This window comes from Flavobacterium sp. YJ01, from assembly GCF_029320955.1.
Classification (GTDB): Bacteria; Bacteroidota; Bacteroidia; order Flavobacteriales; family Flavobacteriaceae; genus Flavobacterium.
The window spans coordinates 4,902,076-5,017,418 of sequence record NZ_CP119757.1 but is presented as its reverse complement, the minus strand read 5'-3'; the positions used below and the strand labels follow the sequence as shown (position 1 = coordinate 5,017,418).

75 protein-coding genes (2 of these 75 only partly in view) are annotated in these 115,343 nt (G+C 34.9%); 23 read left to right on the top strand and 52 right to left on the bottom strand.

Annotation, left to right across the window (positions count from 1 at the left end):
• The 32 genes from P0R33_RS21585 to P0R33_RS21430 form a co-directional block, all read right to left on the bottom strand.
• On the bottom strand, positions 1-68 hold the 5' portion of the coding sequence (locus tag P0R33_RS21585) for a sugar-binding domain-containing protein (protein WP_276173229.1). The gene continues 2,338 nt to the left of window position 1, outside the view; 68 of the gene's 2,406 nt are visible here — the first part of the coding sequence; it begins with the start codon at positions 66-68; its stop codon lies beyond the left edge, outside the window.
• Positions 69-229: 161 nt separating this feature from the next.
• Positions 230-3,757, bottom strand: coding sequence for a malectin domain-containing carbohydrate-binding protein (locus P0R33_RS21580; protein ID WP_276173228.1), 3,528 nt, complete (start codon positions 3,755-3,757; stop codon positions 230-232).
• 315 nt (positions 3,758-4,072) lie between these two features.
• A complete protein-coding gene (locus P0R33_RS21575; RefSeq protein ID WP_276173227.1) occupies positions 4,073-6,802 on the bottom strand; it encodes a glycoside hydrolase family 20 zincin-like fold domain-containing protein in 2,730 nt (909 codons plus the stop codon).
• A gap of 234 nt (positions 6,803-7,036) precedes the next feature.
• Positions 7,037-7,921, bottom strand: coding sequence for a TIM barrel protein (locus P0R33_RS21570; protein WP_276173226.1), 885 nt, complete (start codon positions 7,919-7,921; stop codon positions 7,037-7,039).
• 158 nt (positions 7,922-8,079) lie between these two features.
• Positions 8,080-9,225, bottom strand: a complete 1,146-nt coding sequence (locus tag P0R33_RS21565; RefSeq protein ID WP_276173225.1) for a sialidase family protein — start codon at positions 9,223-9,225, stop codon at positions 8,080-8,082.
• 143 nt (positions 9,226-9,368) lie between these two features.
• Complete coding sequence (locus tag P0R33_RS21560) at positions 9,369-12,119, bottom strand: glycoside hydrolase family 78 protein (RefSeq protein ID WP_276173224.1); 2,751 nt, start codon at positions 12,117-12,119, stop codon at positions 9,369-9,371.
• Positions 12,120-12,318: 199 nt separating this feature from the next.
• On the bottom strand, positions 12,319-13,407 hold the full coding sequence (locus tag P0R33_RS21555; protein WP_276173222.1) for a hypothetical protein: 1,089 nt from the start codon (positions 13,405-13,407) through the stop codon (positions 12,319-12,321).
• Positions 13,408-13,471: 64 nt separating this feature from the next.
• Positions 13,472-15,040, bottom strand: a complete 1,569-nt coding sequence (locus P0R33_RS21550; RefSeq protein ID WP_276173221.1) for a glycosyl hydrolase family 65 protein — start codon at positions 15,038-15,040, stop codon at positions 13,472-13,474.
• A 196-nt stretch (positions 15,041-15,236) separates the two neighbouring features.
• Entirely contained in the window at positions 15,237-17,687 is a 2,451-nt protein-coding gene (locus P0R33_RS21545; RefSeq protein ID WP_276173220.1) for a glycoside hydrolase family 95 protein, read from the bottom strand.
• Positions 17,688-17,863: 176 nt separating this feature from the next.
• Positions 17,864-19,282: an acetylxylan esterase gene (locus P0R33_RS21540; protein WP_276173219.1), complete on the bottom strand. Its 1,419-nt coding sequence runs from the start codon at positions 19,280-19,282 to the stop codon at positions 17,864-17,866.
• A gap of 147 nt (positions 19,283-19,429) precedes the next feature.
• Positions 19,430-22,210: a glycoside hydrolase family 78 protein gene (locus tag P0R33_RS21535; RefSeq protein ID WP_276173218.1), complete on the bottom strand. Its 2,781-nt coding sequence runs from the start codon at positions 22,208-22,210 to the stop codon at positions 19,430-19,432.
• A 149-nt stretch (positions 22,211-22,359) separates the two neighbouring features.
• On the bottom strand, positions 22,360-24,225 hold the full coding sequence (locus tag P0R33_RS21530) for a six-hairpin glycosidase (protein WP_276173217.1): 1,866 nt from the start codon (positions 24,223-24,225) through the stop codon (positions 22,360-22,362).
• Positions 24,226-24,398: 173 nt separating this feature from the next.
• Positions 24,399-25,316 (bottom strand): glycoside hydrolase family 43 protein, encoded by a 918-nt coding sequence (locus P0R33_RS21525; RefSeq protein ID WP_276173216.1) that lies wholly within the window; start codon positions 25,314-25,316, stop codon positions 24,399-24,401.
• Between the two features lie 80 nt (positions 25,317-25,396).
• Entirely contained in the window at positions 25,397-26,965 is a 1,569-nt protein-coding gene (locus P0R33_RS21520; protein WP_276173215.1) for a glycoside hydrolase family 28 protein, read from the bottom strand.
• Positions 26,966-27,188: 223 nt separating this feature from the next.
• Complete coding sequence (locus P0R33_RS21515) at positions 27,189-28,592, bottom strand: glycoside hydrolase family 140 protein (protein ID WP_276173214.1); 1,404 nt, start codon at positions 28,590-28,592, stop codon at positions 27,189-27,191.
• 145 nt (positions 28,593-28,737) lie between these two features.
• The gene (locus P0R33_RS21510; RefSeq protein WP_276173213.1) at positions 28,738-31,890 is read right to left on the bottom strand and encodes a DUF6298 domain-containing protein; all 3,153 of its coding nucleotides are present in this window, start codon (positions 31,888-31,890) and stop codon (positions 28,738-28,740) included.
• Positions 31,891-32,253: 363 nt separating this feature from the next.
• Complete coding sequence (locus P0R33_RS21505) at positions 32,254-33,960, bottom strand: polysaccharide lyase (RefSeq protein WP_276173212.1); 1,707 nt, start codon at positions 33,958-33,960, stop codon at positions 32,254-32,256.
• Positions 33,961-34,012: 52 nt separating this feature from the next.
• On the bottom strand, positions 34,013-34,705 hold the full coding sequence (locus P0R33_RS21500; RefSeq protein ID WP_276173211.1) for a DUF3826 domain-containing protein: 693 nt from the start codon (positions 34,703-34,705) through the stop codon (positions 34,013-34,015).
• A gap of 63 nt (positions 34,706-34,768) precedes the next feature.
• Positions 34,769-36,487, bottom strand: a complete 1,719-nt coding sequence (locus P0R33_RS21495; protein ID WP_276173210.1) for a polysaccharide lyase — start codon at positions 36,485-36,487, stop codon at positions 34,769-34,771.
• 103 nt (positions 36,488-36,590) lie between these two features.
• Entirely contained in the window at positions 36,591-38,588 is a 1,998-nt protein-coding gene (locus P0R33_RS21490; RefSeq protein ID WP_276173209.1) for a RagB/SusD family nutrient uptake outer membrane protein, read from the bottom strand.
• Positions 38,589-38,605: 17 nt separating this feature from the next.
• On the bottom strand, positions 38,606-41,935 hold the full coding sequence (locus P0R33_RS21485) for a SusC/RagA family TonB-linked outer membrane protein (RefSeq protein ID WP_276173208.1): 3,330 nt from the start codon (positions 41,933-41,935) through the stop codon (positions 38,606-38,608).
• Positions 41,936-42,628: 693 nt separating this feature from the next.
• A complete protein-coding gene (locus tag P0R33_RS21480; RefSeq protein WP_276173207.1) occupies positions 42,629-43,612 on the bottom strand; it encodes a pectinesterase family protein in 984 nt (327 codons plus the stop codon).
• A 149-nt stretch (positions 43,613-43,761) separates the two neighbouring features.
• On the bottom strand, positions 43,762-45,783 hold the full coding sequence (locus tag P0R33_RS21475; RefSeq protein WP_276173206.1) for a glycoside hydrolase family 127 protein: 2,022 nt from the start codon (positions 45,781-45,783) through the stop codon (positions 43,762-43,764).
• A 121-nt stretch (positions 45,784-45,904) separates the two neighbouring features.
• Positions 45,905-48,364 carry a T9SS C-terminal target domain-containing protein gene (locus tag P0R33_RS21470; RefSeq protein ID WP_276173205.1) on the bottom strand — a complete coding sequence of 820 codons (2,460 nt, stop codon included), beginning with the start codon at positions 48,362-48,364 and terminating at the stop codon, positions 45,905-45,907.
• Positions 48,365-48,380: 16 nt separating this feature from the next.
• Complete coding sequence (locus P0R33_RS21465) at positions 48,381-50,711, bottom strand: DUF5703 domain-containing protein (RefSeq protein WP_276173204.1); 2,331 nt, start codon at positions 50,709-50,711, stop codon at positions 48,381-48,383.
• 153 nt (positions 50,712-50,864) lie between these two features.
• Entirely contained in the window at positions 50,865-52,289 is a 1,425-nt protein-coding gene (locus P0R33_RS21460) for a sialate O-acetylesterase (RefSeq protein ID WP_276173203.1), read from the bottom strand.
• A gap of 160 nt (positions 52,290-52,449) precedes the next feature.
• Positions 52,450-55,884 (bottom strand): glycosyl hydrolase, encoded by a 3,435-nt coding sequence (locus P0R33_RS21455; protein ID WP_276173202.1) that lies wholly within the window; start codon positions 55,882-55,884, stop codon positions 52,450-52,452.
• 292 nt (positions 55,885-56,176) lie between these two features.
• Positions 56,177-59,515, bottom strand: a complete 3,339-nt coding sequence (locus P0R33_RS21450) for a glycoside hydrolase family 2 TIM barrel-domain containing protein (protein ID WP_276173201.1) — start codon at positions 59,513-59,515, stop codon at positions 56,177-56,179.
• Between the two features lie 131 nt (positions 59,516-59,646).
• Positions 59,647-60,771: a glycosylase gene (locus tag P0R33_RS21445; RefSeq protein ID WP_276173199.1), complete on the bottom strand. Its 1,125-nt coding sequence runs from the start codon at positions 60,769-60,771 to the stop codon at positions 59,647-59,649.
• Between the two features lie 184 nt (positions 60,772-60,955).
• On the bottom strand, positions 60,956-62,632 hold the full coding sequence (locus P0R33_RS21440) for a hypothetical protein (protein ID WP_276173198.1): 1,677 nt from the start codon (positions 62,630-62,632) through the stop codon (positions 60,956-60,958).
• A 320-nt stretch (positions 62,633-62,952) separates the two neighbouring features.
• Positions 62,953-65,139, bottom strand: a complete 2,187-nt coding sequence (locus P0R33_RS21435) for an alpha-rhamnosidase (protein WP_276173197.1) — start codon at positions 65,137-65,139, stop codon at positions 62,953-62,955.
• A gap of 435 nt (positions 65,140-65,574) precedes the next feature.
• Positions 65,575-66,366 carry a helix-turn-helix transcriptional regulator gene (locus P0R33_RS21430; RefSeq protein ID WP_276173196.1) on the bottom strand — a complete coding sequence of 264 codons (792 nt, stop codon included), beginning with the start codon at positions 66,364-66,366 and terminating at the stop codon, positions 65,575-65,577.
• 129 nt (positions 66,367-66,495) lie between these two features.
• On the opposite strand from P0R33_RS21430, the gene P0R33_RS21425 reads away from it, so the two are divergent.
• The gene (locus P0R33_RS21425) at positions 66,496-67,707 is read left to right on the top strand and encodes an MFS transporter (RefSeq protein ID WP_276173195.1); all 1,212 of its coding nucleotides are present in this window, start codon (positions 66,496-66,498) and stop codon (positions 67,705-67,707) included.
• Between the two features lie 334 nt (positions 67,708-68,041).
• On the opposite strand, the gene P0R33_RS21420 is transcribed toward P0R33_RS21425, so the two are convergent.
• The 3 genes from P0R33_RS21420 to P0R33_RS21410 form a co-directional block, all read right to left on the bottom strand.
• The gene (locus P0R33_RS21420) at positions 68,042-69,622 is read right to left on the bottom strand and encodes a sodium:solute symporter (protein WP_276173194.1); all 1,581 of its coding nucleotides are present in this window, start codon (positions 69,620-69,622) and stop codon (positions 68,042-68,044) included.
• Positions 69,619-70,683: a Gfo/Idh/MocA family oxidoreductase gene (locus P0R33_RS21415; RefSeq protein ID WP_276173193.1), complete on the bottom strand. Its 1,065-nt coding sequence runs from the start codon at positions 70,681-70,683 to the stop codon at positions 69,619-69,621. Before P0R33_RS21415 ends, P0R33_RS21420 begins: the two co-directional genes overlap by 4 nt.
• A 199-nt stretch (positions 70,684-70,882) precedes the next feature.
• Positions 70,883-73,348: a right-handed parallel beta-helix repeat-containing protein gene (locus tag P0R33_RS21410; RefSeq protein WP_276173192.1), complete on the bottom strand. Its 2,466-nt coding sequence runs from the start codon at positions 73,346-73,348 to the stop codon at positions 70,883-70,885.
• Between the two features lie 476 nt (positions 73,349-73,824).
• On the opposite strand from P0R33_RS21410, the gene P0R33_RS21405 reads away from it, so the two are divergent.
• Entirely contained in the window at positions 73,825-75,501 is a 1,677-nt protein-coding gene (locus tag P0R33_RS21405) for a glycoside hydrolase family 28 protein (RefSeq protein WP_276173191.1), read from the top strand.
• Positions 75,502-75,673: 172 nt separating this feature from the next.
• On the opposite strand, the gene P0R33_RS21400 is transcribed toward P0R33_RS21405, so the two are convergent.
• The 4 genes from P0R33_RS21400 to P0R33_RS21385 all read right to left on the bottom strand — a co-directional run bounded on the left by P0R33_RS21400 (position 75,674) and on the right by P0R33_RS21385 (position 79,506).
• Positions 75,674-76,510: an amidohydrolase family protein gene (locus P0R33_RS21400; RefSeq protein WP_276173190.1), complete on the bottom strand. Its 837-nt coding sequence runs from the start codon at positions 76,508-76,510 to the stop codon at positions 75,674-75,676.
• A 6-nt stretch (positions 76,511-76,516) separates the two neighbouring features.
• Entirely contained in the window at positions 76,517-77,314 is a 798-nt protein-coding gene (locus P0R33_RS21395; RefSeq protein WP_276173189.1) for an SDR family oxidoreductase, read from the bottom strand.
• A gap of 305 nt (positions 77,315-77,619) precedes the next feature.
• The gene (locus tag P0R33_RS21390) at positions 77,620-78,633 is read right to left on the bottom strand and encodes a zinc-binding alcohol dehydrogenase family protein (RefSeq protein WP_276173188.1); all 1,014 of its coding nucleotides are present in this window, start codon (positions 78,631-78,633) and stop codon (positions 77,620-77,622) included.
• Between the two features lie 18 nt (positions 78,634-78,651).
• Positions 78,652-79,506, bottom strand: coding sequence for a fumarylacetoacetate hydrolase family protein (locus tag P0R33_RS21385; RefSeq protein ID WP_276173187.1), 855 nt, complete (start codon positions 79,504-79,506; stop codon positions 78,652-78,654).
• 366 nt (positions 79,507-79,872) lie between these two features.
• Between P0R33_RS21385 and P0R33_RS21380 the strand changes: the two genes are divergently transcribed.
• From P0R33_RS21380 to fucP, 7 genes are all read left to right on the top strand, one after another.
• Entirely contained in the window at positions 79,873-81,021 is a 1,149-nt protein-coding gene (locus P0R33_RS21380) for an extracellular solute-binding protein (RefSeq protein WP_276173186.1), read from the top strand.
• Positions 81,018-82,169 (top strand): CaiB/BaiF CoA-transferase family protein, encoded by a 1,152-nt coding sequence (locus tag P0R33_RS21375; RefSeq protein ID WP_276173185.1) that lies wholly within the window; start codon positions 81,018-81,020, stop codon positions 82,167-82,169. Before P0R33_RS21380 ends, P0R33_RS21375 begins: the two co-directional genes overlap by 4 nt.
• Positions 82,166-83,305, top strand: a complete 1,140-nt coding sequence (locus P0R33_RS21370; protein WP_276173184.1) for a CaiB/BaiF CoA-transferase family protein — start codon at positions 82,166-82,168, stop codon at positions 83,303-83,305. Before P0R33_RS21375 ends, P0R33_RS21370 begins: the two co-directional genes overlap by 4 nt.
• Positions 83,305-84,561 carry an extracellular solute-binding protein gene (locus tag P0R33_RS21365; protein ID WP_276173183.1) on the top strand — a complete coding sequence of 419 codons (1,257 nt, stop codon included), beginning with the start codon at positions 83,305-83,307 and terminating at the stop codon, positions 84,559-84,561. The genes P0R33_RS21370 and P0R33_RS21365 overlap by 1 nt, the downstream gene beginning before the upstream one ends.
• 33 nt (positions 84,562-84,594) lie before the next feature.
• Positions 84,595-85,668: a Gfo/Idh/MocA family oxidoreductase gene (locus P0R33_RS21360; RefSeq protein WP_276173182.1), complete on the top strand. Its 1,074-nt coding sequence runs from the start codon at positions 84,595-84,597 to the stop codon at positions 85,666-85,668.
• 98 nt (positions 85,669-85,766) lie between these two features.
• Positions 85,767-86,207 carry a MaoC/PaaZ C-terminal domain-containing protein gene (locus P0R33_RS21355; protein WP_276173181.1) on the top strand — a complete coding sequence of 147 codons (441 nt, stop codon included), beginning with the start codon at positions 85,767-85,769 and terminating at the stop codon, positions 86,205-86,207.
• A gap of 112 nt (positions 86,208-86,319) precedes the next feature.
• Positions 86,320-87,624 carry an L-fucose:H+ symporter permease gene (gene fucP, locus P0R33_RS21350; protein WP_276173180.1) on the top strand — a complete coding sequence of 435 codons (1,305 nt, stop codon included), beginning with the start codon at positions 86,320-86,322 and terminating at the stop codon, positions 87,622-87,624.
• 367 nt (positions 87,625-87,991) lie between these two features.
• Here fucP and P0R33_RS21345 read toward each other — a convergent pair whose 3' ends face one another.
• The 4 genes from P0R33_RS21345 to P0R33_RS21330 all read right to left on the bottom strand — a co-directional run bounded on the left by P0R33_RS21345 (position 87,992) and on the right by P0R33_RS21330 (position 94,412).
• The gene (locus P0R33_RS21345; protein ID WP_276173179.1) at positions 87,992-88,477 is read right to left on the bottom strand and encodes a hypothetical protein; all 486 of its coding nucleotides are present in this window, start codon (positions 88,475-88,477) and stop codon (positions 87,992-87,994) included.
• Positions 88,478-88,655: 178 nt separating this feature from the next.
• Entirely contained in the window at positions 88,656-90,062 is a 1,407-nt protein-coding gene (locus P0R33_RS21340; protein WP_276173178.1) for an efflux transporter outer membrane subunit, read from the bottom strand.
• A gap of 18 nt (positions 90,063-90,080) precedes the next feature.
• Entirely contained in the window at positions 90,081-93,251 is a 3,171-nt protein-coding gene (locus P0R33_RS21335; RefSeq protein WP_276173177.1) for an efflux RND transporter permease subunit, read from the bottom strand.
• A gap of 6 nt (positions 93,252-93,257) precedes the next feature.
• The gene (locus P0R33_RS21330) at positions 93,258-94,412 is read right to left on the bottom strand and encodes an efflux RND transporter periplasmic adaptor subunit (protein WP_276173176.1); all 1,155 of its coding nucleotides are present in this window, start codon (positions 94,410-94,412) and stop codon (positions 93,258-93,260) included.
• Positions 94,413-94,676: 264 nt separating this feature from the next.
• On the opposite strand from P0R33_RS21330, the gene P0R33_RS21325 reads away from it, so the two are divergent.
• The 4 genes from P0R33_RS21325 to P0R33_RS21310 all read left to right on the top strand — a co-directional run bounded on the left by P0R33_RS21325 (position 94,677) and on the right by P0R33_RS21310 (position 98,339).
• Positions 94,677-95,723: a histidine kinase gene (locus P0R33_RS21325; RefSeq protein WP_276173175.1), complete on the top strand. Its 1,047-nt coding sequence runs from the start codon at positions 94,677-94,679 to the stop codon at positions 95,721-95,723.
• Entirely contained in the window at positions 95,720-96,451 is a 732-nt protein-coding gene (locus P0R33_RS21320) for a LytTR family DNA-binding domain-containing protein (RefSeq protein WP_276173174.1), read from the top strand. Before P0R33_RS21325 ends, P0R33_RS21320 begins: the two co-directional genes overlap by 4 nt.
• Positions 96,452-96,469: 18 nt before the next feature.
• Positions 96,470-96,763 carry a DUF3861 domain-containing protein gene (locus tag P0R33_RS21315; protein ID WP_276173173.1) on the top strand — a complete coding sequence of 98 codons (294 nt, stop codon included), beginning with the start codon at positions 96,470-96,472 and terminating at the stop codon, positions 96,761-96,763.
• A 349-nt stretch (positions 96,764-97,112) separates the two neighbouring features.
• Positions 97,113-98,339 (top strand): PQQ-dependent sugar dehydrogenase, encoded by a 1,227-nt coding sequence (locus P0R33_RS21310; protein ID WP_276173172.1) that lies wholly within the window; start codon positions 97,113-97,115, stop codon positions 98,337-98,339.
• A gap of 153 nt (positions 98,340-98,492) precedes the next feature.
• On the opposite strand, the gene P0R33_RS21305 is transcribed toward P0R33_RS21310, so the two are convergent.
• The 4 genes from P0R33_RS21305 to P0R33_RS21290 all read right to left on the bottom strand — a co-directional run bounded on the left by P0R33_RS21305 (position 98,493) and on the right by P0R33_RS21290 (position 101,189).
• Entirely contained in the window at positions 98,493-99,107 is a 615-nt protein-coding gene (locus P0R33_RS21305; protein ID WP_276173170.1) for a thioredoxin family protein, read from the bottom strand.
• Between the two features lie 3 nt (positions 99,108-99,110).
• Entirely contained in the window at positions 99,111-99,584 is a 474-nt protein-coding gene (locus P0R33_RS21300) for a TlpA family protein disulfide reductase (protein WP_276173169.1), read from the bottom strand.
• 118 nt (positions 99,585-99,702) lie between these two features.
• Complete coding sequence (locus P0R33_RS21295) at positions 99,703-100,455, bottom strand: DKNYY domain-containing protein (RefSeq protein WP_276173168.1); 753 nt, start codon at positions 100,453-100,455, stop codon at positions 99,703-99,705.
• Between the two features lie 11 nt (positions 100,456-100,466).
• A complete protein-coding gene (locus P0R33_RS21290) occupies positions 100,467-101,189 on the bottom strand; it encodes a DUF1963 domain-containing protein (RefSeq protein WP_276173167.1) in 723 nt (240 codons plus the stop codon).
• A 277-nt stretch (positions 101,190-101,466) separates the two neighbouring features.
• Between P0R33_RS21290 and P0R33_RS21285 the strand changes: the two genes are divergently transcribed.
• On the top strand, positions 101,467-102,384 hold the full coding sequence (locus tag P0R33_RS21285) for a DsbA family protein (RefSeq protein WP_276175677.1): 918 nt from the start codon (positions 101,467-101,469) through the stop codon (positions 102,382-102,384).
• Positions 102,385-102,427: 43 nt separating this feature from the next.
• Here P0R33_RS21285 and P0R33_RS21280 read toward each other — a convergent pair whose 3' ends face one another.
• Positions 102,428-102,901 (bottom strand): CinA family protein, encoded by a 474-nt coding sequence (locus P0R33_RS21280; protein ID WP_276173166.1) that lies wholly within the window; start codon positions 102,899-102,901, stop codon positions 102,428-102,430.
• A gap of 235 nt (positions 102,902-103,136) precedes the next feature.
• Here P0R33_RS21280 and P0R33_RS21275 point away from each other — a divergent pair, with 235 nt between their 5' ends.
• From P0R33_RS21275 to P0R33_RS21265, 3 genes are read left to right on the top strand one after another with little or no spacing between them, the layout of a single operon-like run.
• On the top strand, positions 103,137-103,625 hold the full coding sequence (locus P0R33_RS21275; RefSeq protein ID WP_276173165.1) for a hypothetical protein: 489 nt from the start codon (positions 103,137-103,139) through the stop codon (positions 103,623-103,625).
• A gap of 32 nt (positions 103,626-103,657) precedes the next feature.
• The gene (locus P0R33_RS21270) at positions 103,658-104,056 is read left to right on the top strand and encodes a hypothetical protein (protein WP_276173164.1); all 399 of its coding nucleotides are present in this window, start codon (positions 103,658-103,660) and stop codon (positions 104,054-104,056) included.
• Between the two features lie 32 nt (positions 104,057-104,088).
• A complete protein-coding gene (locus P0R33_RS21265) occupies positions 104,089-104,361 on the top strand; it encodes a PrgI family protein (RefSeq protein ID WP_276173163.1) in 273 nt (90 codons plus the stop codon).
• Positions 104,362-104,430: 69 nt separating this feature from the next.
• On the opposite strand, the gene P0R33_RS21260 is transcribed toward P0R33_RS21265, so the two are convergent.
• The 3 genes from P0R33_RS21260 to P0R33_RS21250 form a co-directional block, all read right to left on the bottom strand.
• Positions 104,431-104,799, bottom strand: a complete 369-nt coding sequence (locus tag P0R33_RS21260) for an STAS/SEC14 domain-containing protein (protein WP_184161783.1) — start codon at positions 104,797-104,799, stop codon at positions 104,431-104,433.
• Between the two features lie 361 nt (positions 104,800-105,160).
• The gene (locus P0R33_RS21255) at positions 105,161-107,083 is read right to left on the bottom strand and encodes a metallophosphoesterase (RefSeq protein ID WP_276173162.1); all 1,923 of its coding nucleotides are present in this window, start codon (positions 107,081-107,083) and stop codon (positions 105,161-105,163) included.
• Positions 107,084-107,239: 156 nt separating this feature from the next.
• Positions 107,240-107,890 carry an HAD family hydrolase gene (locus tag P0R33_RS21250; RefSeq protein WP_276173161.1) on the bottom strand — a complete coding sequence of 217 codons (651 nt, stop codon included), beginning with the start codon at positions 107,888-107,890 and terminating at the stop codon, positions 107,240-107,242.
• A gap of 200 nt (positions 107,891-108,090) precedes the next feature.
• Here P0R33_RS21250 and P0R33_RS21245 point away from each other — a divergent pair, with 200 nt between their 5' ends.
• Positions 108,091-109,260: a DUF4861 family protein gene (locus P0R33_RS21245; RefSeq protein WP_276173160.1), complete on the top strand. Its 1,170-nt coding sequence runs from the start codon at positions 108,091-108,093 to the stop codon at positions 109,258-109,260.
• A 230-nt stretch (positions 109,261-109,490) separates the two neighbouring features.
• Here the strand turns inward: P0R33_RS21245 and P0R33_RS21240 are convergent, their stop codons facing one another.
• The gene (locus P0R33_RS21240) at positions 109,491-110,495 is read right to left on the bottom strand and encodes a LacI family DNA-binding transcriptional regulator (RefSeq protein WP_276175676.1); all 1,005 of its coding nucleotides are present in this window, start codon (positions 110,493-110,495) and stop codon (positions 109,491-109,493) included.
• Between the two features lie 185 nt (positions 110,496-110,680).
• Between P0R33_RS21240 and P0R33_RS21235 the strand changes: the two genes are divergently transcribed.
• The 5 genes from P0R33_RS21235 to P0R33_RS21215 form a co-directional block, all read left to right on the top strand.
• Positions 110,681-111,130, top strand: coding sequence for a YhcH/YjgK/YiaL family protein (locus P0R33_RS21235; protein WP_276173159.1), 450 nt, complete (start codon positions 110,681-110,683; stop codon positions 111,128-111,130).
• Between the two features lie 3 nt (positions 111,131-111,133).
• Positions 111,134-111,796 (top strand): bifunctional 4-hydroxy-2-oxoglutarate aldolase/2-dehydro-3-deoxy-phosphogluconate aldolase, encoded by a 663-nt coding sequence (locus P0R33_RS21230; protein ID WP_276173158.1) that lies wholly within the window; start codon positions 111,134-111,136, stop codon positions 111,794-111,796.
• Positions 111,797-111,911: 115 nt separating this feature from the next.
• Positions 111,912-112,724 carry an SDR family oxidoreductase gene (locus P0R33_RS21225; protein WP_276173157.1) on the top strand — a complete coding sequence of 271 codons (813 nt, stop codon included), beginning with the start codon at positions 111,912-111,914 and terminating at the stop codon, positions 112,722-112,724.
• A gap of 122 nt (positions 112,725-112,846) precedes the next feature.
• Positions 112,847-114,031, top strand: coding sequence for a mannonate dehydratase (uxuA, locus tag P0R33_RS21220; protein WP_276173156.1), 1,185 nt, complete (start codon positions 112,847-112,849; stop codon positions 114,029-114,031).
• Positions 114,032-114,376: 345 nt separating this feature from the next.
• Positions 114,377-115,343, top strand: the 5' portion of a protein-coding gene (locus P0R33_RS21215; protein WP_276173155.1) for a DUF4955 domain-containing protein. 623 nt of this gene lie beyond the right edge of the window; the window shows 967 of its 1,590 coding nt (coding positions 1-967); it begins with the start codon at positions 114,377-114,379; its stop codon lies beyond the right edge, outside the window.

The following is a 115,343-nucleotide window of genomic DNA, read 5'->3' as shown; positions in this document are numbered from 1 at the left end:
CTGGCTTGCTTTTGCGCAAAAATAGATACCGAAAACAGTAACGCAATTGTAATTTTTTTTAAAATCATATTCTTTAGTTTTCTCTCGCAAAGTCGCAGAAACGCAAAGTTTTTTTCTTAACCATATAAGTTATGTAAGTTCAATTAAGACAAAACTTAAATTATCTTATATTACTTATATGGTTTAATTTTCTTTGTGCCTCTGCGACTTTGCGAGATTAATTTTTTATTTACTGAAATTCGAAATTGTCCAACATTAATCCCTTCAAATCATTACCTTCCAAGGTAATTTTATACGTTCCTGCATTAATATATCCTCCTGAAGTTGTATTCAAAATCTTCCATTTTTCTGGTGAAGGGAAAAATTCGATGATATCATTTCGCATTAAAATTCCGTAAGCATCTTCCATTTTAAATTTCACTTTTAATGGCGTTTCATTTCGATTCATAAATTTAAAACGCATTAAATAAATTCCAGCAACACCAGGTTTTACTTCAAACTCGATGCTATTATTGGTCTTTTTAGTAAATTCAATATAATCGGCTTTTTTGAAATTTCCTTTTTCGATTCCCGTTCCAGTTGTTTTTGTTTTTTCGGCTTCAATAATTACAACTGGTCTTGAAACGTCTTTTTCGCCCATATCGTAAGTTGGAACAATTGCAATTGTATTTATAATTTCAGCATTATCAAAAATAACTTTCTCGTCTTTTTTTACTTTTTTAGTGAAAACATCAAATGAAATTCCATTATTGTTTTTTGCTTTTTCTTCTATTTTTTTATAATCTGAAAGCCCTTTTAATGTCTTTATTTTATCATCAACTAGAATATAAACAGTCGATTCTTCTCTAGCTGTAAACGAACCTTTATTTTTAGAATGAGATGAAAACTGCAAATAATCTGCTCCAAAAACTTCCGAAGGCAATTCGGTAAAAACAACATCAGAATCTGAATATTGTTTTGAATTGATATCTAGCCATGAAGCTATTCTGTTGTTTTTATCATAAGAATCTAAAACTAAATTCTGAATGTTTTTTGAAGATTCTGACGCTGGTCTTGCATGAATGTCTTTTGTTGCAATTGCAATTGCAGAAATAATCGCTTGTGAAGCTTTTACATTTGGAAATGAAATCACAATTTTTCCGTTTGTACTTTTTACTTTAAAGGTCTTTTTCAAAGCGTTATCATGTCCAGCTTCTGCCCAAATATCGAAATCTTTTAAAACAACATTTTCGTTTATTGCAACGTCAAACAAACGCCAGCCTTTGCAGTCTAAACCTCCGCCAGTTCCGTACCAAGGTTCTGTGAAATAAAGTTCTACTAAATATTCTCCGTCTGGAGCAGGAAATTCGTAACGTAGTTTATCAACTCCATATCTAAAACTTTGAAATAACTCAGGATCTTTCGTACCGTTTATTGGATCGAAAGTTGTTCTTTGACTGGCAAAAAAGTCTGGCAATTTTTCAAAATTATCTGTCCACGATAACGAACCCCAAGTATTTTGACCGTTTTTATGTGTATCCGTTAACCAAGTATTTCCAGCAGAATCTGTCAATTCAGAACCACCACAATTTACTCTATAAATATAATTATAACCTTTCTGGGCTTTTGTTATATCTGTTTTCTCAGACGTTAAAGCATCAAAACTTGGTGCTTTTGGAAAATTATTTAAAACGATATAATCTTTAGCAACCGCTTTCCCATTTACATAACCAACGGCATATAAAACATTGTACTGAATATTGACATTATTAAACTGAAAATGCTGTCCGATTCCCGGATTTTTTAGTTTTCCAAGTGAAGCTTTATTGACATCATTAAACAATTCTACCTCATCACAATTCGAATAAATATCGATTCCGTTTTTGATTCCCGATTTTTCCCAACGGCTTGGCCAAGTATGCGAAACAATATAAACCATCGGATTGGTTTTGTTCGAAACAAAATTCGCTCGATACATATAAAATGCATCCAAAGGTTCGCCCCAAATGGTAAAAAGTCCTTTGTAATTTACTGGGCCGACTTTGTCAATGTCTCTAAAACCTTCTCCGTTTTGAACTCTTCCCGGATTTTCATGCGAAGCAAAAAGCCAGTTGAATTGTCCCGCAATTTTATCTTTTACCGATTCGGCTTCTCTAACTTTAATTTCCATTAATTGAGAAAAACGGTTTTCGCTTAAAGTTCCTTTTTGGTCAAATTCTCCTTCTGTATGCAAATCGGCTGAACGCCATGCGCCGTATTCTCCGTTTAATAACTGAGTGGTCATTTCCAGATGGTATTTTAACGGATCTCCGCCATAAGTTCCAGACCAGTTTTGAACGACATTCCAATCTGTTCCTTCTCCTCCATTACAAGTTGTTACGATTCTTTGCGAGGCCGATAACGGATCCATTTCACGGATAATCTGTGTGCATTCTTCCGCAAATTCCTTTGGAATTGTACTTTCATTCTGCAATCCCCACATTACTACAGACGGACTGTTTCTGCGTTCTTTAATCCATTCTCGTAATAAGGTTTTAAAGTTTTCTTTAAACTCTGGCGTATCGTACCAAATATGCGCCGAAAACTGACTCCAAAACAGGATTCCGTTTTCGTCTAATTCTTTTTGATATAATAAATTATGAGGCTGATGCGCTTCTCTAAAAGCATTAAATCCACCTGCTTTGATTTGTTCGATTCTGGAATGAATCATTTCGTCTGAAAACGAATGACTTTTTCCAATTAAATGTTCGTATTCGCAAACACCATTTATAAAAAGAGGTTCATCGTTAATAAAAAAACGATTATCTTTTCCGTCGCGACTTACTGGCCAGCTTACCCAACGAATTCCATAAGGTGTTGTTAACTGATCGATTATTTTTCCGTTTTCATAAATTGAAGTCACCAATTTATACAAATACGGATTGGATGGTGACCATAATTTCGGATTCTGAATCTCAGGAAGTGTCTGTGCTATTTCTTTTGTTTCTCCCGAAATGTTTTTGATATCACTTTTTGTGATAACAACTTTCTTTCCCGAAGCATCATAAAGAATATTTTCAATCCTTAAATTTCTGTTTGAAGTACCATAATTCTTGATTTCTGTAGTCGTATGAAGAATCGCTTTTTGTTTGGAAACCGATTTGTCGTTCCAAATATGAACACCAAAAGGCTCAATTCTAACATCGTTTGTAATAACCAAAGAAACTGGTCTAAAAATCCCCATTGGCTGAGAACCTTCAGAAAATCCCCATTCTCCAGAACAGCCACCGCAAACCCAAGGAAGATCTGCAATAAACGATGGATGCGCTGCTTTTACTAAAATTAGATTCTCCTTATTTAAAGAAACAGCCTTAGTAATATCAAGCGTAAAAGTGGTTCGTCCACCTTTGTGTTCGCCCACTTTTTTGCCATTTACCCAAACTGTTGCGTAAGAACTTACTCCTTCAAAATAAAGAAAAAGTCTTTTGCCAACAGCGCTTTTATCAAGTTTTAATGCTTTTTTGTACCACGCAGTACCGTGTAAATTTCCATGTTTTGTTCTTCTAAAACCATAATACTGATCCCAATTGTGAGGCACACTAACCTTCTGCCAATTGGAATCAGTTTTTGGAAGGTCTACAAACCTGTCTTCCTGCACCGGAAGATTGTCCAACATTATGGTTTCCCAAGACGAATTCAGTGAAATTTCTTTACGAAACTTCCCCGAATCTTTGCTCTGACTCCAAACAAAGCAAAGACTTGAAAAAAAACAAAAAATAAAAAAAACTATTCTATTCATATTTTCTATTTCCTGCAAGGTTTTCAAAACCTTGCAGGTTTACTTTTTAACGTTCATTTTAGATACCTACAAGGTTTTGAAAACCTTGCAGGAAACGTATATGTTTCTTTGACACTAGACCTAACAGGTTTTGAAAACCTGTTAGGTCTAAATTAACTACGAGTTTGCGTGAGGGATGGCAGTGGAGCTCTCCCGATTTTTCATCGGGAAGCGGGAACGTACAGCCCGACCCGAAGGGACACGCCCAAATTATTCTTTTAATTCTAAACTTTATTATATACCTACAAGGTTTTAAAAACCTTGCAGGAACGCAAACTAATAAAACAACCAGTCAATAGCTGCTTTTTCTCCTGCATCGATATATCCAACATCGCGTGGTGTTATGATTCGATCTGCATCGATGAAACCTAAAATCAATACTTTTCCTTTACCTAAATCTAATTTATTCTCGCCCGGCTGGAACGTATAGGTATGAATGTTTACACGAGGCAAATCTTTTAAATTCATGGCACTTGCCAGAATTACTTCGGCTTGACCGTGCGCATTTCCTGCTGCATCTGTCTCCAAACTTGGCGGCAATAAAAATCTCTTTTGATCTGAATTGAAATAACCCACCACTAATTTAACCGCTTTTGTATTTCTAAACTTCAAATGTGTTCCTTTTTCGTTTTGATCGTTTTCTACAAAAGAATAACCTCTTAAATTCTGAAGTTCTGGAGCTACTTTGGTCAATTCAGAAATATCTGTTCCGTAAACTTTTGTACCTGTTTTTACTAAATAAGTTCCCGGTTTTTCATCGATGAAAGTTACTTCCGCTGGTTTCCAAGGTTTACCTTCTTTGGTTTCTATTTTACCGTCTTTTGAAGTTTTTAGCTTCTCAAGATTTCTTTTGAAATTAGCCAATTCACGCTCATAATGCGGTAACAATTCAGCCCAAGTTTTGTTGTTTCCGTCGTCTCCCCCAATCGGGATTCGGCGTTGAGCAGTCTGCATACTGTTAGCATAATAGTACGTATCTTTTGTTAGTTTTACCAATAACTCATAATACTCAATACTTTTTTCTAAATGAGGCAAAGCTTTGTCTAAATCGTTAATATCATTTGAATAACTGTATCTTAAAACTAATAAAGCTGCTTTTACTTTTTCTGAGAAGAAATCGGCAAAAGCCTTATACGCATGCATATCATTTTTAAGACGCTCAAATTCTTCTTTGTCTTTGGTTACACTTGCTTCAGCTTTGTCGATTGCTTCAACAGCTAATCTTCCGTGTTCTGTAATTTCAGCAATAATCTGCGTTGGAAGTTCGCCCGAATGCGGTTCTTTATTCCACTCTTTTTTAGCATATTCTAAAAGCAATTCGCCCGCTGGTCCGCATGATTCGTGGAATCCAGGATATACTCTCCATTTCGACGGATTTACCAACTGACTTTCAAACATTCCTAATAATAAAGTTTGACGGTTACCTTCTGTGATTCCGAAACGTCTTAAGGTTTTCGGAGCAATTTCTCCTGTTTCTTCGTAAGCTTTTAAAATGTTATTTGCAGCTTCCTGACTCGTTCCGAATTTCGCAGCTAAATCATTATCCCAGAATTTAACTTCTTCGTTTCGATCTCTTTTGCTATCCCAAGCATATCTTGCCCAAGCTTTGTACCAAATCCAGTCACGATCCATTTCTAATAAACGTTCTCCTGATTTTGTTTTATCTGCCGAATATGGCCAATCCCAATACGAAGCTTGCGGATATAAATGCAGTGCATTTGCACCGTGAACGCTGTGCATCGCTTTTACGGTTTTCTGGATAAAATCTGGCGAACCGTATCTAAAAGGTTCTAAATTAGCCAAAATATGAACGTTCTCAATGTGAATTGATTTTAAAGCACTCAACTGTTTGTGGGTTTCTCCCCAAGGACCTCCCGGCGTATAAGTCGTTAAAGATTCTCCCGTATATTTACTTTCTGTATATAAGTTTTTGTATAACGGAAGTGATTTTTCCATAACCAAAGGTCCATCTGTATCGTGAGAACGAAGGATAATTGGCGGTTCTTCTGTTTTTCCTAATGCTTGTAAACCGTCACGAACACCCGGAATAATAGTTTTGGTAAACCATTCTACATCATCATCAACGGTGTTGATTGCTTCTCCCAAACAAACCATTAATCCAACGTTTGGATATTTTTCGATAAAAGCCGCAATAGATTTTCTAGTATAATCAGACAATAATGGCGTGATTGGTCTTGAACGATCTTGTGTTTTAATGTTGTAATGCTCTGCAAAAGGCTTAGAAACAATAATATTATAAAACATCTGAATTACCCAGATTCCACGTTTATTGGCTTCAACTGTTAAGAATTTATAGATTTCCTCATTCTTTTTGAAATCTTCATCACTTACTTCTACAGCAAACGGATATTCTTTTAATTTCACCAAAGAAGCAAAAGGATGTCCATTCCATAAATACAAAGAGTTCATGCGGTTGTCTACCAGCATATCTAAATATTTAATCCATAAAGCTTTGTCATAAAACCACGGGAAAGTTTCTGGTGTATATGGATATTCGTAAACATCTCGTCCTGGAAGATAAACGGGTTTCTGCATTCCGATACAAGCGCCTCTCAAAACCATTTCTGGACTATCGTCAATATTGATTTCTGAAGGAAATTTTCCTGAAGCTTTAATTTTATCTGTTAATTCTAAGGCTCCATACAAAGCTCCGCTTGCATCTGTTCCTTCAATATAAATTACATTATTTTGAGTACGAATCTGAAAACCTTCTTTCTTGTTTAATTTGCTATCGTCAATTTTAGCACTTTTAGCATTTTTCTTCCAGAAATCGGTTCCTTTTTCTCCAATTACAATTACTTTATCTTTTGATTTTTTGAATTTATCAGAAGACGTTACGCTGAAACCTTTTGCTGAAAGGGTTTCTGATAATTTCTCTGCTCCAAATTTTGCTCTTGGCGAACTCGGATCACTAATAACAGTGATGTTTTGCGCTGTCGCGAAAGAGACGTAAAAACATAAAAAAAGTAATTGTAAATATTTCATAGTATTTTAATTTTATTCATTAAAAATTCCCATCTAGTTTGTCATTTCGACGAAGGAGAAATCTCCACAAGTAGCTCCACACTGTAATTATCAATCTTTGTAGAGTTACTTGTGGAGATCCCTCGTTCCTCGGGATGACAAAAAATGAGAATAAAATCTGCGTAAAAAAATCACGCAGATTTATAGTGAAAAATTGTGTTGTTTAACGATTACATATTGATCACTGTTTATTGTTTAATTCTGAAAAATCTTCTTTAAATAAGCTACGTTTGCTCCGTAATTGGCTTTTACATTATGCACTTGCGTTACGTCACGAGAACGCTCTACAATAAGCCATCCGCTCCATTTCATTTCATCCAAAGTTTGTTTGATTTTTGGCATGTCGATCGCTTTGTCATTTTCTAACCAAAACTGATCGGTGTTGGAAGCGTGAATCTGTGCTACGTATTTCTTTCCTAATATTTTCAATTCTGATGAAATATCTCTTTTATTATCTAAAGCATTCGCAAAATTGAAAGAGCTTTTAATGTATTTTGAACCTACTTCGTCTAAAAGTTTTTTCTCCTCTGTCGCGTCTAAAGAGGTTTCAATCGCAATTACACCACCTATTTTCCCCACTTCTTTTCCTGCCCATTGCAGTCTTTTAATCACTTCTGGACGCAACTCTGGATTTTTAACTAAATCCGTTTGTGTTCCTAACGGAAGATAAGCCACTTTTACTTTCATGTTTTTCATCGCCTGAATACAATCGGTAATCATTGGTGTGATTTCTCTTGTGGCAAAAGATTGTGCATAAAATCCTGACATCGCAATCGAGCTGATTCCAACACCAGTTTCTTTTGATTTATCTAAGAATTTTTGTCTTTCAACTGGGTCGCCTAATTTACTGTCAAATGTTGGTCTGTTTCCTAAACCTCCCATATCGAGTTCGATTCCGTCTGCTTTTATTTCAGCGGCCAAACCAAAAGCACCTAGTTTTTGTCTTTTTAAAATCATCCAATCGCAAACTGCAACTTTATATTTTTGCTTTTTATTGGAAGACTGCGCCGTTGCACAGCTATTAAATGTCGTTGATAAAGCAACAAACAATACAACAATTAAATTTTTATTTAGCTTCATGTTAATTGGTTTTACCATTAAGACATTAAGGAAATTAAGCTTCAATACTTTTTATTATTATCATTAGAAGATGAAGAAAATTAAGCTTAATGTTCTTTTTAAAAGAATAAATATATACAGCAACTTAACTTTCTTAATCTCTTAATGGTTCAATTCATTTATTCTTCTTCCGCTTTTACCGCTGTAACTACTTTTCCTTCTTCACCTGGCCAGATTCCGTTTTTAATTGGAAGAGCTACTAATTTACTTGGATCTACTTTTACATATTTCAGTTTTTCTCTTCTCCAAGTGTACACAATATGCACCATTCCGTCTGAACTTTGAATAATTGAAGGATAAGAATATTGGCTGATTTTTGAATCTTCTAAAACTAAAGCCGCATTCCAATGGATTCCGTCTTTAGAAACAGAAACATTTAAAGGCGTTCTTGGCCCTTTCGCTTCTTTTCCTGGAGGAAGAACGTGATTGTAAACTAATAAATGTCTACCATCTTTTAACGTTACAGCATCAGTTCCTGAGTTGTTATTTGGAAGTCCGATTAACTCAACATCCGACCAAGTTTTTCCGTTGTCTTTTGAAAATGTGCTGAAAATAGCTCTATTTCTAGTTCTTCCGATGGCTTGAATACTTCCATCTTTATGAAACAAAATACTTGGCTGAATCGCATTGATTTTTTGTTTTCCTCTTGGAAGCGTATCACCCATTACCCAAGTTTTACCGAAATCTGGAGTAGATTCCATACGAAGTCTCCAACCGTCGCCTTCGATACTTGACGGACATAATAATGTTCCGTTGCTTAATAAAACTGGTTTATTTTTGATTGGCCCTAAGAAACCGTCTGGCATTTTTTGAGCCTCAGACCACGTTTTTCCACCATCAGATGAAGTTCTGATTACGCCCCACCATTCCGATGGTTTTGGTCCTATTTTGTAGAATAACATTAAATCGCCTCCCGGAATTTGATATAAAACCGGATTCCAAGTTGGTAATCTCGGCCCTTCTTTCATCACACCATCGGCAACTTTTACACCTTCTCCCCATTTATCACTTCCTTTTGGTTTAATGGCCACATAAATGCAAACATCTGGGTGTCTCTCGTGAGTTCCACCAAACCATGAGGCAACTAAATCACCATTTGTAGCTTCGACAATTGTAACGGCGTGGCAAGACGGATAAGGTGCTTTATCATAAATAAATTCATCTACTAAAATTCCTTCTTTCCAACTCTTTTTCTCCAAAGCCGATTTACAACTTCCTAAAAGGAAAAGTCCAAACAAGACAAATGCTAATTTTGCTAACTTCATTCTTAATTAAATTATGAATTATTTTTTTTGACTATAAATACATACCTAACATTTTTTTAGGTAAAAATATTTAATAAGTGTAAAAATAACACCAAAAAATTAACAATGTATCCTGTACTGTCCCGAATTATTAAAAATGCAGATTATTTAACGCTAATAGCAAAATTTCCTGACGAAAGTGTGACCTTTATTTGATTTTTTTCTACAGAATAAGTATAAGAAGTCTTATCCAGATTCTGTTTATTGATAGAAATAGTTGAAACATCAGTCGCAGGAAGACACACAATTGCAGAAGTATTAGCTGGAATCGTAATATTCCAAACCAAAGCTTTTTTATCTTTTTTCCAGTCACTTTTTATTGTCCCGTAAATCGATTCGTATGATGCATTTACATATTTCAATCCAGCATTAAAATCTGGTTTCATAATAATTTGTTTGAAACCCGGAGTTTCAGGATTACTCTTTATTCCCGCCATATTTTCGTAATACCAAATCAATAAATCGCCTAAAAGCATCACGTGATTTTGCGAATTCATTGCTGGATCTGCAGTATTTCCGTTCCAAAGTTCCCAAATGGTTGTGGCGCCGTTTTCAACCATATAACCCCAACTTGGGTATGTTTTATTCGATGCTAATTTGAAAGCCAAATCGCCACGACCAAAATTGGTTAATGTTCGCATTAAAAACTGTGTTCCAATAACACCTGTACTTACATGACCATTTTTTGTCACTTCCACTTCATGCACTAGATTTTCAAAAACTTTTTGCTGTAATTCTTCTGGAACCATTCCGAAGGTCAAAGGCAGTAAATTGGCTGTTACGGTATTATTGGCATAATTGTTTTTGGCTGCATTAAAATATTTAGCGTTGAATGCTTTTTTGATTCTTGAAGCCAATTCATCATAATGTTTAATATCATTTTGTGCATTGGCAATCACAGCAAACTTTTTCATGATGTTTAAAAGCTGGTAATAAAACGCACTAGAAATCAATTCTCCGTCCGTTAAACGTGAAGGATCTTTTGAACGAATTAATTCCAACGATTCTGGCGGAACACACCAATCGCCGTATTTGTCTTTGGTCATAATATCGTCCACCAAATAGTTTTCTTCCATATAATCCATCCATTTTTTCATAGACGGATATTGTTTTTCAACCACTTTTTTGTCTCCAAACTGCTGATACAGCATATCAGCAACTGTAATATAAGTTCCCGGCCAAGTCACATTATCGCCGTAATAACGCCAAAAAGCTGGTGCCACATCTGGAAGTCCGCCATCAATAGTTTGTGCATTTTTAATATCATCTAACCATTTTGCATATAACGTCTGATTATCAAATAAGAAACTTTCTCCATAAGCGCCCGTTGTTCTGTCTCCCAACCAAGGCTGACGCTCATTTCTTTGCGGACAATCAATTGGCATTCCTTTATAATTTCCACTAATTCCCCACCAAGCATTTTTAAAAATCTGATTCATTATTGGATTAGAAGAATCAAAAGTTCCTGTTGTGGCAATGTCATCGTAAACGACTTTTCCAACAAAATTTTCTAAAGTCGGTTTAGTTTTGAAACCTGAAATTTCTACAAATCTGAAACCATGAAAAATAAAACGAGGTTCCCAAACTTCTTCGCCTTCGCCTTTTAAAGTATAAATATCAGTTGTTTTGGCATCACGAAGATTAGCAATATACAACGAACCATCTGGCTGTAAGGATTCGGCAAATTTCATTGTGATTTTATCTCCAGCATTTCCTTTCACTTTCACTTGTAGCCAGCCCACCATATTTTGTCCCATATCCAGGATATAAGTTCCTTTTGGTGTCTGCTTAATTGAAATCGGTTTTACTTCACGTTTTACCTTCATATTCGCCGACATTTGTCCTTCGTAGAATCCACCCGGTTCCTGAACATATTCTGCCGAAAGCCATTTTTTATCATTGAAATTAATGGTATTCCAGCCTTTCATTTCTTTACGGGCATCATATTCTTCACCGTCATATTCGTTGTTGGATAAAATCGGACCGTCAGTTGTGATTTTCCAAGTATCATCTGTTCTGATTACGTCTTTGCTTCCGTCCGTATATTCTACAAACAACTGCAAAGCCATTTTCGGATAACCAAAAGTCTTGATTTTATAAGGTTTGTAATCTTGACGCATCGTAAAAAAACGTCCGTTCCCTAAAATCGTTCCTAATGCATTTTTACCTTCCTGCAATTGCGAAGTCACATCAAAAACATTGTATTTCACGTTCTTCGTATAATCCGTAGGAACGGGAGCTAAAACCTGATCTCCAATTTTATTTCCGTTAATGTATAACTCGTACAAGCCCATTCCCATGATATAAACTTTGGCACTTTTGACTTTCTTCTTCAAGTCGATTTCTTTTCTTAAATATCTGGCCGATAATCGCGAATACTGCGAAATACTATCTCCCTTCGACATTTTTTCATATCCAATCCAACGAGTTGATTTCCAATCTGCATAAGTTAAAATCCCAATACTGAAATTTGCTGTTTCTTTTGATTGAATTTCTCCTTTATTAGTAAAAATCGTTACTTTCCAATAAACATCTTGTCTATCTTTTAGCTTTTTTCCGTTATAAATTACATTGACAGATTCGTCACTTTGTACCTTTCCGCTGTCCCATAAATCTGCGTTTCCTGCATTTAGTTTTTCTAAAGATGAAGAAGCTAAAATTTGATAATGAGTTTGTTTTACATCATTTATCTCTGCTTTAATTTTCCAGCTTAGTCTTGGCTGTAAAACATCAATTCCTTCTGGATTGATAAGCATTTCGCATTTTAAATCACTCACAATGATTTTGGTTTGGGCTTTCGCCGAAATTGTGAACAGTGAAATGATTAAGGTAAGATGTAAAAAAAACTTTTTCATGGTATTATATTTTCTCTTAACAGGTTTCAAAAACCTGTTAGGTCTTTTTGTTTTCTATTTATAGACAAAGTATTGTCATTTCGACGTAAGGAGAAATCTTCGCAAGTAACTCCGTAACAATAATCCAATCTTTGTCGAGCTTCTTGCGAAGATTTCTCCTTACGTCGAAATGACAAAAATGAGAACAATTCTACGAATATTAAGGATTTATAAATCGTCTTAATTTATCCAATGTGCTTAAACTCTCAAAAGCTATTTTATTCCGTTCTAATAACTTACTTGTTTCCCAGCGTATTTTCCACTCCGGATCTTTCAGCTTTTGTCTCAGCTTCGATACTATAGATGGATTAGCCTTTAAAACCTGTTCATCAATCCAATCAGGAAGAAATTCCAAAGCATTCAAACGAGTTTCAAAATTCTTATGATCCAAACCTTTTAGCAATATTTCTCTAACCCTTTCCGCACCATAAGAATCTATTGTTTCGACTATAATCTCATTAATGACAGAAGAAAGTTCCTTAACTTTATTTTGCTCTAATCCTATTTGATAAACCCTTCTGAATTCATCTGAAAGAAAATCTGCCCATTTATCAAGATCTTCATCCTCACTCAATGCATAATAGACAAACCTAACTTTATCAGGCTGTGCATAAATATTGTTTTCAAAGAAACGCTTTACCGCCTCTAGATCTTTTACCGCCAATTTCTGAATGTCTTTAATCGCTTCTTCAGATTCCTCATATTCAAGATCATAATATTCATCTAAAGTTATGATCTGGTCAAAATCACGTATAGGTTGGTAAACTATTTTATTTTCGCTCATAGTGCTTGGTGTAAACTTTGGAGTATATTTTTTTAGAAGTTCTTTAATTTCATTTTCAGATACATCGTAATCATCTATTTTTATTTCGATCGTTTTCTGTTTATAAACAAAAGTGAGATAAAACTCCTTGTATGACAAATTGTACTTTGCTGTGTGTTCTGTTTTGACGATAACTCTTGGAAATACAATATCTTTCCATTCATAAAAAATCTCATTAAGTTCTAATCCTTCTTGTGAGAATATTATTTTTTTATGAAAATTAAAGAGAGTCATTACCGCTTTTTTCCCATAAACGATGATAAACAAAACAGCAATAATTGGTAATATTAAATTGCTAAATTTAAATGTAAATTTTTCAACATTTATAAGTGATAAAAAGTAAATGCCTAAAACCACAAATACCATATTCCATACAATATGAAATACACCACCTTTGATTGAATAATTTAATACTGTTTTCTCCAAATTTTATTATTTATTTGAAACTGTATCAAACCCGACAGGTTTTGAAAACCTGTCGGGTTTAAAATTACTCAGAAACTAACTTCTCCAATTTCTCAGAAACCGCAATTTCTTTTCCGTTTTTAAAGATTCTAAAACCTTTTCCTTTTTTATATTTTTCTCCTGTTTTATCCCAAAGAATCGTAATAATATTACCATGATACAAAACATTATCCAGACAAAACCAATCCCATTTTTCTTGCGGAATCAACGGATTAACTTCAATCTTTTCATCAGCTCTTGGGCGTAAACCAACCAAACCCGTAATCACTAAATCGTTAAAAGTCGAATGATTATAATAGCGACTTCTTTCTCTGTCGCCCATTAACCAATAACCCGTTGTTTCATCCAAATACTCGCCAAGATAAGGTTTTCCTCTATAATATTGTGACTGAACATACAATTCCATCTGTTTGAAATAATCAGGTTTTGCTACAAAATTCTGATTGTAATTATTCAAAACATTCGCCAAAGCCGTTAGCGTCTGCGAACTTGCAAATGGCCAGATCGCACCGTCCCATTCACAGGTTCCGGTTCCATGTGTTCTAAATCTTGGACTTCTTCTTTCAGCCGTTGTTAAACCAAACGGAGCCGAAAATCCTTTTTCATCCTTAATCTGTTCCCAGGCTTTTTCAAATCCTTTGTTTTGCTCTGGAAGATTAAAATACCATGGAATAAATCCGATTGCTTCTCTAACTTGTGCTAAAGTATCTTTTTCTGTTAAAGTTTCAAAGAACTCACTTTTAGAATTCCATAATTTGGTTTCGACTAATTGTTGTAAAACGTCAGCTTTCGCTTTGAATTTGTTTTCTGTTTCCTTATCGCCTTTCAATTCAGCCATTTTAGAAATTGCTATAGCATTTCCATACATATAACTGTTAATTGTTGGTCTAGCATTTTGTACTTTTCGTCCGCCACTTAAGGATTCTTCCATTCCATCTTTCACATCATGCTGCCAAAACAAACCATCTTTTCTCTGACGATCTTTTTCCCAAACGGCATAATCTGTAACCATGTCTGGATACAAATCCAATAAAAATTTTTCATCTTTATTCACCAAATAACGATTATATAAAGCATCGGCTGTCCAACTGCTGAATTTATACAATTTGTTCATTGGTTTTCCATCATTTCCTCGGTACCAAAGTTTCACATCCTGTTCAATGTATTTCGGGTCATGAACCCATCTGAATTCGTTGATATGATGCCCCAAAGCACAACTAATCATATTGTATTTATCGGCATATGAACGATCAACCAAGAACTCGGTAATTGCAAATCCTTGTGGTGTATTTTTAATATGTTTTCGAACACTCCACCATCTGAAATAATAAATCTCCTCAAAATTCTGCTGTGGACATTCAAACAACGGAATATTCTTTTCCATCCAAGCCCATGCGCTGTCATTCGGAATCGCAAATTTTAAGTTTTCATCTTCCATCGTGTTGAAATAATCAACATAATGTTTGAAGTTTTTTTCTTTTAAAATAGCCGATTTTCCTTTTCGTGAATGTTCCACAGTCGATTTGCAACCACTGTTTATACAAGCGATTACTATTGAAAGTGTTATTATTTTATGTTTGAAATGTTGTAACATATTCTGTTTTTATTTTATTCTTTACTCAATCTTGTCATTTCGACGAAGGAGAAATCTTCGCAAGTAACTCCGCAAAGCAAGTCACCAATCTTTGTCGAGCTTCTAACGAAGATTTCTCCTTCGTCGAAATGACAAACTGTGCGTAAAACTATAAACACCTAACAGGTTTTTAAAACCTATTAGGATATGAAATTAATTAATTCCCCGTAAAAGTATAAGTCTGCCCTGCTTTCATATTCAAATCGTAAATATTGTAAGTTGGCAATTGTACTTTAGGCAATTTTGCTTCTTTAGAAATAATCGGTTTCTTCACTTCTACATCGTAAAACAACGGATTCAGATTTTTTCCTTTTGCTTTTTTAAGCGAAGAACCTTTCAACGTATTTTCTACTTTTAATCTACAGTTTCCTCCAATTTTCGAATAAATTTTCAACTCCGAAACTTTATTATTTTTCCACGTCATATCAATTACAAATCCGCCTCTTGCAACCAAACCTTTTATGCTTCCATCTTTCCAGACAGTTGGTAAAGCAGGCAATAAATGAATCGCATCTTCCTGACTCTGCATTAACATTTCGGCGAAACCGGCTGTACATCCAAAATTTCCGTCAATTTGAAAAGGCTGATGCGCATCTAACATATTCGGATATGTTCCGCCTCCTTTTCTTTGATCCGCTGTTACCAAATGCAATTGATCTTGAATCAATTTATAAGCATGATTTCCGTCTAATAATCTCGCCCATAAATTCACTTTCCAACCCATTGACCAGCCTGTAGATTCGTCTGTTCTGTAAATTAAAGATTGTTTAGCAGCTTCAAATAATTCAGGCGTCTTAATTGGTGAAATCTGATTACTTGGATACAATCCGTACAAATGCGAAACGTGTCTGTGATTGTCTTTTGGATTGTCCCAATCGTCTTGCCATTCCTGCAACTGATTGTGTTTCCCCACTTTCATTGGAGGCATTTTTGCCAAAGCATCACTTATTTTTTTCACATAAGCTAAATCAGGAGAAACCAAAGCCGAAGCTTCCATAACATGCGTAAACAAATCAAAAACCAACTGATTATCCATTGTAGTTCCTGATGCAATCGTAGCTTTTCCTGTTCCGCCTGCGTGTGTGTTTTCAGGAGAACTCGAAGGAACAACAACTAAATATTTTGTGTTTGGATCTATCACCATGAAATCCAAAAAGAAATCAGCAGCACCTTTCATGATTGGGTAAATTTCTGCTAAATATTTTTTATCGCCTGTATATAAATATCTTTCCCATAAATCCTGACAAACCCAAGCACCACCTGTAGGCCACATTCCCGAAGCAGCTGAATCTACTGGAGCAGTTACACGCCAAATATCGGTGTTGTGATGTAAAACCCAACCGCTAGCATTGTACATTGTTTTTGCTGTTTCTGCACCAGTTACAGCCAACTCTTTTGCCATTTGTACAAAAGGTTCGTGCATTTCCTGCAAATTGGTTACTTGTGCCGGCCAATAATTCATTTCGGCATTGATGTTTGTGGTGTATTTACTGTCCCAAGGCGGTGTTACCATATCGTTCCATATTCCTTGTAGATTAGCTGGCTGTCCGCCTGGCTGTGAACTTGAAATTAAAAGATAACGTCCAAACTGGAAATACAAACTCGCCAATTGCGGATCAAACTGTTTAGAGAAATCCCTGATTCTTTCGTTTGTTGGTTTCTTAATCAAATCATTTGAACCTAAATCTAAAGCAACTCTGTTGAAGAATTTTTGGTAATAATCAACGTGCGCTTTCTTTATGGTTTCAAAATCTTTGGTTTCTGCTTTCGTTAAATAGTCTTTGCTTTTCGCAATTTCATCGCCAGAAATATCCTGATAGTTTTTAAAGTTCGTAGCAATCGAAATATACAAAGTTACTTCATCGGCTTTGTTGATGCTTAAAACGCCGTTGCTGGTATCGATTTCACCACCTTTATTCTTAGCTGTTAATCGGCCTTGAAACTTAACTTTTCCTTTTACACCTTCAAAGTTAGTTCCAACTCCCGAAAGTATAATCTGATTTCCTTCTGTGGATGCAACTGTCTTATCAATCGGACTGTTCATGAAAACATTACAAGTAATCTGCCCTGGTTGACTTGCCGAAAGTTTCACTACAATAACTTGATCTGAAAATGCGGTTAAAATTTCTCTCGTAAATTCAATACCATTTACTTTGTATTTTACTTTCGCTGTAGCGTTGCTGATATCTATATCACGATAATAATCGGTATATTTTTGATGGCCTGCGAATGAAATGTAAACGCTTCCAAAAGTCTGATATGGCATTCCGTCATTCGTTTGTGACATGATATCTTGAGTAGCCAAATCCTGCGCTTCATCAAATTTTCCATCAAAAATTAACTGACGAACAATTGGAAGTGCTTTTATAGATTTATTATGTGCATTGCTGTTCGGAGAACCTGCCCAAATCGTTTCTTCGTTCAACTGCAAACGTTCTACTGCTGGATCACCAAAAACCATTGCCCCCAAACGTCCGTTACCCAAAGGCAGAGCTTCGTTCCAAATAGATGCAGGTTTATCGTACCATAATTTTAGGTCGTTTTGAGCTGTTGCTGTTAAGGAAAAAATTCCAAAACAAATAGCCGTTATTTTACTTTTTAACTTCATAGTATATTTTTTTCTTGCCACGAATTACACGAATTTGCACTAATTTCTTTTATAATTTTTTGCCACAGATTAAAATGATTTACACAGATTATTTAATTAAAAAAGAAATCCAAATAATCCTTTAATCTGTGGCAAAAACAATTCGTGCAAATTCGTGAAATTAGTGGCAACCTTTTTTACTTCTTAACTTCGTAAACTTTCAGATTTTTTTCTCCGAACATTTCATATAATTTGTTGATGTCTTTCAGTGCGTTCTTTGGCAGATTTTCAGCTTTGTTTCCAAAAACATATAATTTCTCATAAGGTTCAATCACGCAAGTCGATTCGTCGATTTCGCCTTTTTCATTCTTTATTTTATTCAAATCAAGATTTAAATATTTCGCCATAAACGGATACAAAGCCATACGTTTCGAGATTCCAAAATCATGACCTTCTTTTGCAAAATGGGCATTTTCAACTAAATCTTTCTTTCCGTATAATTCATAGGTTCTTTGGATAAAAGGAAATTCCAATTCAGGAACTGCCAAAGTCCAGTCTTTTCCATCAGAAACAATCATTTGTGGTTTTGGAGCCATCATTGCTGAGATTTCAGCATTGTTTGTTCCGTTTCCGCATAAGTGAATACCGCGCCCGCTTTCGCATGGACAACCGCCTGAGAAATGAGACGAAACCATTACAACTGGAGCTGAAACTTTCACTCTGTCATCAATTGCTGCTAAAAACATCGTGTGTGAACCTCCACCAGAACCACCTGTAACGCCAACTCTGGACATATCCGCATTTTTTACAGTTGCTAAATAATCCAATAAACGAATTCCTGTCAGCAATTGAACGGTCGATGCAATACTATTTCTATGTGTTTCTTCTGGAAATTGCAATAACGATTCTCCCCAAGCAAATAAATCGTAACCTACCACAATTGCGCCCATTTTAGCCATCATCGCACATCTGTATTGCTCGTCTTTTCTATATCTTCCATCTCCAAAATGCCCGTCAGGAGTTATGATAACCGCTGCTTTTTTATTTAACGGATACGGTTTGTAAATCGAACCAGTTGCATAAACGCCTGGCAGAATTTCCAATGCAATATTTTCTACGCTGTAATCTTTATAAATTCTTTTTGGTGTTAAAATCGGTTTCGATTTAGGCATCGGCGGCGCTTTATCCAAACCAAAAGATGCAATCATACAAGTTTTTAACTCTGCTTTACGTTTTTCCCATTGTTCTTTAGTTGAATAAAGGCTTTCTAGATAAAATAATCGTTCTTTTCCTTTATCAACTGAAACTTTATGGTTTTCATATTTACGAATAATATAGGTTCCATCAGGCTGTTTGAAATACATCAATTCAAACGGTGCAAGAATATTAGTTAGCGAAAGTGCTAAATTTCCAGGTTCAATTCTCCAATCGGCATAGTCTAGTTCTTTTCCTTTTAATAAACCTCTATCATCGTTGATTGTGACGTTAAAAATAGTTTCGATTTTTTTTAAAGTTTCTGAGACCGGTTTTCTAAAATTGGTATCAGATGTGCTTTGCGCATTGGCAAATGTCAAGGCAAAAATGGAAACTAAGAAGATGTATTTTATTTTTTTCATTTTAATATTGTTGTGTGTTGGTACGCTAATGAAGCGGATTCGCTATCGCGAAAACGCTGATTTAAACGGATTTTTTTACTTAATAATCTAAAAAAATCCGTTTTTATCCGCGTCTTTACGAAGTAAATCCGTTTCATCAGCGTTCCATTATATTGTGCATTCAATTGTATAAATTCCCGATCCTAATTCCAAAACTTGTTTTTGAGCTTTTTCATCAAAACCTGCTCTAACCTTTTTACTATCAATTTTTATTTCTGAATTTTTAGTAACTGGTAATTTTATTGTCGCTGTTGTATTTACAGGAATCTGAACCGTCAGAATAAATTTGCCATCTTTCTTTTCCCATGAAGAAGCAATTTTTCCATAAACCGACTGATAATGCGCTTTCGCGAAAGTCATGTCGCCAACCACTTCTGGCTGAATGAAAAAATGTTTGAAACCTGGTTTTTCAGAATCCGATTTGATTCCTGCTAAACTTTGGTAAAACCACTCTTCAATTTGCCCTAACATAAAGTGATTCCATGAATTTCCTTTTCTTGGATCCCATTGTTCGGTTAAAGTGGTTAAGCCAAATTTAATCTGAAAACCATAACCAGGCGCATCGTAATGATTGTGCATTTTGTACATGGTTTCATTTTCACCGTTTTGTGCCAAAGCTTGAAACAAATAACGATTTCCAACATCGCCCGTTGTTAATCGATCTCCTTTTTCTTTGATATCAGCCAAGAGATTTTGCATTACTGCCTCTTTGTACTGCGGTTCTACGATATCCATAAAAACTGGAACTGCATTGCTAAACTGACTATTTGTTCCGTATTGTTTGGTTTCTTCGTTAAAAAATTCTTTGTTAAAAGCCGTTTTAATCTCAGAAGCCAGTGTATTGTATTTCTCGAAATCTTCTGTTTTGCCTAATAATTTTGAAGCTTTCGCTACTAAATAAGCACCATAATAGTAATGAGAAGTAGCAGAAAGTGCAATCGGACTATTTTTAGAATATCCTGCTGGATGCGTTCCATAATCGTACCAATCGCCCAATCCGTGAGAAACGATATGGTTTGTTGCTTTTGTTCCTAAATAATCGACGTAATTTTTCATTACAGGAAAATATTTCTCCAACAATGAAGCGTCGCCATAATATTCATAATACATCCAAGGCAGAATTACGCCTGTAACGCCCCATTCTGGAGAATCGGTAAAATCACCTCCAAAAATTACATATTCAGGAACAATGGTCGGAATTAAGCCATTATCGCGTTGTGAATCAGAAATATTCTGCATTGTTGCAGGAATGAAATTCTGAAGGTTATAATTGAACATTAAACCTGGACCATTCAATTGAATTTCTTCCAACCACCCTAACTTTTCACGTTGCGGACAATCGGTAAAAACACTTTGAAAATTACTTTTTATTGAGTTGTTAATCAGCTCGTGTGTTTTATTGAAAATCTCATTTGAACATGAAAAACTTCCTGCTTCTCCTGCTGAATTGTAAATGAAATTCGATTTTAAATCAACCAAAGTTGGAAGAGCTGCATTTTTATCTTGTTTATAATTTATATTTTCAATTTGAACATATTGATAACCATAGAAACTGAATTTTGGCGTCCATTCTTCAACCCCATCGCCTTTTAAAGTGTAATCGTAATAATAAGGTTTTCCAGATCTTCCCTGCGCAATTGTGCCTTCTTCATTTAATCCTTCAGCAACCCAAACACGAATGGTCTGACCTTTTTTTCCTTTTACTTTAATGGTTGGAAATCCCGAAAGATTCTGTCCCATATCAAAAACATAGAAATTGGGTTTCAGTTCTTTTGCGGTTTTAACTTCATATTGTTTCTGAATCGTAACTGGCGGTGCTGTCTGTGGTCTTAAAACACCTTTTGGCGCTTCCTGAATGACTACTTTTTTCCAATCTCTATCTTTGAAACCTTTTCTGTTCCAACCTCTTTGTTCTAAGTTAGCATTGTAATCTTCTCCTCCAAAAATACTGTTATAGATAATCGGACTTTTACTGTATTTCCAAGATCCATCTGACTTTATAATTTCTTCTGAACCGTCATTATACTTGATTTTCATTTTGAAGAATAAAGTCGGCGGACCAAAACTCACGAAGAATTTCGTATATCTTTCAGCCAATGTATTGTACATTCCGTTGCCTAACGAAACACCAATTACGTTATCGCCTTTTTGAAATTCTTTTGCGCTTAATTCGTAAACATTGTAATTAACCGTTTTGTCGTAATCTGTCCACAAAGGCGCAAATTGGCTGTTACCCACTTTTTTTCCGTTGATTGTCAGTTCATAATGTCCTAAACCTGAAATATAAACTACAGCTTCTTTGATTTCTTTTTTTACTTCGAAAGGTTTACGAAGCATTATACTTCTTCTTGCCAAAGAATCGGAAGCATTGATAAAAGAATTCTTTTTTTCTCTGTTGAAAGTTGCCGTATGATAAGTTCTACCTTCTGGTAAATGGCTGTCAGATTTTGTAATCGCTCCAATCCAAGTAGGATTTAAATCTGATTCTAACGAAGCGGTTCTAAAAGAAGCCGTTTTGCTCCATTTTGAAACTTTTCCTGATTGATTCCAAACTTTTACTTTCCAGAAATATTTGGTTTCATTTTTTAATGGATTTCCGTTGTAAACAATATGGAGATTTTTATCGGTATTCACTCTTCCGCTGTTCCAAATATCCCCATCATCCATTTTTAGTTTTTCTTCCGAAGAAGCCACTAAAATCAAATAAGCGACTTGTGATGCATCAGATTCTTTTGAAACCAACTGCCAGCTTAATCTCGGCTGATTCTGAACTACTGCTAATGGATTTTCGGCCATTTCTGTTGTTAGGCGTACAGGCAGAATTTGTCCATTTGAAATGAACGTGATTAAAAAGCTAAGTCCTAATAATATGTTTTTGAAATTCTTCATTCTAACTTTTAAAATTGAACGCTGATAAAACGGATTTACTTCGTAAAGACGCGGATAAAACGGATTTTTTTATTTACTCTAAAATATAAAATCTGTGTTAATCTGCGTCTTCGCGGTAGCGAATCCGTATCATCTGTGTTCCATAATTTTTACAACTTTTTAGTTATCAATGACTCGATGTTGAATACTGCTTCTGGGATTAATTTTCCGGTTTGAGGCAAATCATCGTAATCGTCTGTATCTGGTTCTGTGTCTGGATTTGGCGTGTGTCTTTGCTCTCCTGTGCGGAACATGATTCGCTCAAAACCGTCTGTTGGTGCATAAAATATCTTTGTTGATTCTTTTCCATCGTTTACTTTTATAGTGTACTGACGGTTTTTAGCATCTAATTTAACTGTGATTGTATATGCTTTGTTTGCTTCGTATTTTGTAACTGAACTCAAACGCGCACCATTTTTTACCTTTAATTCTCCATCTGAATCAAAAATCAATCTTACGGAAGGCAGACCTTGTTTGTTTTGAAATTCAATCTGCAATAAACCATGATTATTTTGCTCTGGTTTAACTGTGAAAACAGCCTCTAATTTTGCTGTAAATGGAATTACTCTTTCGGCGCGTGAATAATCAAAGTAATCCTGATCTCTTAACGTCAGCCATTTTTTACCATCGGCTTTCTTTTCGATTTTTGTTGATGCCCACGAAAGATCGTACGTATTCCATAATTTCAATTCTTCTCCATCAGGAAGTGCATTGAAAACATCATTTGCTTGTTCTTTAACCTCTGAAGTTACAGGAACAGGAATCGATGCCACCCAAATATCTTCTTTATTTACACTATAACCAACCCAAATTTTTCCGTCTGGCGGAGTTCCGTTTTTTTCTGTAATTCCACGAACATATTGAGGACCTGCCGATTTGTAATTTCCGCCGTAACGCATCGGACTTACTTCTCCGTGGACCAACAATAAATCTTTATAATTTAAACCGTCGTCACTTGTTGAAATCGCCAAAGGCCAACGATATTCTGATGGATTATAAAGTGTCGCGTAACGATTATCGGAAGTTTTTTGTCCCCAGATTTTGGCGTTACTGTTTACAAATCCCGGCGCACGCAATGGCATATAATCCCAAGATTTTCCACCATTTCTGCTGATTGAAGTTAAAGCATGTTTCCATAAACCAACGACATTTCCGTTTGGCAAATGGTAATAACTAAATGCTTTATATGGTTTCTGTAACGGAATCAATTCATCGTCACGATCGGCTTCTTCTACCCATTGCTGTAAAACCAAAGGTTCTGATAAGATTTCTTCGCAGGCTTTTTTGAAACCTTTGTCTTTTGATGCGGTATAAAATGGGAATTTAGATTTCGATTTATCCCATGTTTTGTTATATCTAATGAAATAGATTTCGCCAAAACTTCCATCTTTCTTGATTTCACGGATTACACGTCCAATTCCTTTTCCATCATTTGGATCGTCTTTTTCATCCATTGCAATTCCGTAATACGCTAACGCAAAAAGTCGGTTGTCTTTTGAGGTATAAAATCCCATTCTTTGATGCATAATCGCATCCAGATTTTTAGCAACGCCTTCAACGCCTTCTTTTTTCCATCCATCAGGAATTCTATAAATTGGAAAAATCACTTCTGGTTTAGTCCATGTTACACCGTCTTTAGAAGTCATTAATAAAGTCTGGCTTGGCGGAATATGTTCGCCCGAAGGATCACTTAAATAATGCAGATAAAAGGTGTTATTCCAATACGCCATCATCGGCTGGTGGTTGTATGTCCATCCAAAACCATCTGCTTTTTCAGGATGTTCACGGCTTGCACGCATAATTTGTGTTGCGTGAACTCCAACCGCTGGACTTAACATTCCGTGATGATAATCGATGTTTGAAAGTGTTTTGCCAACATAACGCACTGTGTCGTTTTGAGCATTTACAGCGGTACACGCCAATATAATAGTGGCTGTGGTTATGATGTTGGTTTTTATGTTTTGGAAAGTAATCATTGGTATTTTTTTTTTTTGCCACAGATTGGACAGATTAAAAAGATTATTTTTTATCTGCTTGATCTGCGGGAAAAATTTACTCTCGCAGATTTAGCAGATTATGCAGATTTATATTTTTAATTCTCAGATCTTAAAAAAATCCTTTTAATCTTTGCAATTTGTGGCCTTATCCTTTATTTTCTATCAATTAGTCCTTTTAAAACGTCCGCAGAGATTGTTGTAATCGTTCCGTGTTTATGTCCTTCCGGAAGGCTTATTTTGGATGATACATCTTCAAAATGAACAAAATCTGTTGTACTTAATGCTTTATAATTTTTTGAACCATAATTGTCATAATATAGTAGCCAGTTTTTACCGACTTTCACTACTGTTGGACCTTCAGATAAATATTCGGTTAAAGGTTCGGAACTCTTTTCAAACGGCCCTAAAGGCGATTTTCCAAAAGCTACTTTTATGTTTCGCATTGGTCTTGTATTGTCTTTCAAAACCAAAACGTACTCTTTCTTTCCTTTTTTGACAATCACACAATCGATTACACTGAAACCTGGATCGTAATATAATTTTGTATCTGAAAACGTTTTGAAATCTTTTGTCGTTACATAATACATTCTATGGTTGTTTTTCTCTTCTTCCACTCCTTTTGGATATCTAAACGGAATTGTCGATGCCCAAATAATAATGTATTCTTTTTTTACATCATCATAAAAAATTTCCGGAGCCCAAACATTTACGACTTCTGGCTCATTTTTCATCACGGGAATATACTGCTGTTCTGACCAATGAATCAAGTCTTTTGAACTTGCGTAACCAAAACCGTTTCCTCCTTTCCAATCAGTTGTCCAAACCATGTGATAGGTTCCGTCTGCTCCTTTTGTGATTGACGGATCACGCATGATTTTGCTGGCTCCGATTTCGGGTTTTAAAAACGATCCTTCTAATCCTTTCCAGTTGTAACCGTCTTCGCTGTATGCCAAATATAAACCTTCTGTTGCAGGTTCTCTAAACGATGTAAAAAGATATAAATCTTTCTTTTTCTGCGAATAACTAATCGCAAATAGCGAAAGGTTTAGTATGATGAATATTTTTTTCATGATATAAAATTAAACACTGATTTCACGAATTATCACGAATAAAAATTGGTGTAAATTCGTGAAATCAGTGTTATTATAATCTATTCTGTAATTGCTTTTTTATCTAAAGAAGCACCTTTTTTGATTTTCGTTGTTACGTTGTTTAAAACATTATTTTTTAAGAAAATGTTTTTAGTGTCTTTTCCATCGGCCTCGATAAAAATATCGGTTGGATTGAATGGAAAATTATTGTTGATCAGCACATTTGAAACATTATCTAATTTGATAACGGGAACTCCTTTTATGGCTGTTGAAGATCCAACGTTGTCTAAAATTATATTTTTTAAATCTGAAATTTTGAAAGAAGAACCTACAGTTGCATTTACTTTTACATCGTGAAATTCAACGTCTGTGGCTGTACTTACCGTAAAACCTTCTTTTCCGTCCATATTAATATTCGAGAAAGTGATGTTTTGAATTGGCATTTCGGTAATTCCCAGAATCTGTCCGGCTTTGTTTACGTTTGAAGCCGTTATGTTGCTCATGTGAATGTTTCTGAAAATCGGAGTTTTCTCGGTTACAGGTTCAACTGTAGTTCCTTTATCGTAGAAAAGGCTCAAAACGATAGCTTCTTCTTTGATATTTTTCATGACGATATTATCGACACGAATATCTTCTACAACACCGCCTCTTCCACGTGCCGATTTGATACGGATTCCGCGATCTGTTCCGTCAAAAACACAATTGGATATGGTAATTTTTTTGATTCCGCCCGACATTTCGCTACCGATAACCACTCCGCCGTGACCGCTTAACATCGTACAATTTGTGATGGTTACATTTTCTGTTGCTTTTCCGTATTTACGTCCGTCGCCGTCTCTTCCTGATTTAATCGTAATACAATCATCTCCAACGCTGATATGACAGTTTGAAATGTGAACATTGGTGCAAGAAGAAGGATTGATTCCGTCTGTATTTGGCGAATGCGGATTAAAAATTGAAATTCCGTTAACCGTTACATTATCACAGAATTCCGGGTTGATTGTCCAAAAAGGTGAGTTTTTAAAAGTTACACCTTCAATTAAAATATTTTTGCAATTATAAGCCTGAAAGAAAGAAGGTCTGAAAAATTTCTTGTCAACCGTTCTCTTGTAGTAAGGTTCTGTGTAAAGACCTTTATTTTGCTCTTCCCACATGGTTTGGTATTTGGTTGGAGGCAATGGTTCTTTGGCCGTTTCTATTCTATACACTTCATTCCACCAAGCTTTTCCTTGTCCGTCGATTATACCTCTTCCTGTGATTGTGATATTTTCTACATCTTTTGCATAAAACAAAGGTTGGAAACTTTTCATTACAATTCCTTCGTAACGCATTTCTACATAAGGAAGGAAATCATCGAAATTCTCTGAAAATTTCAAAAGTGCTCCTGAATCTAGGTGAATGGTAATGTTGCTTTTTAGTGTTAAAGCTCCTGTTAAGTATTCTCCTGCTGGGAAAAAGATGGTTCCTCCTCCATTTTTAGATGCTTTTTCAATGGCATTCTGAATGGCTTGAGTACATTTTACTCCTTTGTTGTTTCCGCCTTCGTTTAGAATGTTTAACCAGCCGTCGTTTGCGAAAGTGGTGTTTAATCCGAGAATGAAGCAGAGTATTATTAGTGTTTTTTTCATGGATGTGTTCTTTTATTTTGCCACAGATTAAAATGATTAGCACAGATTTTTTACTCTCATTTTTTGTCATTCTGACGAAGGAGAAATCTTCGTTAGTGGCTCCGCATACTTGAGCAACTTTGTAGAGTTTCTTGCGAAGATTTCTCCTTCGTCGAAATGAAAAGCCTGTGCTTACTGTGATTAGACCTAACAGGTTTTGAAAACCTGTTAGGTCTGTTATTACTTAAATAGACTTCAAAATCAAAACCCAGTCATTACCGTCTTCTTTTTTGCCTTCTGGCTGAAAATTTTGAGTTCCTTTATTATCAAATGTTCCAATTTTAGTTTTCTTGCCGTTTCTTGGATTATACCAAGTCGCTTCGAATTTATCGCCAGCAATTTTCCCAAGTTTTACTTCTATTATTCTTCCGTTATAAGTGTATAATAAAGCATATTTTTCTCCTTTTATAGCTGGAATATAGTCGTACTTTTCTCCTTGATTAACTACTAAAGAAACATCTGGAACTCCTTCTAAAAATGGTACTTCCTCCATTAATTTCTTAATATAAACCATTTGTTTTGCTCCAGGCGCATTGATGGCTGATGTCCATAATTCTTTGTTTCCGTACGCTGGTTTATCGCCTTTTCTGAACATTTGCATTACGGCGTTATGTCCGTAAGTGTAACCTGCACCACCTGAAAGTACCGACCAATATCCGTAACGGCGAACATCGCTTGCTGTCCATTTTGGCTGTAGAGTATCATGCAAACCGTGTGGAATTCCTTCGTAAGATGGTTCTCCGTCAAGTGTAGGTTTCGTTGGTTTTAATTCGAAATCTCTAAGCACAAATTTGTAATTGTCTTCTTTGAAATTCGTTTTTGATGAATCCTGATCGTATCTTCTGTGTCCTGATTGAAACATATTGAAATCCAACCATTTTTCATTATGAAAGTTCTCTGAAGAATCAGTTCTTCCAAACGGATGGAAAGTTACTAACTGATTTGGATTGTTGGTTTTTAAAGTATTCCCGATGGCATTCCAAATATCTTGAAATTCGTTTCCGTGTGTGTCTCCACCGTTTAACCAAATTACATTGGTTCTATTTTTATATCGATTAGCTAAGAATTTAGCATATTCAGTTGCCTGTTCTTTACTTACTTTATTTCCTTTTGAAACGTTGGTTCCCCAAACTGGAACCATTGCTACATAAATTCCGTTTTTCTGAGCAACATCTAAAGTGTAATCTACGTGATCCCAATAATCGTATTGCTTTGCATCTTTGAAATCATTTCCTGCCGTAATCAAAGGTTTTGAAACGTCTTCGTTGATCAAAGCTGCATCTCCATAAACGTTAACCGCATTGATATTATGCAAAACCATCACCTGAACTACATTAAATCCTTTGTCTTTTCTGTCTTTAAAATATTTCTCAATTCCTGCTCTCTCCAGTTTTCCGAATGCCAACCAGCCTGTGTCGCCTAGCCAGAAAAATGGTTTTTCGTTTTCGGTAACAAAATAATGCTGATTTTTAGATACTTTGATTTCAGGCAGAGATGCTTTTGTTTTGGCAGATTGCGAAAATCCGCTTTGTGCTGTCAACATAAAGCTTATACAAAGAGCGTATAAAGATTTAATTTTCAGATTCATTTTGGTTTGTTTTTGAATTGTGTTTTATTTTTTTGCCACAGATTTCACTGATTTAATGGATTTTCCAAGCTTTGTCTATAATTTTTTTCACGCAGATTTCGCAGATTTTATTTAATCCTTTTTGATCTGTGTAATCTGTGGCTAACTATTTTTTCACTACTAAAAGCACTTTTTCTTTTATTTCGGCTTGTGGAATTGTGACTTGTTTTCCTCCGCTGATGTTTGCTTTTTGGGTTATATTTCCTGTTGTTGCATTAATTGCAAATACTTCAAATGTTCCTTTTTCGTTTGATAAATCAATTGTAATATCTTGGTCATTTTTCAAGTAAAAAAGATAACTTTTTCCTTTGTTTTCCAGTTTCCAAAGATTATCTGAAAACGTATTTCCGTCAACTAATTTCATTTCGCTTAAAGCGGCATAAAACTGAGGCAATTCGATTTTCGGAATGTTTGGCAATGAAGCTCCTCCCATTAAAGCCGGCCATCCGAATCTTGAAGAACCATCTGTTGAATACAAAATGACTTTTTCAGGATATTTTACTCGGTATTCACGAACGGCACGATAAACCTGATTGTCGGTTTCTTTTCCGGTTTTTAGTTTTCTGGCATGTTGTCTTGGTGCTAAATTTACACCTCCTTGTGGAGCGTAAGCCGATCCGTCTTCTTTGTAATACCAATAACGAATGTCGATTACATCAACGGTTTTATTTCTTTTAGCATCATTTAAAATAGCATCCTGAACGTCTTTTGTAGCACTTAAACCAATTAATCCTTTTTTGCCAGTTTCATCTTTCCATTTTTGAGCTTGGTCTAACCAGAATTCCATAAAATGTAACGGACCTGTATACTCGGCACTTGTCAATTGAATTACGTTGCTGTTTTCCTGAAAATTTTCAAATGATTTTCTGATGAAACCTTCGTGTAATTTTCTTCTTTGAGCATTCGTAATATCGTAAAACTGCTCCGCCATAAAAATACGTTTGTCTCCTGCGTACGGCGGTGGCTCAGGAAATCCTGTACTGTTGATATTATTTGCTGAACGCCAAGGTGAACTTGCCCAGTGCGCTCCAGCTTCTAAAATATTATGCTGAAAATATTGTTGATTGATTAACATTTGTCCGTTTGGTTCTGCCAGCGTTGCAAACTGCGCTAAACGACTCCAGTACCAATCGTTGAATTTCGTCAAATCGTATTTACTTAAATGATCCCAAGCTAGATCTTGTCCGCTTCTTGCGAAAGGTTGTTCGTAAAACGGAGGCCAAACATCGTCATCAAATCGGCGTACGCGTTCGTGATCGTCCATTCTTCTTTCGTACCATAAACCGTAATGATGCTCTAAGGCAACGATATTATTTTTAGTCAAATAATCAACCGTTTCCTGCACTTGATCTGTCAAACCATTTCCTGTTCTTCCTGGAACAAAACGCGTGATGTGAGGTAATGATTTGTTTACAAAATCATCTGTTAAATTTCCTCTCCACCAATCAACGTTCGTTTGTTTTCCTGCAATTACTTTTCCTTCAAAGGTTAACCAGCCGTTTTCTACTGTTACTTTAGAAGTTGATTTTTCTGTTTTATTTGATGCAACTTTTAAATCGTTTGCATTTTTTAAACCTTTACTGTCAATGTTAATCGGATTTGCTTTTGAAGCTTCTACAATCAATTCTTGTAAACTTTTTGCGGTTGTAGCAGAGTTTTTAGTCAATTCTGCAGCAACTTCTACACTCGGACTTGAAGAAGCTTCTGAACCTAAATCATAGATAAAAGGTTGAACTGGAAGTTTTCCTAATCTGGCTTCTAGTTGTGTGTAGAATAAACTTCTTGGACTGATATGTTCGTTTACGTTTTTCCAATGTCCGTTTCCTCCAAATTGTCCCCAAACTCCAAAAGCCCAGTTTTGTGCTGTTGGCGGACTATAACATTCTACTTTGGATGCCGATGATTCCCAGATTACAGAATTCGCAGCTGTCCATCCTGCTCCTCTTCCTCCTTGTTCTCTGTTGTTATAACTTAATGCTTTTCCGTCGATATTAGCAATGTCAAATAGAACTCCCGTTGCCCAGCTTCCGATTGCACCGCTGTTTTCGAATGGCAAATGTGATTCGCATTGTACGAACGCATTTGGTCCAGTTGTTCCAAATCCGCCTACAGCGAAATCATGATATCCAAATTCTGAATAACATCGTTGGAACAAAGTCTGCTGACCTTCGGTATAAAAAGTATGTCTTCTGAATGAAGCGATTTCTGAAATTGGTTCTGTAGCAATACAATCTTCAACCGTAATTTGCTGACTTGTTTTTAAAATCGTAACCGCTCCTCCTGCAAAGTGTTTAAAATTAACTTGTTTTACCCAAGCATTTCTGGTATTTTCAATGCTGATAGCCTGCCAGCGGTGTTCTTCGTCTTTTAAGTTTGAAGGATTATAAGTTGATTTTATTAAGATATTCTCAATTCCGTTATTTTCAATTCTTCCCTGCCAAGAATAAACAGTTACTTTTGAAGTTCCGAAAACATCATCTAAAGACATCGTAATTGGAGCATTTACAGTTACTTCGTTTCCATTAATCTTAGTTACAACACGATTCCAAGTTGTGATCCAATCGCCTTTTTTCCAGCCAATCCAAGAAGTTTCTCCACCGAAATCCTGCATGTTTACTTCTTTAATGAAATTATCCGTTAAAGGTTTGCTGATTTCAATTTCGTCTCCAACTTTTAATTTTGAAGTATTTTTTAATTGGATTTTCTGTGTTCCAAGTGGTGTATAAGCGTTAGCGAATTCAAATGAATCTTTATAAACTTTATCGTTTACGCCTAAAATTCTAATTAAAGCTTCTCTTTCTAAACCTGTTCCTAAAAGTATGGTTCCGTTTTCGGTATTGCCGCTTCCTCTTAGAACTACTCCCGATTTTCTAATGTATAAAGTTCCGCTGATTTTGAAAGTTCCTTTATCTAAAAGAACAGCTCCGCGAAATCCTGATTTATTTGGTTTTAATGCACTTACATAATCAATTGCATTTTGGATTTTCTGCGTTGCATCTTCTTCTTGTATAGAAACAAAAATTTTGTGGTCCAGATTCGGAATGGCAACTTCAGAGTTTCGATATCCTGCAAAAGAAAAATCTGGAATTTGATTTCCTTGATTATCGGTTGTGAAAGAAAGTTTTCCTTCTTTGTTTTTTATGATATCTGGAAAATTGTTTTGGGCTGTGATGTTTATACTGAAAAGCATCGCCAAACCAGATAAAACTATTTTATCTTTTTGAAGAGAGATTGTATTTTTTAGCTGGATAAAATTCACCTTATTTTTTTTTAGACTTTAAAATTAAACCATATAAGTAATATAAGCTCATATAATTTTTAGGTTTGTCTTTATATTTTAAATTTCCACAATCTTGTCATTTCGACGAAGGAGAAATCTTCGCTGCTAGATCGACAAAGATTGATATACTTTACGGAGTTTCTTGTGGAGATTTCTCCTTCGTCGAAATGACAAACTTTGTGTATACTTACTTAACTATAAAAATTTCATTGCCATTTTCTTCGCCTATTTGCTATCGCTCGCGTCTCGTTCCTCGAAGTGACAAACTAGATGGATATTCTTTGTGTACTTAAACCTGACAAGTTTTAAAAAACCTGTCAGGTTTGCGTTGACAATACTAAACTATTGCAACAATGATTTCAGCTTCGCCAAGGTATCCGTATTATTTTCAATTTTTGTCCAATCTGTTTTACTGTTTGGATCGATACCATTAAAATACTTTTCGATGTTCGTATATCCGTCTCCGTTTGCGTCTTTATTGGCATCTGAAGCATCATTTGGGTTTAAACCAAATTTCTTTTCCCAAGCGTCAGGAATTCCATCGTTATCTGAATCTTTATATGCTTTTCCTTTGTAAGTCGGATATCCGCCAACTTGGTCAGGATGCGTTATAATTCCTTTTTTATAAGAATCGGCTGGTAATCTTCTTTTGATGAATTCTTTACCGATTGAATTTTCTAAACCGTCTTTAACTTCTATTTTTCCAGTTTTAACCTGCTTGATAATTCTTTCGTCAACAGCATCTCTTTTTGGGATTGTCGCTCCGACATTCGTTAAAACAAAATCATAAGCTTCTTCTGCCGACATGATGTTGAATTTTGGCATTGAAAAAGGTTTTGGCTGTTTAATAGCTGCTAAAAATTCTTTTGTTTCAGCTTCTGGAAGGTTTTCCAATTGTACTCCACCATTCCAGTTGTCTGCTGTAACTTCAGGTGAACCTACTATAAAATTTCCTGAAACATAAGCTCTTCCGTATTGTTTTGGCTCAATATATCCAGATTCAGGTTTTACAATTCTATGTGAAATAGGCTCATTTACAGGAGTTATTGGCCCTGGTTTAAAATAATTGTTGATGATGTTCAACATCGAACGATAATCTCCACCATCAAGCGTACGATTCCACCAATTAAATACTACGTTATTTACAAAATTAAAGTCACCGTACATTCCGATAGAAGCATTTCTTGAAATGTTGTCGGCCCATAAGTTGCGCATAAACGTACTATTTAACCCGCCGATTGTACTTCCGAAAGCATGATTATAAGTATCTAAGCCTTCAGATGAAATAGTGTTTTGAATCGTGATATTACAAGCTGGCAGTTTTTCCAACTTTGATTTTGCATTAGCTGCAAATTGATGTCTGTACAAAGAAATGTTTTCGTCTAATCCCCAGCTAACAGAACAGTGATCTACAATGATATTTCCCATTGGATTTCCGCCCAATGCATCGTCTCTTCTTGTTACTTCAGTTGCACCACGTCTGAAACGCATGTGTCTGATGATAACGTCATGTGTATCTATTTCCAGAGTTTCTCCAGCAATACAGATTCCGTCACCCGGAGCGGTTTGTCCAGCAATTGTAACGTATGGCGCACGCATGCTGATTCTTTTTTTCAATTGAATAATTCCCGAAACGTTGAAAACAATTGTTCTTGCTCCAACTGCTTCACAAGCTTCACGGAAAGTTCCTTTTCCGCTATCTTCTAAACTAGTTACAACAAATATTTTTCCGCCACGTCCGCCTTGTGTATATGCGCCACCGCCTTCAGCACCTGGAAAAGCAGGAATATCAGCAAAAACAAAATCTTTTGGATAAGAAGCCCAAGGCAAATAAGGTCTTCCCTCTCTAGCTTGTTCTTTGATAATATGATAATTAGCTTTCCAAATTTCACCTAGTCTAGTTTCTTCTTCAGCTAAAATAGCATCGGCTTTTTCTTGAACAGGTTTCGGAATTACAGGATATTGGGCATACGCAGATGAGAAAAGAGAACAAAATGAAAATGCTAATAATGTTCTTTTCAAAGTAAGATTAGGAAAAATATTTTGCATGGAATTGATGGTCTAAGGTTTAATAGTTTTTGATAGAAAGTTAAATCAGAATTTAATCTTTTTTAGAAGTAGAGTCTTTAGCTTTATTTTTTTCTCTTTCTTCAACACGTTTATGCCAATCAGCACTTTCTTTGTTAAGATCGTAACCTTGTTTAGATAAATAATTGTTGATTCTTCCTTTATATTTTCCAAACCAGCCGTGTTTTTCTTTAGAAGAACCACCATCCATTGCATGTTCTCTAGCTTCTACTAAAGCTTTATAAATGTAATCTTTTTGTTCTGCGGTTAAATTTGGAAGCATATCATTGTAACCTGCAACTGTTATAGGAAGCACGCCATAAGTCATTCCGTCTTTAACCTCAGTAATTTTGTCTTCTGATAATTCTTTACCTAATTTTTTAAGATAAGATTTATGCAATTTTGCAATTGATTCGTCTGCTTTTGATTTTAACTTATCAATTTTCTCGTTTTGTTTTTCTTTTGCTAAAGAAGCATCTTCTTTTATTTTTTTGATTTCAGCATCTCTTCCGTCCTGAATTTCAGTTAAATCTCTGAATTGCTGAGCGATGATATTTGAAACTGCTTTTTCTTTTGCTTCGTTTTTCAGATCTAATTTGGTAACGATTTTTGCAGCTCTTTCGTTTGTAACCTTAACATATTCAGGATCTAAATGCTGTTGTGCACTTAAAGTTGAAAATGCAAAAACCAGTGATAATAAACCAACATTTAATTTTTTTAGTGCCATGTGTTTTATTTTTTAGAATTTGAAAACATCCTTGTTTTTATTTATCAAGAATGTTTTCAAAAATTATTCCTGTTTTAAATCCAATAAAGGTCTAACTAATGTTTCTTTGTTATTAGCCAAATCTTTCCAGTCTACTTTTATTGCAGGATTTACTCCATTGATATAATCTTCAATATTAGAGTAACCATCTCCATTTAAATCTCCTTTTGCATCAGAAGGATCATTCGGGTTTAAACCGTATTTTTTCTCCCATGCATCTGGCATACCGTCTTTGTCTGTATCTACATAAGGTTTTCCTTTGTATTCTGGATATCCTCCAACTTGAGAAATATCTGTAATGATTCCTTTTTTATAAGAATCCATCGGTAAACGTCTGTGTTCGAACTGATAGAATTCTTTTTTCTCTAAACCTTTAGCATATTCAGGAACTCCAGTTTTTACCGTTCTTACGATTCTTTCGTCTACTTTGTCTCTAATTGGCAACGTTGCCCCAACATTTTTAAGTACAAATTCATAAGACTCTTCAGCTGTCATAAATTTGTTAAACCAAGGCATTGGGAAAGGTTTTGCTGCCTTCATCTTAGCAAAATATTCCTTTGCTTCATCATAAGCCATTAACTCACCTTTTTTGTTTTCTAGCTGAATTCCGCCATCCCAGTTGTCTTTAGTTACTTTTTCATTTCCGTTAACAACGTTTCCGTTTACATAAGCTCTACCAAAAACCATATAAGGCAATTTACTTCTTCCTGATTCTGGTTTCAAAATTCTATAGCTGATTGGCTGAGTCAAATCGGTAACAGGACCTGGTTTATAGAAGTTGTTGATGATATTGTAATTAGCCGTATAATCTCCACCATCTGTTGATCTGTTGTACCAGTTGAAAACAACATTATTTACAAAATTGAAAATTCCGTTCCATCCGATAGAAGGGTTTCTACCAGCATTATTAGCCCACATATTTCTCATGAAAGAACAATTTTCTCCACCTAAAGTACTTCCGAAAGCGTGGTTATAAGTATCTAAAGCTTCTCCGAATAAGCTGTTTTGGATTGTAATATTTACAGTTCCAACTTTGATATCTGGGTAACCTGGTCCTGGATTATACATATGTCTGTAGATTGACATATTTTCGTCTAATCCCCAAGTTGCAGAAACGTGGTCAATCATAATATTTCCAACAGGATTTCCTCCGATAGCATCGTCGCGACGACCTACGAAAGTTTCTCCACGACGGAAACGCACGTGTCTGATAATTACATCATGGGTATCGATCCAAGTTGATTCTCCCGCAATACAAATTCCATCACCAGGAGCAGTTTGCCCAGCAATTGTAATGTATGGCGCACGAATAATTAAAGGACTTTTCAATCTAATAATTCCGGCAACATTAAATACCACAATCCTTGCACCACCTTTTTCGCAAGCTTCACGCAATGTACCTGGCCCGCGATCTTCTAAACTTGTTACAGTGTAAACATTTCCACCACGGCCTCCAAAAGTATACATTCCTCCACCTTCAGCACCTGGGAAAGCAGGAATTTCTGCTTGAGGTAAATCTGTTGGTCTTGCAGCCCATGGAATATAAGGTTTACCATGTTTTGCTTCTTCTTCAATAACTACTAAAGCTTTTTCCCAAGCTTCGTCAGAAAGTCTTTGAGCTTCTGCTTTAATTGCTTTTTCCTGAGCTTGAACTTCTGGACTAATCTTCGGATATTGGGCAAAACATTTTGCACTTCCTAAAAAAAGCAGCGATGATGCGATAAATAATGCGGAATTTTTCATGTTAATTTCTAGTTGTGGTAATTCTTTTTAAACAAATCACCTGTATCTTTTTGAAAAGAATACAGGTGAAAAGCTTTATTTGATAATCTTTTTGATATTAAATTTATTCTTGGAAATTATAAGTTCCATCTGCTCCATTACCATCTTTCCATCCGATAGTTTGTGTCAACCATGGATTACTAACCAAAGCACTTTGATTAAGTCCCATGATGTAGTAGTTTGGTCTCCATAAAATTGGAGTAGCAACACTATTAACATTATCCATTGGTGTTGGAGGCGAACGCAATTCAAAGTTAGCAGTATAAAAAGTTGCTAAAGCAGTAATTTGAGCTTGGAAGTTTGATGCATCTGGATCAACAGAAATAGAAGCACGAGCTGCAGCTAAAGGATCTGTACCAGCAGCACTAGTTCCATTTTTATAATGTAAATAATTTCCAATACGTTGAGTTCCGTTTAATACTGGAATACCCAATTTGCTATTTGTATTGTCATTAATTGAAGCGTCATCACTGTAAAGCATCCATCTTTGAACATCCCAAAAACGTTTTCCTTCGTAAGCTAACTCTACTCTTCTTTCGTATAAAACAGCTTCAAGAGCAGCATATTTGTCTCCTAATGTACCAATTCCGTAGTTTTCAGCTGCAGGAATTCCTACACGTTTACGGATTCTTCCTAGATATTCAACTGTGTTTGCGATATCACCTTTAGCAGCATAACATTCTGCAATGTTCAATAATAATTCAGCATAACGATATTCTATAATATCTGTTCCTGAAAGCTGGTAGTTTGATGCATTACTTACTGTAGGACTAGACATTTTACGAACAAACGCTGGACTTGATACATCATTACCCATACTAAATGCTACACCAGTAGTTGCATTTGTTGACCAACGATATGCCCAAACTGTAGGTACCGCAGCTGTAGTTAAACTGTTGTTGTAAGGCCAGTAACTTCCTGAGAAACCAAATGTTCTGTAAAAACGTGGATCACGATCTCTAAAAAACAAGAATGCATTATAGTTATTTGCTGCTGTTGGTCTTTTTCCGTTTGCCATTGGAAACAAATCAATCATACCTTTTGGAGCTTTAACTCCACCACTTCCTTGTCCTCCTTGACTTGCCAAACGAATTGATCTCTCCCAACCATTGTTTGATTGTAAAGAAGTAGTAACTGTAGTGCTACTTGCTAAAAGTTTAATTGCAATTGCTTCTGAAATAAATGCGTTATCATTAATATAAAACATTCTTTCCCAATCTCTTGCAGTAGTTCCATATAAACCGTGCCCTTGTGAACTTAATTCTGCTTCTGCTGCCAATCCAGCTGCCAAAGCGGCATCCCATCTTGAAGTTGAAGAATCCCAGTTTTTATTAAATAATGGGCTAGCATAAGTTAATAAAACACGTGATTTTTGAGCTAACGCCGCACCTTTAGTAAAACGACCGTAATCACTAGCTGGCCATTTACCTGGTAATAAACTAGCTGCTAAGTCAAAATCAGCTGTAATTTGAGTAACTAATTCAGTTACTGTTGCTCTAGGAATCTTAATTGATGGATCATCTTTAGAAGGAGTCTGTACAGTTGTAACTATCGGTACACCTCCATAAGTACGCATTAAATCAAAATATTGAACTGCGCGTAAATAATACATTTGTCCTTTAATCTGATCGCGAAATGTCTGACTCAAATTAGCTCCATCTACATCGATTCTTTCCAACATAACATTGATATCTCTAATTCTGTTATAAGGATCATTAGAAGGATTCTCAACTAATGTTTTTCCGAAATAACCAGATCCATCTACAGCACTTCCTAAAGTTATATTTGGATTAATCATAGCAGAAATACCTCCTAATTCTTCTGTATAAGTAGACTGAGTAGTTGTAAAAGATCCAACAACTACCGCAGTTGGTGTTTTATACCCATCATAAAAATCGTAATATAAATTGTTTACGTACCAATTTACACGTTCTTCACTTTTAAAGAATTCTGCATCGTAATATTTATATTGCTTTTTGTCTTCTAAAAAGTCGTCACTACAAGAAACTCCTAATACCATTAAAAGAATCATTGTTATATATGTACAAAATTTTGCTTTCATAATTGTTTTAATTAATATTAGAATGATACATTCAAATTGATTGACCAAGTTCTAAGAGTTGGATATCTAGAAGCTGAATCATCATACATATTTCTATAATGATCTGGATATGGATTATACAAATCCCATAAGTTATTACCTGTTATTCCTAAAGTTGCTTTTGCAACATTAATTTGTTTCATTGCTTCTCTTGGAAGTTCAAATCCAACAGTCATATTTCTCACCACACATCTAAATGTATTTAATTGCCAAAAATCAGATGGAGCAAAAATATAATCTTGTTGTGCCATATTAGGATATTTTCCGTTAGGATTATCTGTAGCATCGTACATATCATTCCAGAAAGATTCATGAGCCCAATCATTATGAGCAGACGAAGTACCTTGTTTTACTAGATCGATAGCATTGTAACCTCCCCATGAAGTTTGAATCTGAGTTTTGAAGTAGAACGTTTTATATTTGAATCCTAAATTACTTGTAAAACCGTAAGTTCTGTTATTATTAGCTAATTTAACATAATCTTCATTTCTCATAATTCTACCATCAGCACCTGCTTGAGTTCCTGTTGATGCATTATAAACTCCCGCTGTATCCTCGTAAGCTAACATTCCTTTACGCATAGCATTTACGTTAGTGATCCCCATGTAAGAAGGAACTCCACCAACAGCAGTAGCTCTCTGTGTTAAATAATTCCAATAGTTAGCTACATCTTCGTCAGTTCTTAAGATACCATCACCTGTTGAAGTTTGTTTCCAAGTATTGAATCCCCAAACTGGGAAAAATGTAGAAGCTCCAACTGTTGTTATATTTGTATTTGCGTCAGTTCTCGCAAGATTAGGATATTTTTTAACTTCATTATTATTGAATCCAAAGTTTATCCCTACACTATAGCTTAAATCTTTTTTAATATTGTCATTCCAATTTAAGCTAAACTCACTTCCCCAAGCATCAACAGCTGCATAATTCACCTCTGCAAAACCACCTCCAACTGTAATTGGAGTACCTGCCTCACCTGCTAATCCGATCAACATCTCTGTAGATCTATCATAATAGAAATCAGCTGAAAGTTGTAATCTGTTTTTTAAGATACCAAGATCAATACCAAAGTTGTTTTTGATAGTAGTATCCCAATGTACATCTACGTTTGGATTTGGTCTCGGTGTAATTCCACCGCCTAAAAGACCTCCACTGTTACCAAATTGAGCTCCTTTATCTGGCAATGGTTCATAAAACTGTAGCCATCTCCAGTAGTCAATATTATCTTTTCCTGTTTTACCAATTGAATAACGTAATTTTAAATTACTTACCCAAGATACATTATCAGTAAACCAGTCTTCTTTAGAAACAACCCATCCTAATTGCGCACCTGGGAAAAAGCCCCAGTAATTATTCGGAGCAAATTTAGTAGAAGCATCACTTCTAAAAATAAACTCAGCAAGATATCTATCTTTAAAACTGTAGTTTACACGTCCTAAGTAAGACTGTGTTCCAGACTCTACTTTTACAGCTTGTGAGTTTGTACTAATTGGTCCAGCAGTTGTACTATTACCTAAGAAATCTTTTGAAGTTCCTTCATAAGCTAAACGAACATTTTTATTCCATGCTTCAGATTGCTCATAACCAAACATTGCAGATACATTATGATTTCCAAATGTTCTAGCATATGTTGCAAAAAAGTTAGCTTGTACTAATTTATCTAAATCTGTAGTATAATAAACTCTAGAACCACGGATATTTGTTTCTACAGCATATATAGAATTAGGGTTTTCTAAGTGATTATCAGCCAATTGATAGTTTGTTATTCTTGCCAAATCATACGGTAATTGGTATTGCTCTGTATAATTGCTTGATTGGCTTCTAGCAAAACTTCCTTTTACGCTTAAACCTTTTACAAATGGTATTTTATATTCTAAAGATAAATTCACATTATATGAAAATTGCTCTTCTATTTGTTTTCCAGCATCTAAACCTGCAAAATAGTTCCATCCTGCAATAGTTGTATTAGCGTTAGCACTTCCTAAGTTACGATCTGTACGCGGAAACGGAGACATCCAATATTCTTTTCCACCAACAGTAGTTGACCAAGGAATGTATTTTGGCATGTGTAACAAGTAAGCATAATCTGCTTGCTCTCCACCAGCTGCAGAACCAAAACTACTATCGTTTAAGTTTGCTGAAGCTTTAGAGAATGATTTTGTTACGTCTGTTGTAATAGCAGAAACGGAAGCAGAAAATTCTAAATCTTGAGAGATTTTAATAGTAGTTCCTGTTCTGAAATTCCATTTTTTATAATCTTGCTCTCCTAAATTAGCTCCTTGATCAAAGTAAGTAACACCTGCAAAATAAGTTGCTTTTTCAGTACCTCCACTTGCAGACAGTGATTGTCTTTGCTGAACAGCAGGCATCCAAGCTTTTTTAAGCCAATCATAATCCAAACCTTTCATTTTTTCAAGCTCTGCAGCAGAAAAATATTTAGATCTATCAGCATCCAAATTAGAATTCAAAAATCTATTTTTCCAAATTCCATGCTCATAAGCATTCATTGTTTTACTATGGCTTACCGCATCATTCATTGCATATTGGCTATAGTATGTAAACTTTGGTTTTCCAGATTTTCCTCTTTTAGTTTTTACGATAATAGCACCTTGTGAAGCTCTTGATCCATAAATTGCTGCAGAACCATCTTTTAAGACTGTCATACTTTCAATCTCTGAAGGATCTAATTGATTAAAGGTATCTAAAGTAGGTTTTCCATTTTGAGGATCAATTTGCACCATATCATCGATTACCACTAAAGGAATATTTGAATTACCATCTTTTGAGAATCCAAAAGTTTGACGTATTTGAAGTGTTGCAGCATCACCAGGACGACCCGCTCCTCCAGATACACTTACTCCTGGAGTTAAACCTCTTAACGCTTCAGATAAATTCGATACAGGTAAATCTTGAAAATCGTCTGGTTTTAAAGTAACAATAGCTCCAGTAACATTATTCTTTTTTTGCGTACCGTATGCCACAACTACAATATCATCTAATACATTAGAATCATCTTGCATTTTAACATCCAGGTTGGTACGACCATTTAAAGGAACTTCTGTTTTTTTCATTCCAATAAATGAGAAAACCAATGTTGCCCCTGGCTTAACCTTAATCTGATACTTACCATTGTAATCGGTAGTAACTGTATTCTTCGTAGATTTTTCCGTTACGTTTACTCCCGGAAGAAGGCCTGATACATTATCAATTACAGTTCCTGTTACTGTAACTTGATTACTTTGAGCATAACTCAGCACACTCATCAATGTAAACAAAAGAAAACTACATCTTTTTATAAGTGCTTGTTTCATAAATGTTTTTTTTGGTTAGGTTATTAATTGTTAGTTAGTCATGTTAAACATGTCTTAATTATAATAAAATTTTACTTAAAGAAATCTTAAGGCTTTTTATTAAATGTTTAAAACACATTTATTTTAGTATTCCAAAAATATAACGATGATATATGAGAACCGTCCTGCTGTATCCTGTTTCAATAGCATAATTTCAAAAAAAATGATGCAAAAAAAACAATATTAATAAAAAAGGGTTGGAAAAAATAAACGATACAAAATATTCAAGAGAAATGATTGCTTAAAATAAAATTTATAATACAGTTTTGAGTAAAAAATAATAAGATTTTTATCAAAAATATGCATATACTATTTATTCTGCAAAACTTCTCACTATCATAGCTGATGTGGAGAAGGTTATAAATAGTTCTATTTTACGAAAACGTTAGAGATAATTATTAAAATAACAATTAATTTACATTAAAAAACTTACAAAACAAATACAGGATACTACTAAAATAAGATTAAAAAATATTATAAAATAAAAAATATTTTTAAAAGTAAATTCTGACCAATGAATTGTAAACGATTACATTTTTAACTTTCGCCCTCAAAAACTGAATAAAAAACCCGCTAACTATCAAAGGCAGCGGGCGTTAAGCTAAAATTATTCTATTAAATTAAAATTTACAGAATTTTCAAGTTTTTTCGTGCTTATTTATTCGGATTCCATCCCTTCAAAACTAAATCTCTATTATATTTCTTAATATCTTCTTTCTTCAATTGATGTGACCACGAAACGCGTTGAGACAAATCCTTCGCACTCGCACCTTTGCTTGCATATTCTGCATAATAAGCTGTTTTATCTTTATCTGGAAATCTAGTATCAATCCAAGCATTCCAACCTTCTGGAATAATATGCGAACCTAAATCTGTATTAATGAAAACAGTTTGGGCATAAGGCCTCCAAGGTCTTCCCAAAAAGACTTTATCTACCGATTTGTCTTTTGCAGTAAGCTTGCAATCAACAAAAACAAGGCCATACGTTTGTCCTTGGGGAGTTGAAGCTGCGGTAATATAAGAGTTCGTTAAACTTTCAACTGTACATTTATAAAAATAAGCTGTTGCTGCACCGAATATAAAATCGGTTGTACCATTGATAAAACAATTTTCGAAATAAATCCTCGTATTTCCTTCAGATAAATATAGAGTGTCCTGATTTCCCAAAAGATTACAATTTTTAACGACAACTCGATCACTCTTTATGTGAAGAGCCACCGCCTGCCCTATTCTTCCTGCTGTGTTTTCCACAGTAAGATTTTCCAGTGTGCAATCGTTTCCTTTTATTAAAAAAGAATAAGAAGTTGAAGTTCCAAATTCTTTTTTTCCCGATGGATCTGTTTCTCGAAGCGGCTTACCGGAATAATCATCAAATGAAATAATCGTTTTATTTCTATCCGTTCCTTTTAAAGTAATAAAAGGTTTTGAAGCAGGAATTTCTAATTTCTCTAAATACTTTCCAGGCTTTATAGTAATTACAACACGTTTCTCTGAATTGTCTTTGACATTATTCACCGCTTCCTGAATCGTTTTGAAATCTCCTGAACCGTCTTGAGCAACGGTTACAGCGAGTTTATTATCAAGCGTTTGGGCTGATAGTGAAAGTGTTATTAAAAATAAAGCCAGAATATATTTCATAGTTTTTAATATTTAAAATTTTTACACAATGTATATCTGTAGAGACGCAATGCAGTGCGTCTAACGCAACGTAACCACAATGTTTGATATACATGGCGTAGACGCACTGCAGTGCGCCTCTACAAAAAAATAGGAATCTATATATAATTTTAATGCGACATCCAAACCGTCATTTCTCCTTTTCCTTTATTTCCCCACGCAAAATACGGAATCAGTTTTACTTGTACAGTATTTTCATTTTTAGCAGAAAGCGGTTTGTATAACGTTTTATCCCATGAATTATTAGCATTTATTACCGCTTCAGCATCAATGCTCATTAAATTTCTATTATTCAAGATGAAATTGTTTGTTGCGAAATTCGATTTCAAATTTAAAGCGACATCATTTACACTTATTTTCGCAGGAAGCTGATCTGATTCCAAACAATACACCAAAGGCCCCCTTTTTACAGCAACCTGATTTTTAACTTCTTCTACTAATGGATTCGCTTCCATAACTTCAACTGGCATTGGAAGATTCAATTCAATAACATCTCCTTTTTTCCATTTTTGATTTAATTTCAAATAAGTTCCAGAAACGATTTTATCTGTAATTTTCGAATTATTAACCGAAACTTCAGCATTTTGACTCCAACCTGGAATTCTTAAAAAGAAGTTCTGTAAATCTTTTGGAGCTTTCACAATTTTCAACGTTATTTTTCCGTCCCAAGGATAATTGGATTGTTGCTCAATTTCGATTTCTTCTCCATTTAAAGTTTTAGTTTTTAATGAATTACTTCCGTATAGATTTACATACAAACCATCTTTAGAAATATTGTAAGCATAATTTCCAACTTCCGCCACGGTTCTCGTTACGTTTGGCGCACAACAGTTAGATAAAGCAATATAACCTTCACGTTCATTTCCCCATCTTTGGTGAAACGGTAAATCATTAGAAACATTCAACGGATTATTATAAAGGAATTTTTCTCCTTCTAAATCCATTCCAGAAAGTACACTATTATAAAGAGCTAATTCTACAATATCAGCATATTTGGCATCTCCCGTAATTTGAAGCATTCTCCAATTCCATAAAACATTTCCAATATTCGCGCAGGTTTCGGTATGAGCCGTTGCATTTGGCAGTTGAAAAGGTCTTCCATAAGCCTGATGAATTTTTTGAACTACAGTTGGATCATAAGAAGTTCCGTCTGGCGAAACACCATCGTACAAAGAACCGCAACCTCCAGTAATGTACATTTTACGATAGGTTACATCATCCCAAATCGATTCTAAATTGTCTAATAATTTCTTTTCTCCCGTTTCGGCATACAAATCGGCAACTCCAGCATAAAGGTAATTTGCTCTTACAGCGTGCCCCATTGCGGTTGTCTGCTGTCTAAACGGAACTCTGTCTTGATTATCATCGGTTCCGTCATTTGTCGTTCCGCGAATATCAATTAGATTATTAGCCAATTCTAAGTATTTCGGATTCTTCGTCGTTCTGTACATTTCAACAATTCCCATATAATGAGACGGACAAATCGCATTTCGAGCCAATTCTGGTGAAGCTTTTTTATAGAAATCATACAAGAAATCGGCAACACCTTTTGCAATATTCAGGAAGTTTGTTTTACCCGTGGCGCGATAATGAATACAAGCTGCAGTCATTAAATGTCCCATATTATATTTCTCAAAGCCTAGTTGTTTTTTCACTTCTTCTGGCCCTAAAGTTCCCCAGCGTTCATCAATTAAAACCGGTGTATGAATGTAACCATCTTTACGTTGTACTTTGGCGAAAAGCGAAATAGCTTTATCCATTTCGGCATCCAATTTTTTATCTTTTGTAACGGCATACGTTGCAGCCATTCCTTCAAAAATCTTATAGAAATCACCATCATGAAACGAAGGGCCTTTAAAAGTTCCTTTGCTTAGACCTGCTGCAATTTCAAAGTTTTTGTAAGCATGAGAAGTTTCATTATGATACAAATCCCACATATACGGCAAGGTATTTTTGGTTTCTACATCAAATTGTTCTTTCCAGAAACCGTTTGTCCATTTTACATCTTGCAAACCGACACTTTGCAATTTAGAATACGGACTTTCTGAATTCGCAACCAAGCCTTTGTTTTGAGCAAACACTCCAGTGCTAACAAAAAACAATCCTAGGGAAACATTTAATATTTTTTTCATTCTTTTATAATTTTGAACCATATAAGCAATATAAGTTCATTTAAACTAACCTTTTTAAACTTTCGCAATACAATTTAAGTCAAACTTATAATATCTTAAATCACTTATATGGTTTAATAATTTATTTTACGAAGAAATTAATAGTTCTGCTCATAGAATCTCCTTCTGCATCTTTTACCGTTACTACGAAAGAAGCAAAACCTTTTTCAACAGTTGTAAACTGAATTTCTTTTCCTTTTAAAACCACTTTTCCATTTTTAATATCAGAGAAAGTGTAAGCTGGTTTGTTTTCATAACCTTTGAAATAATCTGCAGCATTTAAAACTTTTTTATCTTTTAAATTGATAAAATAATGAGGATGCGCCAGCCAGTCTAAATAATTATCCAACTGCGTAAATCCGTCTTTGTCTGTATCTTGATTAGCATCTGAAAAATCTCCTGATGACGAATTTTCATTCAACCCAAAAGCTTTTTCCCACCAGTTTGGCAAACCATCATGATCTGTATCCCAATCTGCTGGACGAGTTTCTGAAACAAAGTTCGGCCATCCGCCTGCATCCTGTTCGTTATCAATCATTCCGCCTAAACCACTTTTACTTCCTTTATATGTGAAAGTTCCTTTTAAAGTTTCATCAATAATTCGATTATCATGTTTATGAAAAAACGGTTGATTCGCACCAACATCTGAAAGCACATTTTTGTAAGCCGCTTTCGCTGATTGCGTTTCTACATACGAAGGAAAAAATGGTTTGTCTACAAAAGTTTCATATTCTACTTTCTCATTGTGGCTTATAGTAGATTTTCTGCCTTTATCCTGAGATTTTTCATCAAAGTAACCTGGCATAATATTTCCGTTAAAATAATAGCGTTGCATTCCTTTTCCAACACCTTCGTGCTGTGCATTTAAGGCCACAAATATTTTAGTCGAAGCTCCTGGTTTGTAATAATTATTTACAAAATTCACTTCGTTAGCACCACCGTCAGTTGTTCTTGTTCCCCAGTTATAAACTACATTGTTTGTGATATCCAGTCTTCCTGTGTAATAACCGTCTCCATTTAAACCACCACCAATACTCCAGTTACGGCCCTGATTGTGAGCCAATAAATTGTGATGAAAACTACCAATATCTCCGCCAATTGTTGCTGCAAAACCATGCATTTTTCCAGCAGGATATTTATCATGTCCCGCAATGTTTAAAGCTTCAGAAATTAAAGTTCGTTGCAAGGTAATATGATGCGCACCACGCGAACTAAACGATTCATCTATTGTCCAGCTAATCGAACAGTGATCAATAATACTATAATCAGCACCTGTTAATCCCATTCCGTCGAAAGTAGTTCCACCACCAATGCGAACTGTCAAAAATCGAATTACACCATCATTTCCTGTCAACCCAATTGGAGCTCTGCTGATTGTGATTCCCTCGCCCGGAGCCGTTTGTCCCGCAATAGTAATATAGGGCTGATTTGCTACTAATCTCGAAGCCAGTTTTATATTACCCGAAACATTAAATACAATCGTTCGCGGTCCAATTTCCTGATGGATGGCATCGCGTAAACTTCCTGGACCATGGTCATTTAAGTTCGTTACTTCTACAACTTTTCCGCCACGACCTCCTACTGCATAACGTCCGTAGCCTTCTGCACCTGGAAACGCCAATTGAGCAGGTTTAAATGACCATACGTTTCCTAAAGTTACTTCGCCATTATTATCCACTTCATCGACTCTCCAGTAATAAGTTGTTCCTGAATATAAATCAGAAACCGAATACGATTTCTCAATCAGTTTCCCTTTAAATTCTTTTGAAGCTTCTGTTGCATTTTCTACGGCATTTTTATCTTCACCAAAATACAATTTATGAGATACGACATTTTTTACAGCGTCCCATTTTAGGGTTAAAGTTTTACCCACTTCAACATGTTCGTCTCTATTTTTTGGTTCTGGAGTTCTGGCCTGATTCATCAAATTTGGCGTATCAATTTCAAAACCGTTAATGACAATTTGTTTTACGATATCAGGATTAGAAGTCGGATCAATTTCAAAACGAACAATTACATCCTTACCTTTCTCAGCATTAAAAGAAATATACGCCATGGAAGCATCAATTTTAGCATTGGCTCTCTGACTAGCATTTACTGTTTCCTGAAGTTTTCCGTTTACAAAGATTTTTATCGGAGAAAAAGTTTTTCCTGTAATGACATCAAAAGCGTTATGAAAAGTCAAAAGCGTATGTTTTCCAGCTTTCAGTCCGCTAATTTTCAATTCTAAATTTTCAGCAGTAACCAAACCGTCACTTCCTAATCTATTATAAAATGGCGCGCTCATTCCAACTTTATACCATTTTGAAGTAAAGTTTCCTTTTAACTTAAATGACACATTATTAAATGATTTTTCAGCTTCTTTTCCTTCGTTAATTACCCACGAATCATAACTTGGATCATGGACTTCTTCAAGTCTTCTTTGAAAAAAATCAAAGTCCACTTTTACAATTTGTTTATCAGTATTTTGAACTGATTGTGCTTGTCCATTTGTGGTTAAAAGCATGGACAAAAGAGCACTACTTATTAATTTATTTATCATTTTTTGTTAGTAATAGTTAGTTTAATTTCGTTTTCTCTGCTTCAGATTTTCCAAGCAGATTTATAATGTCTTTTTTTCTTTCTTCTGGAATTACTTTTAAAACCTTTAATTCTCCGTTTAAGAGTTCGGCTTCAATTGTTGTATTTTGTTTGGCATGTAATTTAAAATGAACGTTCCATTCTTTTGGCCACGCTGGAAAAAGATAAATTTTTCTACCTGTTTCCTGCAAAAGCATTTCTTGCATTCCAATCATTCCCGATCCGCCCCAATTATGATCTGGAACCCAATCAAATCCAGGTCCCCAAAATGCTGGAAAACGTCTCTCTGAATTCGCCATTTTCATTGTATTATATTTTGCTGCTTCTTCGGTTAAACCCAAACGAGCTGAGAAAATGTTATCTTGTTTCCAACCAATATGACTTCTGAATTTTATAGCATCAGAATCGTATTTCCAAGTATTTAAAGCCGTTTCCAAATCAGGTTTACCAATACCATAAATTCCCCAAGGATAAACAGGATACAATTGCGGAACTTCAGAATTATTCACTCTTTCCCAAGTTTTAGCAGGAAGTAAAACTTTATGATTTTCAATCTGCCCAAAATTCAAAGGCGGAATTCTCGTTTGAAATGCTTTTAAATATTCTGAGTCTTCTTTGGACAATTGATTTCCAGAAAGGTTTAAAAGATCTTCTGTAATAATTTGTAAAGCCGAAATCGTACTATTTGAGTTATTCGTCATTTTATAAGTTTCAGCAGCTGAACCTGGATATAAAACTAATTTTCCGTTTCCATCCAAAGCTTTTCTACCTCTTTGTTTGGCTAAATATTGATAATGTTCATCAAAAAATCGAAGACAACTTATAATGAATTGATTGTATTTCTGAATGTCTTCTCCAGCATATTCTTTCTGTTGCAACATCATCTGACAAAACTCCAAAACCGTGTCCCATTCGTATTCCAACCAAGCATTGTATTCCATTCCCGGATCGTAATCTGCGGGACGTTTCCATTCGTATTCAGCTGGATTTGGCAAACCGAAATTTTCTAATTGTTCTGTGAATGATGCACCGTTATGTTTCCAATATACTTTAGAACGTAATTCGGCATTTTTTTGCAAATCGTGATAAAAACTCAATTGCGATTTCATCATATCAAAATCACCGCTTTTTACCATCGGAAAATAAACCAATCGCTGGTTTTGAGCCGTCATAGTTCCTCCTCCCCAATTTCTGAAATCTGGTGTAAAATCTAAATCCTTATTCGTGTAAACGGGATCAACCGTAAAAAGTCCGCCGTTGAATTTGGTTGGATATTTTCCATACGCATTGCATCCCAGCATGTATCTGAACAACTGATAATTCTGCCCGATTTGATACACCGAATCTTTGGCCTTCGATTGATTTTTTTGAGTAAAAATAAAACTGCGATTCCAGAAATTATTCCACCATTTTTGAGTGTTTTTTTCTGCTTGTTTGAAATTGTTTTTATTAGATAAAACCAAACTTTTCAATCCATTATTCCAAGTCGAAAAATCAGATTGATTCGTATTCAAATAAATTTCTAGTGAATGCCTTTTTGAAGGTTTTAAACTTGATAAATTAAAGCCTTTAAAATCGGTTGATTGATATTTTCCTAAATATGTTCCGTCTGGCTTCAGATTGTTTCCTGTCATAAATCCCCCAAAAGTCAGATTCGCAATTGGATTCAGCATTTGATCTTTAACCGATTCCATTTTCTGCTGTTTAACCGCTACATCAAAAACAGTATTTTCTCTATTTCTATGATAAAATTTGACACCGTTGTTTTCAAAAGCAATTGAATCTTTAAAATTAACAAGATCTCCCTGAGGTGCCCATTTATAAGAATTGGCGTTGTTTTCTTTTCCTTTTGAAATACGGTTTTTATAACGCCAACTTTCATAAGACGCTGTCATTTTCAGCGGATTTTTACTTTCTAAATCAACATGAATAATAGGTTTAAAAACATCAACCCAAAGTTTAATTTTAGTATCATTTTGTCCAACTAAAACATACCCATCTTTCAGTTTTAATTCTTGATGAAACGCTTCTTTTCCCTCAAAAGGATTCGGCGTTAAAGTCACCTTCACACGTCCTAATTTCAATAAAGTATTATGTTCGTCGAAAGTTCCGCTTCTTGAAAAATAAAAATACAAATCGCCTTTCTCTACCCAGACATTCATACCAATATCACCGCCTCCCAAAGGCATAGATTCTGATGAATTATTGCTTTGCGTTGTCCAAATTTGATTATAATTATCGAGCGCAGGAATTTGCGCTTTAAGGCAAAGCGTAGTGAAGAGAAAAAATAGAAGTATTAAATTTTTCAACGTATTAATATTTTATATAGAATACTATTATTGAACCATATAAGTCATAAAAGATAATTTAAGCTAAGCCTTCATTTCTAAACTTATATTTCCTAAAAGACAAGCAAAACACAAAACTTACATTTTCTTATATAACTTATATGGTTAAAAAAATCACCACTCATCGGTTCTAAATGAAGAAACTGGCAAACCACCTGCGCTAAACAATTCCGCTTTGGCGAAATCTTTCCATAAATATCTTACTGCAACTGGATTTTTTACTTTATCAGATGTCAAAACCACTGATTTTCTTCTTACAACCGTTTTTGCTGGATAAAAAACTTTGTCTGCTCCTGCTATTTCAAAACCTAAAACTTCTTTGTCATAAGATGTAATTCCGTTATTAACATCATCAAAAGAAACCGTCACAGCACCATCTTTTATTTCCATCGATTTATATTTTGGACTTTCGAATTCAAAACCTTCGATTCCATAAGTTCTTGCCAAAGCCTGAAAAGCCAAACGGTTTCCACCTTTTTCTTTATCCATTGGGTGAATGTTGTTTTCTTCTCCAATATCCATTAAAACCGCCATTGCCGAATTCGGAATTTCTTTTGAAGCTTTAAATTGTGCCTCTCTTAAATAAGCTGAATTATATTTTTCTAAATAATCTTTTGGATGAAAAGAAGCGTAATTAAATGGTGCGATTTGAGCGAAATAAAAAGGAAATTCTCCCTGATTCCACAACGTTCTCCAACTGCTTACCATTTTCTTCATCAAAGCGGTATATTCTGAAGCTCTTTCGTAATTCGATTCTCCCTGATACCAGATACAGCCTTTGATTCCGTAACCAATTACAGGCGAAAGCATTCCGTTAAACAAAGTTGTAGGAACACGATTTGGATCTTTTGCCAATTCTTCTTTCGTGGTCGGAATTTTAGCGCTAGCGAAATCTTTCAGCATTTGTTTGTTCATCCAAGCTTCCATACTCGAGCCTCCATACGATACATGAATCAATCCCACAGGAACATTTAAAACTTCCTGTAAAAGCGAGCCAAAATACCAAGCCGTTGCGCTAAAATTAGATGTTGATTTTGGAGAAGCTTCTTCCCATTTTCCTTCGAAATCTTCTAATGGTTCTAAAACGGTTGCTCTTGGAATCGTAATTAAACGAATGTTTTTATTGGTTGATCTTACGATAATTTCGTTTCCGTTTTTAACAGGTTGTCCTTGAAATCCCTTCAAAGGCATTTCCATATTGGATTGTCCCGAACAAAGCCAAACTTCACCTACCAAAACATTTTTGATGGTAACTTTTTCGTTTCCTTCAGCAACTTCAATTGTATAAGGACCACCAAAAGATGAAGTCTGTAATTCTGTTTTCCATTTACCTGAAGCATCTGCTTTTGCTTTGTAGGTTTTAGAATCCCACGAAGTTTTGATTACGATATTAGCGTTCTTTTCTGCCCAGCCCCAAATTGGCGCGTTAGATTTTTGTTGAAGCATCATGTTATCAGAGAACAATGCTGGCAATTTGATTTTGGCATTGATTTGAAAACTTGCTAAAATCGTTAATAATGCAATAATTGATTTTTTCATTTTAATTTATTTTCTATTGCCACAGATTTGAAGATTAAAAAGGATTATTAATTTTAGTTATGTCAGGCTGAGCGAAGTCGAAGCCCGATTCCAATTGAAACGCCCTTCGACTTCGTTCGGGGTGACAATCCAAATAATCATTTAATCTGTGGCTAACATTTTATTTTTCTTTTACAATACTCACTGGCCCAAATAACCCCGCTTTCAACAACGGTTCTCCTTCTAATCTAAATGGTGCTGTTGTCCAAGTTAATCTTTCTTCTTTTGGCAATTTTTGATCGCCGATTAATCTATTTGCCCAAGTATTTGTAACTTTTATTTCTATCGTATTTTTTCCTTTTTGTAAAGCTTTTGAAATATCTGTTTTAAAAGGGAAAGTCCAAAGTGTTCCGCAGTCTTTTCCGTTGATTCTGATTTCGGCAATATTGGCGATTTCACCTAAATCTAACCATGTTTTATTGCTATCTTTTCCTTTCCAAATAAACTCTTTTTTATAAACTACAGTTCCAGAATAATACTTAATTTGATCATTTTCAGAAGTGCTCCAGTCAAAAAGCTTGTTTGTTTTTATGACATCTTTCGGACCTTTGAATTCTGGATCGAATTGAATTTCCCAATTCTCATCTAAAACCTGAACTTTTTCAAATTCAGCTGTTTTTCCTTGGGCTAAAACTTCTTTTGTTTCTTCTTTAAAAATCACAAAACCAGATTCGTTTGCCTCTAAAGTTAACGAAACAATTGTTCTTCCGTTTTCTATTTTCCAATTGGCTAAAGCTGAAGTTTGATCTGTTACTGGATTGTACCATTGCGGTACTTTTCCAGAAATTCTGAAAGAAGCTTCAAAAGAACGTTTTTCTACTTTTTGATTGGAAATGAAATAAATATCTTTCTTATCCGATTTACGATGCGCCCAAGCCAATGTTTCGGCTTCAGCTCGATTTAAATTTGGAAAATAAATATCTTGAGTAATTCCGATTGAAGCAAAATCATTTCCTAAATACGGCAATTTAACAACTGTTCCTTTTCCGATTTTCCATGTTGCTAAATTTGCATTATTCCAGATTTCATCAATTACATTTTGCCATTTCTTTTGATCGGGTTCTGACTGAATTCCCGGCAGAAGGTTCGGTTTTTCGTCCACAAAAATAGTTGCTCCATCTTTTAGCAATTGCAGGATTTTTTCGGCGGAAGCCAAAGACAAAATCTTATTTGGTGCCATTTTGTGACTTCCTGGGAAGAATAAAGCGCCATATTCAATTCCGCCTTCAAATGAGATTTTTCCGTTTACCACTTTCGCTCTATTAATTAAAACATCAGCATTAAAAGAATCATATTGATACCCATTTAGCGGATTAATCCATTGTGATAAATCAGTTATATTTTTAGAATAGGTCACTTCTTTGGGCATTTTTGCCGTTGGCTGACCTTCATTTTCTAAACGGATTTTCTCGCTTTCGAGTCTCACTGTACCAAATACATTTGGGATAAACGGCACCAAACGATCTGGAACAAAAGAACGGGAAGGAAAATCTTCGCCAATAAAAACCGCCAAATCAATTACAGGTTTTCCTTTTTGCAACTGAAACTGCACTCTTTGACAATAATCAAACCACGCTTTTCCGGGTTTCCACCACGTTTGGTCTCTTTGGAAAAAAGTTCCGATATCATCTAAAGTCATTCCGGGTTTTCTGTCCGTCCACGGATTATGGACAAAAACATGATAGAATAAACGGTTGATTCCTAAAGCATAATTACGGTCTGCAGTTGTTTTTAGATTCCCAGGATGTTCGTTCCAATCCATTCTCAGCGCTGTAAAAGATTCTGCCTGAATAATATCTTTTCCGTAAATATGTCCGCCCGAAATGGCATCGACCATATCAAAAGGTTTGTCGTGTGTTGGGCTTTTCAGCCAAAATTCTCCACTTGGGTAATCGACATACTTATAATGAAGTAAGGCATCGCTCGTTACAACAGGCGCCACATTTTCGGCACTTAATTTTATGTTGTTTTCTTTGGCGATTTGAGCGACAGTTCCGTAGAAATTATCGGCAACTAAATCGGCAATTGTTTTTCTAACATCGTATAAAACTTTCTCTGAAAAATCGGCACTTTCTACTGGAATTCCGGCCATAACGGGAAGATATTCTACAATATCGTAACCACGTCTCTTTTTAAATTCAGCCTTAAAAACCGAAGACCAATTTTGGCTTCCACATTCCCAGCTGTCGAAATGCAGGATTTCTAAAACTTTTGAAGCCAATTCTGGACCAGCTGAACGAACTGCTTCTCCAAACCAATGATCTAATTGAAAACGAATTAATTCTGGATTAAATTTGTCAACTTCCAGCCCTTTTCCTGCTCCGCCAGTTGCATTTTCATGTCCTGTAGAAGTATGTCCCATTCGGATAATTTTCCACTTTCCTTTTGGTGCTTTCCAGTTTAGGTTTCCATCAGCATCCACAAAATTGGATATATTGATAATTTCTGATTTTTTGAATGCATCAGAATTTGGTATTTCTTTTTCTGTAGTCCGCGGAGTCAAACGCCAGATTGCACCTGATTTTCCTTCGTAATTATTAATCAACGATTGATTCGAAAGTGTAATTTTACTCACTTTCAGATTCTGTTTCCACTTCGCAAAATCCAAATCTTCTGCTCCAGGTTCTGTCCCTTTTGGATCATACACAAATCTGAAATATTTTGCCGTAACAGGCGTAATCGTATGTGTATTTGGGAAATCCATGTCCTGCCAGCCGTGACGTGGTGCGATCATTCTTTCGTGGAATCTAAAATTGATTCCGTCATCACTCACTTCTACAATAAGACGCTGTGCCTGAAAATCTCTTCCTTTGGTTTCAATAACAATAGATTTGCAGGTAAAAGGCTGTGCAAATTCGTATTGAATCCAACCCGCATCGGCAAATTTGAAGTTTTCATCTTTTTTAGGATCAGCCAAAAAAGATGCATCGGTATTGTTTGATGTTGTCACTTTTGGGAGTTGCATCTGCGAAGTGATTTGGTATTCTTTTATCGGAATCGCAAAAGTAGCAATGTCTTTATAATAGTCTTTGTAATGGGCTGGAACTGGCAGTTTTGAAACCACTTTTTTTCCGCCTAAAATTTCAGTCGTTGACCAAACTACTTTCTGCATTGACATCTCTGGCGTAATCCACGGCCCACCTGCAACAGCAAATCCATCTGCTCCATGAAAAGCCAGTTTCAAACCTAAACGATCTGCTTCTTTAAAAGCCCAATGAATCATATCCCAAAATTCAGGCGTCAACTGTAAAACTGGCGGATCTATCAATGGCGGATTGGCTGGACCTTTAATAGTCATTAAATAAGCGCCCGCAATGCCGGCTTGTTTCATGGCTTCTAAATCGGCTGTAATTCCAACTTTAGAATACGCCGATTTCATCCAATACCAATATACCCAAGGTCTTGAGGATTCTAATGTTGGCTGAAAAGATTCTTTTTTATGAACTTCCTGTCCAGAGACGATGTTTGCAAAAAGCAAAAACAAGAAAATCGAAAGTTGGAAATTCCAAAATCGGAAGTCTTTTTTGAAAAGAAAAATGTGGTTACGGTTAGACATTATTGTTATTATTTTCTGTTCGTAAACCCGACGGGTTTTTGAAACCTGTCGGGTTTAATATATTTTTTGCTATTAAAACATAGCCAATGGTTTTAACCATTGGGACGCAACGTGATTTCTCCATACGTTTCCCGAGGTTGAAACCTGGGGCTATGTTTGATAATCTTTGTGGAATTTCTTGCGAAGATTTCTCCTTACGTCGAAATGACAAACTATATCTTTAATCTTTAAGTTTTTAACTTTAAAATTATCAATTATCACTTATCAATTATCAATTATCAATTATCAATTATCAATTAAACTTCTTCAAACTACTTTCCAATTCATTTTTTGAACCGCTGAAAGGCGTCAAATAAAAACTGTATTCATAATTTCCAGATTTAATCTGATATTGTTCTAATGGCTGTGCTACAATCGTCCAGCTGTCGTTTCCTCCTACTCCCATTTGGATTAAATCGATGTTTAGTGTTAAGAATCCTGGATCTTTCAAATCGTATGTATGACCAGATGTGCTTAAGTTTTCCTGTGTATACGGCCATGCGCTCATACTTAAAACTTTGGTATCGTTAACTACTAAAAATCCATTGTTTTTTTGTGGAGTGCTTAATGCCATCCACCTTACATCACATCTGTTTCCGTTTTCTTGCGGTTTTGGATAATGTTCGATAAAATCATTAATTGGAAGCGAATATTTCCCCACAAACGAACCGAAACTTCTGTCGCTGTAATTTTCTAATTCTCCTTTACCGTACCATGAAATCTGATCGAATTTTCTCTGAACTCCCATCTGCATTCCAATCTTTGGAATGTTTGGCAGTTTATCTGATGCTTTTAAACTGTAATCTACTTTTATTAATCCGTTTGGTAAAATGTTATAGATTACTTTAACACTTGCGCTGTCTTTTATGATTTCGTAATCGCTTGTAATTTTGATTTCTGAAGCTGATTTATCAATTGAAATGCTAACCAATTTTGGTTTTGCTTTATACCATTGTTTCAACAGTTTTTGCGATTTCCATCCGCGTTTATCGTTGTCTGTAAGAGGTCTTACGAAGTTCGGTAAAAGCGGTGCAAAAACTTGTTCTTCTCCGTTAAAAATGTACGAACTCAAAGCTCCGTTTGCTTTTCCAATTGTAATATCAAAAGTTTTTCCTTTGATTTTGAAATCTAAATCTGATTCAGAAACATTCAGCGTTTCTTTTTTAGACTCTGGAGAAACAGTTTCTTTCTTTTTCAATATAAACTGATCTTCCGCGACAGCGTAACCTTTTGAAGCCCATAATTCATCTTTTGAAAGTTGGAATTCTATATTTAAAATATATTCCGCATCAGCTTTCATTTTTGGAAGATAAGAACTAACATCTAATGTTGTTGATTGTCCTGCTTCTACTTTTAACGGTTTTAAAATCTGAGTTTTGATTACATTTCCGTTTTCCAACACTTTTAAAACTGGAATATAACCTTCTAAAGATTTAACAGCCTGACGATTTTTGATTTCTAACTGATTTCCGTTTAAAGTCGAAATCGCTGGCTGATACACCCATTTATTTTCAAAAATGGAACCTTTTGGTTTTCCGTTAGAATCTACAATTCCTTTAGTATTGAAGTTCCCGTCATGGTATTTTTCGCCAAAATCTCCTCCATGTGCAAAATAATTTTGTCCTGATCTGGAATCAAATTTCACGATTCCCTGATCTTTAAATTCCCAAATACAACCTCCAATCACTCTTGGAAGCGAACGGAATTCATCCCATAATTCTTTTAAATTTCCAACTGAATTTCCCATCGCATGCGAATATTCCACAAAAATAATTGGTCGGGTATCTTTCTTTTGATCTACTAAAAATTTCGGTGTAAAAACGCCCGGATAAAAACGGCTCACCATATCGACATACGAATCATCCTGCGGATTTTCGAATCGATAAGCGTGATCAATTGTTTTTGGATATCCTGGATCAAGCGGATCGATATATCCATCTAATTTTGCATTTCCCTGCGCTGGTTCGTAATGAACTGGACGTGTGATATCGAAATCGTGAACCCAACCCGACATTGCAGCATGATTTGGGCCTTTTCCGCCTTCATTACCTAAACTCCACATTACGACCGATGGATGGTTTTTATCTCTTTCAACCATTCGAATCATTCTTTCCATATAAGCATTTGTCCAAAGCGGATCGTTGCTTAATTTTCCGCCAATTCCGTGTGTTTCCTGATTGGCTTCATCCATTACCATAATTCCGTATTGATCGCATAATTCGTAGAAATAAGGATCATTTGGATAATGACTTGTACGTATAAAATTGAAATTGAACTTTTTAATCGTAGTGATATCTTGCTTGATATCTTCTCTAGTAACCGCTTTTCCTCTTGTTGGATGATGATCATGACGGTTTACGCCATAAACGTAGGTTTCTTTTCCGTTGATGAGCATTTTTCCGTTTTCTTTCGAGAATTCAATCGAACGGAAACCCACTTTACAGCTTTTAGCTTCGGTAACGTTTCCGTTTTTATCTTTTATGGAAATGACCATCGTATATAAATTCGGCTCTTCTGAGCTCCATTTTTTTGGATTTTTAATGGTTTCCTGAAAGAATCCGAAACGAACATTGTCCAAACGAGGATAACTTTCGTTGATTAAATCAATCACAGGTCTTTGAAGTGGTTCTTTGAACATTGCCGTATTATTGGCATCGTACAACTGAACATTCATTGCATAATCTTTGATTTTTGCTCCAGTCAAATTCTCCACTTTTGGACGCAATTTGAAGATAGCATCTGTATATTGTTTATCTAATTTGGTTTGAACAAAGAAATCCTGAATACGCAGTTTTGGCTCGGCCATAATGAAAACTTCACGCTGGATTCCGCTCATGCGCCAGTGATCCTGATCTTCTAAATAAGAACCATCTGTCCAACGGATTACACGAACAGAAACTACATTTTCTCCCGCTTTTAAATAAGGTGTAATATCAAATTCTGATGGCAGAAAACTGTCTTCTCCATAACCTAAAAATTCTCCGTTTAACCAAACTTCAAAACCTGAACTTACAGCTCCAAAATGTAACGTAATCGTCATATCTTTCCAGTTTTCAGGAACGGTAAAACTTCTTTGATAAGAACCTACTCCGTTATAATCTTTCGGAATATAAGGCGGATTTATTGGTCGAAACGGATAAACGGCACTTTTGTAAATGGGATTATCATATCCTTTCATTTCCCAGTTTGAAGGCACTTCGATTTTATCCCAACCTGAAACGGTGTTTTTATAGAAATCTTTTGAGGCTTCTTTTAGATTTACAGCATATTTAAAATCCCAATCGCCGTTTAGCATTTGTATTCTGCTTTTAGTTCTGTCTCCTTTCAAAGCGTCTTCTACACTTGCATATGAATAAGCAGTTGCTCTTGAAGGTTGTCTGTTGATGCTTGTAATTGTTGGATCTTCCCACGGAGCAAATTCGTATTTTTTATGCAATTCCGGAACTCCCGCTGGTTCTCCTGTTACGGATTGTGCCTGTGTGTAAGTTGTGAATAGTAAAATGTAAAATGTATACGTCAAAAATCGTAATCTGGAAAATGGATTATTGTATTTTGATTTTGATGTAAACATTGGTTTTATATTATTGTTCATTATTATTTTGATTCAATTGTCCCTATGGGACAAAATTTTCGATGCGCTATTTTTTTTCTACCGACGAGAGCCTCCTAGCGGAGTCATTTCAGTTGGGAGTATTATGGTATTTCATAACTCATAACTCATAACTATTTCTTGATCTTTTTCTCCGGCGGTGCCACAAAATTCAATTTGCTTTTTCCTAAATCTTTAGACGTTGCAATGGCAATTCCTCTTTGTTCTGCTTTGTTAACGGCACAATAAAAATGATAGACAACGCCATCATGTTTTACCACAAATGATTTATGAGCAAACAAATCGTCGTATGGTTCTGATGATTTAACTAAGTCATCGCCTTTCCAATCGGTCCAGTTTACTAAATCATTTGAAACGGCAAAACGGTTAAATGCACCTTGATTCCAACCTGTCCAAAAAGCACCAAAATAGAACATTACCCAAGTATCATTAATACGCTGAATATAAGCATCTCCCGAAATTCCTTTGTGATGGTTGATTAAAGGTTTGTCGCCATAACGTTTCCATGTTTTCATATCGTTTGAAACCGCCATCGCAATACGCTCGGCACCTTTTGCAGGATTGATACTATCGCCACGGGCATTATAATACATGATGAAATTATGTCCCGTTAGTTTATCTTTATCACGGATTACGCTGTTTTTGTACATCGTACTATTATCCCACCATTTGGCGTCTTTGTCTTTTGGTGTTAAAACCGGATTTTCTAATCTTTGGAATTCGTGTGGTTTGGTCGGAGCTTCTTTCGTATAAGCCATTCCGATTGATAGAACGCCTGCTTCGTAACCTTTACTGTCTCCGCCAAAATAACTCATCCAGTATTTGTCATCGTATTTTTCCCATTCGTAGCTTCCGCCCCAAGTTGGATCTTGTAACGAAATATATCCTGCTTTTTGGTTGACATCCCAGTGTTTTTCATTTTCTGAGAAAGACATTACTTTTCCTAGATATTTCCAGTCTAATAAATTTTCGCTTTCTGCTAACCAAGTTTCATAACCTCTTCCGTCGTAAATTAAATACGTCATATACCATTTTTCGTCTTTTCTAAATACACTCGGACAGTCCATTTTATATGAGTTGTCGGTAGGAACCATCACCAAACCGTATTTATAAGGAGTTTTGATTTCTTCGTAAATCTCCTGCATTACGCCATCGGTAATTTCTCTTTTCTTGTATTTAGTTGCACAGCTGGTTATAGCAAATGCTGAAATGGTTAGGATTAGGTATTTAATTTTCATTTTTATATTTTTTTTCATGAAGGCACTAAGGCGAAAAGTTTTTTTGTTTTGGAACGATTTAATCTCGCAATCCCGATAGCCATCGGGAGCAGAGTCGCAAAGTTTCTATTTTCTATTTCTATACTCTATATTCTAAAATCTTGCTGTATCTTGCTTCTTGCATCTTTCTTCTTTCCACTCTCTTTTATTTCTTCAACTCTTTTAATTTAGAATTCATCACATCTTTATTCAATTTTACCTTGACCATTCCTGTTGGATGAAACCTTTTCTTCAAATCGATTGCATTATAAACTATAGTGTAAACATCATTTCCTTCTGGGATTAAACACAATGGCGTTCTCATAATATCCCACCATTTATCAACTTTGGTTTCGATTGGTAAATAATGTGCTTCTGCCCAATTAACCCCGTCTGCTGATAATGAGTACGCAATCATGTTTGGTAAATGATGTCCCCAGCCGTCTGGGCCTCCGTCGAAAATCGCGATGTACAGACCGTTTGGTAATTGACTAACAATCGGATTTTCTACAAACTGTGGATGCATGGTTTTAATTGGTTCCAGACCTTTATTCATTCTCAACCAAGGGCCTTCTAAACTTTTTGATTCGGCTAAAGCCACAAACCAGCCTTTTCCTGATTTCTTCGGATAATCTGCCCATGAATTGAATGGATACGCACCGCTGTAAAATCCGAAGTATTTGTCGCCAACCTGATACGGAAAAAATGAAGCAACACCCTGACGTCCTTCCCAAGGCTGAGAATCTAGTCCAGGTTCCATAATGATTCCCATATCTTTATAAGGTCCGCCGATTCCGTTGATTCCGTCTACAGTTGATTCACAACGCCAGATTCTTCCGAAAGAATGATTCGGTTCTATTTCTTTACTAACGGTATACGCCAAATAATAACCATACCATTTATTTGCTTTTTCATTAAAAACTGGCATGTACGACCAAATAGCTGCACGACGATCATTCATTGGATTATCGTCTTCAGTAACGGCATAAGTTCCACTTGCTTGATAAATTGTCGATTCTCTTTTCCAATGAATAGCATCTTTACTTGTCCAATGTCCAATTTTGGTTTTTACACGATCATAATAGTAATCAACTCCTTTTTCTCCTGCTCTTTCGGTTGGAAACATATGATACGTATCGCCAACTTTTACTACACGTCCACCTTCAAAACCGCCTTGGATTCCTTCTGTTCCCGACATTCCTTCATCAATGACAGGTTTGTTTTCCCCTTCGATAACTTCAAAAAGCGGTTTTTCATCCGAAAATCCTTCAACGATAAAAGTTGGATTCCAAAGTTTTCCGTCTGGGAAATTGGCATTTCTCGGTTCTAATTTCTCAGAAGCTTTTACAACTCCAAAAAAGGCAAATAATCCTTTTCCAAAGTTTAATGTTTGTGTTCCTTTTGAGAAAGAAATCGCATAAACATTTACACTTGGTAATCCTGTCACAGTAGCTCCGTTTTCTAAAATTAATTTAGCATTTTGAAGTTTATCAGCTTGAAGATATTCTGAATTATTTTCTTGAAAAATACCAATCAAAACCGTAACAGATTCTTTAAACTTTAATTGTAATGGAGTATTAGTTCCATTTTTATATTTATCTAAATGAAGTTCAATACCTGCCAAACCTTGCAATTCTGGAGATAATCGAACAATATTATGTTTGCTTCCAGAAAATACATGAGCGTATTGTGTGGTTTTGAACTTTTTGTAATTTGATTTTACTATTTCAAATGGCGCTGGTTTCCATGCGGTGTTTTGTGCTGTGGCTTGGATGCAGACAGTTAATAGCATTAAGAATGCTGTTTTTAATTTGAAGTTGTATTTTGTTTTTTTTGAAAACATTGGTTTTTATTTTTTATTAACTCTGAATTTCTTCAATCTTGTCATTTCGAGGAACGAGACTCGAGCGATAGCGAACAGGCGAAGCAAATCTTCGCGAGAAACTCTACAAAGATTGGCGACATTCGGTGCGGAGCTACTTGCGAAGATTTCTCCTTACGTCGAAATGATAAACTGTACGTGACAATCTTTGTAGTTACGAGCGTGATTGTCTTCGTCTATTCGCTATCGCTCGAGTCTCCTTCGTCGGAATGACAAACTGGACATTATAAACTAGGGGCTAATTACTAATCACTCATAACTCATAACTTATAACTTATAACTTATAAAGCCTTATAACTCACTTTATACTCCACATTTGGTTTTACAATCAATTGATATTTGTTTTTTGCTAATTCTGTAATGGTTCCTGAGTTTGTTTTTGGTTTGCTGGCACTTTCAAAAATCAATTTTCCTTCTCCTTCACCTGCTTTTACTTTGATTTCTTTGGTACTGCAATACACAGCAACTTCTCCGTTTGGTGTTGGCACTTTTCCTTCCATCCATTTTAAACCGCCAAGATTTGGTTTGATTTCGTATTGGGAATAACCCGGAGCAGTTGGTTTTACACCTAAATAATATTTACCTAATAAGTAAATCGGACTTGCACCCCAAGCGTGGCAAAGACTTTTTCCGTAAGGACGACCGTACATTGTTAAATGCTCTGTTCCTTTTTTATTCGGATTGTATTCTTCCCAGAAAGATGTTGCGCCTTCATTCAGCATTCCGCCCCAATAATCTTTCATTTCTTTTAAAACGTAGTTTTGTTCGCCCATTGCGCATAATGCTTCTAACTCATAAAAACGCATATATGGAGTTGTGATTTGAAGAACATCTTTATTAAGCAATACTTTATTTTTTACGCTTTGTTTTTGCTCTTCATTAAAATAATTGAAGAAAATACCGAACATATTAGCGTATCTGGTTACAATATTTTGCATTTTACCATCGATACGTTGGTGTTTCATTACGTTTTCTTTTTTATCCCAAAAGACATCAAATAATTTGGTTTTTAAATCATCTCCTAATTTTTGATATTGCTTTTGGTCTTCGGTTTTACCAGCGATTTCAGCACTTACAGCCATAGCTTCTAAACTTCTTGCTAAAAGCATCTGCTCAAAACTAACTTCACCCGTTTTTGGAAGTCCATCTGCCCAATCAATAAAAACCCAGTCTCCTTCTAAAGGTTCCAAGAATCCGTTTTTGTTTCTTCTTTCTAGACAGAAATCCATAAGAGATTTCATTCTCGGATAAAAAGTTTTGATGAATTTCGTATCGCCCGTGTGCAGATAATAATCGTAAACACCTACAAACCAATACAGCGAATAATCCATAATGATATTTACGTGAGCTGTGACAGGATCTTTTCCGCGAAGCGCTAACAGCGTACGCTCTACCGAAGCCGAATCAAAGAACAAATAATAATTCATTAAATAACTTTGATAAGCGTCGCCCGACCAAACCCAGCGGTCACGTTTGATTCCATCAATAAAAAATTCACGAGAAGTTAAATGCATCGTGTAAGCCGACACATCCCAAATTTTATTCAATTGTTCATCAGAAGATTTGAATGCTCCACGATAATCCAGTGGCAAATATTCATAAAGCATTGAAATCGAATCGTATTTTACACCTGCATCTGCTTGAACCTGAACATAACGGAATGCTTTTGATCCATCATGTGTATAAGTTTCAGACTGCTTTCCATCAAAAGATAAATGATCTAAAGTTTCACATTTGGCAGAATCCAAAGCTTCTTCACGAGATTCTCCATAATAAAGTGCTAGTTTGCCTTTACCTTTTAAACCGTGAATTTTAATATAGCCGAAAGTTTCTTTACCAAAATCTACTAATTGACCATTTCCTGTTTTTTCTGTCTTTTTAGCACTTAAAGGTTTGGTTGTTAATTTAAATCCTGAAGGTTTGTTTTCTGGTGAATTAAAATTCCAAGAACCAACAGGAACCCATGGCGTACCAGATTGTTGCGCTTTTCCAGTTTCGTCAATCCAAAGTTTATCTTCGTTGGTTACTTTCCAAGAAGCATCAGATTTAACATATTGACCTGAAATATAAATAGCTGGCAACACTTCCTGATTGTACACTTTAAAGGAAATTTTGTGTTTTCCGGCAGGAACTGCGATTGATTTTGGCTGTCCGTAAATTTGAACGCCATCTAAAAGCAATTGAAAAGGTCCTTCTGAGAAGATTTTAACTTCGTCTGGTTGCGGAATATCTACTTCTGTTTGAAAAGTAACCAAAGCATAAGGGCTGTAATATTGCCAAAGCGGAGGAAACACAGCTTCGCGTTCTGTACGTCTTACTTGCATTTTATTGCTTAACCAAACTTCAAAATCTCCTGGATACCAGATCCATGTCGCTTCTTTTGGCTTTTCTTGTGCTGACGACAACGAACAACAAAGAAGAGCAACAAAAAGAAGTAAAGTCTTAAAAATTGAAAAGCGGTTTAGCATAGTTAGTGTATTTTTGGGACTAAAGATAAGTGTTATTTTTACATTTCACAACCTGCACTATCCTGCTATTTCATAAAAAATAATACTTTTTGATAATTTTTTAAGGGAAAAATTATGGCTTATCACTTTTTTAGTATTAAAAAAAATGATGTTATAATTTTATGGGGCACGGATGAAACGGATTCGCTATCGCGAAGACGCGGACAAAAACGGATTTTATTTTTTAAACACATAGAAACATAGAATTGCTTTGCCTATAAAAGGCGTTTCACTTTCATAAATACACATAGCTATGTGTTAATGACTAGTCATTATTTATTCTCTATTTCGCTAAGTAAAAAAATCTATGTTTCTATGTGTTTAAAAAATTCTCGTCAATTAGCGTCTTCGCGATAGCGAATCCGTTTTATCCGTGTTCTAATTTAGAATTACAATCTAAGCAATCATCCTTTCAGATTCATTTTCATCTTCTAAAATATAATTAGAAGGCGTTTTTCCTAAATGCTTTTTAAACATATAAATAAAGGCACTAGTAGTTTCATAACCTAAATTGAAGGCGATTTCTTTAATAGATTGTTTTTCGCCCAAACGTTTTATAGCTTCTAATAATTTTAAACGCGTACGCCAGTCGCTGAAATTCATTCCCAATTCTTTGATGAATAACCGAGACAAAGTTCTAGTGCTCATAAAAGAAATTTCGGCGTAATATTCAATTGTATTTTTGCTGGCAATATCTTCCATTAAAAGTTCGACTACTTTTTGCAGTCTTTCGTTATTTGTTGTAGGCAAAAAAGTCGCACTTGGCTCGATTAAAGCCAATTCGTCTAAGAAAACAGAAATGATTCTTTTTTGTGGCGGAGTGAGGTTTCCTTCAACTCCAAAAGAAATAATTTTAAAAACCAACTGTTTTAAGAACATTGGAATATCAAAAGAAAAACTGTTTGTTGGCAATCCTTCCATAAAAGAAGGATCAATAAAAACGCTGTAGTAATTAACGTCTTTCTGAAAAGTAACCTGATGTTCTACTCCGCCCGGAAGCCACAAACCCTGCAAAGGATTCACAACCCAAATATGATTGCCTACTACAACGTTCATCACGCCACGAGTTGCATAGATCAGTTGACCTCTTGGGTGTGAGTGCGAAACACACATTTCGTTGGTTACCATTTCAGTATAGCCAATAACAGGAATCGATGGATCAACTCTGTATCCATGTTCTTGCGCCATTCGATATGTCCGAATCTGGTTATTCATTGTCCAAATATAGCAATTCTGACATTAGTATTCTTTTAATCTTTGCAAAAAATAATACAGCTGTTGTTTTTTAACCTAATTTAAAAATCAAAAAAATACCACATGGACACCATTAAAGCAAATCCTGACATAGTTAAAAAAACCACTTATTCGATCTTATTCATCATCAGTTTTTCTCATTTAATTAATGATCTTTTACAAGCTGTTGTTCCTTCTATTTATCCGCTTTTAAAAGATAATTTTAGTTTAAGTTTTACTCAAATTGGCATTATTACTTTGACTTATCAAATGGTAGCCTCTATTTTACAGCCGTTTGTGGGAATGTATACCGATAAAAATTCTAGACCATACTCGCTTATTGTTGGAATGTGCTTTACAATGATCGGATTATTTTTGGTTTCTATTTCGACTAATTTTACTTTTTTACTACTTTCAGTAAGTTTAATCGGAATTGGATCTTCTATTTTTCACCCAGAATCTTCTCGCGTAGCCCATTTAGCTTCAGGCGGAAAAAAAGGATTAGCACAGTCTATCTTTCAATTAGGAGGAAATGCTGGAAGCGCTATCGGTCCTTTATTGGCGGCTTTTATCATTATTCCACACGGACAGAGTTTTGTAGCTTGGTTCTGCATTATTGCTTTAGTCGGCATTTTTGCATTGTATAAAATTGCCGTTTGGTACACGGCACATTTATCTGAGAGAAACGCTAACAAATCGGCATATAAAGTTGAAACGTATCATTTATCAAAAAATAAAGTTATTGTTTCGTTAGTTGTTTTATTGATTCTGATTTTCTCTAAGTTTTTCTACATGAGCAGTATTACAAGTTATTATACTTTCTTTTTGATTGATAAATTCCATATTTCAATTCAGCAGTCTCAAGTCTATTTATTCTTGTTCTCTGGTGCTGTTGCAGCTGGAACTTTAATTGGTGGGCCAATTGGAGACAGATACGGCAGAAAATATGTAATCTGGGTTTCAATTCTTGGCGTTGCTCCGTTTACTTTATTACTTCCTTACGTTTCTTTATTTTGGGTTGGAACTTTATCTGTAATTATCGGATTAATTCTTTCTTCTGCTTTCTCTGCTATTTTAGTTTACGCAACTGAATTATTGCCTGGAAAGGTCGGACTTGTTGCTGGTCTTTTCTTCGGATTTGCTTTCGGAATGGGCGGTTTAGGTTCTGCTATTTTAGGAAAAATTGCCGATGCTACAAGTATTGAATATGTGTTTAAGATTTGCGCTTTTCTTCCTTTAATTGGGATTCTTACTGGATTCTTGCCTAATTTGGAGAAGAAAAAGAAGGTTGAGTAATTTTTTAATCTCGCAAAGTCGCTAAGACGCAAAGTTTTATTTTTAATTTAAGATTTTAATTGCGTCCAGTTTAGCTGGACGAAAACAATAAACAAAGCTCAAAAGGCTTTAGCCAAATATCTACAATTTAACTAAAGCCTTTTTCTATTTGTATTATACATACCTCCAGTTAAAACTGGAGGCAACTTATAAAATAGCTTTGCTTTATTTATAATCTTTTTTAAAACATAGCCCGTGGTTTCAACCACGGGAAACGTATTTTGGTAAACGTAATGTTACACATTTCGTTCCCGTAGTTGAAACCACGGGTTATGTTTGAAATTCTTTGAATTTATTAATTACCATTAAAAACCAAATACAAAACCAAAATCGTCAATCCCAACAAACCAAATAAAAGCTTTACCTTTTTACTAGTTTTAGGAATATCTGTTTCATCTGAAACATTAACTTCAGGATTTTTATCGGTTAAAGAAATAATCACTGCTGTAATTAAAAGCACAGCAAAAATGTAAAATGAAATCAATAAAAAGTGAGGCCAAACTGGATATTTATCGGCAGGGAAAATCCATAGATATAAAACCCCAATAAGCAAACTAAAAGCAGAACCCCAAGAAAGCGTTGCGTTTACGGCTTTTTTAGTGGTGCGTTTCCAGAAAACACTCAAAAGGAAAACAACAGATAACGAAGGTGCCAAGAAACCTAAAACCGCCTGAAAAATGTTGAATAAATTTTGTCCTTTGATATTGTCAATTGCAACGGCAATTAGAATCGCAAAAACACATCCTGCAGCAATTGTTAATCGGCCAATTTTAATTTGATCCTGAATAGTTGCCGTCGGGTTGATTTTCTTCACATAAATATCATTCGTAAAAACGGTGCTTAAAGCATTTAATGAAGAACCAATTGTTCCCACCAAAACTGCAATCATAACACAGATTACCAAACCATTCATTCCGCTTGGAAAAAGATTCGTAACCATTGTCATATAAGCCAAATCAGAATTGCTTCCTAATTCAGGATATAATGCATAACACAAAATTCCAGGAAGAATAAACAACGGCAAAGCCATCACTTTCAGCCATCCAATAAAGTTTACTCCCAATTGTCCCTGTTCTAGGTTTTTCGCACCTAAAACACTCTGAACCATCGATTGATCAGTACAGAAAAAAGCAACAGCAGCAACCGGATATCCTAACAAAATAGCAGGCCACGGATAATGCGCATCATCTGAAGGACGAACTAAATTCCAAAAGTTTGATGGTGTTTTTGCAATTAAAACATCAATTCCTCCTAATTTCTGTAAACCTAAAAAGGAAAGTGTCAATGAAACCACAATCAGCAGAATCATCTGAAAAACATTCACTTTTGCAATCGCTTTCAATCCTCCAGCAAATGTAAAAATTCCAGAGAAAATCACTAAAACAGTAACGCTCTGCCACATCGGAATTCCTAAAATCTGACGCACTAAAACACCTCCGCTGAATAATCCTAAAGACAGCCAGCTTACTAATATTTTTACCAAAGCGTACCAAGCCAAAATATTCTGTGTACTGTCGCCGTAGCGTTTCCCCATATATTCGGGCATCGTACTTACTTTACTAGCAATATATCTTGGTGCAAAAACCATTGCCAAAAGCAGTAAAAACACAAAAGCATACCATTCAAAATTTCCCGCTACAATTCCCGTAGCGTAACCAATACTTGCAAAAGCCAATAATGACGAAGGCCCAACGTTGGTTCCCCACATATTAAACCCGATGCTGTACCAGTTTAAAGAGTTTCCGGCAAGAAAAAGTGTTTCGTTTTTCTTTCTCTGCTTCATACTTACCACATATCCAATGACTAATAAAGCCACTAAATAACCAGCAACAATTACAAAATCGAGCGTGGTTAATTTATCGTAGATACTGTTCATAATCCGTATTCGTTAAGAATATCGGTAATTTTAACCGGCATTCCAGTTTGCAAAGATTTGTCCATTGCTTGTAATAAAGCCACAGTTCCAATTCCTTCTTCCATATTTGGATAAGCTTCAAAACCTTGCTCGATACTGTCTGTAAAATATTCTAAATAATTCTGATATTCCCCGCCATGATGACTTTGTCCTTCAAAACGGAAATAATATTTTATCGTGCTATCGCCCCAAGTAATTACTTTTTCTTCACCCGTTTTGTCTGTAACGGCATAACGCAATTCATGATAATCTGCCTGACTTGCTCCTTCTGTTGCTCTTAAAATCGTGCTCATTCCGCTGTCACGTTGTGCTGGCTGAGTTGGCGAAGTGTAAACACCGCTTACGCGAGCAATTCTTCCATCGGTAGCTTTGAAAATAAAATGCATCGTATCTTCATTTTTCAAACCTGCATTTTGTCCGTTACTGCTGATCATTCCGTACCCCATTACTTCCTGAATATTTGGCAAATACCATCTTATAAAATCTACAGGATGACTCAAACCTCCGTACAACCATTTAAACGATTGCAAAAGCGACCATTCTTTCTTCAAAAACCATCTGTGATCGGCGTGATATTGAGCCTCGATTGTAATTAAATCTCCAATTAAACCTGCTTCATAATCAGCTCTTTGTCTTTTGGCTGGTTCGAAGAAACGAGAACTTTGCCCAATGAAAACTTTCTTTCCAGTTGATTTGCTTAATTCTAGCAATTCTTTAGCATCCGAAAGATCATCAATAAACGGTTTTGTGCAAACGACATGTTTTCCGTGCAGTAAAGCTTGTTTTACATGTTGTGCATGTAGATGATCGGGTGTATAAATCGCGATAATATCAATTGACGAATCATTCAATAAATCATCGTAATTGGTGGTGTACGAATGAAAATCGAATTCTTTTGCTCGCTGTTTGCACAATTCTTCGTTTCGGTCGCATATTTTAACAAGTTCTAGTTTTGAACTTTCTATAGCAGCCGACATTGTGCTTCGTCCTTCTCCAAGTCCTAGAATGGCTATTTTTAACATTGGTCTTTATTTTAGGTTTTTGATAGTTATGAATATCCTAACAGGTTTCCAAAACCTGTTAGGTATGTTTTTTAAGCCACAGATTGAAAGGATTAACACAGATTAAAAAAATCATTTTAATTCTTTTAATCTGTGGCTAATATTTCTTTGAACGTAAGAATACCTAACAGGTTTTGGAAACCTGTTAGGATACTACATATTATTTCGTTTCTACTTTGTTTAAGAAAATCCAGGTTTCGTCTGGTTTTGCGCCTTCAATTCCAGATTGGTATTTTTTCATTAAGGCGTTCCAATCGTCTACACGAGGATTATTTTGAGTTGTTTTTGGATTTAGTTTATCCAGATTTTCTCCTTTTGGAATACTAATTACCAAAATTAATTGTCTGTCTTTTTTGAAAACCTGCAATTGTTGGAAATCGGCGTTACAGAAACCTTTGGCTACTTCTGGCCATTTTTCGAATTGCGTTTTATGATACTCCACATATTCTTTTTGGAGTTTTTCATCGGCAGGAAGATTCGCTGTTAAAACCACATTTTCCCAATCTGATGCTGGTTTTGAGTCTTTACATCTTTCGAAATTTTGGAAATCATAAACCAAATCTTCATAGATTTTAATTTCTAAAGAAGGAAAAGCACCTGCCAGTTTTCGTTTTGTTCTTTCGGGCTGATTCATTTTTCCGTAAATCACCAAATGATTTTTCCATTGGTACAATTCCTGACCTACAATTCTAAAACCTGTTAAAGTCGATTTGATTTTTTCCATATCAAAATCAGAACCTATCAATTCGATTGCATACGGTTTTGGCATTTCCTGCAATCCCCATTTTTCATCGATTACGACTTCTTTTTCTAAATCTTTATAAGGAGCTCTAATTCCAGCAGCATCTTTTATTTTACTACTTACATACGGATCGTTATGTTCCCAAATATTTCCTTTTGGACCATTATGGTTTTTAAGGATTTTCTTTTCGGCAATCCAGTTGTTTTTGATCGTAAAACCTTCACTTCCTTCATCGGTATACAAATACAGCCATAAAAATGGATCGTGCGCATACGGACTATTGTACACTTTATCAATATAATTTTCTTCGATTCGGCTGTTTGGTTGTGCCGAAAGCGTGTAAATTCCAGCAACATCATGTAAATGTTTCGCATAATGATGAATTTTATTCCCCAGAATTTTATTGTTCTGCATTACGTTTGGCGTATGCGTCCAACCCCATCCCATTGCCATTCCGGAATACGATACATCCGAAATTTCGTTGTGTTCAATCGTAATATTTCGAACAAAACCAGCGCTGATTCCTAAAGTTCCCCAATCTTCATTGGTTACATTGGTGATTAAATTATCAGCAATCACTTCATCCGAGCACATTTCTCTTTCATCTTTTATGATTAAAGGTAAATGCGCTTCAAAAGCTTCTTCAGAGAAAATTCCAACATTGATGGCACTTCCGCCAATATCTTTAAATAAATTTCCTTTTACGGTATTATGATTTGTTCCTTTATTTAAATCTAAACCAGTCGAAGCCAAATGCTCAAAACGACACGATTCAAACTGAATATTGTTAGCATAATTAACTTCAACCGCTGCACGAGGTCTTCCCACCCAGGCCTGATTTTCTAAATTTGCCTGATTTGGCGTTCCTGGAACTTTCAATTTATAAGCGTCTAACAAATATAAACCAGACTGCAACGGCACATGACCTTGCTGCGAAGGACGAAGCCAGTTGCTGTATTGAAACGAAATTCCTTTAAATTGAAAATGATGAACAGGAGAATCGATTGTTCCTTTTACTTCAACCAGATTTTCTAAAACAGGCGCGGTTACAATTGCCGAATTAATATCTTCACCAGCTCTCGGAACATAGTAGATTTTAGCATTTTTCTTGTCTAAATACCATTCTCCAGGTTCATTTAAAAGTGAAAAAGCATTGTTTAAGAAATAAGCTGAATTTCCATTATTTTTAGAAATCCACGGAGCAGGCCACGGATGCTCGCTTTGAATGCGGCTTTCTGGCTCTTCAAACGAAAGTTTGGCACTGTCTTTCTGCACTTCAATATTTTTGATTCGAAGATTAGCACTCGACCACCATTGCACAATAAACATTTCCATTCCCGGTTCAAACTTAACCGACTTATCTTTAAACGGAATCCAACAGGTTTGTTCTTCGTGATTCCACGATAAAATACGCTCCATTGTAGTTCCGGCAGTATTTTTGGCTCTAACGGCTTTTTTGCCATTTACCCACAATTGTCTGTAATCAATAAGACTTCCTGCTTTTTTAGGAGCATCAGTCACCCAAACAGCACCTTTTTTAAGTCCGTTGATAACCGTTGTCGATTTTGTCCAGTTTTTAATTTCGATTCCACCGCTTATAATGGGTCTTGCATTTACATCAGCTTCGATTGTTGTTGGGCTGTCTGCAGTTCCAGAATCTTCAGGACGCACAAATAAAGATTCGTTTAAATAATACGTTCCGTTCATTACTATAATTCGGATTCCGTCTTTTATCGATGGATCTTTTAAACGGCGAAGTTCTCTCGCTTTTCGCATTGCCATATGAACCGTTGCCAACGGACTTGATTTTGTTCCGATGTTCGAATCTTTTCCTGATGGTGAAACCCAGATTTCAGCTCCACTTGCCGAAATTGTGAATACCATTAAAAAAACAATCAGTAATTTGTTGAAGGAAATTAAACGCATTATTTATAGTATTGATTTTTTTCTTGAGATAAAATTACGAGGCATTAATTAAAAACGCTATAATTTTTACAAATAAATGTATTTTTAACACTTTTACCAAATAACTGGGACAATTTAAAAGAATATAAAATGACAAGCATCCTGTACCCTCCTGTATTATTGACTTCAAGACATTCATTTCGAAAATTCGGATTTTAATTATCCTTTCATTTCCGAATCAAAAAAAGTTAAATTCATAAAAAATCTGTGATAAACGCACTAAAACTGTCATTTCATATTATTTTTTTAATAGTTTTGTGTAATCGATTACATTGAGTATTTCAAATTAAAAAACAGTAATTTTATTTATTGAATAAAAATTTCAGTAATAAAAAATTGAATTATTAGTGAATCGGTTTTCCCAAAAAAAGACTTTTAACTATAATAGAATAATAATGAAAACTAACCGAAAAAACCTTTTATGTGTCGCTCTCGCCTCTTTTGCTTTGAGTTTCAATACAGTTTCTGCACAAAAATCTGCTGACACCTATAAAAATATTGAGTTTAAAATGGCTGAAGTTCAAGAGCCTGTAATTCCGCAGTACAGTGTAAATCTAAAAGACTTTGGAGCAGTAAATGGCGGTTACGTTTTAAATACAAAAGCTTTTGCAGAAGCTATTGATGCACTTTCGAAAAAAGGCGGTGGAAAACTGATTATTCCACCTGGAATTTGGCTAACGGGTCCAATCATTCTAAAAAGTAACATTGAACTTCATGCAGAAAGAGGTGCATTAATCAAATTCAGTACCGATAAATCTTTATATCCAATAATCGAAACCAGCTTTGAAGGTTTAAATACATGGCGATGTATCTCTCCTATTTATGGTAAAAATTTAGAAAATATAGCATTTACAGGAAATGGTGTTTGGGATGGTTCTGGTGAAGCTTGGAGACAAGTTAAAAAGAGCAAACTAACAGATGAACAATGGAAGAAATTTGTAGCTTCTGGCGGAGTTTTAAATGAAAAGAAAGACAGCTGGTATCCTTCTGAACAATATTTAAAAGGTGCTAAAGGTGCTGATCAGAACATTCGTCTTGACTTGAAAACGAAAGAAGATTTTGAAGCTATTCATGATTTCTTGCGTCCAGTTTTGGTCAGCATTCAAAATAGTAAAAGAGTGCTATTTGACGGACCTGTTTTTCAAAATTCTCCTGCATGGAATATTCACCCATTATTAATTGAAGATTTAATTGTTCGAAATATAACTGTTCGTAATCCATGGTTTTCTCAAAACGGCGACGGACTTGATGTAGAATCTTGTAAAAATGTAGTAATCGAAAACTCAAGTTTTGATGTGGGTGACGATGCAATCTGCATTAAATCTGGAAAAGATAAAGACGGACGTGACAGAGGTGTTCCATGCGAAAATATCATTGTAAAAAATAATATCGTGTATCACGGTCACGGCGGTGTTACAGTTGGAAGTGAAATGTCTGGCGGTGTAAAAAACCTACACGTTTCTAATTGTACTTTTATGGGAACTGATGTTGGTCTTCGTTTTAAAAGTACTCGCGGGCGTGGCGGTGTTGTAGAAAACGTTTATATCTCGGATGTTTTTATGACCGATATTCCATCTCAGGCAATTTCTTTTGATTTGTATTACGGAGGAAAATCGATCGCTGAGACTTTAGCAGATGGAGGAAATACTGTTAGCACAAAAGCAATTCCAGTAAACGAAGAAACGCCTCAGTTTAAAAATATCGTGATCAAAAACATTACAATCAAAGGCGCTCAGCAAGCGGTATTTTTACAAGGTCTTCCTGAAATGAATTTGGAAAATATTGAAATCACAAACCTGATTGCTAAAGCACAAAAAGGTTTTTCTATAATTGATGCCAACGGAATTAAAATCAACAACGCACAATTGGATATCGAAGCGAAGAATGCTTTCGAAATTTACAATACTAAAAATCTTTCACTGAAAAACATCGAGTTTAATCCTTCTTCATCAAATGCGATTACAATTAATGGTGAAGCGAGCAAAAATATTGATTTGAGCGGCTCTAAGATTAATTTTTCTAAGACGACAACTGTTGATAAAAACGTTCCTAAAAAAGCGGTGAAATTTTAATTTTTTTGAACCATATAAGTGATATAAGTTCAATTTAGCTGGTTCTTAATTAGTTCTCGCAAAGACGCCAAGTCGCAAAGTTTTATTTTCTTAGCGACTTGGCGTCTTTGCGAGATTTTTTATTCGCATTTATTAAATGAACTTATATCACTTATATGGTTTAGAAAAAAATCTAACTGTTTAGTTTATAAAATTCGTTCGCATTCTCAAACCAAATCTTATTCTGGTCTTCAATCGAATACTTCGAAATATAATCTTCCAATGTTTTTACTACTTCATTATAATCTGAAGCTACGTTTAAAACTGGCCAATCTGAACCATACATTAATTTATCAACTGAAAAGTTTTCAAAAATTACATCTAAATACGGTTTTAAATCTTCTGGTTTCCAATTTTTCCAATCGGCTTCTGTGACCATTCCTGAGATTTTACACCAAACATTGTCGTATTTTGCAATTTCTTCAATGCCGCTTTTCCAAGAATAAATAGTTTCTGATTTAATATCTGGTTTGGCAATATGATCTATTACAAACTTTTGATTTGGAAAATCTTTCACCAAACTTATTGCTGCTGGTAATTGACGTTCAAAAATCAATATATCGTAAGTATAATTAAATGGTTTTAAAGCTGTGATTCCTCTTCTGAATCCTGTTCCGAACATAAAATCATCCGCTTCACCTTGAACAACGTGCCTGAAACCTTTCAGTTTTTTTTGATCTGAAAAGAATTGCAAACGTTCTTCGATATTCTCACTTCGCAAATCTACCCAGCCGACAACTCCTTTTATGAAATCATTTTTAGAAGCTAAATCCAATAAGAAATGCGTTTCTTCCTCCGATTGACTTGCTTGAACAGCAACGCAACCTTCAAACTGGTTTTCTTTTAATAACGGCAGTAAATCTTCTGGAAGAAAATCTCTTTGGATATTCTGCATCGATTCATCAATCCAACTGTCTCTAACGGGATCGAACTTCCAAAAATGCTGATGGGAATCTATTCTTTTACTCATATCTTTTTAGTTAACATCGCTGATTAATGCGCGGTCTAAATGTACGTAACCTCCATCCACAAAAACAAATTGTCCCGTAGTATGTGATGATTTTTCTGAAATGACGAAAAGCGCCGTATCTGCAATTTCTTCTGTTTTAGTCATTCGACTTTCTAATGGAATCGTTTTACTAATTTTTTTCAAAACTGCCTCTCCATCTGGCAATGTTTTAATCCAATCTTCGTAAGCTGGTGTGTAACTTTCTGCAATAATAATCGCATTCGAACGGATTCCAAACTGAATCAAATCTACCGCCCATTCTCTAGTTAAGCCCAAAACGCCACCTTTCGCAGCAGCGTAACCAGAAGTTCCACCCTGCCCTGTTAAAGCAACTTTTGAACCGATATTTAAAATATTTCCTTTTGATTCTTTTAGGTAGGGAAGCGAATACTTCGCCAGTAAAAAGTAACTAACAACATTCAGTTTCAAAGAATCCATAAATTCCTCGTAAGAAGCGTCTAATCCTGCTCCATCATTTACACCAACATTATTTATGATGGCATCAATTCTACCGTATTTTGCTCCAATTACTTTTACAGCATTTTCTATCGCAACAGGATCTGTTACATCAGTTTGCACAAATAGTGAATTAACACCTCTTTTTTGAAGTCTTTCCACGTATTCGAAACCTCTTGCGTTTCTGTCAACTAAAACCGGAATTGCTCCTTCATCTGCCAATCTATTCACGATTGTTTCTCCGATACTGCCTTCTTTTCCAGCCGAACCAGAAACGACAACTATTTTATTTTTTAAGTTTAAATCCATTTTTGTGGGTATTAAAGATTTATTTAAAACACATAGAAACATAGTTTTTAAAATCGTTTAAAAGGCGTTTCACTTGCATTAACACACATAGCTATGTGTTAAGAAACTAGTTTCTTTTTTATTCTCTTTTTTTTAACAAAAAATCTATGTTTCTATGTGTTCAATATTTTTGCAGCATTTTTGTCATTTCGACGAAGGAGAAATCTTCGCAAGAAACTCAACAAAGATTGGCGAATTTCTTGATGGAGCTACTCGTGAAGATTTCTCCTTCGTTGAAGTGACAAACAGTACTTTACAATATACTTTTAGTCTATTTCAATTAATGCTTTGATCACATTATTCTTTGGATCAATTAAATTCCCAAAATCAGTTATCATTTCAGAGAAACTTGTTCTGTGCGTAATGTATTTTTTAGGATCGATTTTTCCTTCTTTTAAACATTTCATCACATATTCGAAATCTTCAATTGTTGCATTTCTACTGCTCATTAAAGTTGATTCTCTTTTGTGGAAATCTGGATGACTAAAACTTAATTCTCCCTTCTGAAGTCCAACCAAAACAAATCTTCCGCCGTGTGAAATATAATTAAAAGCACTATTCATTACTTTCTGGTTTCCTGTAGCGTCAATAACCACATTTGCCATATCACCGTTTGTCAATTCGGCTAATTTTTGCGCAACATCATCGTTTAACGGATTAATCGTTTCGTCTGCTTGTAACTGTTCTTTACAGAAATTCAATCTATAATCGTTAATATCCATAACAATCACTTTAGCTCCGGCAATTTTAGCAAACTGAATCAAGCCAATTCCGATTGGTCCTGCTCCCATTACCAAAACGGTGTCTGTCGGTTTTACTGCCGCTCTTCTTACGCCATGTGCTGCAATTGCCAAAGGTTCAACCAAAGCCAATTCGTCATAATCTAAACCTTGACCATGCAATAAATATTGTTCTGGAATCGAAACATATTCAGCCATTCCGCCATCAATATGAACTCCGAAAACTTTGATATTTACACAGCAATTTGTCAATCCGTTTCTACAAGCCACACATTTTCCGCAGTTGAAATACGGAATAAAAGTTACTTTATCTCCCGGTTTAAAACCTGCTGCATTCCCTTTTACATATTCAGCCGCCAATTCGTGACCTAAAATTCTTGGATATTCAAAATATGGCTGAGTACCGCCAAAAGCGTGAATATCAGTTCCGCAGATTCCGATTCTTTTAATTTTCAATAAAACTTCACCTTCTTTTGGTTCTGGAATACTGGTTTCTTTTAGTAGAAATTCCTGTGGTTTTTCGCAAACTATATATTTCATTTTATACTTTCTTAATTTTTATTTTTGATATGCTACAGCCTTTTGTTTGCTTGTTCCTAAACCTTCAATTCCTAATTCCACAACATCGCCAGCTTTAATGTAAATCGGATCTGGTTTAATTCCTAAACCAACTCCCGGAGGCGTTCCTGTACTGATGATATCGCCAGGAAGCAAAGTCATAAACTGACTTAAATAATGCACTAAATAAGGAATTTTGAAAACTAAATTTAAAGTATTACTGTCTTGATATTTTTTACCGTTTACCGTCAGCCACATCTTTAAATTGTCAACATCTGCAATTTCATCTTTTGTTGCCAAAAATGGTCCAAGAGGCGCAAAAGTGTCACTTCCTTTTCCTTTCGCCCATTGTCCGCCACGCTCTAGCTGAAAAGCTCTTTCACTATAATCATTCAATAAAGCATAACCTGCAACATAATCTAAAGCTTCAGCTTCTTCAACGTAACTTGCTTTTTTACCCACAACAAAAGCCAATTCTACTTCCCAATCTGTTTTTTCACTATTCTTTGGAATAATCAAATTATCATCTGGACCGCACAAAGAAGTTGTTGATTTAAAGAAAATAATAGGTTCTGTCGGAATTGGAGCATTTGTTTCTTTACAGTGATCAATATAATTCAATCCAATGCAGATAATTTTTGAAGGTCTCGCAACAGGCGAACCCAATCGTACAGAAGCGTCAACTTCTGGTAATGTCGGGTTACTTTCTAATGCTTTTTGTAATTTTTCTAATCCGTTTTCGTCAAAGAAACTTTCGTTAAAATCGGTTACAATCGAAGAAACATCATATCTCTTTTCTCCAATCAAAACTCCAGGTTTCTCTTTTCCGATTTCTCCAAAACGTATTAATTTCATAATCGTATATTTTTAATTGTTAGTTTATTTTCAATTGTAATTCTCCATTTATAAATTAAAAATCTTTCAAAAAGAACAAATCAAAATTAATAAATGTAAAAAATACAATTACAAAAATACTTTTTAAAAATTAATATTCGAGATATATTTCGTTTTCCTATTCTTAAAATGGCTAAACTTTAAATTTTTATAACATTTTTTAGACGGTTTGTAAAAATTACATCACTAATTATCACTTTATGTAAAAAAGATTTCTTAAAAAGAACGGATTCCTTGTTCATTTAAATCTTATTTCTACTTTTGTAATTGTATTTTTTACATTTATTATTTCAATCGATTTCACTACTCAAAAATTCCTATATAAAAATGATAAAATTAAAAGGCATAACTTGGAACCATACAAGAGGTTTGCTTCCAATGGTTGCTACATCGCAGCGTTTTACTGAACTACATCCTGATGTTGAAATTTCTTGGGAGAAAAGAAGTTTACAAGAATTTGCCGATGCTTCTATCGAAGACCTAGCCAAAAGATTTGATTTATTGGTAATCGATCATCCTTGGACTGGTTTTGGAGCGCAAACCAAAGCGATTCTTCCGTTATCTGATTATTTATCAAACGAATATATTAAAGACCAAGAAAGTAATACGGTTGGAAAATCGTACGGAAGTTATGTTTTTCACGACAAATTATGGGCGCTTCCTATTGATGCTGCAACTCCAGTTGCCTCTGCCCGCTTGGATATTTTAGAAAAAAATGATTTAGAAGTTCCTAAAACTTACGAAGATTTATTGGCTTTAGCGAAAAAAGGTTTAGTCGCTTTCGCTGGAATTCCTGTAGATGTTTTAATGAGTTTTTATATGTTTTGCTGTAGTTTAGGCGAAGCTCCTTTTCTTTCTGAAGAAAAAGTAATTTCTGAAACTACAGGAATCAAAGCCCTTCAAATGTTTAGAGAATTGGCGCAGTTGATTGATCCCGCAAACTTTAACCGTAATCCTATTCAGGTTTACGAAGCAATGGTTAATTCAAACGAAATTGCCTATTGCCCTTTTGCTTATGGTTATTCTAATTATTCTCGCATTGGCTACAGCCAAAACCTTTTACATTTTTATGATTTAGTAAAACTAAATGACAATCCGATGATTTCTTCTTTGGGAGGAACTGGATTGGCTGTTTCTTCATTCAGCCAACATATTGAAACTGCAATAAAATACGCTGAATTTACTTGTTCATCGCAAGTTCAGCAGAATATTTATACTGATAATGGCGGTCAGCCAGGGCATTTGCAAGCTTGGAAAAGCGAAAGAATTAATGGCGTGACGCACGATTATTTCAAAAATACACTTCCTGCGTTAGAACGTGCTTTCCTTCGTCCGAGATATTACGGTCACATGTATTTCCAAGATCATGCTGGAGATGTGGTTCGCAATTATTTGATGAATGGCGGAGACGAATTAAAAGTGTTGGAAGAAATGAATTCGCTTTACGCGGAATCTCTAAAAATCCAAACCGTATGAGACCTTTAGAAGGATTAGTTGTTCTGGAATTCTGTCAGTTTTTGGCAGGACCTTCAGCTGGATTAAAACTAGCCGATTTGGGCGCACGTGTTATCAAAATCGAGCGTCCTATAAAAGGTGAAGCCTGCAGACAATTGAGCATCAAAGATTTATTTGTAGACGACAGTAGTTTACTTTTTCATACGATTAACAGAAATAAAGAATCTTTTGCAGCCGATTTAAAAAATCCTGACGATTTGGTTTTAATCAAAAAACTAATCGAAAAGGCAGATATTATGACACATAATTTCAGACCTGGCGTGATGGAAAAAATCGGTTTAGATTTTGAAAATACACTTTCTATTAATCCGCAGATTATTTACGGAACCATAACTGGTTACGGAAATGAAGGTCCGTGGGCAAAAAAACCGGGCCAAGATTTATTATTACAATCGCTTTCTGGATTAAGCTGGTTAAGCGGACGCAAAAGTCAAGGCCCAGTTCCTTTTGGTTTGGCTGTAGCCGATTTAATGTGCGGGAATCATTTTGTACAAGGAATTTTAGCAGCGCTTTTAAAAAGAGCCAAAACTAAAAAAGGCGTTTTGGTAGAAGTCAGTTTGCTGGAATCTATTCTCGATGTCCAATTCGAAGCGATTACTTCTTTCTTAAATGATGGCGGTCAATTACCTGAACGTGGTGATATTAAAGGAAGTGCACATGCTTTTTTAAGTGCACCTTACGGCGTTTACCAAACACAAGACGGCTTTTTATCTCTTGCTATGGGCGATTTACTTTTTATTGGAAAAACTTTAGGTTTAGATTTAAATGCCTTTGCAGATAAACATCTTTGGTTTGAAAAGCGCGACGAAATCAGAACGATTTTAAGCGAAAGAATTCAAACCCAAACTTCTGATTATTGGATTGAAATATTGCAGAAAGAAGGTATTTGGTGCGGAAAAGTTTTCAATTACGAAGAACTAGATAGTCAGCCTTTTGTAAATGAATTACAGCTGAAACAAACCGTAAAAAATACCGAAGGCGAAACGATGGTAACTACTAGAAGTCCAATTCAGTTGGATGGTAAGATATTATTAAGTGAAAAAGCCGCACCAAAAGTTGGACAAGATAATTTAAGCATACACGAACAATTTTTAAACAACTTGAAATGAAACCATTAGAAGATTATTTAATTGTAGATTTCAGTCAGTTTCTTTCGGGTCCGTCGGCGAGTTTGCGTTTGGCTGATTTGGGAGCGCGTGTGATAAAAATTGAAAAACCGGGAACGGGAGATATCTGCCGTACTTTATATACTTCTGATTTGATTATGAACGGCGAATCGTCTGTTTTTCATACCATCAACAGAAACAAAGAATCTTTTGCAATTGATTTTAAACAGCCAGAAGAGCTTCAAAAACTAAAAAAAATATTAGCCAAAGCTGATGTTGTGATGCATAATTTCAGACCTGGAGTTATGGAACGCATTGGACTAAGTTATGATGACGTAAAAAGCATTAATCCAAATGTGATTTACGGATCTATTTCGGGTTTTGGAGAACATCCCGATTTGAAAGATTTACCAGGACAAGATTTGCTTTTACAATCTTTAACCGCTTTAACTTGGTTAAGCGGCAATCAAGAAGATGGTCCAGTTCCGATGGGATTGTCGATTGTTGATATGCTTGCTGGAGCGCATTTGGCACAGGGAATTTTGGCCGCTTTATATAGAAAAGCAACTCATAATATTGGCGCACAAATACAAGTCAGCATGCTTGAATCGGCATTTGATTTTCAGTTTGAAACGATTACGACCTTCTTTAATGACGGAGGTGAATTGCCAGTTCGAACCAAAACCAATAATGCACACGCTTATTTGGGCGCGCCATACGGAATTTACAAAACTAAAAACGGCTATTTGGCATTAGCAATGGGGTCGATTCCTGTTTTGGCTTCTTTGCTACAATGTGACGCTTTATTGGCTTTCCCAGAAAATAAATTCACGCTTAGAGACGAAATCAAAAATATCCTTGCCGATCATTTGCAAACTCAGGAAACACAATTTTGGCTGGATATTTTAGAACCCGCAGACATTTGGTGCGCAGGAGTTTTAAACTATCAGCAGTTATTTGCTGAAGATGGATTCAAGGTTTTGAATTTTACGCAGCAAGTCGAAATGTTGGACGGCTATAAGTACAAAACTACACGCTGTCCCATAAAAATTGACGGAGAATATCTGACTTCAGAAAAAGGTTCGCCGAAACTGGGGCAAGACAACGAGAAAATTATTAAAGAATTTATAGACTGTTAATGGAAAAAATTAGAATCGCCGTTCGTAAATTCGATCCTTTCGAAAGTACACTTCGAAAATTATGGGATGCATTTTCACTTCAAAACAATCTAAAAATTGAAGCGGAAATGGTTGCCTTAGAACTTCATGATTTATATGAAACTACCATTTCAGATAAAGGTTTAAAAGAAGGAAAATGGGATATTGCTCATATCAATACCGATTGGATTTTTGATGCTGCAAACGAAAATGCGGTTCTTAATTTATTTTCATTAATTGGAGAAAATCCCCCAGAAAATTATCCTTTTGGATGGCATAAATCGCTGTTGCATTTGCAGAAATTAAGTAATGGCATTTTCGGACTTCCATTTCACGACGGTCCAGAATGTTTAATTTACCGAAAAGATTTATTCGAAAACGAAACAGAAAAGGAGAATTTTAAAAAGCAATTTGGTTACGAACTTTCGACGCCAAAAACGTGGCAGGAATTTTCAGAAATTGCTACATTCTTTAATCGTCCCGAACAAAATTTATATGGTGCTGTTTTTGCCAATTATCCTGACGGACATAATATGGTTTTTGACTTCTGTCTGCAATTATGGACACGCGGAGGTTCTTTATTAAACAAAAAAAATCAGATTGATATTCATAATGAAGCGGCGATAAAAGCATTAGATTTTTATCGAAAAATGGTCAATGATGCAAATGCTGTTCATCCAAAATCGAGAGAATTTGGCTCGGTTGAAGCAGGTTTGGCTTTCGCCGAAGGACAAGCGGCAATGGCTATCAACTGGTTCGGGTTTGCTTCTATGGCGGAAGTAATTGAAGAATCGAAAGTGAAAGGAAAAATTGACATCACTTCTCTTCCATCTGATCCAGGTCATAAGACAGCTTCTTTGAATGTATATTGGTTGTATACCATTGGTTCTGGAAGCAAACATAAAAAACTGGCTTACGATTTTTTACGTTTTGCTACAACGCCCGAAAGCGATAAATTATTAACTACGGAAGGCGGAATCGGATGCCGAAAATCGACTTGGAAAGATGCAGAAATTAATACTTTAATTCCATTTTATCATAAACTGGAAATGCTTCATGAAAATGCATTAACACTTCCTCAAACTCCAATCTGGCCAAAAGTAGCCGAACTTATTGACGGCGCGGTTTTAAAAGCCATTGAAACTGATATTTCATCAGATATACTTTTAGAAGAAACTCAAAAGAAAATAAGAAAACTAAGTCAAGGAACAACATTACACGGCTCTGTCAAAAATTAAACTTGACGGGCTTAATTTCAAAATATAGAACAAATGAATATTCCCTATAAACCTTTACTTCCCCAAACAGAACAGCCCATTGTGATTATTGGAGCGAGCGGTATTGTAAAAGATGCACATCTTCCTGCTTACGAAATGGCTGGTTTTAAAGTTTTTGGTATTACTAACAGAACGATTTCGAAAGCATACGATTTACAGAAACAATTCAAAATAGATCATGTTTTTGAAAGTGTTGCCGATGCAGTAAAAAATGCGCCATCAAACGCTGTTTACGATATTACGGTTTTACCTGATCAATACATAGAAATTCTGGAACAATTGCCAGACGGTGCTGCGGTTTTGATTCAGAAACCAATGGGAAATGATTTAGCTCAAGCACGTGAAATTGTAGCGGTTTGCGAAAGAAAAAATCTTGTCGCTGCCATCAATTTCCAATTGCGTTTTGCTTCATTTGTAAGTGCTGCCAGATATTTAATCGATCAGGGAATTATTGGCGAATTATATGATTTAGAATTTAAAGTTACCGTAAATACACCTTGGGAATTGTTTCCTTTAATAAAAGAACATCCAAGATTGGAAATTCTTTTCCACAGCGTGCATTATATTGACTGCATTCGATCTTTTCTGGGAAATCCGAAAAGTGTTATGGCAAAAACGGCTAAACATCCGCTTAAAAAATTATCATCAAGCAGATCTACGATTATCTTGGATTATGGTGAAGACAAGCATGTTGTAATCAATACGAATCACGATCATCACTTTGGTCCAAAACACGAAGAAAGCTACATTAAATGGGAAGGGACAAAAGGCGCTGTTAAAGCAAAAATGGGCTTGTTAATGAACTATCCTGACGGTCTTCCTGACGTTTTTGAGTACGCTTTACCAAAAAAAGATAATGAAAATGAATACGAATGGACAGAAGTAAAATTAGAAGGTTCTTGGTTTCCTGAAGCTTTTATTGGCGCAATGTCTAATCTGATGCGTTACAAAGAAGGTTCTGACGAAATATTATCTGCAAGTGTTCAAGATGTGTTAGGCACGATGAAAGTTGTAGAAGCTTGTTACGCGAGCAGTAAAAACGGTGGAATTTCCTTTGATGAAGTGTAATTAAAACACTATATTTCAAAACCAAAAAAAAACAAATTTAAGCCTTCTTCAAAACAAACGTATTTTTTAAAGTAAGGCCGACAAAAAATAGCTATAATATGTATTTTAAATCGACTTTTTTCGAAGATTACCAAATCGACGACAAACGAGTAACATTAGGCAGAACAATCACAGAAACTGACTTCGTAGTTCATGCCGGACACACAGGAGATTTCTTCCCGCACCACATGGACGAAGAATGGTGCAAAACACAACCATTCGGACAAAGAATTGCACACGGAACAATGGTTTTTGCCATCGGAATTGGATTAACTGCTTCGGAAATAAATCCAGAAGCCTTTTCTAGAGGTTACGACAAAATGCGTTTTGTAAAACCTGTTCATATCGGCGACACTATTCATTCTGAAATCACAATTTCTGAGAAAGGAGAAGCTAAAAATCCAGAAATGGGAACTGTAACAGAACATGTAGAAATCATTAATCAGCGCGGTGAAGTCGTTTTGGTTTGTGATCATTTACTTTTGGTAAAGAAAAAATAATTTTCTTCTAGGGACAAAGGTTCAGAGGTGCAAAGGAACAGAGGTTTCTTCACTTTGAACCTTTGTCACTTTGAACCTTTGAACCTAAAAATAAACTAAAAAAACTATCTAAATGCAAATTACAAACCAAGCCGGCGATCAACACGAAGTGCCGACAGAAGGCGGAAATCAAAAACAATATCTGCTTCCTTTTATATTAGTTACCTGCCTATTTTTTCTTTGGGGAATGGCTCATAATCTTGATTCTGTCTTGATTCCGCACTTAAAGAAAGCGTGTGAATTAAACAACCGTCAATCTACTTTAATTGATACTTCTGTATTCTTCGCTTATTTTATAATGGCAATTCCTGCGGGAATGTTGATTAAAAGATTTGGTTATAAAAACAGTATCATAACTGGATTACTAGTTTTTGCCGCTGGAGCATTTTTGTTCGTTCCTGCCGCTAATACAAGAACTTACGAATTATTTTTATTCGCTTTATTTGTAATTGGTTGCGGTTTAACCATTTTAGAAACCAGTGCAAACCCATACGCAGCGATTTTAGGACCTGCTGAATCTTCCTCTAAAAGATTGAATTTAGCGGCTTCTTTCAACGGATTGGCTGCAATGGTTGCTCCTATTGTGGGTTCGTTATTTATTCTTTCAGGAACCAATCATACGCCAGAACAAATGGCAGCAATGCCTGAAGCTGAAAAGGCTGCTTATTTATTAGGGGAAGCTGCTTCTGTAAAAATGCCTTACATCGTTTTGGGAAGCATTTTGGTTTTGGTTGCTATTATATTTTACTTCGTACAATTACCTTCAATGAAAGCTACACACGCAGAAGCTGAAATCAAACCTGGGTTTTTCTCTGTTTTAAAATTCAGACATTTAAGCTGGGGAGTTATTGCTCAATTCTTTTATGTTGGTGCGCAAGTTTGCATTACTAGTTTCTTTATCAGAATTGCACAACAAGGCGCAGGATTGGACGAAAAAACAGCTGGATATTATTTAGGTATTTACGGTTTCCTTTTTATGGCAGGACGTTTTATTGGAACTTTCTTTTTACGTTTTGTAAAAGATTATGTTTTATTGTCCATCTACTGCGTAATGAGTGTTTTACTATGTTTAGTAGCTATTTACGGTTCAGGAATTGTGGTTATTTACGCTCTTGGCGGAATTGGGTTCTTCATGTCAATTATGTTTCCAACTATATTTTCTTTAGGAATTAAGGGCTTAAAATCTAATACAGAAACGGGTTCTTCTTGGTTAGTGATGTCGATCGTTGGAGGGGCCATTATTCCGTACGGAATGGGAACTTTAATCGATATGAATCATGATGATATCCAATCTGGATATATTATTCCGTTGGTTTGTTTCTTGATTATTCTTTCTTTTGGTCTTTTTGGACATAAAGTGAAAACAGTATCGGAATAGTTTTTTTGTCACGAATTATTTGGAGTAAAAGGATTTTTTTTAAAGCCACAAATTGCACGAATTAGCACAAATTTATTTTTAAATAAAATATTTAAATATCAATTGCCTCTAGCTTTAGCTGGAGGCTTTTTGTTTGTTGCAAATAAAAAGGCTTTAGCCAAACTTTTCGATTAGTTTGGCTAAAGCCAACGAATACAACATCTATGAACCTCCAGCTAAAGCTAGAGGCAATTCATTTTAGCCATGAATTAGCATAAATTACAACCTTTTATAAAATAAAAATTCGTGCTAATTCGTGTAATTAGTGGCTATAAAAAATCAAAAACGCCTCCAAATTGGGGGCGTTTTCTCTTAGTCATGTTTAGAATTAACGGTGTTTGCCGTTTCCGTGATCGTGGTTTTTGTCTGACTGTTTGGAGTTATTTTTTCCTTTGTTTCCTTTATCATTTCCGTAGTGGTTTCCGTTGTTGCCTTTAGGCTTTTCTCCTCTATTTTTTTGAGGTTTTCCGTGATAACCTTTCGGATAAGCTTTTACGTGTTTAGCATGATAACTATAAGGAGCATCTCCTCTATAATCTGTTAATACAACTTTGTAACCAGAATACAAGTCATAATTTCTATATCTTGAAGGAAGTCTTTTTTCACGAATCCATCTTCCTCCATTATCGTAGATAAATACACTCTGATTTACATCATAATACACATCGATATCTGGCAGAAAATAGTATCTGCTGTCATCGTAACCTTGTGGTCCCCAATTTGGCGGCGTTCCAATATTTACATTAATTGATACTTGCGCTTGGGCGAAAAATACACTCATAAAGAGTACTGAGGCGAATACTAATTTTTTCATGATCTTTAGTTTTAAATTTATTTTAGTAGATATGAATCGAAATTAATGCCAATATTTAAACTTATCGTATTCATTATACGGAAACACGAAACTAATCGACGAATAGTACTTTTCAGCCGATATACATTTATAAAAAAACGCCTCAGTTATGAGGCGTTTTTTTCATTATAAATAACAATTATTTCCAACCACCACCCAAGGCACGGTACAAATTAATAACGGCTTGTAATTTTTGCAAATTATCGGCTACTCCACTTAATTGGGCTGCCAAAAGATTTTGTTGAGATGTTAATACATCTGTATAATTGGTTGCAGAACTATACTCTAAAAGCTGTTCTGTAAAGTCGACTGCTTTTTCCAAAGCTGCAATTTGTTTGGTTCTCGAATCTACTTTCTCAACAGCCATTTGGTACGAATACAAAGCATTAGAAACTTCCTGACCTGCAACTAAAAGACTTTGTTGAAAATTATTATAGGCTTGCAATTGTTGTGACTGAGCCATTGTCAATCTCATTTTATTAAGTCCTTGATTAAATATTGGCTGTGTTAATCCGCCTATAATAGAGTAGAAAATAGAATTGCTAAAGAAATCTTTCAACTCTAAATTCGAAAATCCTGTACTTGCTGTAAGTGTCAAACTTGGATAGAAGTAAGTTTTAGCCAAATTAGTTGATTCAAAAGCGACTCTGAAATTAAATTCCGCTTGACGAACATCTGGACGATTTTCTAATAACTGTGAAGGTACACCTATAGCAATCTTTTCAGGAATAATTTGCGTTCCCAAAACACCTCTATCAATTGGTGCTGGACCTTGTCCTAATAAAATATTCAAAGCATTTTCTGTTTCTCGAATACTTTGCTTTAAATCTGGAATAAGAACCTCTGCTGCATGCTGATTGGCTTCACTCTGAACAACTGCTGCTCCTGTTACAATTGCCCCTTCTTTTAAAGCTTTAATTGTTTCAACATTTTCGATACGCGTTTTTAAAGTCTGTTCTGTAATTTCCAACTGTTTATCGTAAGCTAACAACAAAAAGTAATTATTGGCAATATCTGCAATCAATTGCGTTTGAACTGCTTGTTTTGCAGCATCAGTTGCTAAATAAGTTGCCAACGCTGCTCTTTTAGAACTGCTTAGTTTTCCCCAAACATCAATTTCCCAAGACGTACTTGCTCCTAATTTATAGGTTGTTGTCAAGGTATTAATATTGATACCCGGAGGAAAGTTAAGTCCCGCCTGAGATTGTTTATTGTGAGTAGCACTTGCATCCAATTGTAAAGTTGGGTAATAAGCTAATTTACTTTGACGTAATGAAGCTCTTGCTTGTACAATGTTTTCAATCGCATTTTTAAGATTAAGATTTTGATCTAATCCTTTTTGAATTAAAGCATTTAGTTTTTCATCTTTAAAAACAGTATTCCAAGGCATATCAGCAATTGTGGTCGAATCTGTAGAAGACTGATCACGATACAATTGATCTGTTTTTAAATCAGTAGGACGTTCGTATTTCTTGGTAACAGAGCACGCACTAATAAGTGCGGCTGTTATTACCAGTAAAATATATTTATTTGAACTATTCGTCATCTTTTTTGTAATTAAATTTTACTCTTTGTGAGCTTCTATTAAATGAATTTCGTCTTCATCGTCATCGTCATCATCATAACCGTCTTTTGCTGGTCCGCTAATTTTTTCTTGTAAATTTTGAAAAATGATAAACAATACTGGAATTACGAAAACTCCCAAGATTGTTCCAATTAACATACCTCCAACGGCTCCAGTACCAATCGATTTATTACCAACAGCTCCTGCTCCAGAAGCAAACATCAACGGAACTAATCCTAAAATAAAGGCAAACGAAGTCATCAAGATTGGACGTAAACGTGCTACAGCTCCTTCAATGGCTGCTTGTACGACTGGCAAGCCTTTACGCCTTCTATCCAAAGCGAATTCGACTATCAAAATACCGTTCTTGGCAAGAAGTCCGATAAGCATGATTAATGAAATCTGTAAGTAGATATTGCTATTCAGTTTAAAAATAATCGAGAATAAATAGGCTCCCGCTAATCCAAACGGAATTGATAATAATACTGCAAATGGTAAAATGTAACTTTCGTATTGTGCACTTAACAAGAAGTAAACGAAAACCAAACATAATACGAAAATGAAAATCGTTTCACTTCCAGAAGCTAATTCCTCACGCGTTAATCCAGAAAATTCGTAACCATAACCCGCTGGAAGATTTTCTGCAGCCACTTCTTGAATTGCTTTAATTGCATCTCCAGAACTGTAACCTGGTTTTGGTGCTCCTGTAATCGAAATTGACGTAAATAAGTTAAATCTTGAAATCGATTCTGGTCCAAAAACTCTAGTCATTTTTACAAACTCAGTAATTGGCGCCATATTTCCTGCACTATTTCTAACGAAGATTTTATTCAGCCCTTCTGTGTTAGCCCTAAATTCAGGAGCAGCTTGAACCATTACACGATATTGTTTTCCGAATTTGTTGAAATTCGAAGCATATAATCCACCATAATATCCTTGCATTGTAGAAAGAATCGTATTTACAGAAACTCCAGCATCTTTCGCTTTCGCTAAATTAATGTCCATCATATATTGAGGGAATCCAGGATTAAATGGAGTTGTCGCGTATTGAATTTCTGGACGTTCAGCAAGTTTTGCTAAGAATTCATTATTTACTTTAAAGAATTCAGCCGTTGTATGTCCTCCTTTATCTTGCAATTGGAATTCGAATCCACCACTTTGTCCAAAACCTTGAATAGTTGGTGGCGAAATAAAGAAGATACTAGCCTCGCGAATTCCGCTTGTTTTAGCAAAAAGCTGTCCGATTACGTCATCAACACTAAGATCACGTTCGTCCCAAGGTTTCAATTTCACAATAACCATACTGTAAGCACTACCCGCTCCAGCGGTAAAGTTTTGTCCAACAATACGAAGTGTATTTTTAACTCCCGGAATAGTCTTCGCAATACTATCAACTCTTTTTGCAATAATATCCGAACGCTCCATAGAAGCTGATGGCGGTAAACTAATATTGGCAAAAACAGTTCCTTGATCCTCTGAAGGAACGAAAGCTGAAGGCGTAGTTTTCATCATATAAACTAATGCCAAACCAGCAATGATGATAGACGCTAAAGCAATCCATTTTTTCACAGAAAGAAAACTTACCGAACGCTTATATCTTTGTGTTACATTATCAAACGCAACGTTGAACGAAGTATAAAAACGTTGTAAATAACTTTTATGTTTATGATCGTCTGCATGTGGTTTCAATAAAAGCGCACATAAAGCCGGACTCAAGGTCAAGGCGTTTACCGCAGAAAGAATAATCGCAACGGCCAATGTAATACCAAACTGTTTGTAGAAAACTCCTGTAGATCCCGTAATAAAGGTTACCGGAATAAATACCGCAGCCATTACCAAAGTAATCGAAATAATCGCTCCCGAAATTTCGTCCATTGCGTGAATGGTAGCTTTTTTAGCCGATTTATATCCGTCATCCAATTTGGCGTGCACCGCCTCGACGACCACAATCGCATCATCGACGACAATACCAATGGCAAGAACCATCGCAAAAAGCGTTAATAAGTTGATTGTAAATCCGAATAAATTAAGGAAGAAGAACGTACCCACAATTGCAACTGGAACCGCAATCGCCGGAATTAAAGTTGATCTAAAATCTTGAAGGAAAATAAACACTACGATGAAAACCAAAATAAAAGCTTCAATCAAAGTATGAATAACTTTCTCAATAGAAGCATCTAGATTTTCGTTAACATCCACCATAATGGTGTATTTCATTCCTTTTGGAAAACTCTTCGCTGCTTCTTCAATTAATTTTTTAGAATTAATAATTACATCACGCGCATTCGATCCAGGAGTCTGGCTAATGGCCATCGCTGCAGATTCTACACCGTTTGTTTTAATCGTTGAAGAATAACTTAAAGAACCTAATTCAACTTTTGCCACATCTTTAAGACGCAACATCTGTCCATTTCCAACCGATTTTATAACAATATTTTCAAATTCCTGAGCGCTTGTTAAACGTCCTTTGTATTTAATTACATATTGAAAAGCTTGATTTCCGTTCTCACCAAATTTACCTGGCGCTGCTTCTATATTTTGTTCTGCTAAAGCTGCCGAAATATCACTCGGAATCAGTTTGTATTGCTGCATTACATCTGGTTTCAACCAGATTCTCATAGAATAATCTTTTGCACCAAAAACGGTAACATCTCCTACTCCAACAACACGCTGGATTTGCGGCACAAGATTAATCTTAGCGTAATTCTGAAGAAACGTCTGATCGTAAGCTTTATCATCGCTATATAAAGAGAAAATCAACAAGTTACTACTTTGACTTTTCGTCACCGTAACACCCGCTTGAGTTACCTCAACAGGCAATAAACTCGTTGCTCTAGAAACCCTGTTTTGAACGTTTACCGCTGCCAAATCAGGATTTGTTCCTACTTTAAAGAAAATTTTGATTGAAGCATTTCCGTCATTGGTTGCTGTAGAAGTCATGTAAGTCATGTTTTCTACACCATTGATCTGCTCTTCCAACGGAATTACAATACTTTTCAATACTACGTCTGCGTTCGCTCCAGTATAACTTGCCGCCACGTTTACAGTTGGCGGTGCAATATCTGGATATTGCGAAATCGGTAACTCAATTAGGCCTAAAACACCTAAGATGACGATAATAACAGATATTACCGTCGAGAGTACGGGTCTTTGTATAAATTTTTTAAACATTCTTTTTTATTTTAAATCGGCGTATACTGTTTCTGCACTTTGCTTTTGAGCTTTAATTTCAGTTCCTTCTTTTAGAGAAGCTACTCCTTCTAAAACTATTTCGTCTCCTGCCTGTAAACCGCTTGTTACTACATAATAGTTTCCTGCTGTATTTTCAAGCACTGTAATATTGGCATTTCTTGTCTTGTTGTCTTTTCCTAAAACTACCGCAAACATTTTATCTTGAAGTTCGAATGTTGCGCTTTGAGGAATAATAATTCCGTCTTTTACTTCTTTAGGAATTCTAACTGTTGTACTGCTTCCGCTTCTGATAATTCCTTTTGAGTTTGGAAAACGAGCTCTCACATTTACCGTTCCAGTTTCTGTATTAATTAATCCATTTACGGTTTCTATATGACCTTTTTCATCGTAAGCAGAACCATCTGAAAGAACTAAAGAAACTGCTGGCATGCTTTTCAATTTTTGATTTAATGAAGCCCCAGAATCTTTAGTAAAATTCAATAAAGTCTTTTCGTTCATCGCAAAATAAGCATACACATTTCCGATACTAGAAACTGTCGTTAAAGGTTCAGTCGTATTAGAACTTACCAAACTTCCTAAACGAAATGGAATCGAACCAACAACTCCATTTACTGGACTTGTAACTGTTGTATATCCTAAATTAACTTTAGCATTAACCAAAGCTGCGTTTGCTTGTGCTAAAGAAGCCATTGCAGACTCATAAGTATATTGCGCTGATTCTAAATCGTATTTACTGATAATTCCTTTTTCAACCAAAGGTTTTACTTTGTTTACAGCCAACTTTGCTGAACTTACGTCTGCCTGAGCACTTTTAATGCTTGCAGTCGCTGTACGAACTTGCTGCTCGTATTCTGGAGCACTAATCTTAAACAAAGGTTGACCTGCTTTTACAACGGCACCTTCGTCTACAAAAATTTTATCGATATAACCTTCAACTCTTGGTCGGATTTCTATATTTTGCTGTCCCTGAATACTTGCCGGAAAGTCACTATTTAATGTAGCCGATTCTTGCTGCAAAGTCACAGTCTTATACTCTTTTATTTGTGGTGCGGCACCAGCCTGGGCCGATTTATCATTTTTACCGCAAGACGCGACAATAAGTGATGCTGCTAGAATACCTAAAAATAATTGCTTCTTCATTGTGAAAAATGTGTGATTTATCTATTATATGACAACAAAAGAAATAAATAATAACAAACGAAAATTTTCAAATAGACGAAGAGCGAATGACAATCGACAAAGATTAGTTAAGAACCGATGGTTTTTTTTATAATATTAAACAAGTGTTTAATTTTGTCCCGTCGGCTCTAAAACACTTTTTAGAGGCTCTAAATCCGTGTTGAGCGATTGCTTAAAAATCCTATATAAATAAAATGTAATATTGCCTTAAAATCATAAATTACAATGTCACCAAACTTTTTTAGACCTTATTTATTTACCGGATTACATATTCTAGGATGGTTTTTACTTGGGTATCTTATGTTGTTTTATATTCCATTGACATGGAATGTAGTCCTTCCGTCAGCATTTTGGCTTTGGCAAAGTATTGTTCTCTTTTTATTAATTGCCGTTTTTTATTCTACAGCAAAAATTGTAGTGCCAAAAACAATTATTAATGACAATACTTCTTTGTATCTACTTTGGGCATTTCTTGCCATTTTCACCTTACAATTAGTCGCTTATTTTTATACTTCTCAAACAGATCTTCATAATCAGATTAGCAAAGCTATTGGTTTCAAAAAATATAAAAATCCTTATTTTGACAATTACGTTTTTACACTAACATTATTAGTTTTAGGAATAAGTACAAGCTGGGCTATGCTACAACATTGGCAGAAAGCGGCGCAACACAAGCAAAAATTAGAGCAAGACAAAACGATGGCAGAATTAGCGATGTTAAAAGCGCAAATTAATCCGCATTTCTTCTTTAATTCTTTAAATAGTATTTATTCGCTTACTTACACCGATATTGAAGATTCTCGAAACGCTTTGCATACTTTAAGCCGAATGATGCGTTATTTACTTTATAGTACCGAAGAAAAAACAACTTTACTAAAAGAAGCTGAATTCATGAGAGATTTTATCGCTTTAATGAAACTTCGTGCCAACAGTAAATTGACCATCACAACGGACATTCCCGAAAAAATACATGATTATCCAATTGTTCCGATGTTATTATTACCTTTAGTAGAAAATGCTTTTAAACACGGTGTTCATGCAACTGACAAAAGTGAAATTCATATTAAACTAACGCAGAATGAAAGCAATCTGGAATTTGAAGTAGAGAATACTTTTTTCGAAAAAACATCAGTTTCGGATGTAGGAGGAATTGGTTTAACGAATACAAAACGAAGATTACAGCTAATTTATCCGAATCATCATTTTATCACTTTTGGAGTTACCGATCACGGAACATATAAAATTAAACTAAAAATAAATTTAGAGCAATGACAGTACTAAAATGCATAGCAGTAGATGATGAACCATTGGCTTTAAAATTGGTAGAAACTTTTATAGAACAAACTCCATTTTTAGAATTAACCGCCACTTGCGATAATGCTGTAGAAGCTATGGGAATTATTCGCGAAACAAAACCAGATGTTGTCTTCTTAGACATTAATATGCCCAATTTAACCGGAATGGAATTGGCAAGATTAATTCAAGATCAAGCTGGACCTTTGCCTAAAATTATTTTTACAACAGCTTACAATCATTATGCGATTGAAGGATATAAAGTAAATGCGGTTGATTATCTTTTAAAACCATTTAGTTACGAAGAATTCCTGCGTGCTTCTAGCAAAGTTCTGCAATTGCATGAAGAATCAAATAATCAATTTCAAACCGTTACTTTAGACGACGAGTTTATCTTTCTAAAAGTAGAATATCAATGGGTAAGAATTTCATTAAAAGATATCTGTTACATAGAAAGCTTGAAAGATTATGTAAAAGTACATTTAGAAGATTCTCAAAAAGCTTTATTGTCTCTAATTTCTTTAAAAGCTTTAGAAGAAAAACTTCCAGCATCAAAATTCATGCGTGTTCATCGTTCCTTCATTGTTTCTCTCGACAAAATTAGCGCCATTAGTAAAAACTCGATTTTTATTGATAAAATTGAAATTACAGTTGGCGAACAATATAAAGAAGCCTTTAAAATCGTAGTCGATAAATGGCTGAAATAAATTAGAATTAAAAATATCATGGAAAAAAGATCAAACAAATATTATCTGACTTTAAGTCTAAAAGAATATGCAAACGGCGAAACTGAGCCTGCAAAAGAATTAGGAATTGAATTTGATAATCACGACGAAATTTTCGGAATAATAGATAGAATCAAAGACAAAAACATTTTTGCGAATGAATCAGAAGCCATTCAATTTGCTTTGGGACTAAAATTATTCAGCGAAATCAAATTAAAAAATCGTAAAAACCCACTTTTTGAAGAATTAAATGAAGTTTTTCCTGTTTTTATGAAAAAGCTAAAAAGTTTATAAAAATGCCTTTAAAAACAAGCGTTCAACGTTACTTACACTTTTACTTTCAATATTAAATTTACTTTAAAAAAGAAATTATCTCATTTTTAGTGGCAATATTTTGTAACAATTTTCCGTTAAAATTGAGCATGTCCCACTAAATGCTTCCAAAAGAAATTTAATTTCTTTTATGAAATGAAATTATTTTTTCATAGAAAAAGGAATAACATTTAGGCAATCTTAATTGAAAATAGAGAGAATTTGTTTGAAGCTGACCATTTCATTTTAATGAATCTCTAAATACAATCTTCACTTTCGATTTGTTCGATAATGCAAAAATTATTTTTTAACCATTAAAAATGAAAGCATTATGATAATTCAAAAAAGTATATTTCTTCTTGCTGGTCTGCTCGTCTTAGGCAGCTGTTCCAACAATGACAATGATGACAGCGCCAACACAGGACCAACTGGACCTCCTGTAGAAACAGGCACTGCAAACACTACATACCAGCCTGCATTTGCTGGACAAACTCGTGCTGGAAGCATTCAAACTACTACAGAAATTGAATCTAAAGTTATCACCAACGGTTTAAGCGCTCCTTGGGGAGTTGCTTATCTTCCAGACGGACGTCTTTTGGTTACTGAAAAAGCAGGCAATATAAAAATTGTTACACAAGCTGGAGTAATTGGAAATGCTTTAACTGGTGTTCCAGCTGTTAATCCTGCAGATCAAGGAGGTTTATTAGGTATTTGTCTAGATCCTTCTTACGCAACAAACAGAATGATTTATTGGGCTTTTTCTGAAGCTGTAGCTGGCGGAAATATTACCGCTGTAGCGAAAGGCAGAATATCTGACAACGAAACGGCGCTGGAAAATGTAACTGTTATTTATCGTTCTAATACACCAAATGCGAGTACGCTACATTATGGAGGCCGCGTTTTATTTGACAAAACTGGAAATCTATTTGTGAGTATTGGTGAACGCTCAGTATTACAAACTCGTCCGTTGGCGCAAGCTGTAAATAGCAGTTTGGGTAAAGTTGTCCGAATTACAACTAGCGGGCAAGCGGCACCTGGAAATCCAATTATTAGTGGAACTGGTGCTTTACCAGAACTTTATTCTATCGGGCATAGAAATCCGCAAGGCTTGGCACTTCATCCAACAAGCGGTGAATTGTGGCAAAGCGAACACGGTCCGAGAGGCGGCGATGAAATTAACAGAATTACTGCAGGAGCCAATTACGGCTGGCCAACAATTACATACGGAATTGAATACAGCGGAACTAAAATTGGAGACGGAATAACACAAAAAGAAGGATTAGAACAACCAGTTTATTATTGGGATCCCGTTGTTTCTCCTAGCGGTATGACTTTTTACACAGGAAAACGTGTTCCAGAATGGCAAAACAATTTATTTATAGGTGCATTAAGCGGTCAGCATATTGTTCGTTTAGCATTTAAAGACAATAAAGTGTCTGGAGAAGAAAGACTATTAGCCAGCGAAGGACAAAGATTTAGAGATATTACACAAGGAAAAGATGAAGCATTATACGCCGTTACCGATCAAGGAAGACTTTACAAAATTGATAAAAAATAGAAAGTAATCTTGTTCATTATATTAGCCAAAAACGCCCCAGTAAAATGGGGCGTTTCGTATTTTATGGATTATTTTAGTTTCAGGTTTAAAGTTTCAGGTTTTATGTTAGACGTTAAGTGAACAACCTGAAACTTGAAACCTGAAACAAAAAAACTAAGCTTTTGCTTTTCTTTTAACTGTACATCCAATTTCTTTTGTTTGAGTAACAGCAGGTTTTTGACCACTTTTTAAAGAAGCAATTACATCTTCTGCATATTTTACTTTTTCAGGTTTGTTTCCTTCTGGATCGTTGTCTATTGCTCCAACATATTCTACTACATTTCCTTTTGAAGTTTTAGAAATAATAAAAACATGAGGCGTACGTTTTGCTCCATATTCGTCAGTGATTTTTTGTCCAGGATCGAATAAATATGGGAACGGATATTTTTTATCTTTTGCCAAATCCTGCATTTTTGCAAAAGTATCTGTTTTAGAAGCTTCAGGATCATTTGGGTTAATGGCAATTACAGGATATCCTTGCGGTCTGAATTTTTTATCTAAATCGATAATTCTTTGCTCATAACCTACCGCGTACGGACAAGTATTACAAGTAAAAACTACAATATATCCTTTTGCTTCTTTAAAAGTTCCAAATGAAACTTCTTTATTGTCTACATTTTTCAGTTTGAAATCTGGTGCTTTGTCACCCGCTTTAAGCGTTACTGCATTTTGCGCTTGCGAAAGAAAAGCAGAAAAAGCTAATGCTAATAATAAGATTATTTTCTTCATGGTCTATAGTTTTTTATATTCAGTTAATAACTGTTCATAGGTAAATTCGCTTTCAACAAATTTTCTTTTATCATTTTTTATAAAAAGAGTTGCTGGAATACTTCCTGACCAAGACGGATCAATTCGGTCAATAAATTGCTGTGGATCACTTTCGTTTAAAAGAAAAACTTCGTTCTTTAAATTCTTCTTCTTTACAAACGGAATTACATTCGATTCTAATTTCGATTTAAAATCTAAACTCACTAATAATACAGCCAGTTTTTCAGATTTGTATTCTGCTTTTAGTTTCTCAAAATGAGGCAATTCTTTTATGCATGGCGCACACCAAGTTGTCCAAAAATTGACAACATACGTACTATCTTTTCCGTTTTTGATTCTTTCATTCAGCTGATTTATACTTAAAAGCTTTACGTTCTGACAGTAAGCAGAAACTGAAATGAAACTAAATAGAAATATATAGAAGTACTTTATTTTCATAACATATAAAATAAGCTTTACAAATATAAAATAATGAAATCTTACTTTTTGTTAATGAAAATTTAATGATTTTTTTTAAGGTTCTAAGTGGCTAAGATTCTAAGCTACTAAGATTAATTTATAGTTTTGTTCTTTTTCCCATATAGTAACTGTATTCTTTATCAAAAGCATAACCTCTTTCATCAATAACTTTAAAGTGAAAATCATTTAGGCTTTTTGATTTTATAACTTTTACTTCATTACTGATTGTTCTTATGAAATAGGCATATTTATCATCTTTCGCATAAAATGCATTATCACATTCCAAATAATAAGTTCCGTCTAAACAGCCTTCTAGAATTTTAAACGTCTGCACATTTGCTTCAGGAATTATCTTTCCTTTAAAAAAAACATGGTTCTTATCAATCGCTAGGTTTTGAATCAAATCTGGATACGGAATCTTGAAGGATTTTAAATCTACGTTTTCAATTAAAATTACGTCGCCAAAATACAATTGATCATCAACTTGAATATGATAATCATTGAGGTGTTTTGCTTTGCTTAAATCAAAAGGCATTTTATCATTGTGACGGTAATATTTTCTGTTTGAAAAAGTATATCCTTTCTTAATATCTACTACTTTAAAATCATCAGGTTTAGCATCTTCTAAAATACAAAAACTAGTAAAAGAACTTTCTAAATAAATATGCTTTTTATCTTCAAAATAAACTGTCGAAGCAAAACCGTCATTATCGAATTCAGCATTTGTTGCCGTGATTTTGAATGTTTCGAAGTCTATAATTTTATAAAACTTTTTAAAAACTTCACTATCATAACGAAGAATAAATTTGTTGTCTATGATTTTATAACCGTGTCCTAAATCTTTTATCATTTTTTCTCTTTTTATGATTGTCCCCAGTAAAATTCACAGTTATTAAAATTCAAATCCTTCAAATCATTTTTATCAATTAAAACACTAAAAACACCTTCATCATTAAATCCATTCTCTCCTACTTGCAAAAGCACTATTTTATCTGAATTTACCACATCTAATATTTCTTGTTCCTGTGCTTGACAATGCGTAAAGATTCCGAAGATTTTTGAAGTTTCGCTTCCTTCGAAATAATCCCATAAAACACCATCTTCATTTGCATCATCTTCTTCGTATTCATCTTCTGGCAGACGATAACGACTGGATAATTTCTCAGTGGAAGAAAATGCTGATTTTATTAAAACTCCTTCAAAGAAATTATCTTCATGGTCTTTGACAACTCTTTCTAATTCATTATTATCAACATCGCTGTAAACTACTAAGCCTTTATCTTCCATAATATCCGCAAAGAAAAATAAATGACCTGTTTTTGGTAAAAGTCCAGATTTGTCATGCGGAGCAATTTGATCTAAATCTAATTGAGCGGCAAATCGCAAATCTTTTGGATATTCAAAATTTTTAGGAAGATCTGCAATTGGTCCTCCGTAACGAGAATGTCCAAGCGGAATATCTAAAGTTCCTGCTTTTACCAGCAAACCATCTTCTAAAAGTATTTCAGGCATTTTTAAACTATCTCCATAATAGTGTTTCGTTGCTGGACGTAATTCAATGATGTCAAAAATTTCGTTTTTCATTTTATTCAAAAATTATAATATTGATTTTGGCTTTTAAATTATTAAACGTGAAAATAAACAATTGCTTGTAAGATTGCAATTACTTTATCGTTCATACTCTAGTTTTTAGAGAAAAATGACAATTTGTTAAAATTGCCTAGTCATCTTTTTTTGACTAATTGACTTTCTTTTAAATTCAACTGAACTTTGCGAGAATAAAAACAAGCGTATGAAAATATTATCGCTTTTACTAATCCTGATTTGCGGTGCAAGCTGCCAATCTCAAACGAATTCAAAAATGAGTGAAGAAAAGACAAATCCGTTATTATACGATCCTGTTAGCGGAATGTGTGAAATGCCTTTCGGTGAAAAATCGAATGAGACTACAAATATTTCAACAGAAAATAAACCGATAAAAATTGTTTACTATACAGATCCAATTTGTTCTTCTTGTTGGGGAATTGAACCTCAACTTAGAAAACTAAAATTAGAATATGGCGATGCTTTTGAAATTGATTACAGAATGGGCGGTTTATTACCTAATTGGAGTTACAACAGCGGCGGAATCAGCAAACCTTCGGACGTTGCCCATCATTGGGACGAAGCAAGTTTACATTATGAAATGCCAATTGATGGAAATGTTTGGCTGGAAGATCCTCTAGATTCTTCTTATCCGTCATGTATTGCCATGAAAGCGGCACAAATGCAAGACAAAGAAAAAGCTGTAAAGTTTATGAGAATACTTCGTGAGAAACTATATCTCGAAAAGAAAAATATAGCTAAATGGGAAAACATTGCCGAAGCCGCAAAACTAACAGGTTTAGACATCCAAAAACTAAAAAAGGATTACGAAGGCGATGCTAAAAAGCTTTTTGAAGAAGATTTAAGACTTGGAAAATCACTTGGCGTTAGAGGATTTCCAACTTTGTTTTTTTCTGATGGAAACCAAAATCAATTGACAGTTTATGGTTCTAAGCCATATTCTTCGTATGAAAATGCTTTGTTAGCCTTGTTTCCCGATGCAAAAAAGAAGAACATTAAAAATGAAAATCCGTTGGCTCTTTTCGATATTTTTCCAACTTTGGCTCCAAAAGAATATTCGATAATTTTAGATAAAACGTATTCTGATGCTAAAATTATTTTAGAGAAATTATATCAGCAAGGTTTATTGGATAAAAGAATGATAAAGAATGGATCGGTTTATAGCAGAAAATAATCTTATTGAAAAATCGTATTTTTTTTACGGTTTTTCAATTATTCTAAATCTCTTTCAAAATTAAATCTGCCACCGCATCAATCGCTTGATTTATTATGCTTTCCGGGTTTCCTTTAAATTCATAACGTTTGGCGATTTGTTTTTCTTTAAAAACAATATGAATAAAAATTGTTCCAACTGGTTTAGAGCTGCTTTCACTTCCTCCGGGCGTAGTTAGTCCTGTTAAAGCTACACAAAAATCTGAATTTGCATAACGATAAAAATGCTGTGCCATCAACTTTGTAACCTCAGCAGATTCGGCGCTGTATTTTTCGATTGTTCCCCACGGAATTAACAAAAGATCTTCTTTCATTGAAGTGTGATAACAGACTATTCCGCCAATTAAAATCCTTCCCGAATTGATAACCGTCGAAAATTCATAGCACATTTTTCCTGCAGAAGCACTTTCTGCAAAAGATATTGTTAGGTTTTTCTCTATTAAGGCTTGGCAGCAAGCGGTCACTTTATCAGAAGCCATATCGTTTACATTTAATTCAACATTCTTATAATCAAATTTAAAATCTTTTAAAGTGAGAAATTTTATACAATTGCTTTCTGTTGTTATATTATAAGTAACTGTTAATTATACAACTATATTTAAAATTCCTGTAAGGACTTCGTTGGCTTCGATTGCTAATTTTGTAAATACAGGTAAACTTTCTACGCTGAAAGCTTTACTGTCATACAAATCAATAATCTAAAAATTTAGCATTATGGAAAAAGAACACAACCACGAATATGGTCAGTACGATCCTGATTATATCGATCAAAATACGCTTGTTGACGGAACTCTTTCTAATGAAGATCAATATAAACAAGATTTAAAAAAACATGAAAATCGAGAATTTGGCGAAAGCGATCCCGATTATTACGAACAAAATACACTTGTTGATAATGATAATTATGCAAGAGATGAAGATCCGTATCAATATCAGGAAGAGTTTATTGAAGATCCTAAACATCCGCTAGGAGATTTTGAGCCAAACACAACTATTCGTTCTGAAAATATTCCGAACGAAGAAAGAATTATAAACGAAGATGATGCCGTCACAAATGACGATACCGAAAATGATCTAAATGACGACTATGATCCTGATTTAGATTCTGAAAATGATGAAGAAAAACATAGCGATTTGGACGATGATGAAGAATTAGATGATTTTGGCGCAGAACATTTTCCTGAAAATCATCCGAGAGAATAACCTGAAATTCGTAAATTGTAAAATACTATTTTATGGATTTAGGCACTCAAATTTTTTGGCTATTTGTACTTGCAATTCCGATTGCATGCGTGAGTTGGACTGTAACGCACGAAGAGATTTTTAGAGAACCTCATGAATGGTGTGTCAGGCATTCTAAAAATGACCGATTTATACTTTCAAGAAAGTTCTTTTATCTCTTTACTTGCGAGTACTGCTTTAGCCATTATGTCACAATCGCATTTTTGATACTTTGCGATTATAAACTTTTGTTAAATGATTGGAGAGGCTATATTTTGGCAGGGTTTTCTCTGGTTTTTATGGCAAATGTTTACATGAGTCTTTTTGCATTACTGCGTCAGGCAATTAAAAAAGAAAAAGTAGAAATCGAAAAAATTGAGAGCGAAACTGATAATGAAATCAGGAAAAATTAAAATAGAAGTATAACTAAATAAATTAAACTATCATGGAGAATTTAAATTTTATAGATCCATTATTACACGGAATAACACCTCAAAACAAACCACTTAATCTTTCTGTTAAACAAATGGTATGCGCAGGAGTTGGTGCTCTTATAGCATCAGCTGTATTGAAAAAAACAGGACATACTAAAGCTAGTGCTGTTGTAGGAAGCATTGCATTGCCAATTTTAGCTTCTGCTGCCTATAAAAAATATGCTGAAGTAACAAAAGAAAAAAATGATGCAAACGCAAGCAGCGGAATCGAATACAATCATTAAACTATAATCTCATAAAAAAAAGAGCACTGTTAAAAGTGCTCTTTTTTTTATCTTTTCGAAAGAAAGTTTTTAAGAAATATTTCCTTCTACCCAATTTAATGCTTTATTGAAATCTACTTTTTTATAACCACGAAATTCGCCTGGAACAATAAAACTGAAACCGTTTGTAAACGAAATAATTTCGTCTGTATCAGTAATAATTGCAGCTCTATTCCATTTTCCTAAATGTTTTAAACCTAAAAGAGCATCTTGAAGCCACGCTCCAGCCGTGAAATTTTTAATATCGGTATCTAAAACCAACAGAAAATTAATTTCGTTTGTTTGCTTTACCAAATGCTCAACTGCTGGTACAACAGCCGTCAGAAAATCTTCTTTTGTTACTTCTGCTAATGCTCTAAAAGCAACTATATTATCGGTAGTATCGATTTGATGTATCATATGATTTACTTTTGAGTTAATGAATTCTATTCCTTTTTTCAAAGGTTTAATTATTTACTCAAATATACTTATTATCAATCATATAGCATTTACATTTAACTATTCGTTTATTATATTATTTCGAGTGGGCTAGATTTTTTTTAGTAATTTTTTAAACGCAAAGTCCGCAAAGAATTTACGCAAAGTTCGCTAAGATTTTTTAATTTAAGATAATGCTCAAAAGCAAAGTTCGCAAAGCTAAATGATAAAGCTTTGAGAACTTTTCATTTATGAACAAAGCTTTGAGAAAAAAAACTTAGCGTAAATTCTTTGCGGACTTTGCGTTACTTTCATAATGAAGCTCTTGACAGTTAAAAAAAAATCACTTCAAACTCTTAACAGCACCATTTTTCAAATCAACAGTAAAATGATCCGCTGGAATTTCATGCATAAACTTATTGAAAATTGTAAAGAATAATTTCATCTGTTTTTGCAAAGGTTTTGAAGCATTATCTTTAGAATCCAAAAACAATTCAGATAATACTTTATAAGATGTAACTCTTTTTTCTGCAACATCACCAAATGCCAATTCGTCAGCACTTCTAAAACGATAAAAATCAATTAAAAGATCATTTCCTGTCCAATTAAAATCTCTTTTTTGAAGTTTATTTTTAGCTAAAATCTGTTCCGATTTTGTTTCCGCTTCTTTCCATTCTTTCTCTAATTGCTTTTTATTTTTAAGAATAAAATCAAAATCTTTATCTGAATTCATATTTGATAAAACCAATAAATCTTCTGCCGAAACATTTAAAATAAAATCCTTAAAAGTAGTTGGCCAATCGTCTTTTAAGAAACGAAGACGAACCAATTCCTTCAAATGGAAATCTGTAAAATCATGGTAATTTTTAGTCTTCAAAATATCGATATTCCAAATATCATTGTTATGTTGGCTTTCTAAAAATTGATATTCCATTTTATACAAATCAAAAAGTTCGTCATATCTCGGAACGTCATCAATGGTAATTGTCTGAATATCTAACACATTATTTTTCTTGAATGTCAATAACTTATAAGCCGGAATGTAAGCAGCAAGCGAAGGTGTTTGAATATTGACCAAAGTATTTCCTTTAGCAGAAGTTCGCACTCCAGTATCATTAATGTGCATATGACCGCCAAAATGAATTTTAAGTCCCGCGTCTGCAAAAACCTGCGCCACTTCTTCGACAGGAACTCTGTTTAATTGCCATTTGTTTGGGCCAAGCAATTCTTTTATCTCTGCAGAAGCATCATCATTAAAATCGATCATCGGGAAATGGCTAAAAGCTACCAAAGTTTTTCCTTGCTTTTTGGCTTGCGCCGAAATAGCTGAAACCCATTCAATCAAATGTTTTTTGTTAGAAAGCACATTATTATAACCTGTGCTTGCTTCAGAATAACTTTTAGAATCTTTAGGATCGCTTTCTGTTTTCTTCGGAATATAGACGTTTCCGTCAATAGCCATTAACCAAAGTCCATCTATTGGTTCTACAACATAACTAACATCTGGAACTTCATAACCAGGCGCAACTTCATATACGCGATTACTCAACTTTGAGCTTTCTAAAGCTTTCTCAAACGAATAATTTTCACTTGAATAATTGGAAAAAGGAGTTGCCCAAAATTTGCTTTTCTTGTTCGGATGAAAACCAAAATTCTTCAATTGATCTGTAATTCCTAAATAACCCATTTTAGCAATATCGGCCGTTATGACAAGGGGCTGTTCGATGTTCAAATTGGGCTTATACATACCGTCTTTGCTATAAATGGGCTGACTTTTACCATCTTTTCCTAAAAAATCTTCTTTACCAGATTCTTGTGCAAAAGGTCCAACTGGATCGTGATTTCCTGTAGTAATAAAAAATTCGATTCCGTATTTTTGAGTGTATTGTTCTAAAATCTTTGCTAATCCGCGAACATGAATCGGCTGTCCGTCATCAGTATAATCTCCAGGAAGTGCAACGTATTTAATTTTTCGCTTTGCGATATCTTCTAAAGCGGCTAGAAAAGCAAAATAATTTTCATTGAAAATTCGTGTCGAATGCAATTGTGAAGACATTGTTCGAACCAACGCATATTGTCCCGTTTTCGGATTTAGAACACCTTTATAATCTGAATCTGAAAATCCTCCAAATAAATCCTGTAAGTGGACATCAGCTAAAAATGCGATTTGAACTCCGTTTAAATCTTTTGTTTTTTGTGCAGAAAGAACACCATAAAAAAGAATAAAAAATGATGTTATAAAAAGTGACGTAATTTTAAATCTCATAGGTTTTAACTTTAATAAATTTGGGGCTTATTAGAAGTCTTTGAACTTTTAATTATCCGCAATTTTATCACTTTAAAACCGAAACGAGTTTACGCTATTGTTATTGAATGATAATTTTTACGAGCGTAAACTTTATTATAAATCATAAAAAGAAAACTAAAAACCCAGCATCGCACTTAACTCATTATACGAATGAAAAAGAATTGCTCCTTCTTTCTTTAAATCTTCATTATTATAACCATTCGCAAATCCATAAACTTTAAAACCGCCTTTTAATCCCGCTCTAACTCCCGCGACACTATCTTCTATAACGATACAATCTTCAATATCAAAACCCATTTGTTTAGCCGCATGCAAAAAGATTTCCGGATCAGGTTTCCAGCTTTTAATTACGTACGAACTAAAAATTTTCCCTTCAAATCTATCCAACAAACCTGCAGTTTCAAGGTTTAGTCTGATTTTTTCCAAAGGTCCGCTAGAAGCAGTGCAATATGAAATTTTGAGATTATTCAAAAAATCAAAAATTCCAGGCATCGGTGTGGTTTCTTTCAGAAAAGCTTCAAAACTTCTATTTCTATATTGTTCTTCAAAATCTTCTGGTAACTTCTTCCCTATCGCATTTTCAATCTGCGAAAAACAATTTTTTAAACTTACGCCATTAAAATAATGATACGCATCTTCCAATTCCATTTCTAAACCATGTTCTTGTGCCATCGCAAGTAATATTCCGTTACCGATTTTTTCTGTATCGACTAAAACTCCATCACAATCGAAAATAATACATTTCACCATTTTTCTGATTTTCATTTAATTATAAATAACTCTTTTCGTAAAAGAGAAGAATTGAAATTTACAAAAAAATAATAGATTCAAAAATCTAAAGTTTACATTTTGATTTTCAACATTCTGTACAGAATTACCCATATTCTGTATTTTCGTTTCCTTTTTGATTTGTACTTTTATAAAATACTATTTAACACATTTCATTAAAAAATAAATCTTTCATTTTGAAAAAGCATCTTTTAATTATAACCATTTTGGCAGGCAATTTTGTTGCCATTTCTCAAAATAAAATTATCACTGTTTCTAATAATCTGGGAATTGACAGAGAATTTGAAACTATAGAACTGACTAAGAAATCTCTCGGTTTAAATGCTAATTCTAAACTAGAAAATTATGCTGTAAAAGAAGTTGGCAGCAATTCTTTTTTAGAAACACAAACGGTCGATCAAGATGGAGACGGAAATGCAGATTTGCTTTTATTTCAACCAAAAATAAAAGCTTCGTCAAAACAAGATTTTGAAGTTTTTGTTGGAACAAATCCTTCCGCGTCAAAAGTTTTAAATTGTTATTCGCGTTTTGTTCCCGAACGCACAGACGATTATGCTTGGGAAAACAATAAAGGTGCTTTCAGAACTTATGGCCCAGTTGCTCAAAAAATGGTCGAAGACAAAATTGCAGGCGGAACTTTAACAAGCGGAATCGATGCTTGGCTAAAAAGAGTCGATTATCCAATTATTAATAAATGGTACGAAAAAGCAACAAACGGAACTGGAACTTACCATAAAGATACTGGAGAAGGTTTGGATAATTTTCATGTTGGAGACAGTCGCGGCGTGGGCGGAATTGCCGTAAATGTGGACGGAAAATATTATTTTTCTAAGAATTTTATCAGCTGGAAAACCATTACAACTGGACCAATTCGAACAAGTTTTATTTTAACTTACGCCGATTGGGATGCAAAAGGAAATAAAATAACCGAATCTAAATTAATTAGTTTAGATTACGGAAGTCAGCTTTCTCGATTTGAAATCAATATTAGCGGAACTAAAACAATTTCGGCTGGATTAACGCTTCATGATAAAAAAGGCACAATTGGAACTAACATAAAAGAAGGCTGGCTAAGTTACTGGGAACCGATTGATGATTCTGAAATTGGAACTGGCTTAGTTGCTCCAAAAAACACTTTATTAAGCTTTGATAATCACGTTACAGAAGAAAAAGATTTGAGTAATCTTTATGGAAACATTTCGGTAAAAAACAATAAAGCGATTTATTATGTTGGTTTTGGATGGAAAAAAGGAAGTCCGTTTCAAACCAAACAAGAATGGGAGCAATATTTGAGTTCTTTTGCAGAAAAGATTAATAATCCTTTGGTTGTGAAGGTTAAGAAATAAGCTTTTTTGCCACGAAGGCGCTAAGACAGAAAGTTTTTTAACATAGCCCGTGGTTTCAACCACGGGAAACGTATCGTGATTATTCTTTGCGTTCCCGTGGTTGAAACCACGGGCTATTTTGTCATTTCGACTGAAAGGAGAAATCACACTAGAAGCTCGACAAAGATTGGTGATTTTCTTTACGGAATATCTTGTGTGATTTCTCGTACCTCGAAATGACAAACAAGACTTTATTTCGCAGGAAAATAATTCTCCTTCAAAATAATCTCTAACGGAATATAATGTGTTTTTTCTGTTTCTTCTTGAAGAACCAGTTTTTTGTATAAATAATTGATTCCCAAATAGCCTTGTTCTTCGGGCCTTTGGTTGATAAGGAAATCAATTACGCCTTTATTTAGATATTCGATATTTTCATTTAGCAAATCAAAACCAATAATTCTAACACCTTTTATGTTGTTCTTTTCTAAAAATTCAGCCACAATATAAGCTCGGGAATTTGGGACAAAAACACTGTTTATACCCAAAAACATTTCCATACTCAATTGATCAATTCCAGAATCTTTTAAAGTAACTTCTGAGAATTTAAAATTGGTCAATTCGTCATGATCTTTGAAATATGAATAAAATCCTTTGATACGCTGCAAATAAACAGAAGTACTTTCAATTTCGCGCGTAATTTTAAAAATCAAAATCTGTCTTTCATTTTTAACCGCAAAACTGATTAATCTTCCAGCCAGATAACCGCTTTGAAAAGCATTTTGCCCAACATAAGCATGTTCATTTTCTTCCGAAATATTAGAATCGATCATAACAACCGGAATATTCTTCTTTTTATATTCGTCTAAAAACTGAACAGATTCTTCGTAAAAAATAGGTGCAAACAACAATCCGTCACATTCAAACTGCATTATTTTTTTAGCAGATTCCTTAAAAGACGCCAGATTATAATCATAGAAAAAATAATCCAAAACAATTCCGAATTTACTGAATTCCAAAGCTGCTTTTTCAATTCCGTCAATCTGGCTTTTCCAATATTCTAATGTTTCCGATTTTGGAAGGAAAATAGCAAAGTGAAATTTCTTGTTTAATGCCAAATTGCTTGCTAAGATATTTCGCTTATAGCCAAACTCTTCGATAATCGCATTGACTCTATCGACCGTTTCCTGAGCCACTTGTCCGCGCTTGTGTATAATTCGATCCACAGTTCCTGGCGAAATATTAGCTAATTCGGCAATTTTCTTAATCGTTATGATATTGATTCTTTTTAAGTTAAAAAAATAAAAGCAGTGCGGTAAAATTAATTTATTTTAATAAAAATAAGTTGTTTTACAGTACAATTTACATACATTTGTAAAAACACCGTGTACGCACACGCAAATATACACATAACACTATAAAACCAAAATAATAGCAATATAAAATGATACTAGATTCATTACAAAATGCAGCAAAATACTACGGTTTGCATCCTAATTTCAAAAAAGCTTTTGATTATGTAAGCCAAAATGATATTGAAAATCTTGAAGAAGGCTCTTTTGAAATCGGTGAAGGTTTAAAATTGATTGTAATTGTTGGAGAAGGAAATACGAAAGAAGAAGCCGTAAAAGGTTTTGAATGTCATGATAAAAATATCGACATTCAGATTTCGATTAAAGGTCCAGAAACTTTTGCATGGAAACCAAGAGAAAAATGTGTGAATCCAAATGGAGAATACAGTGACGAAAGAGATGTTCGCTTTTTTCATGATGCACCCGATACGTTTTTTGAATTGCAAGAAAAACAATTCGCAATATTATTTCCAGAAGATGTACATACCGCAATGATCGGAGAAGGTCTTTTGAAGAAAATTGTAATTAAAGTAAAAATATAATTTATGAGTACCATTCAGAACTCCATTGATGTTATTGTAAAACAAGGAATGCTTCCTTTATACTTCAATGCGGATGAAAACAAAAGTATTGCTGTTTTAAAAAGCCTATATAATGTTGGAATTAGAGCTGTAGAATATACAAGTCGTGGGCCAGAAGCTCTTTCGAATTTCAAAAAAATGATTGAATTAAGAAATGCCGAAATGCCAGGAATGCTTTTAGGAATTGGAACAATTAAAAATTTAGCGCAGGCAGAAACTTATTATTTAGCTGGAGCTGATTTTTTTATCAGCCCAGGATTTGTTCCTGAAATAGCTACATTTTTAATTGGAAAAGAGGTTTTATTTGCTCCGGGATGTATGACGCCAACAGAAATTATTGCTGCTGAAAATGCTGGAGTAAAATTCATTAAACTTTTTCCTGGAAATATTCTTGGACCAGATTTTATGAGTGGAATAAAAGATGTTTTTCCAAATTTAACTTTCATGCCAACCGGTGGTGTAGATACTACCCGACAAAGTATTGAAACTTGGTTTAATGCGGGAGTTTCGGCAGTTGGAATGGGAAGTAAATTAATTAGCAAAGAAGTGATGAATTACGAAGCTTACGATACAATTGAAAAAGAGACTAAAAGAGTTTTGGATTTGATTGAAACGATAAGAGGTTAATCTTGAAATTTCAAATTCCAATTAAAATTAAAATTTTAAAATATATTACTAAATCAAAACCATACTTTATCTTCCAAATTGGAATTTTAAAGTATTGAATTTTAAATATTAAATAATGGATTCAATATTCAATCTAAAAGGAAAAATTGCACTGATTACGGGCGGTGCTGGAGTATTAGGAAGCAATTTTGCAAATGTTTTAGCCAAACAGGGCGTTATTGTCGGAATCGTTTCACAATCTCTTGAAAAAGCTGAAAACACTGTAAAAGCAATCGAAGCAAATGGCGGACAAGGTTTTGCGGTTCAGGCAAATGTTTTAAACAAAGAAGAAATAGAAAAAGTTAGAGATTTTATCGTTGAAAAATACGGCCGTTTGGATATTCTGATAAATGGTGCGGGCGGAAATATGCCAGGAGCAACGATTCAGCCAGATCAAGCTATTTATGATATGAAAACCGATGATTTACAAAAAGTTATTGATTTGAATATTATTGGAACGATGCTTCCTTCTCAGGTTTTTGCTGAACTTTTTGCAAAGCAGAAATCAGGTAATATTATCAACATTTCGTCTGCATCGGCTCAAAGACCTTTGACAAGAGTGGTTGGATATTCGGCTTCAAAAGCGGCAATTGACAATTTCACACAATGGATGGCAGTTGAATTGGCTTCTAAATATGGCGAGGGAATTCGTGTAAATGCCATTTCGCCAGGATTTTTTATTGGAGAACAAAATCGTGCTTTGCTACTAACTCCAGAAGGAAAATTAACTCCAAGAGGAGAAAAAATTATTGATCATACGCCAATGGGAAGATTTGGTTCGCCAGAAGATATTGACGGAGCGCTTTTATTTTTATGCAGCGACATGTCAAAATTCGTAACCGGAATTACATTAAAAGTAGATGGTGGTTTTGCCGCTACAAGTATTTAAGATTTCTCACGCCCTGCAAGGTTTTTCAAACCTTGTAGGGCTAAATTATACGTTTATATAAATTAAAATGCCTACAAGGTTTTGAAAACCTTGCAGGAGAACAAACCAAAAACACATAACAAATGGAACAAACATTAAGATGGTTCGGACCAAATGATCCTGTTTCTTTACAAGATATTGCACAAACTGGAGCAACCGGAATTGTAACAGCTTTACACCATATTCCAAACGGACAAGTTTGGAGTATTGATGAAATTATTAAACGAAAAGTAGAAATCGAACACGAAAATGGAGATCCTAAAAAAGGCCCTTCTGGATTAACTTGGTCGGTTGTAGAAAGTATTCCCGTTCACGAAGACATTAAAAAACAAACTGGAAATTATCTTCAATACATTGAAAATTATAAAGAAAGCATTCGCAATCTGGCTTTGTGCGGTATTAAATGCGTTTGCTATAATTTCATGCCAGTTTTAGATTGGTCTAGAACAGATTTGTCTTTTACGGTTGAAGATGGTTCTAAAGCTTTACGTTTTGATATCAACGCGTTTGCAGCTTTTGAATTATTTATTTTGAAAAGACCAGGCGCAGAAAATGAATATTCTGAAGAGCAAAAACAAAAAGCAAAAAGCTATTTTGAAGCCATGACTGCTGAAGATAAAGTAAAACTACAGCAAAATATTTTGGCTGGACTTCCTGGAGCTGAAGAAGCTTATTCTGTTGAAGATTTCTTGATTACTTTGAGCGCTTACAATCATATTGACAGACAAGCTTTAAAGAATAATCTTTTTCATTTTCTAAAAGAAATTATTCCTGTTGCAGAAAGTAAAGGCGTTTTGATGGCAATTCACCCAGACGATCCTCCTTATCCAATTTTAGGTTTACCAAGAGTGGTAAGTACTGAGGAAGATTTAGTAGAATTAATGAATGCTGCTCCTTCTCCATCAAACGGATTTACAATGTGTACAGGTTCTTACGGTGTACGAGCTGATAATGATTTACCTGGAATTGTAAGACGTCACGGCGATAAAATGAATTTTATTCACTTAAGAAGCACGCAACGCGACGAAGAAGGAAGTTTCTACGAAGCCAATCATCTTGAAGGTGACGTTGATATGTATGAAGTGGTAAAAGCGATTTTGGAAGTTGAAAAAAGAAATAACAGCAAATTGCCAATGCGCCCAGATCACGGACACCAAATGTTGGATGATTTGAAGAAAAAAACAAATCCAGGTTATTCTGCAATTGGACGTTTAAGAGGTCTGGCAGAATTACGCGGACTAGAATTAGGGATTAAAAGATCTTTATAATTGGTTCTGCCGCTAAGGCGCTAAGTTTTTTTAAGCCACAGATTAAACGGATTAAAAAGATTTTTTTTCTCTCGCAGATTTTGCTGATTAAGCAGATAATTTAAAAGTTTAGTTTGTCATTTCGATGGACGAGAAATCGCACAAGTAGCTCAACAAAGATTGGAGAATTTCTAGTGCGATTTCTTCTTACGTTGAAATGACAAAAAATCCGCCAAATCTGCTGAATCTGCGGGAGAAAAAACAAAAACCTTAGCGCCTTAGCGGCAAATCAAAAAAAACTAACTAACCACAAACAACCACAAAACCATGATTCGCCAAGCCATTATCCTCTCCTGTGGCTTTTTTATGAATACCATATTGGCGCAGGAATTACCTAAAATTATTACTTCAAAAACAAATTATCTTCCAGATTTCAGTTACGCTGGCTATCATTTCGGCGAAAGCCAGATTTTAGAATCAAATGGAAAAATTATTAATGCCGTAGATTATGGCGTTAAAGCAAATGACAATCTTGACGACTCAAAAGCTTTATTAAAAGCTTTAAAAGCGGCAAATGCAGTTGAAGGAAATGTGATTTTGCAATTGCCCGCAGGAAAAATCATTCTTAGTGATATTCTCTATATAGAAAGAAGCAATTTTGTTCTTCGCGGTGCTGGTTCAGATCAAAACGGAACCGAAATTTATTGTCCAAGACCGATGATGTATCTCAAAGATTCTGAAGTTCTGGCAGAATTACGTGAATATTTAACCACTTTTGATAAAAGACAACGCGAAGCAGAAAACAATATAGATCTTCCTTTTTCTCAGTACGCTTGGTCGGGAGGTTTTATCTGGATACAAGTTCCCGGTGAGCGTGTAAAATCTTATCTGGATAAATATGAACCAGAATCCAATCCGCTGGCAAAAGTTAGTTCAGGAAAAATGGGCGAACATATTATCAACGTTTCTGACGTAAAAGGCTTGAAAGTTGGCGATGTTGTCGAATTGCAATTGTTTAATAAAGAGGGTGAAAATGGCGAAATTATCAAAGATTTATATCAAGGTGCAAAAGTTAAGCCTGGCTCGCATCATTGGAAATTTCCAAAACTTCCAATTGTAAGACAGCAAGTTGAAATTCTTAAAATTTCAGGTTCAAAAATTACTTTAAAAACGCCTTTAACCATTTCGATCAAACCTAATTATCAAGCACAATTGATAGAATGGAAACATTTAAATGAAGTCGGAATCGAACATCTTCGCTTTACTTTTCCTGATATTCCGAGAGTAGCGCATCATGTTGAACCTGGAAATAATGGTATTTTCTTAACTCGAT

Coding starts and splice junctions, on each gene's coding strand:
- P0R33_RS21275 (WP_276173165.1), top strand. CDS start 103,137: ATGGAAAAAGAACACAACCACGAATATGGTCAGTACGATCCTGATTAT.
- P0R33_RS21325 (WP_276173175.1), top strand. CDS start 94,677: ATGTCACCAAACTTTTTTAGACCTTATTTATTTACCGGATTACATATT.
- P0R33_RS21375 (WP_276173185.1), top strand. CDS start 81,018: ATGAGACCTTTAGAAGGATTAGTTGTTCTGGAATTCTGTCAGTTTTTG.
- P0R33_RS21455 (WP_276173202.1), bottom strand. CDS start 55,884: ATGTCTAACCGTAACCACATTTTTCTTTTCAAAAAAGACTTCCGATTT.
- P0R33_RS21505 (WP_276173212.1), bottom strand. CDS start 33,960: ATGCAAAATATTTTTCCTAATCTTACTTTGAAAAGAACATTATTAGCA.
- P0R33_RS21470 (WP_276173205.1), bottom strand. CDS start 48,364: ATGATAAATAAATTAATAAGTAGTGCTCTTTTGTCCATGCTTTTAACC.
- uxuA (WP_276173156.1), top strand. CDS start 112,847: ATGGAACAAACATTAAGATGGTTCGGACCAAATGATCCTGTTTCTTTA.
- P0R33_RS21480 (WP_276173207.1), bottom strand. CDS start 43,612: ATGAAATATATTCTGGCTTTATTTTTAATAACACTTTCACTATCAGCC.
- P0R33_RS21310 (WP_276173172.1), top strand. CDS start 97,113: ATGATAATTCAAAAAAGTATATTTCTTCTTGCTGGTCTGCTCGTCTTA.
- P0R33_RS21370 (WP_276173184.1), top strand. CDS start 82,166: ATGAAACCATTAGAAGATTATTTAATTGTAGATTTCAGTCAGTTTCTT.
- P0R33_RS21345 (WP_276173179.1), bottom strand. CDS start 88,477: ATGAAAAAATTAGTATTCGCCTCAGTACTCTTTATGAGTGTATTTTTC.
- P0R33_RS21500 (WP_276173211.1), bottom strand. CDS start 34,705: ATGGCACTAAAAAAATTAAATGTTGGTTTATTATCACTGGTTTTTGCA.
- P0R33_RS21490 (WP_276173209.1), bottom strand. CDS start 38,588: ATGAAAGCAAAATTTTGTACATATATAACAATGATTCTTTTAATGGTA.
- P0R33_RS21285 (WP_276175677.1), top strand. CDS start 101,467: ATGAGTGAAGAAAAGACAAATCCGTTATTATACGATCCTGTTAGCGGA.
- P0R33_RS21475 (WP_276173206.1), bottom strand. CDS start 45,783: ATGAAAAAAATATTAAATGTTTCCCTAGGATTGTTTTTTGTTAGCACT.
- P0R33_RS21335 (WP_276173177.1), bottom strand. CDS start 93,251: ATGTTTAAAAAATTTATACAAAGACCCGTACTCTCGACGGTAATATCT.
- P0R33_RS21410 (WP_276173192.1), bottom strand. CDS start 73,348: ATGGTATTCACAATTTCGGCAAGTGGAGCTGAAATCTGGGTTTCACCA.
- P0R33_RS21265 (WP_276173163.1), top strand. CDS start 104,089: ATGGAGAATTTAAATTTTATAGATCCATTATTACACGGAATAACACCT.
- P0R33_RS21420 (WP_276173194.1), bottom strand. CDS start 69,622: ATGAACAGTATCTACGATAAATTAACCACGCTCGATTTTGTAATTGTT.
- P0R33_RS21400 (WP_276173190.1), bottom strand. CDS start 76,510: ATGAGTAAAAGAATAGATTCCCATCAGCATTTTTGGAAGTTCGATCCC.
- P0R33_RS21460 (WP_276173203.1), bottom strand. CDS start 52,289: ATGAAAAAATCAATTATTGCATTATTAACGATTTTAGCAAGTTTTCAA.
- P0R33_RS21305 (WP_276173170.1), bottom strand. CDS start 99,107: ATGAAGAAAATAATCTTATTATTAGCATTAGCTTTTTCTGCTTTTCTT.
- P0R33_RS21485 (WP_276173208.1), bottom strand. CDS start 41,935: ATGAAACAAGCACTTATAAAAAGATGTAGTTTTCTTTTGTTTACATTG.
- P0R33_RS21225 (WP_276173157.1), top strand. CDS start 111,912: ATGGATTCAATATTCAATCTAAAAGGAAAAATTGCACTGATTACGGGC.
- P0R33_RS21525 (WP_276173216.1), bottom strand. CDS start 25,316: ATGAAAAAAATATTCATCATACTAAACCTTTCGCTATTTGCGATTAGT.
- P0R33_RS21540 (WP_276173219.1), bottom strand. CDS start 19,282: ATGAAAAAAATAAAATACATCTTCTTAGTTTCCATTTTTGCCTTGACA.
- P0R33_RS21440 (WP_276173198.1), bottom strand. CDS start 62,632: ATGTTTTCAAAAAAAACAAAATACAACTTCAAATTAAAAACAGCATTC.
- P0R33_RS21295 (WP_276173168.1), bottom strand. CDS start 100,455: ATGATAAAAGATTTAGGACACGGTTATAAAATCATAGACAACAAATTT.
- P0R33_RS21570 (WP_276173226.1), bottom strand. CDS start 7,921: ATGAAGCTAAATAAAAATTTAATTGTTGTATTGTTTGTTGCTTTATCA.
- P0R33_RS21290 (WP_276173167.1), bottom strand. CDS start 101,189: ATGAAAAACGAAATTTTTGACATCATTGAATTACGTCCAGCAACGAAA.
- P0R33_RS21340 (WP_276173178.1), bottom strand. CDS start 90,062: ATGACGAATAGTTCAAATAAATATATTTTACTGGTAATAACAGCCGCA.
- P0R33_RS21255 (WP_276173162.1), bottom strand. CDS start 107,083: ATGAGATTTAAAATTACGTCACTTTTTATAACATCATTTTTTATTCTT.
- P0R33_RS21320 (WP_276173174.1), top strand. CDS start 95,720: ATGACAGTACTAAAATGCATAGCAGTAGATGATGAACCATTGGCTTTA.
- P0R33_RS21380 (WP_276173186.1), top strand. CDS start 79,873: ATGATAAAATTAAAAGGCATAACTTGGAACCATACAAGAGGTTTGCTT.
- P0R33_RS21355 (WP_276173181.1), top strand. CDS start 85,767: ATGTATTTTAAATCGACTTTTTTCGAAGATTACCAAATCGACGACAAA.
- P0R33_RS21565 (WP_276173225.1), bottom strand. CDS start 9,225: ATGAAGTTAGCAAAATTAGCATTTGTCTTGTTTGGACTTTTCCTTTTA.
- P0R33_RS21235 (WP_276173159.1), top strand. CDS start 110,681: ATGATACTAGATTCATTACAAAATGCAGCAAAATACTACGGTTTGCAT.
- P0R33_RS21545 (WP_276173220.1), bottom strand. CDS start 17,687: ATGAAGTTAAAAAGTAAAATAACGGCTATTTGTTTTGGAATTTTTTCC.
- P0R33_RS21575 (WP_276173227.1), bottom strand. CDS start 6,802: ATGAAATATTTACAATTACTTTTTTTATGTTTTTACGTCTCTTTCGCG.
- P0R33_RS21520 (WP_276173215.1), bottom strand. CDS start 26,965: ATGAAAAAAACACTAATAATACTCTGCTTCATTCTCGGATTAAACACC.
- P0R33_RS21435 (WP_276173197.1), bottom strand. CDS start 65,139: ATGCTAAACCGCTTTTCAATTTTTAAGACTTTACTTCTTTTTGTTGCT.
- P0R33_RS21365 (WP_276173183.1), top strand. CDS start 83,305: ATGGAAAAAATTAGAATCGCCGTTCGTAAATTCGATCCTTTCGAAAGT.
- P0R33_RS21430 (WP_276173196.1), bottom strand. CDS start 66,366: ATGGCGCAAGAACATGGATACAGAGTTGATCCATCGATTCCTGTTATT.
- P0R33_RS21300 (WP_276173169.1), bottom strand. CDS start 99,584: ATGAAAATAAAGTACTTCTATATATTTCTATTTAGTTTCATTTCAGTT.
- P0R33_RS21270 (WP_276173164.1), top strand. CDS start 103,658: ATGGATTTAGGCACTCAAATTTTTTGGCTATTTGTACTTGCAATTCCG.
- P0R33_RS21560 (WP_276173224.1), bottom strand. CDS start 12,119: ATGAAAAAGTTTTTTTTACATCTTACCTTAATCATTTCACTGTTCACA.
- P0R33_RS21530 (WP_276173217.1), bottom strand. CDS start 24,225: ATGATTACTTTCCAAAACATAAAAACCAACATCATAACCACAGCCACT.
- P0R33_RS21405 (WP_276173191.1), top strand. CDS start 73,825: ATGAAAACTAACCGAAAAAACCTTTTATGTGTCGCTCTCGCCTCTTTT.
- P0R33_RS21550 (WP_276173221.1), bottom strand. CDS start 15,040: ATGTTACAACATTTCAAACATAAAATAATAACACTTTCAATAGTAATC.
- P0R33_RS21230 (WP_276173158.1), top strand. CDS start 111,134: ATGAGTACCATTCAGAACTCCATTGATGTTATTGTAAAACAAGGAATG.
- P0R33_RS21580 (WP_276173228.1), bottom strand. CDS start 3,757: ATGAATAGAATAGTTTTTTTTATTTTTTGTTTTTTTTCAAGTCTTTGC.
- P0R33_RS21450 (WP_276173201.1), bottom strand. CDS start 59,515: ATGAACAATAATATAAAACCAATGTTTACATCAAAATCAAAATACAAT.
- P0R33_RS21360 (WP_276173182.1), top strand. CDS start 84,595: ATGAATATTCCCTATAAACCTTTACTTCCCCAAACAGAACAGCCCATT.
- P0R33_RS21495 (WP_276173210.1), bottom strand. CDS start 36,487: ATGAAAAATTCCGCATTATTTATCGCATCATCGCTGCTTTTTTTAGGA.
- P0R33_RS21515 (WP_276173214.1), bottom strand. CDS start 28,592: ATGAATCTGAAAATTAAATCTTTATACGCTCTTTGTATAAGCTTTATG.
- P0R33_RS21280 (WP_276173166.1), bottom strand. CDS start 102,901: ATGGCTTCTGATAAAGTGACCGCTTGCTGCCAAGCCTTAATAGAGAAA.
- P0R33_RS21260 (WP_184161783.1), bottom strand. CDS start 104,799: ATGATACATCAAATCGATACTACCGATAATATAGTTGCTTTTAGAGCA.
- P0R33_RS21535 (WP_276173218.1), bottom strand. CDS start 22,210: ATGAAGAATTTCAAAAACATATTATTAGGACTTAGCTTTTTAATCACG.
- P0R33_RS21445 (WP_276173199.1), bottom strand. CDS start 60,771: ATGAAAATTAAATACCTAATCCTAACCATTTCAGCATTTGCTATAACC.
- P0R33_RS21390 (WP_276173188.1), bottom strand. CDS start 78,633: ATGAAATATATAGTTTGCGAAAAACCACAGGAATTTCTACTAAAAGAA.
- P0R33_RS21315 (WP_276173173.1), top strand. CDS start 96,470: ATGGAAAAAAGATCAAACAAATATTATCTGACTTTAAGTCTAAAAGAA.
- P0R33_RS21415 (WP_276173193.1), bottom strand. CDS start 70,683: ATGTTAAAAATAGCCATTCTAGGACTTGGAGAAGGACGAAGCACAATG.
- P0R33_RS21425 (WP_276173195.1), top strand. CDS start 66,496: ATGGACACCATTAAAGCAAATCCTGACATAGTTAAAAAAACCACTTAT.
- P0R33_RS21395 (WP_276173189.1), bottom strand. CDS start 77,314: ATGGATTTAAACTTAAAAAATAAAATAGTTGTCGTTTCTGGTTCGGCT.
- P0R33_RS21250 (WP_276173161.1), bottom strand. CDS start 107,890: ATGAAAATCAGAAAAATGGTGAAATGTATTATTTTCGATTGTGATGGA.
- P0R33_RS21385 (WP_276173187.1), bottom strand. CDS start 79,506: ATGAAATTAATACGTTTTGGAGAAATCGGAAAAGAGAAACCTGGAGTT.
- fucP (WP_276173180.1), top strand. CDS start 86,320: ATGCAAATTACAAACCAAGCCGGCGATCAACACGAAGTGCCGACAGAA.
- P0R33_RS21330 (WP_276173176.1), bottom strand. CDS start 94,412: ATGAAGAAGCAATTATTTTTAGGTATTCTAGCAGCATCACTTATTGTC.